This is a genomic window from Streptomyces sp. NPDC091289 (genome assembly GCF_044757365.1).
Classification (GTDB): Bacteria; Actinomycetota; Actinomycetes; order Streptomycetales; family Streptomycetaceae; genus Streptomyces.
Genome location: NZ_JBIVUT010000012.1, coordinates 1 through 114368, shown reverse-complemented (window position 1 = coordinate 114368; position 114368 = coordinate 1). Strand labels below are relative to the sequence as shown.

Annotated in this window: 101 protein-coding genes and 2 pseudogenes (1 of these 103 running past the window's edge); 67 read left to right on the top strand and 36 right to left on the bottom strand. The window is 71.7% G+C overall.

The features are described 5' to 3' along the window. The 4 genes from ACIQPT_RS17835 to ACIQPT_RS17820 all read right to left on the bottom strand — a co-directional run. Positions 1-537: the 5' portion of a branched-chain amino acid ABC transporter permease gene (locus tag ACIQPT_RS17835; protein WP_359621799.1), read on the bottom strand. It extends 393 nt beyond the left edge of the window; 537 of the gene's 930 nt are visible here — the first part of the coding sequence; it begins with the start codon at positions 535-537; its stop codon lies beyond the left edge, outside the window. A 117-nt stretch (positions 538-654) separates the two neighbouring features. Beyond that, a complete protein-coding gene (locus tag ACIQPT_RS17830) occupies positions 655-1866 on the bottom strand; it encodes a branched-chain amino acid ABC transporter substrate-binding protein (RefSeq protein ID WP_401156944.1) in 1212 nt (403 codons plus the stop codon). A gap of 631 nt (positions 1867-2497) precedes the next feature. Further along, complete coding sequence (locus tag ACIQPT_RS17825; RefSeq protein WP_401156823.1) at positions 2498-2968, bottom strand: PaaI family thioesterase; 471 nt, start codon at positions 2966-2968, stop codon at positions 2498-2500. Positions 2969-3057: 89 nt separating this feature from the next. Next, a complete protein-coding gene (locus tag ACIQPT_RS17820) occupies positions 3058-5358 on the bottom strand; it encodes an FdhF/YdeP family oxidoreductase (protein ID WP_401156822.1) in 2301 nt (766 codons plus the stop codon). Positions 5359-5487: 129 nt separating this feature from the next. Here ACIQPT_RS17820 and polA point away from each other — a divergent pair, with 129 nt between their 5' ends. Next, entirely contained in the window at positions 5488-8199 is a 2712-nt protein-coding gene (polA, locus tag ACIQPT_RS17815; protein ID WP_401156821.1) for a DNA polymerase I, read from the top strand. An 83-nt stretch (positions 8200-8282) separates the two neighbouring features. On the opposite strand, the gene ACIQPT_RS17810 is transcribed toward polA, so the two are convergent. Then, on the bottom strand, positions 8283-9170 hold the full coding sequence (locus tag ACIQPT_RS17810; protein ID WP_401156820.1) for a DUF4184 family protein: 888 nt from the start codon (positions 9168-9170) through the stop codon (positions 8283-8285). A 188-nt stretch (positions 9171-9358) separates the two neighbouring features. Between ACIQPT_RS17810 and ACIQPT_RS17805 the strand changes: the two genes are divergently transcribed. From ACIQPT_RS17805 to ACIQPT_RS17795, 3 genes are all read left to right on the top strand, one after another. After that, positions 9359-11119, top strand: a complete 1761-nt coding sequence (locus tag ACIQPT_RS17805) for a lytic murein transglycosylase (RefSeq protein ID WP_401156819.1) — start codon at positions 9359-9361, stop codon at positions 11117-11119. 174 nt (positions 11120-11293) lie between these two features. Then, positions 11294-11431: an SPW_0924 family protein gene (locus ACIQPT_RS17800; protein WP_106973016.1), complete on the top strand. Its 138-nt coding sequence runs from the start codon at positions 11294-11296 to the stop codon at positions 11429-11431. A gap of 26 nt (positions 11432-11457) precedes the next feature. Beyond that, the gene (locus ACIQPT_RS17795; RefSeq protein WP_401156818.1) at positions 11458-12435 is read left to right on the top strand and encodes a DUF3068 domain-containing protein; all 978 of its coding nucleotides are present in this window, start codon (positions 11458-11460) and stop codon (positions 12433-12435) included. Here the strand turns inward: ACIQPT_RS17795 and hrpB are convergent. Both hrpB and ACIQPT_RS17785 read right to left on the bottom strand, forming a co-directional pair. After that, the gene (gene hrpB, locus ACIQPT_RS17790) at positions 12416-14932 is read right to left on the bottom strand and encodes an ATP-dependent helicase HrpB (protein ID WP_401156817.1); all 2517 of its coding nucleotides are present in this window, start codon (positions 14930-14932) and stop codon (positions 12416-12418) included. The genes ACIQPT_RS17795 and hrpB overlap by 20 nt on opposite strands. Positions 14933-14995: 63 nt before the next feature. Further along, positions 14996-15844, bottom strand: a complete 849-nt coding sequence (locus ACIQPT_RS17785) for a class I SAM-dependent methyltransferase (RefSeq protein ID WP_401156816.1) — start codon at positions 15842-15844, stop codon at positions 14996-14998. Positions 15845-16251: 407 nt separating this feature from the next. Here ACIQPT_RS17785 and rpsA point away from each other — a divergent pair, with 407 nt between their 5' ends. Beyond that, positions 16252-17781 carry a 30S ribosomal protein S1 gene (gene rpsA / locus ACIQPT_RS17780; protein WP_401156815.1) on the top strand — a complete coding sequence of 510 codons (1530 nt, stop codon included), beginning with the start codon at positions 16252-16254 and terminating at the stop codon, positions 17779-17781. A 98-nt stretch (positions 17782-17879) separates the two neighbouring features. Here the strand turns inward: rpsA and ACIQPT_RS17775 are convergent, their stop codons facing one another. After that, the gene (locus ACIQPT_RS17775; RefSeq protein WP_401156814.1) at positions 17880-18839 is read right to left on the bottom strand and encodes a right-handed parallel beta-helix repeat-containing protein; all 960 of its coding nucleotides are present in this window, start codon (positions 18837-18839) and stop codon (positions 17880-17882) included. Positions 18840-19115: 276 nt separating this feature from the next. Between ACIQPT_RS17775 and ACIQPT_RS17770 the strand changes: the two genes are divergently transcribed. The 3 genes from ACIQPT_RS17770 (at position 19116) to ACIQPT_RS17760 (ending at position 21148) form a co-directional block, all read left to right on the top strand. Beyond that, positions 19116-20054 (top strand): PAC2 family protein, encoded by a 939-nt coding sequence (locus ACIQPT_RS17770; protein ID WP_030627562.1) that lies wholly within the window; start codon positions 19116-19118, stop codon positions 20052-20054. Positions 20055-20085: 31 nt separating this feature from the next. After that, positions 20086-20688: a dephospho-CoA kinase gene (coaE, locus tag ACIQPT_RS17765; RefSeq protein WP_401156813.1), complete on the top strand. Its 603-nt coding sequence runs from the start codon at positions 20086-20088 to the stop codon at positions 20686-20688. 91 nt (positions 20689-20779) lie between these two features. After that, positions 20780-21148: a tetratricopeptide repeat protein gene (locus ACIQPT_RS17760; RefSeq protein WP_401156812.1), complete on the top strand. Its 369-nt coding sequence runs from the start codon at positions 20780-20782 to the stop codon at positions 21146-21148. Between the two features lie 82 nt (positions 21149-21230). Here the strand turns inward: ACIQPT_RS17760 and ACIQPT_RS17755 are convergent, their stop codons facing one another. Beyond that, a complete protein-coding gene (locus ACIQPT_RS17755; RefSeq protein WP_401156811.1) occupies positions 21231-21596 on the bottom strand; it encodes a DUF6343 family protein in 366 nt (121 codons plus the stop codon). Between the two features lie 74 nt (positions 21597-21670). On the opposite strand from ACIQPT_RS17755, the gene ACIQPT_RS17750 reads away from it, so the two are divergent. Then, the gene (locus ACIQPT_RS17750; RefSeq protein WP_401156810.1) at positions 21671-22369 is read left to right on the top strand and encodes a class I SAM-dependent methyltransferase; all 699 of its coding nucleotides are present in this window, start codon (positions 21671-21673) and stop codon (positions 22367-22369) included. A gap of 31 nt (positions 22370-22400) precedes the next feature. Here the strand turns inward: ACIQPT_RS17750 and ACIQPT_RS17745 are convergent, their stop codons facing one another. After that, entirely contained in the window at positions 22401-22754 is a 354-nt protein-coding gene (locus ACIQPT_RS17745; RefSeq protein WP_401156809.1) for a hypothetical protein, read from the bottom strand. Positions 22755-22989: 235 nt separating this feature from the next. Here ACIQPT_RS17745 and ACIQPT_RS17740 point away from each other — a divergent pair, with 235 nt between their 5' ends. From ACIQPT_RS17740 to ACIQPT_RS17710, 7 genes and pseudogenes are all read left to right on the top strand, one after another. Next, complete coding sequence (locus tag ACIQPT_RS17740) at positions 22990-23919, top strand: slipin family protein (protein ID WP_401156808.1); 930 nt, start codon at positions 22990-22992, stop codon at positions 23917-23919. 170 nt (positions 23920-24089) lie between these two features. Then, the gene (locus tag ACIQPT_RS17735; protein WP_401156807.1) at positions 24090-27134 is read left to right on the top strand and encodes an SNF2-related protein; all 3045 of its coding nucleotides are present in this window, start codon (positions 24090-24092) and stop codon (positions 27132-27134) included. Positions 27135-27142: 8 nt separating this feature from the next. Next, positions 27143-28495: an SWIM zinc finger family protein gene (locus ACIQPT_RS17730; RefSeq protein WP_401156943.1), complete on the top strand. Its 1353-nt coding sequence runs from the start codon at positions 27143-27145 to the stop codon at positions 28493-28495. 43 nt (positions 28496-28538) lie between these two features. Then, positions 28539-29270, top strand: a complete 732-nt coding sequence (locus tag ACIQPT_RS17725; RefSeq protein ID WP_401156806.1) for a hypothetical protein — start codon at positions 28539-28541, stop codon at positions 29268-29270. A gap of 34 nt (positions 29271-29304) precedes the next feature. Continuing rightward, a pseudogene (locus ACIQPT_RS17720) lies at positions 29305-29390 on the top strand. A 302-nt stretch (positions 29391-29692) separates the two neighbouring features. After that, positions 29693-30958 carry an AAA family ATPase gene (locus ACIQPT_RS17715; RefSeq protein ID WP_401156805.1) on the top strand — a complete coding sequence of 422 codons (1266 nt, stop codon included), beginning with the start codon at positions 29693-29695 and terminating at the stop codon, positions 30956-30958. Then, the gene (locus ACIQPT_RS17710) at positions 30955-32601 is read left to right on the top strand and encodes a VWA domain-containing protein (RefSeq protein ID WP_401156942.1); all 1647 of its coding nucleotides are present in this window, start codon (positions 30955-30957) and stop codon (positions 32599-32601) included. Before ACIQPT_RS17715 ends, ACIQPT_RS17710 begins: the two co-directional genes overlap by 4 nt. 51 nt (positions 32602-32652) lie before the next feature. Here ACIQPT_RS17710 and ACIQPT_RS17705 read toward each other — a convergent pair whose 3' ends face one another. Next, positions 32653-33864, bottom strand: coding sequence for a pyridoxal phosphate-dependent aminotransferase (locus ACIQPT_RS17705; RefSeq protein ID WP_401156804.1), 1212 nt, complete (start codon positions 33862-33864; stop codon positions 32653-32655). A gap of 85 nt (positions 33865-33949) precedes the next feature. On the opposite strand from ACIQPT_RS17705, the gene ACIQPT_RS17700 reads away from it, so the two are divergent. Together ACIQPT_RS17700 and ACIQPT_RS17695 are read left to right on the top strand one after the other, a co-directional pair. Continuing rightward, positions 33950-34642 (top strand): winged helix-turn-helix transcriptional regulator, encoded by a 693-nt coding sequence (locus tag ACIQPT_RS17700; protein WP_401156803.1) that lies wholly within the window; start codon positions 33950-33952, stop codon positions 34640-34642. A gap of 72 nt (positions 34643-34714) precedes the next feature. Further along, on the top strand, positions 34715-35359 hold the full coding sequence (locus tag ACIQPT_RS17695; protein WP_401156802.1) for a uridine kinase: 645 nt from the start codon (positions 34715-34717) through the stop codon (positions 35357-35359). 26 nt (positions 35360-35385) lie between these two features. Here the strand turns inward: ACIQPT_RS17695 and ACIQPT_RS17690 are convergent, their stop codons facing one another. Then, positions 35386-36183: an SDR family NAD(P)-dependent oxidoreductase gene (locus tag ACIQPT_RS17690; RefSeq protein ID WP_401156801.1), complete on the bottom strand. Its 798-nt coding sequence runs from the start codon at positions 36181-36183 to the stop codon at positions 35386-35388. A gap of 132 nt (positions 36184-36315) precedes the next feature. Here ACIQPT_RS17690 and ACIQPT_RS17685 point away from each other — a divergent pair, with 132 nt between their 5' ends. Together ACIQPT_RS17685 and ACIQPT_RS17680 are read left to right on the top strand one after the other, a co-directional pair. Further along, positions 36316-37233 carry an AraC family transcriptional regulator N-terminal domain-containing protein gene (locus ACIQPT_RS17685; RefSeq protein ID WP_401156800.1) on the top strand — a complete coding sequence of 306 codons (918 nt, stop codon included), beginning with the start codon at positions 36316-36318 and terminating at the stop codon, positions 37231-37233. Positions 37234-37316: 83 nt separating this feature from the next. Then, entirely contained in the window at positions 37317-37679 is a 363-nt protein-coding gene (locus ACIQPT_RS17680) for a cupin domain-containing protein (RefSeq protein WP_030079545.1), read from the top strand. On the opposite strand, the gene ACIQPT_RS17675 is transcribed toward ACIQPT_RS17680, so the two are convergent. The 3 genes from ACIQPT_RS17675 to ACIQPT_RS17665 form a co-directional block, all read right to left on the bottom strand. Beyond that, a complete protein-coding gene (locus ACIQPT_RS17675; RefSeq protein ID WP_401156941.1) occupies positions 37669-38889 on the bottom strand; it encodes an MFS transporter in 1221 nt (406 codons plus the stop codon). The two genes, ACIQPT_RS17680 and ACIQPT_RS17675, sit on opposite strands and share 11 nt — an antisense overlap. A 254-nt stretch (positions 38890-39143) precedes the next feature. Next, positions 39144-39701: a methylated-DNA--[protein]-cysteine S-methyltransferase gene (locus ACIQPT_RS17670; protein WP_401156799.1), complete on the bottom strand. Its 558-nt coding sequence runs from the start codon at positions 39699-39701 to the stop codon at positions 39144-39146. Positions 39702-39789: 88 nt separating this feature from the next. Beyond that, positions 39790-40686, bottom strand: a complete 897-nt coding sequence (locus ACIQPT_RS17665; protein WP_401156798.1) for a glycerophosphodiester phosphodiesterase family protein — start codon at positions 40684-40686, stop codon at positions 39790-39792. 230 nt (positions 40687-40916) lie between these two features. On the opposite strand from ACIQPT_RS17665, the gene ACIQPT_RS17660 reads away from it, so the two are divergent. From ACIQPT_RS17660 to ACIQPT_RS17635, 6 genes are all read left to right on the top strand, one after another. Next, on the top strand, positions 40917-41747 hold the full coding sequence (locus tag ACIQPT_RS17660; protein ID WP_401156797.1) for an MHYT domain-containing protein: 831 nt from the start codon (positions 40917-40919) through the stop codon (positions 41745-41747). 39 nt (positions 41748-41786) lie between these two features. Further along, positions 41787-43916, top strand: coding sequence for an excinuclease ABC subunit UvrB (gene uvrB, locus ACIQPT_RS17655; protein ID WP_401156796.1), 2130 nt, complete (start codon positions 41787-41789; stop codon positions 43914-43916). 131 nt (positions 43917-44047) lie between these two features. Beyond that, complete coding sequence (locus ACIQPT_RS17650; protein WP_359623216.1) at positions 44048-44626, top strand: TerD family protein; 579 nt, start codon at positions 44048-44050, stop codon at positions 44624-44626. 218 nt (positions 44627-44844) lie between these two features. Beyond that, a complete protein-coding gene (locus ACIQPT_RS17645) occupies positions 44845-46833 on the top strand; it encodes a TerD family protein (protein ID WP_401156795.1) in 1989 nt (662 codons plus the stop codon). Positions 46834-47071: 238 nt separating this feature from the next. Next, a complete protein-coding gene (locus ACIQPT_RS17640; protein WP_401156794.1) occupies positions 47072-48091 on the top strand; it encodes a TerC family protein in 1020 nt (339 codons plus the stop codon). A 524-nt stretch (positions 48092-48615) separates the two neighbouring features. After that, positions 48616-50397, top strand: a complete 1782-nt coding sequence (locus tag ACIQPT_RS17635) for a serine/threonine-protein kinase (RefSeq protein WP_401156793.1) — start codon at positions 48616-48618, stop codon at positions 50395-50397. 950 nt (positions 50398-51347) lie between these two features. Here ACIQPT_RS17635 and ACIQPT_RS17630 read toward each other — a convergent pair. After that, entirely contained in the window at positions 51348-52004 is a 657-nt protein-coding gene (locus ACIQPT_RS17630) for an MBL fold metallo-hydrolase (protein WP_401156792.1), read from the bottom strand. A 10-nt stretch (positions 52005-52014) separates the two neighbouring features. Then, the gene (locus tag ACIQPT_RS17625; RefSeq protein WP_401156791.1) at positions 52015-52704 is read right to left on the bottom strand and encodes a maleylpyruvate isomerase family mycothiol-dependent enzyme; all 690 of its coding nucleotides are present in this window, start codon (positions 52702-52704) and stop codon (positions 52015-52017) included. A gap of 175 nt (positions 52705-52879) precedes the next feature. On the opposite strand from ACIQPT_RS17625, the gene uvrA reads away from it, so the two are divergent. Both uvrA and ACIQPT_RS17615 read left to right on the top strand, forming a co-directional pair. After that, positions 52880-55930, top strand: a complete 3051-nt coding sequence (gene uvrA, locus ACIQPT_RS17620; RefSeq protein WP_401156790.1) for an excinuclease ABC subunit UvrA — start codon at positions 52880-52882, stop codon at positions 55928-55930. A gap of 250 nt (positions 55931-56180) precedes the next feature. Next, positions 56181-56609 carry a Rieske (2Fe-2S) protein gene (locus ACIQPT_RS17615; protein WP_364958055.1) on the top strand — a complete coding sequence of 143 codons (429 nt, stop codon included), beginning with the start codon at positions 56181-56183 and terminating at the stop codon, positions 56607-56609. Positions 56610-56653: 44 nt separating this feature from the next. Here the strand turns inward: ACIQPT_RS17615 and ACIQPT_RS17610 are convergent, their stop codons facing one another. Then, a complete protein-coding gene (locus ACIQPT_RS17610) occupies positions 56654-57580 on the bottom strand; it encodes a hypothetical protein (RefSeq protein WP_401156789.1) in 927 nt (308 codons plus the stop codon). A gap of 227 nt (positions 57581-57807) precedes the next feature. On the opposite strand from ACIQPT_RS17610, the gene ACIQPT_RS17605 reads away from it, so the two are divergent. The 14 genes from ACIQPT_RS17605 (at position 57808) to ACIQPT_RS17540 (ending at position 72667) form a co-directional block, all read left to right on the top strand. After that, on the top strand, positions 57808-58425 hold the full coding sequence (locus ACIQPT_RS17605) for a papain-like cysteine protease family protein (RefSeq protein WP_401156788.1): 618 nt from the start codon (positions 57808-57810) through the stop codon (positions 58423-58425). 4 nt (positions 58426-58429) lie between these two features. Beyond that, entirely contained in the window at positions 58430-59398 is a 969-nt protein-coding gene (locus ACIQPT_RS17600) for a hypothetical protein (protein ID WP_401156787.1), read from the top strand. Between the two features lie 131 nt (positions 59399-59529). Next, positions 59530-61587: an excinuclease ABC subunit UvrC gene (gene uvrC / locus ACIQPT_RS17595; RefSeq protein ID WP_401156786.1), complete on the top strand. Its 2058-nt coding sequence runs from the start codon at positions 59530-59532 to the stop codon at positions 61585-61587. Next, on the top strand, positions 61584-62576 hold the full coding sequence (gene rapZ / locus ACIQPT_RS17590; RefSeq protein ID WP_401156785.1) for an RNase adapter RapZ: 993 nt from the start codon (positions 61584-61586) through the stop codon (positions 62574-62576). The genes uvrC and rapZ overlap by 4 nt, the downstream gene beginning before the upstream one ends. Further along, on the top strand, positions 62573-63607 hold the full coding sequence (gene yvcK, locus ACIQPT_RS17585) for a uridine diphosphate-N-acetylglucosamine-binding protein YvcK (protein WP_401156784.1): 1035 nt from the start codon (positions 62573-62575) through the stop codon (positions 63605-63607). Before rapZ ends, yvcK begins: the two co-directional genes overlap by 4 nt. Further along, entirely contained in the window at positions 63598-64587 is a 990-nt protein-coding gene (gene whiA, locus ACIQPT_RS17580) for a DNA-binding protein WhiA (RefSeq protein WP_032790781.1), read from the top strand. The genes yvcK and whiA overlap by 10 nt, the downstream gene beginning before the upstream one ends. Before the next feature lie 270 nt (positions 64588-64857). Beyond that, a complete protein-coding gene (gene gap / locus ACIQPT_RS17575) occupies positions 64858-65868 on the top strand; it encodes a type I glyceraldehyde-3-phosphate dehydrogenase (RefSeq protein WP_103535505.1) in 1011 nt (336 codons plus the stop codon). A 115-nt stretch (positions 65869-65983) separates the two neighbouring features. Continuing rightward, on the top strand, positions 65984-67195 hold the full coding sequence (locus ACIQPT_RS17570) for a phosphoglycerate kinase (RefSeq protein WP_401156783.1): 1212 nt from the start codon (positions 65984-65986) through the stop codon (positions 67193-67195). A 6-nt stretch (positions 67196-67201) separates the two neighbouring features. Then, positions 67202-67978 carry a triose-phosphate isomerase gene (tpiA, locus tag ACIQPT_RS17565; RefSeq protein ID WP_401156782.1) on the top strand — a complete coding sequence of 259 codons (777 nt, stop codon included), beginning with the start codon at positions 67202-67204 and terminating at the stop codon, positions 67976-67978. A gap of 115 nt (positions 67979-68093) precedes the next feature. Then, entirely contained in the window at positions 68094-68330 is a 237-nt protein-coding gene (gene secG / locus ACIQPT_RS17560) for a preprotein translocase subunit SecG (protein ID WP_103535508.1), read from the top strand. A gap of 109 nt (positions 68331-68439) precedes the next feature. After that, entirely contained in the window at positions 68440-68775 is a 336-nt protein-coding gene (locus ACIQPT_RS17555) for an RNA polymerase-binding protein RbpA (RefSeq protein ID WP_078566397.1), read from the top strand. Between the two features lie 205 nt (positions 68776-68980). Next, the gene (gene pgi, locus ACIQPT_RS17550) at positions 68981-70645 is read left to right on the top strand and encodes a glucose-6-phosphate isomerase (protein ID WP_401156781.1); all 1665 of its coding nucleotides are present in this window, start codon (positions 68981-68983) and stop codon (positions 70643-70645) included. A gap of 4 nt (positions 70646-70649) precedes the next feature. Next, positions 70650-71156, top strand: coding sequence for a PH domain-containing protein (locus ACIQPT_RS17545; protein WP_401156780.1), 507 nt, complete (start codon positions 70650-70652; stop codon positions 71154-71156). Next, positions 71153-72667, top strand: a complete 1515-nt coding sequence (locus ACIQPT_RS17540; protein WP_401156779.1) for a PH domain-containing protein — start codon at positions 71153-71155, stop codon at positions 72665-72667. Before ACIQPT_RS17545 ends, ACIQPT_RS17540 begins: the two co-directional genes overlap by 4 nt. Before the next feature lie 6 nt (positions 72668-72673). Here ACIQPT_RS17540 and ACIQPT_RS17535 read toward each other — a convergent pair whose 3' ends face one another. The 6 genes from ACIQPT_RS17535 to tkt form a co-directional block, all read right to left on the bottom strand. Then, positions 72674-73036 carry a VOC family protein gene (locus ACIQPT_RS17535; RefSeq protein ID WP_401156778.1) on the bottom strand — a complete coding sequence of 121 codons (363 nt, stop codon included), beginning with the start codon at positions 73034-73036 and terminating at the stop codon, positions 72674-72676. Positions 73037-73107: 71 nt separating this feature from the next. Then, a complete protein-coding gene (gene pgl / locus ACIQPT_RS17530) occupies positions 73108-73890 on the bottom strand; it encodes a 6-phosphogluconolactonase (RefSeq protein ID WP_401156777.1) in 783 nt (260 codons plus the stop codon). Continuing rightward, entirely contained in the window at positions 73887-74921 is a 1035-nt protein-coding gene (gene opcA / locus ACIQPT_RS17525; protein ID WP_401156776.1) for a glucose-6-phosphate dehydrogenase assembly protein OpcA, read from the bottom strand. The genes pgl and opcA overlap by 4 nt, the downstream gene beginning before the upstream one ends. After that, the gene (zwf, locus tag ACIQPT_RS17520; RefSeq protein ID WP_401156775.1) at positions 74918-76450 is read right to left on the bottom strand and encodes a glucose-6-phosphate dehydrogenase; all 1533 of its coding nucleotides are present in this window, start codon (positions 76448-76450) and stop codon (positions 74918-74920) included. Before zwf ends, opcA begins: the two co-directional genes overlap by 4 nt. 5 nt (positions 76451-76455) lie before the next feature. Continuing rightward, the gene (tal, locus tag ACIQPT_RS17515; protein WP_401156774.1) at positions 76456-77574 is read right to left on the bottom strand and encodes a transaldolase; all 1119 of its coding nucleotides are present in this window, start codon (positions 77572-77574) and stop codon (positions 76456-76458) included. Positions 77575-77608: 34 nt separating this feature from the next. Then, complete coding sequence (tkt, locus tag ACIQPT_RS17510) at positions 77609-79696, bottom strand: transketolase (RefSeq protein WP_401156773.1); 2088 nt, start codon at positions 79694-79696, stop codon at positions 77609-77611. A gap of 285 nt (positions 79697-79981) precedes the next feature. On the opposite strand from tkt, the gene ACIQPT_RS17505 reads away from it, so the two are divergent. The 3 genes from ACIQPT_RS17505 (at position 79982) to ACIQPT_RS17495 (ending at position 82620) form a co-directional block, all read left to right on the top strand. Beyond that, the gene (locus tag ACIQPT_RS17505) at positions 79982-80935 is read left to right on the top strand and encodes a heme o synthase (protein ID WP_401156772.1); all 954 of its coding nucleotides are present in this window, start codon (positions 79982-79984) and stop codon (positions 80933-80935) included. Positions 80936-81029: 94 nt separating this feature from the next. Beyond that, a complete protein-coding gene (locus tag ACIQPT_RS17500) occupies positions 81030-81407 on the top strand; it encodes a hypothetical protein (RefSeq protein ID WP_401156771.1) in 378 nt (125 codons plus the stop codon). An 85-nt stretch (positions 81408-81492) separates the two neighbouring features. After that, complete coding sequence (locus ACIQPT_RS17495; protein WP_401156770.1) at positions 81493-82620, top strand: amidohydrolase; 1128 nt, start codon at positions 81493-81495, stop codon at positions 82618-82620. 63 nt (positions 82621-82683) lie between these two features. On the opposite strand, the gene ACIQPT_RS17490 is transcribed toward ACIQPT_RS17495, so the two are convergent. From ACIQPT_RS17490 to ACIQPT_RS17480, 3 genes are all read right to left on the bottom strand, one after another. Next, on the bottom strand, positions 82684-83670 hold the full coding sequence (locus ACIQPT_RS17490; protein ID WP_401156769.1) for a heme A synthase: 987 nt from the start codon (positions 83668-83670) through the stop codon (positions 82684-82686). 76 nt (positions 83671-83746) lie between these two features. Beyond that, on the bottom strand, positions 83747-84514 hold the full coding sequence (locus ACIQPT_RS17485) for an ABC transporter permease (RefSeq protein WP_401156768.1): 768 nt from the start codon (positions 84512-84514) through the stop codon (positions 83747-83749). Then, the gene (locus ACIQPT_RS17480; RefSeq protein WP_401156767.1) at positions 84511-85467 is read right to left on the bottom strand and encodes an ABC transporter ATP-binding protein; all 957 of its coding nucleotides are present in this window, start codon (positions 85465-85467) and stop codon (positions 84511-84513) included. The genes ACIQPT_RS17485 and ACIQPT_RS17480 overlap by 4 nt, the downstream gene beginning before the upstream one ends. 136 nt (positions 85468-85603) lie before the next feature. On the opposite strand from ACIQPT_RS17480, the gene ACIQPT_RS17475 reads away from it, so the two are divergent. From ACIQPT_RS17475 to ACIQPT_RS17435, 9 genes are all read left to right on the top strand, one after another. Beyond that, complete coding sequence (locus ACIQPT_RS17475) at positions 85604-86347, top strand: helix-turn-helix transcriptional regulator (RefSeq protein WP_401156766.1); 744 nt, start codon at positions 85604-85606, stop codon at positions 86345-86347. Then, positions 86344-87765, top strand: a complete 1422-nt coding sequence (gene sufB / locus ACIQPT_RS17470; protein ID WP_030593600.1) for a Fe-S cluster assembly protein SufB — start codon at positions 86344-86346, stop codon at positions 87763-87765. The genes ACIQPT_RS17475 and sufB overlap by 4 nt, the downstream gene beginning before the upstream one ends. A 99-nt stretch (positions 87766-87864) precedes the next feature. Continuing rightward, positions 87865-89046: a Fe-S cluster assembly protein SufD gene (gene sufD, locus ACIQPT_RS17465; RefSeq protein WP_401156765.1), complete on the top strand. Its 1182-nt coding sequence runs from the start codon at positions 87865-87867 to the stop codon at positions 89044-89046. Beyond that, entirely contained in the window at positions 89046-89363 is a 318-nt protein-coding gene (locus tag ACIQPT_RS17460) for a bifunctional 3-phenylpropionate/cinnamic acid dioxygenase ferredoxin subunit (RefSeq protein WP_069756324.1), read from the top strand. Before sufD ends, ACIQPT_RS17460 begins: the two co-directional genes overlap by 1 nt. A gap of 7 nt (positions 89364-89370) precedes the next feature. Next, the gene (sufC, locus tag ACIQPT_RS17455) at positions 89371-90162 is read left to right on the top strand and encodes a Fe-S cluster assembly ATPase SufC (protein ID WP_401156764.1); all 792 of its coding nucleotides are present in this window, start codon (positions 89371-89373) and stop codon (positions 90160-90162) included. Further along, entirely contained in the window at positions 90159-91427 is a 1269-nt protein-coding gene (locus tag ACIQPT_RS17450; protein WP_401156763.1) for a cysteine desulfurase, read from the top strand. Before sufC ends, ACIQPT_RS17450 begins: the two co-directional genes overlap by 4 nt. A 10-nt stretch (positions 91428-91437) precedes the next feature. Continuing rightward, on the top strand, positions 91438-91893 hold the full coding sequence (sufU, locus tag ACIQPT_RS17445) for a Fe-S cluster assembly sulfur transfer protein SufU (RefSeq protein ID WP_063804482.1): 456 nt from the start codon (positions 91438-91440) through the stop codon (positions 91891-91893). Then, positions 91890-92228, top strand: a complete 339-nt coding sequence (locus ACIQPT_RS17440) for a metal-sulfur cluster assembly factor (protein WP_003969897.1) — start codon at positions 91890-91892, stop codon at positions 92226-92228. The genes sufU and ACIQPT_RS17440 overlap by 4 nt, the downstream gene beginning before the upstream one ends. Positions 92229-92280: 52 nt before the next feature. Further along, entirely contained in the window at positions 92281-92646 is a 366-nt protein-coding gene (locus ACIQPT_RS17435) for a VOC family protein (protein ID WP_401156762.1), read from the top strand. A 28-nt stretch (positions 92647-92674) separates the two neighbouring features. On the opposite strand, the gene ACIQPT_RS17430 is transcribed toward ACIQPT_RS17435, so the two are convergent. Continuing rightward, complete coding sequence (locus tag ACIQPT_RS17430) at positions 92675-93661, bottom strand: hypothetical protein (RefSeq protein WP_401156761.1); 987 nt, start codon at positions 93659-93661, stop codon at positions 92675-92677. A 288-nt stretch (positions 93662-93949) separates the two neighbouring features. On the opposite strand from ACIQPT_RS17430, the gene ACIQPT_RS17425 reads away from it, so the two are divergent. Together ACIQPT_RS17425 and ACIQPT_RS17420 are read left to right on the top strand one after the other, a co-directional pair. Then, positions 93950-94276, top strand: coding sequence for a multidrug efflux SMR transporter (locus ACIQPT_RS17425; RefSeq protein WP_097867846.1), 327 nt, complete (start codon positions 93950-93952; stop codon positions 94274-94276). After that, entirely contained in the window at positions 94276-94839 is a 564-nt protein-coding gene (locus ACIQPT_RS17420) for a TetR/AcrR family transcriptional regulator (RefSeq protein WP_401156760.1), read from the top strand. The genes ACIQPT_RS17425 and ACIQPT_RS17420 overlap by 1 nt, the downstream gene beginning before the upstream one ends. A 20-nt stretch (positions 94840-94859) precedes the next feature. Here ACIQPT_RS17420 and ACIQPT_RS17415 read toward each other — a convergent pair whose 3' ends face one another. Next, positions 94860-95738, bottom strand: a complete 879-nt coding sequence (locus ACIQPT_RS17415) for a winged helix-turn-helix transcriptional regulator (protein ID WP_401156758.1) — start codon at positions 95736-95738, stop codon at positions 94860-94862. A 159-nt stretch (positions 95739-95897) separates the two neighbouring features. Here ACIQPT_RS17415 and ACIQPT_RS17410 point away from each other — a divergent pair, with 159 nt between their 5' ends. Next, complete coding sequence (locus ACIQPT_RS17410; RefSeq protein WP_401156940.1) at positions 95898-97142, top strand: MFS transporter; 1245 nt, start codon at positions 95898-95900, stop codon at positions 97140-97142. 10 nt (positions 97143-97152) lie between these two features. Further along, positions 97153-98151 (top strand): 2,3,4,5-tetrahydropyridine-2,6-dicarboxylate N-succinyltransferase, encoded by a 999-nt coding sequence (gene dapD, locus ACIQPT_RS17405; protein WP_401156756.1) that lies wholly within the window; start codon positions 97153-97155, stop codon positions 98149-98151. Positions 98152-98165: 14 nt separating this feature from the next. On the opposite strand, the gene dapA is transcribed toward dapD, so the two are convergent. Continuing rightward, positions 98166-99047, bottom strand: coding sequence for a 4-hydroxy-tetrahydrodipicolinate synthase (gene dapA, locus ACIQPT_RS17400; RefSeq protein WP_401156754.1), 882 nt, complete (start codon positions 99045-99047; stop codon positions 98166-98168). A gap of 96 nt (positions 99048-99143) precedes the next feature. Further along, entirely contained in the window at positions 99144-99917 is a 774-nt protein-coding gene (locus tag ACIQPT_RS17395) for a phosphodiesterase (protein ID WP_401156752.1), read from the bottom strand. A gap of 170 nt (positions 99918-100087) precedes the next feature. On the opposite strand from ACIQPT_RS17395, the gene ACIQPT_RS17390 reads away from it, so the two are divergent. From ACIQPT_RS17390 to ACIQPT_RS17375, 4 genes are all read left to right on the top strand, one after another. Next, complete coding sequence (locus tag ACIQPT_RS17390; RefSeq protein ID WP_401156751.1) at positions 100088-100801, top strand: antibiotic biosynthesis monooxygenase; 714 nt, start codon at positions 100088-100090, stop codon at positions 100799-100801. Positions 100802-100925: 124 nt separating this feature from the next. Further along, positions 100926-102401 (top strand): hypothetical protein, encoded by a 1476-nt coding sequence (locus ACIQPT_RS17385; RefSeq protein WP_401156749.1) that lies wholly within the window; start codon positions 100926-100928, stop codon positions 102399-102401. 364 nt (positions 102402-102765) lie between these two features. Continuing rightward, positions 102766-104358, top strand: coding sequence for a TROVE domain-containing protein (locus ACIQPT_RS17380; protein ID WP_401156747.1), 1593 nt, complete (start codon positions 102766-102768; stop codon positions 104356-104358). Positions 104359-104443: 85 nt separating this feature from the next. Further along, positions 104444-104668 carry a hypothetical protein gene (locus tag ACIQPT_RS17375; RefSeq protein ID WP_032752687.1) on the top strand — a complete coding sequence of 75 codons (225 nt, stop codon included), beginning with the start codon at positions 104444-104446 and terminating at the stop codon, positions 104666-104668. A gap of 83 nt (positions 104669-104751) precedes the next feature. Here ACIQPT_RS17375 and ACIQPT_RS17370 read toward each other — a convergent pair whose 3' ends face one another. The 3 genes and pseudogenes from ACIQPT_RS17370 to ACIQPT_RS17360 form a co-directional block, all read right to left on the bottom strand. After that, on the bottom strand, positions 104752-105987 hold the full coding sequence (locus ACIQPT_RS17370; protein ID WP_401156744.1) for a TerD family protein: 1236 nt from the start codon (positions 105985-105987) through the stop codon (positions 104752-104754). 99 nt (positions 105988-106086) lie between these two features. After that, positions 106087-106308 carry a hypothetical protein gene (locus ACIQPT_RS17365; RefSeq protein WP_164616180.1) on the bottom strand — a complete coding sequence of 74 codons (222 nt, stop codon included), beginning with the start codon at positions 106306-106308 and terminating at the stop codon, positions 106087-106089. 132 nt (positions 106309-106440) lie between these two features. After that, positions 106441-106686: pseudogene (locus tag ACIQPT_RS17360) on the bottom strand (NAD-dependent epimerase/dehydratase family protein); the annotation flags it as partial. A gap of 213 nt (positions 106687-106899) precedes the next feature. On the opposite strand from ACIQPT_RS17360, the gene ACIQPT_RS17355 reads away from it, so the two are divergent. Both ACIQPT_RS17355 and ACIQPT_RS17350 read left to right on the top strand, forming a co-directional pair. Further along, positions 106900-107862 (top strand): 5-dehydro-4-deoxyglucarate dehydratase, encoded by a 963-nt coding sequence (locus ACIQPT_RS17355; RefSeq protein WP_401156742.1) that lies wholly within the window; start codon positions 106900-106902, stop codon positions 107860-107862. Continuing rightward, positions 107859-109034, top strand: coding sequence for a hypothetical protein (locus ACIQPT_RS17350; RefSeq protein WP_401156741.1), 1176 nt, complete (start codon positions 107859-107861; stop codon positions 109032-109034). The genes ACIQPT_RS17355 and ACIQPT_RS17350 overlap by 4 nt, the downstream gene beginning before the upstream one ends. A 105-nt stretch (positions 109035-109139) precedes the next feature. Here ACIQPT_RS17350 and ACIQPT_RS17345 read toward each other — a convergent pair whose 3' ends face one another. After that, positions 109140-110381: an MFS transporter gene (locus tag ACIQPT_RS17345; protein ID WP_401156739.1), complete on the bottom strand. Its 1242-nt coding sequence runs from the start codon at positions 110379-110381 to the stop codon at positions 109140-109142. 89 nt (positions 110382-110470) lie between these two features. After that, positions 110471-111439: a LysR family transcriptional regulator gene (locus ACIQPT_RS17340; RefSeq protein ID WP_401156737.1), complete on the bottom strand. Its 969-nt coding sequence runs from the start codon at positions 111437-111439 to the stop codon at positions 110471-110473. Positions 111440-111580: 141 nt separating this feature from the next. On the opposite strand from ACIQPT_RS17340, the gene ACIQPT_RS17335 reads away from it, so the two are divergent. The 3 genes from ACIQPT_RS17335 (at position 111581) to ACIQPT_RS17325 (ending at position 114252) form a co-directional block, all read left to right on the top strand. Further along, the gene (locus tag ACIQPT_RS17335) at positions 111581-111685 is read left to right on the top strand and encodes a putative leader peptide (protein ID WP_401156735.1); all 105 of its coding nucleotides are present in this window, start codon (positions 111581-111583) and stop codon (positions 111683-111685) included. A 228-nt stretch (positions 111686-111913) separates the two neighbouring features. Then, positions 111914-113038 carry a dimethylsulfone monooxygenase SfnG gene (gene sfnG / locus ACIQPT_RS17330; RefSeq protein WP_401156733.1) on the top strand — a complete coding sequence of 375 codons (1125 nt, stop codon included), beginning with the start codon at positions 111914-111916 and terminating at the stop codon, positions 113036-113038. Next, positions 113035-114252, top strand: a complete 1218-nt coding sequence (locus tag ACIQPT_RS17325) for an acyl-CoA dehydrogenase family protein (protein ID WP_401156732.1) — start codon at positions 113035-113037, stop codon at positions 114250-114252. Before sfnG ends, ACIQPT_RS17325 begins: the two co-directional genes overlap by 4 nt. The last annotated feature ends 116 nt before the right edge of the window (positions 114253-114368 follow it).

Below are 114368 nucleotides of genomic sequence, written 5' to 3'. Positions count from 1 at the left end.
CGAGGTGGCCTGCATGCCGCGGCCGGCCCGGGTCTTGGAGACGAAGAAGCCGAGGGCGAGCATGCACAGGGGGGCCACGACGAGGACGAAGATGTCACCGCGCTGGATGGTGGCGCCGAGGATGTCGAAGGCTTCGCCTTCGAACTGGGGGAAGGAGCGGTCCTTCGTGGCGTTGGGGTACCACATCCATACCGCTTGCTGGAGGGCGAGGGAGAGCCCGATGGCGGTGATGAGTGGTGCCAGGCGTGGGCCGCCGCGCAGGGGCCGGTAGGCGAAGCGTTCGGCGGCCATGCTGATGGCGACGGCGGCTATGACGCCGCCGACGATCATGAGGGGTATCGCAGCGATGAGGGAGAATCCGGACGGAAGCCCGAGGTAGACCGTGAGGGCTCCGAAGCCCCCGATCATGAAGATCTCGCCGTGTGCGAAGTTGATGAGCTGGATGATTCCGTAGACCATCGTGTAACCGATCGCGATGAGACCGTACATCGCGCCGAGGATGAGTCCGTTGGCCAGCTGTTGCGGCAGTTCGTTCACCGCAGGGCCTCCGTGGAGTGGTTCGGATATGGCACCGCGCGGGAGGGCTCGTAGCGCTCCCGCGCGGTCTGGTTGCTTTGTGTGATGGTGGCGGGGGGTGGCTGCCCCGGCCGGTGGTTACTCGACGGTGCTGCTGAGCTTGGAGACCCACTTGCCGCCGGTGACCTGGTAGGCGGTCATCAGGGTGTTGGTGGTGTCGCCGAATTCGTCGAACGAGACGGGGCCGGTGACGCCTTCGAACTTGACCTTGTCCATGGCTTCGAGGACCTTGGCGCGGCCGTCGTCAGCGGGGATCTTGCCGTCGTTCTCGGCGGCGACGATCTTGACGGCCTCGATGATGGCCCAGGTGGCGTCGTAGGTGCCGCCGCCGTAGGCCTCGTAGGCGTCCTTGTATCCGGCGGTCTTGTAGTCCGCGATGAACTTCTTGGCGGACTCGAGCTCCTCGACGGGCTTGCCGACGGAGGTGGCGATGTCGCCCTCGGCCTTCTTGTTGAGGGAGATGAAGTCGGCGCTGTACATGCCGTCGCCGCCCATGAAGGGGAGCTTGATGCTGTCCTTGATCTGCTGGCTCAGGGGGGCGCCGGCGGGGTATTCGCCGCCGTAGTAGACGGCCTTGGCGCCGGAGCTCTTGACCTTGGTGGCGACGGAGTTGAAGTCGCGGTCCTCGGGGTTCACGTGGTCGGTGCCGACGATCTTGCCGCCGAGCTCGGTGAACGTCGCCTTGAAGGAGGCGGCGAGACCGGCGCCATAGGGCTTCTGGTCGTCGATGAGGTAGACGTCCTTGATCTTCGCGGTCTCGAAGAGGTACTTGGCCGCGAAGGCGCCCTGGATCTGGTCGGTGGTGGCGGTGCGGAAGTAGGAAGCGTACGGGCGCTTCTTGTCGCCGGACTTCCAGTTGTTGCCCTGGGTCAGCTCGGTGCCGGTGTTGGCGGGGGAGACCTGGGTCAGCTTGGCGTCGTTGAGCGGCTTCTGCATCGACTGGGCGACGCCGGAGTTCAGCGGGCCGACGACACCGAAGACCTCTTTGGTGTCGATCAGTTTGACTGCGTTCTGCTGGCCGACGGAGGGCTGGGCCTGGTCGTCGAGGGCCTGCAGCTTGAAGGTGATGCCGGGGACGGTCTTGTCCTTGTTGGCCGTTTTCACGGCGAGCTCGGCGGAGTTCTTGATGCCGAGGCCCAGGGCGGACAGGTCGCCGGTCAGGGGGGCGTCGAGGCCGATGACGACCGTCTGGTTGCCTCCGTCGCCGCTGCCGCCGCTGCTGTCGTCACGCGACCCGCAGGCGGTGAGGGTCAGTGCTCCGGTGGTGAGCACTGAGGTGAGTATGAGCAAAGAACGGTGTCGCACGAAAGGTCCTTTCCCTGGCGCGGCCTCCTCTGCGTGAGGTGCCGTGTCGGTCGCCGGGCCGTACTGAGTTGGTACAGGGCCGTGCAGCAGACGCGCCCGGCGGCGCGGTGACTGGCGGTGACTCTAAGCGCAGCCGGGGGCCATCGGGACTGGTCGGCGGCGGATGTGACTCTCTTGTTATGCCCTTGAGCAAGGCTTGAGGTTCCTGTGAGGACATGTGCGGGTTTCGACGGGAGTGCGGAATGACCACATGGTGAGAACGCGCAGCTCTGCTAAGGGGCTTGAGGTGATCTTGGTGCTGACACGGGTCGATGGTCGCGGGGGCGCGGCGAAGTGTCCCGGGTGGTTCGGGCCGGGGTGCGCGGCTGGATCCCGCATTTCCTGCTTGTTACGCAGTGTTACATCGGTGTCCGGGGCCTCGGGGGCGTTGAGGCTGATGTGGCTGTTGAGTGGCTCATGGAACGCGCCGCGGCGTCAAGGGTGTTGACCGAGTGTGGTGGGCAACGCCCTTTCTTTGGTGGGGATATGGCACTGCCCGGCCGGAATGCGCGGGGTGCGATTCCGGCCGGGCAGGTGAGGTCTCCGTGTGAGGTGCGGGGGTTGGTGTGCGGTGGGGTCAGCCGGCTTCGGGCTTCGGGGTGTCGCGGAGGAGGCAGGTGAGGCGTGCGGTGCAGACCCGCTTGTCCTGTTCGTCGGTGATGACGATCTCGTACGTGGCGGTGGAGCGGCCCCGGTGTACGGGGGTGGCGACGCCGGTGACGAGGCCGTTGCGGACGCCTCGGTGGTGGGTGCAGTTCAGGTCGACGCCGACGGCGAGCTTGGCGGTTCCGCCGTGGAGCATGGAGCCGATGGAGCCGAGGGTCTCGGCGAGGACGGCGGAGGCGCCGCCGTGCAGGAGTCCGTAGGGCTGGGTGTTGCCTTCGACGGGCATGGTGCCGACGACGCGGTCGGCGGAGGCCTCGACGATGGTCACGCCCATGCGCTCGCCGAGGTGGCCGGCGGAGAAGAGGGCGGGCAGGTCGACGCCGAGTGCGGCGTATTCGTCGATGACTTCCTGCGGGAAGAGGGGTGCGGTGTGCTCGCCCATGGGTCCGGCTCCGTTCGTCTGCGCTGGTTCGTTGCTGTCTGCACTGTTCTTATCAGACGGCTGAGCGGACGCTTAGTGGGTGGCGGTTTTCAGTCGCTCCGGGTGTTCTCGGAGTCGCTCCGGGGGTTCTCGAAGCGGATGACGACCGACTTGCTGGCCGGGGTGTTGCTGGTGTCGGCCGTGGAGTCGAGGGGGACCAGGACGTTGGTCTCCGGGTAGTAGGCGGCGGCGCAGCCCCGGGCGGTGGGGTAGTGGACGATGCGGAAGCCCTCCGCGCGGCGCTCGACGCCGTCCTTCCACTCGCTGACGAGGTCGGTGTACGCGCCGTCGGCGAGGCCGAGTGCGGCGGCGTCCTCGGGGTTGACCATGACGATGCGGCGGCCGCCCTTGATGCCCCGGTAGCGGTCGTTCAGGCCGTAGATGGTGGTGTTGTACTGGTCGTGGGAGCGCAGGGTCTGCAACAGGAGCCTGCCGTCGGGGAGTTCGGGGTACTCGACGGGTGCGGCGGTGAAGTTGGCGCGGCCGGTGGCGGTGGGGAAGCGGCGTTCGTCGCGGGGGGCGTGGGGGAGGGTGAAGCCGCCGGGGCGGGCGATGCGGGTGTTGAAGTCCTCGAAGCCGGGGACGACGCGGGAGATGCGGTCGCGGATGGTGGCGTAGTCCCGCTCGAACTCCTCCCAGTTCGTACGGGACTCGGCGCCGAGCACCGCCCGTGCGAGGCGGGCGACGATGGCCGGCTCCGAGAGCAGGTGGGGGCTCGCGGGGGTGAGGTTGCCGCGCGAGGCGTGGACCATGCCCATGGAGTCCTCGACGGTGACGAACTGCTTGCCGCCCGTCTGGACGTCCTTGTCGGTGCGGCCGAGCGTCGGCAGGATCAGGGCGCGGGTCCCGGTGACGGCGTGCGAGCGGTTGAGCTTGGTCGAGACGTGGACGGTGAGGCGGGCGCGGCGCATCGCGGCCTCGGTGACGGCGGTGTCGGGGGTGGCGGCGACGAAGTTGCCGCCCATCGCGAAGAAGACCTTCGCCTCGCCGTCGCGCAGGGCCTGGATGGAGCGCACCACGTCCAGGCCGTGATGGCGCGGCGAGGTGATGCCGAATTCCTTGTCGAGGGCGTCGAGGAAGGCCGGTGCGGGCCGTTCGAAGATGCCCATGGTGCGGTCGCCCTGGACGTTGGAGTGGCCGCGCACGGGGCAGACTCCGGCGCCGGGGCGGCCGATGTTTCCGCGCAGCAGAAGGAAGTTGACGACTTCGCGGATGGTGGGCACGGAATGCTTGTGCTGGGTGAGGCCCATCGCCCAGCAGACGATGGTGCGCTTCGAGGCGAGGACCAGGGCGAGGGCCTGTTCGATCTCGGGGCGGGTGAGGCCGGTGGCCGCCAGGGTCCCGTCCCAGTCGGCCGCTTCGGCGGCCTTGGCGAACTCCTCGTAACCGTGGGTGTGTTCGGTGACGAACGCAGTGTCGACGGCGCCCTCGGTGGCGAGGATCAGCTTGTTGAGGAGGCGGAAGAGCGCCTGGTCGCCGCCGATGCGGATCTGGAGGAAGAGGTCGTTGAGGGGGGTGCCCTTGATCATGCCCTGCGGGGTCTGGGGGTTCTTGAACCGCTCCATGCCGGCCTCGGGCAGCGGGTTCACCGAGATGATCTTCGCTCCGGATATCTTGGCCTTCTCCAGGGCGGACAGCATCCGGGGGTGGTTGGTGCCGGGGTTCTGGCCGGCGACGATGATCAGGTCGGCCTGGTGGAGGTCTTCGAGCGAGACGCTGCCCTTGCCGATGCCGATGGTCTCGGTGAGCGCCGAGCCGGACGACTCATGGCACATGTTGGAGCAGTCCGGCAGATTGTTGGTGCCGAACTCGCGGGCGAAGAGCTGGAGCAGGAACGCGGCCTCGTTGCTGGTGCGGCCCGAGGTGTAGAAGAGGGCCTCGTCGGGGGAGCCGAGCGCGGTCAGCTCCTCGGCGATGATCGCGAACGCCCGCTCCCAGGACACCGCCTCGTACCGGTCGGCGCCCTCGGGGAGGTACACCGGGTGGGTGATCCTGCCCTGCTGGCCCAGCCAGTAGCCGCTGCGCCCGGCGAGGTCGGCCAGCGGGTGGGCGGCGAAGAAGTCGGGGGTGACGCGGCGCAGCGTCGCTTCCTCCGCCACGGCCTTCGCGCCGTTCTCGCAGAATTCGGCGGTGTGCCGTTTGTCGCCCTCGGGCCAGGCGCAGCCGGGGCAGTCGAAGCCGTTCTTCTGGTTGACCTTGAGGAGGGTCTGCGCGGTGCGGCGCACGCCCATCTGCTGCTGGGCGATGCGCAGGGAGTGGGCGACGGCGGGCAGTCCGGCGGCGGAGTGCGGGGCCGGGTCGACCTGCGGGGCGTCCTGGACCGGGTCACCGGTCGGCGGCTTGGTGGCCATGTTGCTGCTCCCCTTCGAGCGCTTCTTCCACGTGAGCGACGTGTCGATGTCCTCACCATCGATCCTGTCACGGTCCTTCGGATGTCGTGCCGGTCCGGATTGTCAGTGGTCCGTGGCAGGATCGGGGGCGTGGCTGAGACGGCATCGAAGAAGACGGCAGACAACCGACCGCGCCTGCTCCTCATGGACGGGCACTCCCTGGCGTACCGGGCGTTCTTCGCCCTGCCCGCGGAGAATTTCACGACGGCGGTGGGGCAGCCGACGAACGCCGTGTACGGCTTCATGTCGATGCTGGCGAACACCCTGCGTGACGAGGCGCCCACGCACTTCGCGGTGGCGTTCGACGTGTCCCGCAAGACCTGGCGCGCCCAGGAGTTCCCGGAGTACAAGGCGAACCGCTCCAAGACCCCCGACGAGTTCAAGGGGCAGGTCGAGCTGATCGGCGAGCTGCTGGACGCGATGCACGCGGACCGGTTCGCGGTGGACGGGTTCGAGGCGGACGACGTCATCGCGACGCTGGCGACCCAGGCCGAGGCGGCCGGGTTCGAGGTCCTGATCGTCACCGGCGACCGGGACTCCTTCCAGCTGATCACGGACAACGTGACCGTGCTCTACCCCACCAAGGGCGTCTCCGAGCTGACCCGGTTCACCCCGGAGAAGGTCGTCGAGAAGTACGGGCTCACCCCGCGGCAGTATCCGGACTTCGCCGCCCTGCGCGGCGACCCGTCGGACAACCTCCCGGGCATTCCCGGGGTCGGTGAGAAGACGGCCGCGAAGTGGATCAACCAGTTCGGTTCGTTCGCCGATCTGGTCGAGCGGGCGGACGAGGTCAAGGGCAAGGCCGGGCAGAATTTCCGCGACCACCTGGACGCGGTGAAGATGAACCGGGTGCTGACCGAGATGGTCCGTGACGTGGAGCTCCCGAAGGGCCCGGCCGAGCTGGAGCGCGCTCCGTACGACCGCACGGCGGTCACCGGTGTCCTGGACATACTGGAGATCCGTAACCCGAGCCTGCGCGAGCGGCTGCTGGCCGTCGACCCGGGTGCGGCCGAGGCCGAGCCGCCCGCACCGGCGGCGGGGATCGAGTTGGACGGGGCCGTGCTCGGCTCCGGCGAGGTCGCCCCGTGGCTGGAGGCGCACGGCGCGCAGCCGCTCGGCGTGATGACGGTGGACACCTGGTCGCTGGGGGCCGGCACGGTCACCGAGATCGCGCTCGCCGCCGCCGACGGGGCCGCCGCCTGGCTGGACCCGACGCAGCTGGAGGAGGCCGACGAGCAGGCGTTCGCCGCCTGGGTGTCGGACCCGGCACGGCCGAAGGTCCTGCACAACGCGAAGAACGTGATGCGGGTCCTGCCCGAGCACGGCTGGCGGCTCGAAGGCGTCGCGATGGACACCGCGCTCGCCGCGTATCTGGTGAAGCCGGGCCGCCGCTCCTTCGCCCTGGACGCGCTGGCCGTGGAGTATCTGGGCCGGGAGCTGGCCCCGGCCGCCGCCTCCGACGGGCAGCTGGCCTTCGGCGCGGACGACCGGGCCGAGCAGGACGCCCTGATGGCGCAGGCCCGTGCCGTGCTCGACCTGGGCGACGCGTTCACCACCCGCCTGAAGGAGGTCAACGCCACCGAGCTGCTGCACGACATGGAGCTGCCGACCTCGATCCTGCTGGCCCGCCTGGAGCGGCACGGGATCGCCGCGGACCGGGCCCATCTGGAGGGTATGGAGCAGCAGTTCGCCGGGACCGTGCAGCAGGCGGTGAAGGAGGCGCACGCGGCGGTGGGCCGCGAGTTCAACCTCGGATCGCCCAAGCAGCTCCAGGAGATCCTTTTCGGCGAGCTGGGGCTGCCGAAGACGAAGAAGACCAAGACGGGATACACCACGGACGCGGACGCGCTGGCCTGGCTGGCCGCGCAGACCGAGCACGAGCTGCCCGTCCTGATGCTGCGCCACCGCGAGCAGGCCAAGCTGCGGGTCACCGTCGAGGGCCTGATCAAGACGATCGCCGCCGACGGCCGGATCCACACCACGTTCAACCAGACGGTGGCGGCGACCGGCCGGCTCTCCTCCACCGACCCCAACCTGCAGAACATCCCCGTCCGCACCGACGAGGGCCGGGCGATCCGCCGGGGCTTCGTCGTCGGCGAGGGCTTCGAGACGCTGATGACGGCGGACTACAGCCAGATCGAGCTGCGGGTGATGGCGCACCTCTCCGAGGACGCGGGTCTCCTCGAGGCGTTCGCCTCCGGCGAGGACCTGCACACCACGGTCGCCTCGCAGGTCTTCGGCGTCGAGAAGGACGCGGTCGACGCGGAGATGCGCCGCAAGATCAAGGCCATGTCCTACGGCCTGGCGTACGGTCTCTCCGCGTTCGGCCTCTCCCAGCAGCTGAACATCGACCCCGCCGAGGCCCGGGTGCTGATGGACACCTACTTCGAGCGGTTCGGCGGGGTGCGGGACTATCTCCACCGGGTCGTCGAGGAGGCCAGGGCCACCGGCTACACGGAGACGATCCTGGGCCGCCGCCGTTATCTCCCCGACCTGAACAGCGACAACCGCCAGCGCCGCGAGGCCGCCGAGCGGATGGCGCTCAACGCCCCGATCCAGGGCACCGCCGCGGACATCGTGAAGGTGGCGATGCTGCGGGTGGACAAGGCACTGACCGAGGCGGAGCTGACCTCGCGGATGCTGCTCCAGGTCCACGACGAAATCGTCCTGGAGATCGCGAAGGGCGAGCGGAAGCGGGTGGAGGAGATCCTGCGCCACGAGATGGCCCACGCCGTCGAGCTGCGCGCCCCGCTGGACGTCTCGGTCGGCGTCGGCAAGGACTGGGAGTCGGCCGCGCACTGAGCGAGCCAGGAGGGTGGGCCCGGGACCGCATCGCGGTCGCGGGCCCACCCTCTTCCGTTCGGTTGTGGGCCCGCCCTCTCTCGTTACCGCTCCCGGCCGGCCGGCACTCCCGTACGGGACTCGGGCTCCTGCGGTACGCGCACGGCTCGTCCCGGGCCCCGTGTCCCCCGCCGCCCGCGCAGCAGCCGCATCCACACCCCGTACAGCAGCAGTCCGGCCGCCAGTCCGGCGCCCGCGCCGAAGCAGGCCGTGGGGATGATGTCGAGCGGGCTCTCCACCCGGCCGAAGTGGGCGTACCAGCGGGCGCACCGGTGGACGACGCCGACCAGCACGCACAGGGCCAGCAGGCCGAGCGCGCCCCGCCGTTCCCGGCGGCCGAGCACCGGGACCTCGTCGGGCACGGGGGCCGGGGCGGTGCGCCGCAGCCCGGTGGCGGCGAACCAGCCGATGACGACGAGGGCCAGGGCGGAACTGCCGTACTGGACGAACTGGAACACCGGGAAGCCGCCGACGGTGCGGCTGAGCACCGGCACCAGCTCCGTCCCCCACCGGCTGTGGTGGGTGAACGCGTCCCACACCACATGGGTGGCCGCCCCCAGCGCACCGGAGACGGCGAACCACAGCCAGGCGGACGGCCCGAAGGAGGCGCGCGTCCACCGCTGCCCCCGGACGAAGGCGTGCACCCGGCCCCGGACCCGTACCGGCAACAGCGCCACCAGCGGTTCCCGCAGCAGCGCCCACACCGCCACCAGCACCGCGGCGATGGCCACATTCACCGTGACCACCCCGAGGAAGGTGTGCGTGAACGACCCGAACTCCATCGCCCCGGGGATCACCGTGTCCGCGAAGTAGGTGATGTCGGGTGCGAACGAACCGGCGACGAGCGCCGAGGGGAACAGCGGCCACCGGGCGGTCCCGTCCCGGCGGACCGCCGGGAGCACGGCGGCGGCATGACTGAGCGTGAACGGCATGGCGGCAAGTATGCGGGACCGTCAGGGCACCCGTCCGTGACCGACCGGACAAGGTGCGACCGGGAAGGTGAGAAAACAGTAAGAAGCGGTCAGGGCTCGGTGTCCGGGCGACACAAGTTGCCGTAGGGTCGCTGGAGTCCACGCGCTGGGGAGCGCGAGCAGCCTTCGAGGGGGAGGGACCGGAACGTATGGCAGCGCACATTCGCCGACGTCTGCGCAAGGGGGCCACGACCACCGCGGTGGCGGCAGCCGCCGTGGCGGCGCTCGCGGCCTCGCAGGCGCCCGCAGCGACCCTGGCCGAAGGATCCACCGGCAACGGTGACCCGAAGGCGGCCGGTGAGGACACCGCGAGCGCCGGGGACGACGGCGCCGCGACCGGCAACTCGCCCTACTACACGGACCTTCCGCCCCTGGTCACGCCCGACAAGCCCGGATCGTCCAGCAATCTGCCGACGACCGGGAGTGCGGAAGCGGGCATTCCGGCGTCGATCCTGGCCGCGTACAAGCAGGCCGAGCGGACCGTCGCGACCACCGACCCGAACTGCCGGCTGCCCTGGCAGCTCCTCGCGGCGATCGGCAAGGTCGAGTCCGGCCAGGCCCGCGGCGGACGGGTCGACGCCGACGGCACCACCACGTCCCCGATCCTCGGCCCGGCCCTCAACGGCCAGGGCTTCGCACTGATCAAGGACACCGACGGCGGGGCGTACGACGGCGACGCGGTCCACGACCGCGCGGTCGGCCCGATGCAGTTCATCCCGTCGACCTGGGCGTCCTGGGGTCAGGACGCCAACGGCGACGGCCGCAAGGACCCCAACAACATCTTCGACGCGGCGCTCGCCGCCGGCCGCTACCTCTGCGCCAACGACCGCGATCTGGCCATCGCCGCCGACCTCGACAAGGCCGTGCTGAGCTACAACCGCTCCACGGAGTATCTGCGCACCGTCCGCTCCTGGTTCTCGTACTACCAGCGCGGTACGCACGAGATCCCCGACGGCACCGGAACGCTGCCCACCTCCCCGAGCACCCCCTCCCCGAGCCCGCGTCCGGGCACCAGCACCGGCCCGAGCGGGACCCCGAGCCCGAAGCCCTCCCCGTCCAAGCCGGGCGGAAAGCCGTCTCCCGGCCCCTCGAAGCCCGGCGACGGCTCCACCAGCCCGAAGCCGAAGCCGCCCACGCCCAAGCCGACGCCGCCTGCCGAGACCTTCGGCTCCCTGGAGAACGCGGGCACCGGCCCGCTGCGCGCCACCGCGGGCCAGGAGTTCGACGAGCGGGTCTCCGTCCGTGCCCGCAACGCGCTCGGCGCCCCGCTCGCCAAGGTGCCCGTCACCTTCACCGTCACCGGGAACACCGGCACGCTCTTCGCCGGCGGCAAGAAGACCGTCAAGGTGACGACCGGGGCCGACGGCACCGCCACCGCACCGGCGCTCCAGGCCGGCGAGAAGGCCGGGGAGTTCACGGTCACCGCCGTCGCCGGCGCCGGCCGGCCGCGCACCCTGACCTACGCGGCGACCGTCACCGCCCGCCAGGCCGACGCGATCGCCCGCACCGACGAGAAGGCGCTCGTCGCCGCCCCCGGCGAGAAGTTCGCGAACGCCGTCACCGTCAAGGCCACGTACAAGGACGCCGCCGCGGCCGGAGTGGCCGTCACCGCCACGATGGTCAAGGACCCGCTGGGGCTCTTCGACAACGACAAGGGCCCGTACTTCAAGGACGCGGACGGCAAGCCGGTCCGCACCCTCACCACCCTGACGACGGACGCCGACGGCGTGCTCCGGCTCCCGGAGATCTTCGCCGACGACACCGAGGGCACCTATCTGCTGCGCCTGACCACCGAGGGCGGCGCCTCGGTCGTCATCGAACTCACCGTCCAGGCCCCGGAGGAGACGGACCCGGAGGAGACGGCTCCCGAGGAGCCGGCACCGGGAAAGACGGAAACCCCCGGAGCCTGACCCCTTGGCAGCGCGGTACCGCAGTACCGCACAGCAGTAGCGGACAGCCCCTCGGCCACCCGGCCGAGGGGCTGTCCGCTGTGTTCTCATCTCGCGCCCCGGTTGCTACGGTGCCCCAGCCCTGACGACCCATCAGGTCGCCGTCATCGGATCACAGCCCCCGGGAGGCCGAGCATGCGTGCCCTCGTCGCCGCCGCCATCGGACTGGCCGCCGCCCTCGCGCTCGTGTTCACCATCTCCGCCGTCGGCTCCCCGGCCGGGGAGACCTCGCCCGAACCCCTGCTGACCACCGTCCCGGGCCCGAAGAGATAGCCGCCGCAGAGGGAGAGGTCACCACCATGCGCCGCCGAGCCGGTCTCGTACTCCTGGCCTTCGCCGTGTTCTTCGCCGCCATGTCGCCGCTGATGCGCTGGTACGCCTTCCCGCGCCTGGCCAAGGTCCCGCCGAGCCAGTACCAGGAAGTCGTCCTGGAGGCGTCCCCCGCGACCCTCCTCGACTACACCACCCTCAAGGCGAAGAAGGTCGACAAGGTCACCATCGTCCAGACGCTCAAGGGCAACGTGGAGGAGTCCGAGAAGATCGAACGCAGCGCCGGACGCGACGTCGTCGTCTGGGACGCCCTCTCCTACATCCAGGGCCCCGACGGCAAGATGGTCTCCGAGATCCCCGAGCGCTACATCTTCGACGCCCACACCCAGGCCCCCGTCAACGCCACCGGCGAAATGGTCGACGGCGACCCGGTCCGGCGCGAGGGCATCGAGTTCAAGTGGCCCTTCCTCACCGAGAAACGGGACTACGAGTACTTCGACGCCCAGAGCCGCACCACCGCCCCCATCCACTACAAGGGCACCCGCACCTTCCGCGGCCTGGAGGTCTACTACTTCGAGCAGACCATCCCGTGGACCAAGGTCCCGATGCCCAAGAAGATGCCCATCGAGGGCATCACCGCCGAGCAGATCGCGCAGACCGGCATGACCCGCTGGTACACCACCAAGCGCATGTTCTGGGTCGACCCGGTCACCGGAGCCCCCGTCAACGGCGAGGAGATCCACAAGGAGGAGCTGCGCAACGCCAAGAAGATGGGCATGTCGCAGGACACCGTCACCGCGTTCTCCGGCCATGTGAAGATGCGCGAGGACTACATCGTGGACACCGTCGAGCTGGTCAAGTCCCAGCGCGTCCTGGTCCTCCTGCTCACCTCGTACCTGCCCTGGGGCTTCCTCGGCCTCGGCCTCGGACTGTTCGCGCTCGCCCTGTGGCTGGAGGCGCGTTCCAGGCAGCCGCGGCCGGAGAGTCCTAGGAACCCTGCCGCTTGAGCCGCGCCGAGGTGAACCGCGTCGCCAGTACGGTCGTGGGGTCCTCCGGCCACGGATGCTTCGGGTAGCGGCCGCGCAACTCCGCCCGTACGGCCTTGTACCCCTCCTGCCAGAACGACGCCAGGTCCGCCGTGACGGCCGCGGGCCGCCCGGCGGGGGAGAGGAGGTGGACCAGGACCGGCACCCCGGCCACCCGGGGCGTCTCGCCCAGCCCGAACAGCTCCTGGAGCTTCACCGCCAGCACGGGCTGCTCCCCGCCGTACTCCACCCGGATCCGCGAACCGCTCGGCACCTCGATCCGCTCCGGCGCCAGCTCGTCCAGCCGGGCGCCCTCCCCGGTCGCCCAGGGCAGCAGCCGCCGCAACGCCTGGCCCGCGTCGATCCGCCCCAGATCGGAACGCCGCCGGGCCCGCGACAGCTCCGGCTCCAGCCACGCCCCGGTCTCCGCGAGCAGCGCCCCGTCCGAGACGTCCGGCCACGGCGACCCCAGCACCCGGTGCAGGAACGCCAGCCGCAGCCGCAACTGCTCACTGTCCCGGGTCCACCGCAGCAGCCCCAGCCCTTCCCGCCGCAACCCCTCCACCAGGGCCCCGCGCACCAGCTCCGGATCGGGCTGCTTCAGCGGCCGTACCGCCAGCTCCACCGCTCCCAGCCGGTCCACGGACCTGGCCACCACCGCACCGTCCACCCAGCGGACCTCCTCGCCCCGCACCCGCAGATGCCCGGCCGCCAGCAGCGCGGTGGGCTCGTCGACCACCGCAGCCAGCCGCACCCGCGCCGAGGCCGCGTGGGAGGGCCGGTCCGCGACCGCCACCGCCAGCCAGGGCGCACTGCGCAGCCGCGATCCGTCCCGCAGCTCCGCGCCTGTACCCGACGCCATCAGGAAGGCCCCGTCGCCCCGGGCCCGCGCCACCCGCTCGGGGAAGGCCAGCGCGGCGACGAGCCCCACGACGGCGTCGTCGGTGCGGGTGGCGTCCTTCCCGCCCGACGTGCCGCCGCCCAGCGACGACGACAGCCGGCGCACCTCCTGCTTCCAGCGCGCCGCGTACCCGTCCTGGCCCCGGCGGGCCGTCCGCAGCGCCGCCGCGAGATCGTCCCCGTACTCCCGCGGCGGCTCCTCGCTCAGCAGGGCCACCACCTCCGCGGCCCGCCGCGCCCCGACCTCCCGCGCGCCGTCCAGCAGGGCCCGCGCCAGCCGGGGATGCAGCCCGAGCCGGGACATCCGTACGCCCCGGTCGGTGACCCGGCCCTCGCCGTCCACCGCGCCGATCGCGTCCAGCACCTCCCGCGCCGCGCCCATCGCCCCGGCGGGCGGCGGGTCCAGCAGCGCGAGCGAGGAGGCGCCCGGATCGCCCCAGCACGCCGCCTGGAGCGCGAACGCGGCGAGGTCGGCGACCTTGATCTCCGGCGATGGGAAGCGGGCGAGCCGCCCGTCCTCGGCCTGGTCCCAGCACCGGTACACCGCCCCCGGGGCCTCCCGCCCCGCCCGCCCGGCACGCTGCCGGCCGGCCGCCTGGGACGCCCGTACGGTCGTCAGGGCGCTCAGGCCCCGGGCATGGTCGGTACGGGGTTCGCGCGCGAGACCCGAGTCGACGACGACCCGCACGCCCGGCACCGTCAGGGACGACTCCGCCACCGAGGTCGCCAGCACCACCCGCCGCCCCTCGGAGGAACCGGCCAACACCGCGTCCTGCACGGCGGCCGGAGCCCGCCCGTGCACCTGGAGCACCTCGGCGGCCACCCCGGTGAGCTGCCCGGCCACCCGCGAGATCTCCCCGACGCCGGGCAGGAAGCACAGCACGTCCCCCTCCCGCTCACCGAGCGCCCGCCGCACGGTCCCCGCCACATGCGTCAGCAGCGCCGGATCCACGCGCATCCCGTGCGGCGGCTTCACCGGACGGGCGGGCGGCGCCCAGACCACTTCCACCGGATACGAGACGCCCTCGGCCTCGACCACCGGGGCATCGCCCAGCAGCCGTGCCCAGCCCTCCGCGTCCGTCGTCGCGGACGCCGCCACCAGCCGCAGATCGGGCCGGATCGCCTCGCGTACGTCCAGGAGGAACGCGGCGACCGTGTCCGCGTCCAGATGCCGCTCGTGGCACTCGTCGATGATCACCACGTCGATCCCGGCCAGCTCCTGGTCCCGCTGGAGCCGCTGGAGCAGCACCCCGGTGGTCACGACCTCCACCACGGTCCCCGGGCCCACCACACGCTCGCCGCGCACCGTGAACCCGATCCGGCCGCCCGGCCGCTCGCCCAGCAGCCAGGCCATCCGCCGCGCCGCCGCCCGCGCGGCGATCCGGCGCGGCTCGGCGACCACGACCCGGCGCACCGGTCCCTCCCCGGTCAGTCCGGCCAGCACCAGCGGGACCAGCGTCGTCTTGCCGGTGCCGGGAGGGGCGCACAGGACGGCGACGCCCCGGTCATCCAGCGCGCGCTCCAGGGCGGGCACGGCGGTGCGAACGGGCAGACGGTCCAGGGCTTCGGTACGGATCACGCCCCCAGTGTCGTACGGGCGTCACGCCCCCGGTGTCGTACGGGCGCTTCCGTCCGCGAACGGTCAGTCCCGCTCGCAGACGAAGATCGCCGTGCCCGGGATCAGGTTGCCGCGCAGCGGGGACCAGCCGCCCCACTCCTGGTTGTTCCAGGCGGGCCATTCCGGTTCCACCAGGTCGACCAGCCGGAAACCGCCCGCCACCACGTCCCGGACCCGGTCGCCCAGGGTGCGGTGGTGTTCCACATAGACGGCGTCGCCGTTCTCGTCCTGCTCCACATAGGGGACACGGTCGAAGTAGGAGGCGGCGACCGACAGCCCCTCGGGCCCGGGCTCGTCCGGGAACGCCCAGCGGATCGGGTGGGTCACGGAGAACACCCAGCGCCCGCCGGGCCGCAGCACCCGCCGGACCTCGCGGAAGACCTGGACGGGGTCGGCGACGAACGGGACCGCCCCGTACGCGGAGCAGGCCAGGTCGAAGGAGCCGTCCCGGAACGGGAGCCGGCCCGCGTCCGCCTCGACCAGCGGGAGGTCCTCGCCGATCCGCAGGGCGTGCTGGAGCTGGCGGTGCGAGAGGTCGAGCGCGACCGGGCGGGCGCCCTGGCCGGCCAGCCACCGCGAGCATTGGGCGGCCCCGGCCCCGATCTCCAGGACGTCGAGGCCCTTGAGGGAGGAGGCGGGCCCCAGCAGGGCGGCCTCCGCCTCGTCCAGCCCTTCCGGACCCCAGACGAAGCGGTCGTCCCCCAGGAAACCGCCGTGGTCCGACTGGTACTCGTCCGCGTTCCGGTCCCACCAGCCGCGGCTGGCCCGGCTGCTCTCCGCCTCGTCCGCCGCGCGGCGGGTGGCTTCCGGTTCGATGGGTTCCGCGGATTCTGTGGGTTCTGCGGAGTAGGTCCCGTGGATCTCTTGGCTCATCGTGCCCGTCGTTGTAGTTTGCCTTCACCCGCCGCTCGCGGTACGTACCAGAGGGCGTACCCCGGGGGTACGGACGCGTGTCCGCGGCGCCGTGCCGTAGTGTTCTCGGGCCGATGTGGCCTCGGAGAACACGAGTTGTGCCGGGTTTGGGGTGATGTGCCCCGGGTGTGCGCCTTCGCGCATTGACCCTGTCCGGCTGCCCCCGTATGCTACAAGTTGCGCTGCGAGCCTGCGCGCCTCAGACCTAGCAGGCCGCGCTCGCGTCTGTTGCATGTCCCCTCGGTTGTCGAGGCGTCTCTCCGGAAACGGATGGCGCTTTCCAGGCTGTCCGGCTTCTGCAGAGGCGATACGGGCTTTCGGCGTAGCAGTACCTACGACTCTCTGTCCGTACCGGAGCCCTTTCCCACATGACGAGCAGCACCGAGACCACCGCCACCACTCCGCAGGTTGCGGTCAACGACATCGGCGACGCGGACGCGTTCCTCGCGGCGATCGACGAGACGATCAAGTACTTCAACGACGGCGACATCGTTGACGGAGTCATCGTCAAGGTTGACCGGGACGAAGTTCTCCTCGACATCGGTTACAAGACCGAAGGTGTCATCCCGAGCCGCGAGCTCTCGATCAAGCACGACGTCGACCCGAACGAGGTCGTCAAGGTCGGCGACGAGATCGAGGCCCTGGTTCTCCAGAAGGAGGACAAGGAAGGCCGCCTGATTCTCTCGAAGAAGCGCGCTCAGTACGAGCGTGCTTGGGGCACCATCGAGAAGATCAAGGAAGAGGACGGCATCGTCACCGGTACCGTCATCGAGGTCGTCAAGGGTGGTCTCATCCTCGACATCGGCCTCCGTGGCTTCCTCCCGGCGTCGCTCGTCGAGATGCGTCGTGTCCGCGACCTCCAGCCCTACGTGGGCAAGGAGCTCGAGGCCAAGATCATCGAGCTGGACAAGAACCGCAACAACGTGGTCCTGTCCCGCCGCGCCTGGCTCGAGCAGACCCAGTCCGAGGTTCGCCAGACGTTCCTCACGACCCTGCAGAAGGGTCAGGTCCGCTCCGGCGTCGTCTCCTCGATCGTCAACTTCGGTGCCTTCGTGGACCTGGGTGGCGTCGACGGTCTCGTGCACGTCTCCGAGCTGTCCTGGAAGCACATCGACCACCCCTCCGAGGTTGTCGAGGTCGGCCAGGAAGTCACCGTCGAGGTCCTCGACGTCGACATGGACCGCGAGCGCGTCTCCCTGTCGCTCAAGGCGACGCAGGAAGACCCGTGGCAGCAGTTCGCCCGGACGCACCAGATCGGTCAGGTCGTCCCGGGTAAGGTCACCAAGCTCGTTCCCTTCGGTGCGTTCGTGCGCGTCGACGAGGGCATCGAGGGTCTGGTCCACATCTCCGAGCTGGCCGAGCGCCACGTGGAGATCCCGGAGCAGGTCGTCCAGGTCAACGACGAGATCTTCGTCAAGGTCATCGACATCGACCTCGAGCGCCGTCGCATCAGCCTCTCGCTGAAGCAGGCCAACGAGTCCTTCGGTGGCGACCCGGCCTCGGTCGAGTTCGACCCGACCCTGTACGGCATGGCCGCGTCGTACGACGACCAGGGCAACTACATCTACCCCGAGGGCTTCGACCCCGAGACCAACGACTGGCTCGAGGGCTTCGAGGCGCAGCGCGAGGTCTGGGAGACCCAGTACGCCGAGGCGCAGTCGCGCTTCGAGCAGCACCAGGCCCAGGTCATCAAGTCCCGCGAGGCCGACGAGGCTGCTGCGGCCGAGGGCGCTGCTGCCCCGGCCGGCGCTGCTCCGGCCGCCTCCGGCGGCAGCGGTGGCGGTGGCGGTGGCGGCGGCGGTTCGTACTCCTCGGAGTCGGCGGACAACTCCGGCGCCCTGGCGTCGGACGAGGCCCTTGCCGCGCTGCGCGAGAAGCTCGCGGGCGGCCAGAGCTGACGCTCTGACCCCGGCGGCTCATCGGCTGCAGTAGCTGTAGAGCGTTGAGTGAGGCCCGTTCCCTTCGGGGGGCGGGCCTCACTCGCATGTTCAGCCCGTCATGGCGTCACGGCGATGTTGGTCAGCCCCTTGCCGCCGGTGACGGTGTTGCTCGCGTACACGGTGGTGCGGCAATCGGAGCTGTCGTTGGTGACGTTGATGGCGAGCTGCTTGTCGCCGGTGGCCCCGGAGAGGTCCGAGGAGTTGTCGCGGAAGACGGTGCCGCAGCCCCAGCCGCTCTGCTGGGTGTGGGTCTCGTAGCCGTTGTTGGTGGTGCGGGACCCCTTGTTGCCCTCGACCAGGACGTTGTTGCCCTTCACATCGACCCAGGAGTCGTCGTAGTTGGCGCCCGTCAGCCCGTGGCCGTCGAAGGTGTTGCCGATGATCCTCGCGCCGGTCGTGCCTTCCTTGATGTCGATGGACTCGCCGCCGACGTCGGGGCCGATGGTGTTGTTCAGGATCTGCGCGTTGTCGCTGCGGTCGGAGAGATCGCCGGCCGAACCGACGTACACGCCCTCGCCCATGCCGCGTCCGTTCTGCCCGGTGTCGTAGATCCGGGAGTTCTTCAGGACGCCGTCCTTGCTGGACCGACGGAAGTGGACGCCCTCCATGTCCAGGTCGTGCACGGTGACCGAGTCGATCACGACACCGTTCGCCGCGTCGGCCATGATGCCCTTCTGGCCGCCCTGGATCGTGACCCCCTGGACCGTCCAGTACGAGGCGCCGTTCAGGTGCAGCCCATAGCCACCGCCCGCTGTCAGGACGGCCCTGCTGGAGCCGGTGAGGGTGATCCGCGCCCCGGAGGTGCCGGGCCGGGTGGCCTTGAAGTTCCCGGTGTACGTGCCGTCGGCGAGCCGGATCGTGTCACCGGGGGAGACGGCGGTGAGCGCCGACTTGAGCTGGGCGGCGGTGCTGACCTCGATGACCGCGGCGTTCGCGGGTCCGGCGCCGGCCAGGGTGAGACCACCGGAGGCCAGGGCGGCGGCGAGCAGAACGGTGAGGGGGGAGCGGGTGCGCATGGGGGGTGCCTTCCCGTCGGAGGGGTCCAGATCGTTCCCGTACATGAATGTGGTACGCGTGTCTGAACGTGTTGCCCAGTGACGGTAGGGACGACGCCGGGGCGCGTCAAGGTCTGGACCAGGATCGGCGGGCGACGCCGGACCCGGTGAAACGCTCGCGCGGCGCGGGCAACTGATGGGCCGTGACCCGCGCGCGCCGGGGAAAGGTGCGGGCACGGGGAATGCTCGTGCCGACGCTCGTGTTCTTCCCTAGGAACACGAGGAGGAGCGGTAACCGTGCCTGATCCGCAGAGTTTGTACGAATGGGAGCCGAAGGGCCTGGCCGTCGTCGACATGGCGCTGGCGCAGGAGTCGGCCGGCCTGGTCATGCTCTACCACTTCGACGGCTACATCGACGCGGGCGAGACCGGCGAGCAGATCGTCGACGGCCTGCTGGAGACGCTGCCCCACCAGGTCGTCGCGCGCTTCGACCACGACCGGCTCGTCGACTACCGCGCACGGCGTCCCCTGCTCACCTTCCGGCGCGACCGCTGGACGTCCTTCGAGGCCCCGACCCTGGAGGTCCGGGTGGTCCAGGACGCCACCGGAGCGCCCTTCCTGCTGCTGTCGGGCCCGGAGCCGGACGTGGAGTGGGAGCGGTTCGCCGCCGCCGTCGAGCAGATCGTCGAGCGCCTCGGCGTCCGGCTCGCGGTGAACTTCCACGGCATCCCGATGGGCGTCCCGCACACCCGCCCCGTCGGCATCACCCCGCACGGCAACCGCACCGACCTGATGCCGGGCCACCGCAGCCCCTTCGACGAGGCCCAGGTGCCCGGTTCCGCCGAGGCTCTCGTGGAATACCGGCTGATGGAGTCCGGCCACGACGTCCTCGGCGTCGCCACGCACGTACCGCATTACGTCGCCCGGTCCTCCTACCCGGACGCGGCGCTGACCGCGCTGGAGGCCATCACGGCCGCGACCGGTCTGGTGCTGCCCGCCCTCGCGCACTCCCTGCGCACCGAGGCGCACCGCACCCAGACCGAGATCGACCGGCAGATCGGCCAGGGCGACGAGGAGCTCGTCTCCCTCGTCGAGGGCCTTGAGCACCAGTACGACGCCGTCGCCGGGTCCGAGACGCGCGGCAACCTCGTCGCCGAGCCGGTCGATCTGCCGTCCGCCGACGAGATCGGCCGGGAGTTCGAGCGCTTCCTCGCCGAGCGGGAGGGCGAGGGCTGAGCGCCCCCGCCGGGCCCGTAGGCTGCGGCCCATGCTGAAAGTGGGCCTGACCGGCGGCATCGGCGCCGGCAAGAGCGAAGTGTCGCGGCTGCTCGTCGAGTGCGGCGCCGTCCTGATCGACTCCGACCGGATCGCCCGCGAGGTCGTCGAGCCCGGTACGCCCGGACTCGCGGCCGTCGTCGAGGAGTTCGGGCCGGACGTCCTGACCGCCGAAGGCACCCTGGACCGTCCGGCGCTCGGCGCGCTCGTCTTCGCCGACGCCGAACGGCTGGCCGCGCTCAACGCGATCGTCCACCCCCTGGTCGGCGCCCGCGCGGCCGAGCTGGAACGGGCGGCCCCCGAGGACGCCGTCGTGGTCCACGACGTCCCCCTCCTCACCGAGAACGGGCTCGCCCCTTTCTACGACCTGGTCGTGGTCGTCGACGCCTCCGTGGAGACCCAGCTCCACCGGCTCGTGACGCTGCGCGGGATGACCGAGGCCGACGCCCGTGCCAGGATGGCCGCCCAGGCGACCCGCGAACAGCGCCGGGCGGTTGCCGACCTGATCGTGGACAACGACGGGCCGTTGGAGGCGCTGGAACCGCAGGTCCGCACGGTCTGGGACGAGTTGGTCCGCAGGGCTGCCGCCCGCTGAGCGCGCGTACGGGGACACCCCGGCCGGACGTGGCGGAATACCGGCTCCGGGGCGGGCGTTGGAACCCGCGAGGGAAGGGAAGGACACGACCGTGCCCGAGAGGAATCCGGAGACCCACGTCATCGACTTCCGTGCGGCCGAGCAGCTGCTCGACGCCCGGGACCCCCGAGGTGCCGTCAAGCTCCTCGACTCGGTGATCGCCGCACATCCGGAGAACACCGCCGCCCGGCTGCTCCGGGCCCGCGCCTTCTTCGCCGCCGCCCAACTGCGCCCCGCCGAGCTGGAATTCGAGCTGGTGCTGGAGCGCGAGCCGGACAACGCGTTCGCCCACTTCGCCCTGGCCCGCACCTTCGAACGGGCCGGCCGCCCCGAGCAGGCGACCCGGCACTTCCGGCTGGCGGCGGCGCTCGACCCGAAGCCGGAGTACCTCCGCGCCGCGAAGTTCGACGAGCAGGCCTGAGGCCTCCAGCCAGGCCCGAGGCCTCCAGCCAGTCCTGAGGCCTCCAGCCAGTCCTGAGGCCTCCAGGGGGGGGCAGGGGGAGTCAGCGGGGTCCGGTGGAGGGGCCCGCCCGTCCACCGCCCTTCCAGCCGCTGTCCGGGCCCGGCCCCGGCCGGCGTGGACGTCCGTCGCCGTGGTCCGGTTCGTACGGCGGGACATCACGGCCCGGCTGGAAGTGCGGGCCCTGGCGCATGCGGTACGTGACCACGCAGAAGTCCACCACCGCGAGCAGCAGCACCACCGCGCAGGCCGCCGCCCAGCCCGGCCGTCCGGTCAGGGAGAACGCCACCAGGCCGAAGAGGGCCCAGAGCATCCCCCACAGACTCAGCCAGAGCCGCATCCGCAGCGGACTGCGGGCGGTCGCGGGTTCACTGCCGGTACGCATGGCGATCACCTCACTCACCAGCATGGACCCACCCGGCGGCGGACGGAACAGGAGGCGGGGGCGGGGAACCGTGCCCGGCGGCGGCTCGTTCGTCCGGCATGGGCGAATCACTGGTACGCGAGGGGTACGCGGGGACCGGCCCCGGAGCCATCACGCCGGACGGGTGCGCGGTGGAGCTGTATCGCCGGCTGGCCGTCGGCGAGGAGCCGGACGTGATCGCGGGCGTGGCCCCGGCCGGGGCGAGCATCCTCGAACTGGGCTGCGGGGCGGGCCGGGTGACGCACCCGCTGGTGCGGCGCGGGTTCCGTGTGACGGCGGTGGACGAGTCGCCCGAGATGCTGGAGACCATCGTCGGGGCACGCACGGTGCGGAGCCCCATCGAGTCGCTGGACCTGGGCGACGAGCGGTTCGACGTGGTGCTGCTCGGCTCGTTCCTGGTCCACGCGGGCGAGCACCGGGTGCGCGACGGGATGCTGCGCGTCTGCCGGACCCATGTGCGGGACGACGGGATCGTCCTCGTCCAGCGCGAGGGCGTGGCGCACCGCTCGGAGCTGCCGTGGGAGCGGACCGACCCGTCGGGCGGCCTGGTCCGGATCGTCTCCGTGGATCCGGTGGGCGACGGCGTGCGTTCCGTGCGCGCGGAGTATCACTTCGACGACGCGCGATGGACGCAGACCTTCCGGTCGCGGGAGCTGTCCGACGAGGACCTGGCCGGGTATCTCGCGGCGGCCGGCCTGAGGGTGGACCGCACCCTCACCGACGACGGCACCTGGCTGCTGGCCCGCCCCGCGCTCTGACGTCCGTACGCGAAGCCATGACCGCGGACGATCAGTGCACGAAGCTGTAGCTGCGCCACGGGCCGCTGCCCGGCGCCGTCACATCGCTGAACCTGGTCGCCACATACGTCGTCCCGCCGCCGGTGCAGTCACGTGTGCGGTACAGGATGATGTCGACGAGCGTCCCGTTCTCCACCTCGTGGGCTCCCGCCGGGGCGATCCGGTGGCAGCCGCGTACCGACGGGCTGTTCACCTGCACCACCGCTTCGCGTTCCGTCGTGTACGTCACCGGGCCCACGGCGGTGCGGCCGAGCCCGGAGCAGCCCGAGACGGCGAGAGCGAGGAGCGTGACTCCGGCGGCGATCCCGAGGCGGCGTCGGCGGTGAACGGTGGCGGTCACGGACATGGGCGGGTCCTCGTCTGCTCGTCCGGTGCTCGTCCGGCGAATCGGTACGTCGGGAAGACGTGCTGGCGCTGGCCACCCTGCCCGCCCGGGGTCGCCCCGGCATCCGGTGCGCGCCCGACCGGGCGAGTCGCCGTTCGGCGGGGGTTCACCGTGCGCCCAAATGGGGCATAAATGAGTAAAAGGTGTTATGCGGGTGCGTTGAGTGTCCGCTTTCCTTCCTCTCAGGGGGCCCGTGATGGCTCAGGAGCTGGTGATCGCGTTGGTGGCGGTGCTCTGCGCCGCGGCGCTGTACGTGGCCTCGGCGGCGCGGGTGATCCGGCAGTACGAGCGGGGCGTCGTGCTGCGGCTCGGCAGGCTGCGGGACGAGGTGCGGCGGCCGGGCTTCACGATGGTCGTGCCGGGGATCGACCGGCTGCGCAAGGTCAACCTGCAGATCGTCACCATGCCGGTGCCCGCACAGGACGGCATCACCCGGGACAACGTAACCGTCCGCGTGGACGCCGTCATCTACTTCAAGGTGGTCGACCCGGCGAGCGCCGTCATCGCGGTGGAGGACTACCGGTTCGCCGTCTCGCAGATGGCCCAGACCTCGCTCCGGTCGATCATCGGCAAGAGCGACCTGGACGACCTGCTGTCCAACCGCGAGAAGCTGAACCAGGGGCTGGAAGTCATGATCGACAGCCCGGCGGTCAGCTGGGGCGTGCAGATCGACCGGGTGGAGATCAAGGACGTCTCGCTGCCGGAGACCATGAAGCGGTCCATGGCCCGCCAGGCCGAGGCCGACCGGGAGCGGCGCGCCAGGGTGATCAACGCCGACGCGGAGCTCCAGGCCTCGAAGAAGCTGGCGCAGGCGGCCGGCGAGATGTCCGCCCAGCCCGCGGCGCTCCAGCTGAGGCTGTTGCAGACCGTGGTCGCCGTCGCGGCCGAGAAGAACTCCACCCTGGTGCTGCCCTTCCCGGTGGAGCTGCTCCGCTTCCTGGAGCGCGCGCAGCAGCCGGCGGCGGAGACGGGGCACGACGAGCCTGCCGCGTCCTCCGGTCCGGCCGTACCTGTCGCCGCCTCCGGCCCGGCCGTACCTGCCGCCCTGTTCGACCCGACCGCACCGGCCGCCGGATCGGCCCCGGCGGAGCCGTCCTCCTCGGAGAAGCCGTTCGCACATCACTGAGCGTGGTGGGCCCGCTCGCGGAGCAGGGTGGGCGCCCGGTCGGTTCCTGCGGCGCTGAGCTGGGGTGATGCGGCAGGAGTCCGGAGTGTCAGACCTCCCGCCTAGACTCGCGGAGTCAGCACATTCCGTGCCGACGGAGACCGTGGATCAGGTGGGAGGGGGTGGCGGACATGACGGCACGGGCCCGTGAGGGCGAAGCGTGGGACACCGAGGGCGCGCCCCGGACCGCCGACGTCGGCCGCCTGCTGCGCTGCGCGGCGGTCTTCCTGCCCGGCGCGGTGCCCAGGGACGGCCGCATCGCCTTCTGGGACCCGCACGCGGACGGCCGGGACCCGCACGCGGACGGCGGCCCGGGGCGCGGTGAGGGTGCTCAGGCGTGGAGCGGCACGTCCTTCGCGTACGCGGACGCCACCGGGCACCCCGACTCCGTCCCGTACACCGGCGCCCGGCTCACGGTCGTCCGCCCGGACCCGGCGGCGGGCCCCGGGCGCGTCCGCACCACCGGGGCGCCCGCGGCGCTGCTGTCCGTGGCCGACGCGCTGCCCCTGCTCGTCCGGGCCCGCCATCACGCGTCCGCCCACCCCGCCACCCGCTGTTGGGGCGCGGCCGCGCTGCACGCCCTTCAGCTCGTCGCGCGCGGCAGGCTCCTCCCCGGACTCACGGCGGACGGCCACGACGCCTGGCGGGCCGGCCCGAGGGACGCCGAGGACGTCGCGCATCTGCGGGCGGTCGCCGCCGCCCTGCCACCCGAGGGGCGCGCGGTGCCCGTCCCCGCTTCCGCGCCGCCCCGGCTCCCCGACTCCGAGGCCCTGATCGGGTCGTTCCTGGACGCCGTCGCCGACACGCTGCCGCGCACGCCCGCCGCCGCGTTCGCCATGGGCGCCCCGTTCGCCGCCCGCGAGGCCCAGCATCTGCCCCATGCCGCCGCCTGGGCCGTCGAGGTGTCCTCGGGCCTGGACGCGGGCGTGCGGGTCTCGCTGCGCCTGGACCTCTCCGCGTACGAGCTGTTCGACACCGCCGACACCTACGCGGTCACCGCCGCCCGCGAGGGGGCGGAGGCCGCCGACGGATCCGCCCGTCCCGAGCACCCGGACGATCCGGCGGTCCGCCATGCCGCCGCGGCGATCGTGCAGGTCCACAGCCTCGCCGACCCGACGTACATGGTGGACGCGGCCGCCCTGTGGAACGGCGCGGCGGGCGAGCCGTTCGGGCCGCGCTCCCGGGTCGACGCGGTGCTGGCCCTGCGCCGCGCCGCCCGCGTCTGGGCCCCGCTGGAACGACTCCTGGGGCAGCCCGTCCCCGACGTCCTCGCGATCACCGAGGACGAGCTGTACGAGCTGCTGAGCGACGCCGGATCCCGGCTGGCCGCCGCCGGGGTCGGCGTGCACTGGCCGCGCGAGCTGGCTCGTTCGCTCTCCGCGGCCGCCGTCGTGCGGCCCGCGCCCGGATCGGCCACCGACGGCACGTCCTTCTTCGACGCCGAGCACCTCTTCGCCTTCGACTGGCAGCTGTCCCTGGGGGACGAGCGGCTGACCGAGGCCGAGATGGACACCCTGGCCGAGGCCCACCGCCCGGTGGTGCGGCTGCGCGACCAGTGGGTGGTCGTCGACCCCGCCCTCGTACGCAAGGCGCGCAAGCGGGAGCTGGGGCTCCTGGATCCGGTGGACGCGCTGGCCGTCGCCCTCACCGGCAGCGCGGAGGTGGACGGCGAGCGGGTGGACGCCGTGCCCGCCGGGGCGCTGGCCGCCCTCCGTACGCGGATCCTCAGCCAGGACCTGACGATCGCGCCGCCGCCCGGCCTCGACGCGACCCTGCGCGACTACCAACTGCGCGGCCTGGCCTGGCTGGACCGGATGACCTCGCTCGGGCTCGGCGGCTGCCTCGCCGACGACATGGGCCTCGGCAAGACGATCACCCTCATCGCCCTCCATCTGCACCGGGCCCACCCCTCGCCCACCCTGGTGGTCTGCCCCGCCTCCCTCCTCGGCAACTGGCACCGCGAGATCAACCGCTTCGCCCCCGGCGTCCCGGTGCGCCGCTTCCACGGCACCGACCGCACCCTGACCGATCCGGACGGCGGCTTCGTCCTCACCACCTACGGGACCATGCGCTCCAGCGCGACCCAGCTGGCCGAGCAGAGCTGGGGCCTGGTCGTCGCCGACGAGGCGCAGCACGTCAAGAATCCGCACTCCACCACGGCCAAGGCGCTGCGCACCATCCCCGCCCCGGCCCGGGTCGCCCTCACCGGCACCCCCGTCGAGAACAACCTCTCCGAACTCTGGGCGCTCCTCGACTGGACCACACCGGGACTGCTCGGCCCCCTCAAGGCGTTCCGGGCCCGGCACGCCCGGATCGTGGAGAACACCGGCACCGCCGCGGGCCTGGGCAACGAGGAGGCGGTGGAGCGGCTGTCCCGGCTGGTGCGGCCCTTCCTCCTGCGGCGCAAGAAGTCCGACCCCGGCATCGCCCCCGAGCTGCCGCCCAAGACGGAGACCGACCACCCCGTCCCCCTCACCCGTGAGCAGGCCACGCTCTACGAGGCGGCCGTCCGCGAGACGATGGCGCAGATCGAGGCGGCGGAGGGCATCGCCCGCCGGGGTCTGATCATGAAGCTGCTGACCTCGCTCAAGCAGATCTGCAACCACCCCGCCCAGTATCTGAAGGAGGAGCCCACCCGGCTCACGGGCCGCTCCGGCAAGCTCGCCCTCCTCGACGAACTGCTCGACACGATCCTGTCCGAGGACGGCTCGGTCCTGATCTTCACCCAGTACGTGACGATGGCGAAGCTCCTCTCCGCCCACCTGGCCTCCCGCTCGATCCCCTCCCAACTCCTGCACGGCGGCACGCCGGTGCCCGAGCGGGAGCGGATGGTGGACCGCTTCCAGTCCGCCGAGGTCCCCGTCTTCCTGCTCTCCCTCAAGGCGGCCGGCACCGGGCTGAATCTGACCCGCGCCGCCCACGTCGTCCACTTCGACCGCTGGTGGAACCCCGCCGTGGAGGAACAGGCCACCGACCGGGCGTACCGCATCGGCCAGACCCAGCCCGTCCAGGTCCACCGGATCATCGCCGAGGGCACGGTGGAGGACCGGATCGCCGAGCTGCTGGAGTCCAAGCGGGCCCTGGCGGACGCGGTGCTCGGCAGCGGGGAGAGCGCCCTGACCGAGCTCAGCGACCGTGACCTCGCCGACCTCGTATCCCTGCGGAGGCCCGCATGAGTCCCCGCATGAGCCCGCGCCCGACCACCGGCCCGGCCGCCCGGCGAACGGCCCCCCGCGCCCGGCCGGGACCGGACGATCTGCGGCGCACCTTCGAGGCGGTGCCCGCCCGCACCTCCGCCGAGGGCGAGCCCTTCGCGGCCAGTTGGTGGGGCCGGGCCTGGGTGGACGCGCTGGAGTCGCTGTCGATGGACGAGGCCCGGCTCGCCCGCGGCCGTACGTACGCCGACGACGGCCAGGTCGCGGCGATCACCGTCACCCCGGGGCGCGTCGTCGCCTATGTGCACGGCAGCCGGGCCCGCCCCTACCGCGCCGAACTACGGCTGCGCACCTTCACCGACCCCGGCTGGGAGACCCTGCTCGACGCGGTCGCCGCCCACCCCGGCCATCTGTCCGCGCTGCTGGCCAAGGAGATGCCGCACTCCCTGGCCCACACCGCCGAGGAGGCCGGGGTCCGGCTGCTGCCCGCCGCCGACGACCTCGACCCCAGCTGCACCTGCCCCGACCACGGGCGGCCCTGCAAACACGTCGCCGCCCTCTGCTTCCAGACGGCGCTGCTGCTCGACAGCGACCCGTTCGTCCTGCTGCTGATGCGGGGCCGGGGCGAGCGCGAGCTGCTGGACGAGCTGGGCCGGCGCAACGCCGAACACTCCGCCCGCGAGCGCCCCGCCGCCCCCGCCGTCCCGTCGGTCGGGGCCCAGGAGGCCTTCGCCGGACGCTTCCTGCCCCCGCTGCCGGCACCCCTCCCCGTCCCGCCGCACCCCGGCCAGCCGCCGTCGTACCCGGATCTGCCGGGCGCCCGCGACCCGCTGGGCCTGGACCACCTCGCCACCGACGCCGCCGCCCGCGCCCACGCCCTGCTGACCACGGGCCGCGATCCGCTGGCCGGGCTCACCGCGTGGCAGGACGCCGTCCGCCTCGCCGCCGCACGGCCGACCGCCGGGCTCACCGCCACCACCCGCGCGCTCTACCGGGAGCTGGCGTACGCCACCGGCCGCACCACCACCGACCTCGCCCGCGCCGTCGCCGCCTGGCGCCAAGGCGATGCCGAGGGCCTCGCGGTCCTGGAGACGCCCTGGGACCCGCCGGCCGGCCCCTTCGACCGGGCCAGGCCCGCGCTCGCCGCCGCCGGCTTCCCGCGCTTCACGCCCTGGCGCAACCACCTCACCCACCCGGCCGGTTCGCTCCAGCTCCGCTTCGGCCGCGACCACCGCTGGTACGGCTACGAATCCGACCCCGGCAGCGAGGACTGGTGGCCGCGCGCCGCCCCGGACCCCGACCCGGTGACCGCCCTCGAAGCGCTGCTGGCCGGTGACTCGGTCGCCGACGCCTCCGGGACCGACCCCCACTACGTACGGTAAAACCCTTGGCCGGCGGGGTGTTGCCCCTGTTAGCGTCCTCGACGTGGCGAAACTCAATCAGATCATCGCAGTGGAGAAGGGCGTCAAGTCCAAGGCACACCAGGACCTGACGGCGGCACATCACGGCCTCCAGAAGACCGGACTGCTGGCCGGTATCTCCCGGACCTACCAGCCCAAGGACGAGGAGGGCGAGCAGCTTCCGCCCGAGTCGACGCTGGTGCAGGTCAAGGCCGAGGACGTGCTGCGGGACACCGCGGCCACGCTGACCCGGCTCTTCGATGTGACCGCCACGAAGGACTGGGCGAACTGCTCGGCCAGGGCCGATGTGTCGGTCGACGGCCGGGTGCTGGTGAGCGAGGTGCCGGTGTCGTATCTGCTCTTCCTGGAGAAGCAGCTGACCGACCTCAACACCTTCGTCCGCAAGCTGCCCGTGCTGGACGCCGCCGAGGCCTGGGTGCAGGACCCGTCGACCGACTCCTGGAAGACCGAGCCGGTCCGCACGCTCCGTACGAAGAAGGTGCCCCGCAACCACGTCAAGGCGGAGGCCACCGACAAGCACCCGGCGCAGGTCGAGGTGTACTACGAGGACATCCCGATCGGTTACTGGACGACCGTGAAGTTCTCCGGGGCGCTGCCCGCGCGGCGCGTCAACGAACTGCTGGACCGGATCGAGAAGCTCCAGCAGGCCGTGAAGTTCGCCCGCGAGGAGGCCAACGGCGCGGAGGTCACCGACCAGCGAGTGGGTGATGCGGTATTCGGTTACCTCTTCGGGTGACCGACCATGGATTCCCCGGCCGCCGTCCATGGGGGCCGGGGTGCGCGAGGAGCGCAAGCTGAAACTGAAGCTTGTCGTGAAGGCGCGGTACCAGTGGAGGTTCGACTCCTCCCTCCGGCACGGGCCGGAGTAGCCCAAGCAGGCAGAGGCAGCCGCCGTCAATCTCAGACTCTTGCTCCAGACTCAGCATTCGCCGCCGATCGCCGGATCGAACGGGCCCGGGCCCACGCGCGTCGAAATGCCGGTTCAAGTCCGGCCCGCAGAGCTCCGATCTGCGGTGGTCCAAAGGCAGGACGCGACGACATCATGACTGACCCGGACTCTTAAACGTGCCGGCGTGCCAGATGGGTGGCACTCTCAGGGCCCGGAGGCCGGCTACGCCTCCGGGCCCGCTCCCGTTTCCACGGGAGGCGCAGGGCACAATGCAGGGCGTGCAGGGGACAACAGACGTGCAGGGAACACCGGACCCGCAGGACACACCGGACACGCAGGACACGCAGGGTAGGCAGGACACGGCCAGGAGGCTGCGGGCCGTCTGCGACGAGGTGTCGGACCGGTTCTACGAGCGGGCCGAGGTGGTACGCACGCTGGTGGTGGCCCTGCTGGCCGGGCAGCACTCGCTGGTGCTCGGCCCGCCCGGGACGGCGAAGTCCGAGATCGCCCGGGAGCTCACCGGCAGGATCGACGGGGCGGCCTACTGGGAGATCCTCCTGTCGAAGTTCACCGCGCCGACGCGCATGTTCGGTCCGGTCGACGTCGCCGCGCTGGCCCGGGGCGAGTACCGCCAGGTCTACGAGGGCCGGGCCACGACCGCGCATGTCGCGTTCATCGACGAGATCTTCAAGTGCTCCACCGCGGCGCTGAACGAGACCCTGGGCTACCTCAACGAGCGCATCTACCACCCCGAGAGCGGCGGCGAGCCGATCCGCTGCCCGCTGATCGGCGCCATCACGGCGAGCAACGAACTGCCCACCGGGGACGACACGGCCGCCATCTACGACCGGCTGCTGGTGCGGATCGAGGTCGGCTACCTGGCGGACCCCTCGAACTTCGCCGAGCTCATCCGCTCCGCCGTCAGCCGCCCGGAGGCCCCGGCCCGGACCACGGTGGAACTGGCCGCGCTGCAGCACGCCGTGACCGTGGAGGTCCCGGCCGTGGACGTTCCCGACGCCGTCGTGGACGCGGTGTGCGTGCTGCGGGCCGCCCTACGCCGCAAGGAGCTCGTCGCCTCCGACCGCCGCTGGCGGCAGGCGGTGGGGCTGCTCCAGGCGTCCGCGTACCTGGACGGGCGTACGGCGGTCGCCGAGACCGACCTGTCGGTGCTGACCCATGTGCTGTGGGACTCCCCGGCGCAGCGCCCCATCGTCGAGCGCGAGGTCCTGCACCTGGTCAACCCCGACGCCAAGGAGGCGCTCGACCTGGCCGACACCCTCGACGAGCTGGAGGCCCAACTCGACGCCCTGGCGGGGCAGTCCCGCGAGGTGCTGAGCGACTGGGTCATCAAGCAGGCCCACAACAAGCTCGCCACGGCGGGCAGGCGGCTGGAGAAGCTGCGCGAGGAGGCGGCGGGCGCGGGCCGCTCCACCGCCACCATCGACCGGGTCACCGGTCGTCAGCGCGCCGTCCGCGCCCGCGTGCTCACCGAGGCGCTGGGCATGGACGCCGCCACGGCCCAGGCCCAGCTCTGAACGCCGGGACGTGGCCGGAACCCACCGCCACTGCCACCGCTATCGCCGCCGCCGGACATGCCGGGGCCGTGGTCGCGGACCGGTTCGAACGGTTCACCTGGCGCGACACCTACGAGCAGTCGGCCGGACTGCGTGACCTGGCCGAGGCCCTGGAGGCGGACCACGACCACGCCACCGACCTGCTCATTGATGTGTTCCTGGCCGCGTACAAGGTCGGCCCGCGGCTGCGCGAACCCGCGGAGATGAGGCCGTCCCGGCTGGTCAACCACCAGCTCCTCACCCAGCTGATGGCGTCACCGGACTTCGCAGAGCTGCGCCGGGAGACCGCGGGCGATCCCTATGCCGCCGCCATGGCCGTACTCGCCCAGTCCGCCGCGCTGCGCCGGATGCTGGAGAGCTCCCGGGACGCCCGGGGGCAGGCCGAGCGGGCGGAGAAGGCCCGGCAGACCGCCGAGGACGCGGCGGCGGCCGTGGGCGAGGCGCTCCAGCGGGCCGCCGACGGAGCCGCGGCGGACGGCGCCGCACCGGCCGAAGCGGACGGCGGCACACGGCCCGAAGCGGACGCCGACGCTCCGGACCCCGCCGATGCCGTCCGCCGGGCGGTCGAAGCCGCCGAGGCCGCCGGGGCCGCCGGGGCCGCCGCGCGGCAGGCCGCCCAGGACGCCGCGCACACCGCCGCCGGGGCCCCGGGCATCCGCGCCGCCGCGCGTGACGGGGTGGCGAAGGCGGCCGGGGCCGTCCGGCAGGAGGCCGCACTGATGCGGGCCTGGGGTGTCGGCCCCGGCGAGCTGCAACGTATGCCGTTCGACCGGCGTGCCCGGCTCGCCGAGCGGCTGCGCACCGGCCGTCTCGCCGCATGGGCGGAACTGATCGGCCGTTTCCGGCAGATGGCCGACGGCGAGCGGGCCCGCAAGGTGGAGAACGCCACCGGCGAGCTGATCGGTGTCACCCTCGGGGACGACCTCTCCCGCCTGATCCCCTCCGAACTGGCCCATCTCGGCCTGCCCGCGACGCGTGCGGTCTTCGCCGCGCGCTACGCCGCCGGGGAGCTGATGCTCTACGACAGCCAGGGGGAGCAGTCCACGGGGCGGGGGGCCGTCATCGCGTGCGTGGACACCTCCCATTCCATGTACGTGGCGGGGCCCGGCGGGGTCACCCGGGAGGCGTGGTCCAAGGCGTGCGCCCTGGCGCTGCTCGACCAGGCCCGCCACGCCGACCGCGATTTCGTCGGCATCCTGTTCTCCGCCGCCGACAAGGTCCAGGTCTTCCGCTTCCCGGCCGGACGGTCCGCCGGCATCGACCGGGTGCTCGACTTCGCCGAGACCTTCCTCGGCGGCGGGACCAGCTACCAGGCGCCCCTGACCGCGGCCCGCGAGCTGCTGGAGGAGGAGTTCGACGAGGCCGCCGCCCTGCGCGGCGACATCGTGATGATCACCGACGACGAATGCGGTGTCACCGAGGAATGGATGCGCGGCTGGAAGGACGCCCGGCGCCGGCTGGGCTTCCGCGTCTTCGGCCTGGCCGTCGGCGCACCGCGCGCCGCCGACACGGGCTCGGTCCTGGACGCGCTGTGCGACAACCTGCGCTCCATCGAGGACCTCACCGACGTCCACGCCGCCGCCGACCTCTTCCGCCTCATCTGACCCCGAGCACCCCGAGCGACCGCGGCGGTCGGGTCACCGGCGGTATCCGTCTCACTGGCGGTATCCGTCCAGGAAGCGGCCGATGCGGCTGATCGCCGCGTCGAGGTCGTCGGCGTACGGGAGGGTCAGGATGCGGAAGTGGTCCGGGCGCGGCCAGCTGAAGCCCGTGCCCTGCACCACCTGGATCTTCTCCCGCAACAGCAGGTCCAGCACGAACTTCTCGTCGTCGACGATCGGGTGCACCTTCGGGTCGATGCGGGGGAAGGCGTACAGCGCGCCCTTCGGCTTCACGCACGAGACGCCCGGGATCTCGTTCAGCCGCTCCCAGGCCCGGTCGCGCTGCTCGTGCAGCCTGCCGCCCGGCGCGACCAGCTCCCGGATGGACTGCCGGCCGCCGAGCGCGGCCTGGATGGCGTACTGCGCCGGGGCGTTGGGGCACAGCCGCATGGAGGCCAGCATGGTGAGGCCCTCCAGGTAGTTGCGGGCGTGCTGCCGCGGACCGGACACCACCATCCAGCCGGACCGGAAGCCGGCCACCCGGTACGTCTTCGACAGCCCGCTGAAGGTGAGGCAGACGAGGTCCGGGGCGAGGACCGCGGCGCTGTGGTGCTCGGCCCCGTCGTACAGGATCTGGTCGTAGATCTCGTCGGCGAACACCATCAGGTGGTGGCGGCGGGCCAGATCCAGAATGCCTTCGAGGATCTCGCGCGGATAGACCGCGCCGGTCGGGTTGTTCGGGTTGATGATCACGACCGCCTTGGTCCGGTCGGTGATCTTGGCGGCCATGTCGGCGAGATCCGGATTCCAGTCGGACTCCTCGTCGCAGACGTAGTGCACGGCCTTGCCGCCCGCGAGCGTGGTCACCGCCGTCCAGAGCGGGAAGTCCGGGGCCGGGATCAGCACCTCGTCGCCGTCCTCCAGCAGCGCCTGCACCGCCATGGAGATCAGCTCGGAGACCCCGTTGCCGAGGAACACGTCGTCCACGCCGACCTCGGTCAGCCCCATGGCCTGGTAGCGCTGGACCACCGCGCGCCGGGCCGAGAGGATGCCGCGCGAATCGGTGTAGCCGTGCGCCTGCGGCAGCATCCGGATCATGTCCTGGACGATCTCCTCGGGAGCCTCGAAGCCGAAGAGCGCGGGGTTGCCCGTGTTGAGCCGGAGCACGCTGTGGCCCGCCTCCTCCAGGGCGTTGGCGTGCTCGATGACCGGGCCCCGGATCTCGTAGCAGACCTCGTTGAGCTTGCTGGACTGCCGGAACTCCATGCGCTGCCTCCCGAGCCGAATTGCGATACTTGGTTTTACCAAGCTTCAGCTTGGAAAGTCCAACAACATGTCTAGACTGCGTCGCATGCCACGTCAGCAGCAGCCAGCAGCACGCCCCGCCCGTCGCCGGAGCTACGACCAGTTCGACGCCACCGCCCGCGCCCTCGACTCCGTCGGCGACCGGTGGACGCTGCTGATCGTCCGTGAACTGCTGGGCGGGCCGCGCCGGTACACGGACCTGCACGCCGATCTGCCCGGCGTCAGCACGGATGTGCTGGCCTCCCGACTCAAGGACATGGAACAGACCGGACTGGCCCTGCGCCGCAAACTGCCGCCCCCGTCGGCGGCGTCGGTCTACGAGCTGACCGCCCGCGGCCACGGCCTGCTGCCCGTCCTCGCGGCCCTCGCCGCGTGGGGAGCGCCCGCCCTCGCCGAGCGCCGCCCGACCGACGCGGTGCGGGCCCACTGGTTCGCGCTGCCGCTGCTCGGCGCCCTCACCGGGATCGCCCAGGAGGGCGTCCTCGAAGTCCGGCTCGACGAGGGGGAGTTCCACCTCCATGTCGGCGGGGGAGCGGGGGCCGTGCTGCCGGGCGCCGAGGCGTACGGACCGGTGTACGGATACGGCCCCGCCGACCGCCCCGACGCCCGGATCGTGCTGGACGCCGGGGTGTGCCTGGAGCTCGCGCAGGGCGGGGCGACGCTCGCGGAGGCGGTGAAGGACGGCCGCGTCGAGGTGTTCGGCGAGGGCCCGCTCGCCGCCGGACTGCGCGGCGCCTGAGTCTCCCTCGCGGAATCCGTCCCGATCTCCTTCACATGAGCGTCCCGCCGCCGGTCCGGCGATGATGGACCCGTGCGACTCGAAGCGATCACCTGGGAACGGCTGGCCGGCGAACTGGCCCGGCACGGCGACGGGCTGTCCGCCGCCGACGGCGGCCCCTGGCTCGCGTTCGGCATCGACGGCGCCCCGGCCGCCCGCACCGGCGAGAGCGCCGAGCGCATCGCCCAGGAGCTGCGGCTGCTCGGCCGCTCGGTCCTCGTGGTGTCCACGGAGGGCTTCCTGCGCCCGGCGAGCCTGCGCTTCGAGTACGGGAAGCGGGACCCGGACGCGTACGTCGACGGCTGGTACGACACCGGGGCGCTGTGGCGCGAGGTGTTCGGGCCGCTGGAGGCGGGCGGCTCCGGCCGGGTGCTGCCCGATCTGTGGGACCCGGTGACCGACCGGGCCACCCGCACGCCCTACCATGCGCTGCCCGAGGGCGGGGTGGTCATCGTGCACGGCCCGTTCCTGCTGGGGCACTGGTTCCCGTTCGCGCTGAGCGTCCATCTGCGGCTGTCGCCGGGGGCGTTGCGGCGGCGCACGGAGGAGTCGGAGCGCTGGACCCTGCCCGCCTTCGCCCGGTACGAGGACGAGGTGTCGCCCTCGGAGCGGGCGGATGTGGTCGTGCGCGCCGACGACCCGCTCCATCCGGCGTGGTCGGGGCCGGTCGTCCCCTGAGGCGGCGGGTCCGTGCGCCGGCGTGGTCAGCGCAGGCGGGTGGCGGCGATCCCGCCGTCCACGTCGATCGTCGCCCCGTGGATGAACGTGGCCTCGTCGGACGCGAGGAAGCGGACCGCGTACGCGATGTCGACAGGACGTACGGGAAGGCCCGCCGGCGTTCCCTTCGTCATCTCGGCCAGCTGGTCCGCGCTCGTCGAGGTGCCCCGCGTGGCCGTCGCTCCCGGCGCGACGGTGTTCACGCGGACCCCGCGAGGCCCGTACTCCGCCGCCCACGCGCGGGTCAACTGCTCGACAGCGGCCTTGGTGGCCGGGTACAGGGCCTTGTAGGGGACGCCCACCCGGGCCATCCACGAGCCGATGTTCACGATCGCGCCGGATCCTCGCTCAGCCATGGACGGCGCGAGGGCGGCGACCAGGACGTGCGGGGCGCGGATGTTGGTCGCCCACAGTGCCTGCATGTCTTCGTCGGTGACGGTCTCGGTGAGGAAGCCCGGGTACACACCCGCGTTGTTGACGAGGATGTCGACCCTCCCGCCGAGCGTGTCCTGGGCGCGCCGGGCGAAGGCACGGATCTCGGCCGGTTCCGCGCCGAGGTCCGCGATGAGCGCGTGCGCCCGCCCGCCGGCCCCGACGATCGCGTCCACGACGCCTTGCGCCCGGCCGGCGTCGCGGCCGCTGACGACGACCTCGGCGCCCGAAGCGGCGAGGACGTGGGCGATGGCTTCGCCGATTCCGCCCGATGAACCGGTGACCAGCGCGGTCCGTCCGGCAAGCGTGGTGTCGGCGGTGAGGGAGGTGAGGAGTTCTTCGTTCGTTCGCATGCCTCCAGCGTCCGGCTCCAGGGCGTCGTGCCGCTTGCCCGACACGATCGTTCTCTTGCCGGATCCTCTGCCGGATTCTGTGCCGGATCCGCTGCCGGGACACAGTCGGACGGTATGAGCTTGGATGACCGTATGGACGAAGTGACGGCCCGGAGTCTCGATCGAGCGGCCGAAATCGTGTCGCGGCGGGTGGACAGCCGGACGCCGGCCGAGGCCCTCGGGCTCCGCCTCAGCCACGTCACCGCCCCGACCGGGCCGGCGTACCAGCGCTACACGCCCTCCCTGTCCGTCGTCCTCGCGGGGCGCAAACGCTCGATCGTGGGCGACGACGACCGTATCTGGGGCCGTGACCGGTTCATCATCACGCCGGTCGACCTCCCCGTGATCTCGGCCGTCGTCGAGACGGAAGGCCCGCGCGGCTTCCTGGCGGCCAGATACCGGCTCGCCCCCACACTCGTCGCGGAAGTGGCCGCCGCGATGCCGCGCGCCGACCGGCCGCCCGGGGTGACGGACCGACTCGGCACCTGGTCGCCCGCTCTGGCCGACGCGTTCGCTCGTCTTACGGGCCTTCTCGACGAGCCCGAGAACATTCCGGTCCTCGGCCCGCTGCTTGCACGGGAGATCGTTCTGCGTCTCCTGCAGACCGACCAGGCGCCCAGGGTCCTCGCCGCGGTCGGCGACCACGATCCCGTCGTGCCGCGGGCCGTGCGCCTCCTCACCGACCGGATGGCCGAGCCGTGGTCGATGAGCGGGCTCGCCGCCGCGGTGGGGACCAGCCAGCCGACGCTGTTCAGACGCTTCAGGGAAGCGACCTCCATGACGCCCGTGCAGTACCTCAAACGTCTTCGGCTCGGCGAGGCCCAGCACCGCATGGTCGTGTTCGGAGAGTCGGCGGCCCGGGCCGCCTCGGCGGTCGGCTACCGAAGCGCTCCGCACTTCTCCCGCGATTACCGCCACCTCTACGGTCGGACGCCCGCAGCGGATGCCTCACGCCTGCGGGAGCAACTGCACCAGCGCGGAAGCGAGGACTGGCTCGCTGCGAACGGGTGACGCGGGACGGCGGGCCCCGGTGAACGAGCTCTGGCCGGTCCTGGTGGCCGGTCGGCCGGAAGCGGTCGCTAAGGTGACCGGCCATGACGACAAACGACCAGGTCCCCGCCTCCTTCGCCGTACACATCCCGGACGCCGAGCTCGTACCGGAACCCCTCGATCCGGCGCAGATCGTCTCGGGCGATCCCGTGGTGACGGGGAAGGTGCTGTGGGAATCGCCCGACGGCCGGCAGATCCGCGGCATCTGGCAGATCACGCCCGGCGTGGTCACCGACACCGAGGCGAACGAGCTGTTCGTCGTCGTCAGCGGCCGGGCGACGGTCGCGGTCGAGGGCGGGGCGACGCTGGAGATCGGCCCGGGGGACGCCTGCGTCCTGCGCGAGGGCGACCGGACCACCTGGACCGTTCACGAGACGCTCCGCAAGGCGTACCACATCAGCCTCTGACGTCTCCCGAGCCGTTGAGGTCTCCCGGCCGCCGCAGGCCCCGGCGCAGGGCGAGCGCGGCGACGGGCAGCAGCAGAGCGGCGCCGACCGCGTTCAGCAGGCCGTACCCCCACTGGGCGACGATCACCCCGGCCGCCGCCCCGCCGACGCCCGCCGCCGCGCTCATCGTCAGGTCCGACAGCCCCTGCACCGCCGCCTGGGCGGACTGCGGCACCGCGTCGGTGAGCAGCGCCGAACCGGCGATCATCCCCGCCGACCAGCCGAGGCCCAGCACGAACAGGCCCAGGGCGGTCTGGCCGTGCCGGGGCCCGGCGGTGCCCGCGAGCAGCGCGGCGAGGCTCAGCAGCCCGACGGCCAGGCCGATCACGGCCAGCCGGCCGAACCGGTCGGCCAGCCACCCCATCACCGGCGAGAACGCGTACATGCCCGCGATATGCCCGCTGATGACGAGCCCGATCAGCTGGAGGTCGGCGCCGTGCCGGCCGAGGTCGACCGGGGTCATGACCATGATCGACACCATGGCGGTGTGCGACACGGTGACCGTCACCAGGGCCAGCCGCGCCATCGGCGACTCCCGGACCGCCTCGATCCCGGCGCGCAGGGATCGCTTCGGCGGCTCCACCGGGCCCTCCGGGGCCAGGGCGCGGGCGGTGAGCAGCGGATCCGGGCGCAGCGCGAGCGCCACGACGAGCCCGGCGAGCAGGAACACACCGGCCGAGCACAGGAACGGCCCGGCCGCCTCGGGCACCGGGGTACCGCGGAACAGCCGGCTCGCCGGGGCCGAGATGTTGGGCCCCAGCACCGAGCCGATCGTGGTCGCCCAGACGACGGTGGAGATCGCCCGGCCCCGCCGCTCCGGCCCCACCAGGTCCGCCGCCGCGAACCGGGCCTGGAGACCGGCCAGGGACCCCGCGCCGAACGCGGCCATGCCGAGCAGCAGCAGCGGGAAGCTGGGCAGCATCGTGGCGAGGACCACCAGCCCACCGCCCAGCGCACCGATCAGATAGGCGAGCACCAGGCCGGACCTGCGGCCCCGGGAGGTCATCAGGGCGGCCAGCGGCAGCGACAGCAGCGCCGTGCCGACGACGGACGCGGTCGGCGCCAGCCCGGACAGCGCTTCGGATCCGCTCACCTCGGCGGCCAGCATCGGGGCCAGGGCGATGCCGATGGCCACACCGAGGCCGCCGAGTATCTGGCTGACGATGAGCACGGCCGACGTCCGGCGCTGGAGAGCGGGCAGCCCGGCTGCCGTGACCTGAGGGAAGGGGAGGGGGGTCGTCACCGGCGCAGTGTGCCACCGCTCGGCCACCGCCATACACCCGGGCGGGTGAACGCCCCCCCGGACGGTGATCGACCGGACGCGCCAGGGAGGTGTTCCGGCCATCCTCCGGGGCAAGCGGCTGCCGGAACAACGGCTGCCGGAACAACGGCTGCCGGGGCAAGCGGCTGCCGGAGCAACGGCTGCTAGAACAGCGGCTGCGGCAGGACCCCCTCCAGCGCCAGCAACTGCCGCTTGGTCTCCGTACCGCCGCCGAAACCGCCCAGGCCGCCGTCGCTCTCCACCACCCGGTGGCACGGCACCACCACCGGCAGCGGGTTGGCCCCCATGGCCGCCCCCACCGCCTGCGCCCCCTCCGGCCGGCCGACCCGTGCGGCCAGCTCCCCGTACCCGACGACCGTCCCGTAGGGCACCCCGGACGCCAGCTCGCGAAGCACCTCACGGTGGAACCCCGAGGTCAGCGACCAGTCCAGCTCGAGGTCGAAGTCCTCCCGCTCGCCCGCGAAATACGCCGCGAGCCTGCCTATGGGCTCGGCGAGCCGCGCCGAGCCGGGCGCCTCCACCGGCTCCGCGCCGAATCGGGCCCGCAACCGGCCGAGCATCGCGTCCCGTACGTCGGGGCGGGCGTGGAAGGACACACTCACCAGGCCGGCCCCGGTCGCGGCGAGCAGCAGCGGGCCGATGCCGCTGTCCACGACGGACCACTCGACGGCCGGCTCGCCGCCGGTCCCGTAACTGTTCATGCCGACCACCGTACGACCGCCCACTGACAACGGCGGTCCCGTCGGCGGAAAGCCGACGGGACCGCGGACGCGCTGCCGGTCCGCCGCTTCAGCTCGTCGCGTCGCGCACCACGTCGGGGAAGTTGGTGATGATGCCGTCGACCCCGTAGTCACGGGCCTTCACCGCGTCCGCCGCCTTGTTGACCGTCCATGTGTTCACCCGCAGCCGCTTGCCGTGCGGGCCCTTGAGCCGCTGGACGGCCGCCACGTAGTCGGCGCCGATCGTCGCGTACGAGGGGTTGATCTGATCGGTGAACGCCGCGTACGAGGGCAGGTCGGCCACCGCGGGGGTGCCCAGGAAGCCGGTCGTGATGTCGGGGCGCAGGGTGTGCACCTTCTTCACGCTGTCGGCGCCGAAGCTCTGGATGACCAGCCGGTCCCGTACGTGGGAGCGGTCCAGCCACCCCGACCGCCCCAGCACCCGGATGATGTCCCGCTCGATGCCGGGGTAGGTCTCCGGGCTCTTGATCTCCAGGAGCAGCTTCTGCCGGTTGCGCTCCAGGCGGTGCAGGAACTGGGTGAGCGTCGGCACCCGGGCCCCGGTGAACTGCGCTCCGAACCAGCTGCCCGCGTCGAGCTTCGCCAGCTCGGCCGCGGTGAAGTCCTTGACCGCCCACGGGGCCCGGTCGGGGAAGACCTGCTCGGCGTCCGTCGTGCGCTTCAGGTCGGTGTCGTGCAGGACGACGAGCTCCCCGTCGCGGGTGCGGTGGACGTCGTTCTCGACCCAGTCGATGCCGAGGGCGTCCGCGGCGTCGACGGCGGCGAGGGTGTTCTCCGGCGCGTAGCCCGATGCCCCCCGGTGGGCCACGACGACCGGGGCCGTGACCGGGGCCGTGACCGGGGTCTGCCGCTCCGGAGCCTCGGGCCGGTCGGCGGGCAGCAGCAGGGCGCCGGCGCCGAGCAGGGCGGCGGCCGTGGTGGAGGCGGTTGCGGTGCGGACGAACACGGGGACTCCTCACGTCGGGAGTGTGCGGACACGCAGAGAGTGACAGCGGCCCGCCAACGCCCGGCGGGGCCGCGATGGCCGCGGAGTGAACGGAACCTTCGGTCCCGGGGACCACCGCGGGAGCCCGGCCCGACGGCGTACCGATAAAATGTGCTTTCTTTGTCTGCCTGCCGGGACTCGCCCCTTGGGGACCCTCCTCGACCCCGGGCTTTCTCGAAGGGCGTGCGCGCATGCAGGGAACGGTCGACGGATTCACCTACGGCCTGGTGACTCCGGTCGCGGCATTCCTCATGGCCGCCCTGGGAGCCGCCCTCGGGCTCCGCTGCACCACCCGGTCCCTCCACACCGCACGCTCCTGCCGGGCCGGCTGGCTGGCGCTGGGCTCGCTGTCCATCGGCTCCGGGGTGTGGACCATGCACTTCGTCGCGATGACGGGCTTCACCGTCCAGGAGGCTCCGATCTCCTACGACAAGCCCCTCACCTTCTCCGGCCTGGCCGTGGCCGTGGTGATGATCGGCATCGGCATCTTCATTGTCGGGTACCGGGGCGCGACCCGCATGGCGTTGATCACGGGCGGCACCATCACCGGGCTCGGCATCGCCTCCATGCACTATCTCGGCATGGCGGGCATGCGCATGGACGCGCGGTTCGCGTACGACACGACCCTCGTCGTCCTCTCGGTGCTGATCGCCGGCGTCGCCGCCACCGGCGCGCTGTGGGCGGCGGTCAGCCTGCGGGGAGCACTATCCGGCCTCGGCGCGAGCATTCTGATGGCCGTCGCGGTGACCGGTATGCACTACACCGGCATGGCCGCGCTCGATGTGCATCTGCACCTGCCGCCCACCCTGCCGAACGACCTGGCCGACGTCCTGCCCCGCGACCGGCCCGCCGAGATCATCGGCCCGATGCTGGCCGGACCCGCCTGCTTCCTGCTCCTCGCCGCCGTCGTGCTCCTGTTCGACCCCCGGGCCATGACGGGCGAACCCGACCCGTACCCGCGGGCCGGGCACCACCCGCGAAGCATGGTCCGCGAGGGTGCGGGAGGGCCGCGGTACCGCTGATCCGGGGCCGTTGTCAGTGGCGAGCCGTACGGTGGTTGCATGCGGCCCGTTTCCAAGATCGAACGTTCGGTGGCGCCCTTCGAGGTCGTCAGTCCCTACCAGCCCAGCGGCGACCAGCCGGCGGCCATCGCCGAGCTGGAGCGCCGTATCCGCGCGGATGAGAAGGACGTCGTCCTGCTCGGCGCGACCGGCACCGGCAAGTCGGCGACCACCGCCTGGATGATCGAGAAGCTGCAGCGCCCCACCCTGGTGATGGCGCCCAACAAGACCCTCGCCGCCCAGCTGGCCAACGAGTTCCGTGAACTCCTCCCGAACAACGCGGTGGAGTATTTCGTCTCGTACTACGACTACTACCAGCCCGAGGCGTACGTCCCGCAGTCGGACACCTACATCGAGAAGGACTCCTCCATCAACGAGGAGGTCGAGCGGCTGCGCCACTCGGCGACGAATTCGCTGCTCACCCGGCGCGACGTCGTCGTGGTCGCCTCCGTCTCCTGCATCTACGGCCTCGGTACGCCCCAGGAGTACGTGGACCGCATGGTCCGGCTCGAGGTCGGCGAGGAGATCGACCGCGACCAGCTGCTGCGCCGCTTCGTCGAGATGCAGTACAGCCGCAACGACCTGGCGTTCACCCGCGGCACCTTCCGGGTCCGGGGCGACACCATCGAGATCTTCCCGGTCTACGAGGAGCTCGCCGTCCGCATCGAGATGTTCGGCGACGAGATCGAGGCCCTGTCCACGCTCCACCCGCTGACCGGCGAGATCATCAGCGAGGACCCCATGGTCCACGTCTTCCCCGCCAGCCACTATGTCGCCGGGCCCGAGCGTTTGGAGAAGGCCGTCGGCGGCATCGAGCGGGAGCTGGAGCAGCGCCTGGCCGAGCTGGAGAAGCAGGGCAAGATGCTGGAGGCCCAGCGACTGCGCATGCGCACCACGTACGACATCGAGATGCTCCGCCAGATCGGCTCCTGCTCCGGCGTCGAGAACTACTCGATGCACTTCGACGACCGTGCGCCCGGCACCGCCCCCAACACCCTCCTCGACTACTTCCCGGACGACTTCCTCCTCGTCCTGGACGAGTCCCACGTCACGGTCCCGCAGATCGGCGCGATGTACGAGGGAGACGCCTCCCGCAAGCGGACCCTCGTCGACCACGGCTTCCGGCTGCCGTCCGCCATGGACAACCGGCCGCTGAAGTGGGAGGAGTTTCTGAAGCGGATCGACCAGACGGTGTATCTCTCCGCCACCCCGGGGAAGTACGAGCTCTCGCGCGGCGACGGGTTCGTCGAGCAGATCATCCGCCCCACCGGCCTCGTCGACCCCGAGGTCGTGGTCAAGCCCACCGAGGGCCAGATCGACGACCTGGTCCACGAGATCCGCAAGCGCACCGAGCTCGACGAGCGGGTCCTGGTCACCACGCTCACCAAGAAGATGTCGGAGGACCTCACCGACTACTTCCTGGAGCTCGGCATCCAGGTCCGCTATCTGCACAGCGACGTCGACACCCTGCGCCGCATCGAGCTGCTGCGCGAACTGCGCTCCGGCGAGTACGACGTGCTCGTCGGCATCAACCTCCTGCGCGAGGGCCTCGACCTTCCCGAGGTGTCCCTCGTCGCCATCCTCGACGCCGACAAGCAGGGCTTCCTGCGCTCCGGCACCTCGCTCATCCAGACCATCGGCCGCGCCGCCCGAAACGTGTCGGGCCAGGTCCACATGTACGCCGACAAGATCACCCCGGCCATGGCGCAGGCGATCGACGAGACGAACCGCCGCCGGGAGAAGCAGATCGCCTACAACACCGAGCGCGGCCTCGACCCGCAGCCGCTGCGCAAGAAGATCAACGACATCGTCGCGACCATCGCCCGCGAGGAGATCGACACCGAGCAGCTCCTCGGCAGCGGCTACCGGCAGGGCAAGGACGCCAAGACCCCGGTGCCCGCGCTCGGCGGCAAGGCCGCCAAGGGCGGCGCGAAGGGCAGGGCGGCCTCGCCCGGCGCGGTCCTCAGCGACCGCCCCGCGACCGAACTGGCCGGGATCATCGAGGAGATGACCGAGCGCATGCGGGCCGCCGCCGCGGACCTCCAGTTCGAGGTGGCCGCCCGGCTGCGCGACGAGGTCGGTGAACTGAAGAAGGAACTGCGTCAGATGAAGGAAGCGGGCCTCGCCTGACCCCGGCTCCGGGTGTGTTGCAAGACCGACACAAAAACGGACCGAGCCTGCTGCCGCCCGGGGTGGAATGCGTAGGGTGCGGGGAAACCGCACACGGATGGTTGCGGGGCAATGCCGAGAGGGGACAGCGCGTGACGGTCAATATGACCAAGGGTCAGGCCATCAGCCTGCAGAAGAGCGACGGGGGGACCCTGACCGCGGTACGGATGGGGCTCGGCTGGCAGGCGGCTCCGCGCCGCGGCCTGTTCGGCTCGCGCACCCGCGAGGTCGACCTGGACGCCTCGGCGGTGCTCTTCGCCGACAAGCAGCCGGTCGACGTCGTGTTCTTCCGCCACCTCGTCAGCGACGACGGCTCGGTCAAGCACACCGGTGACAACCTGGTCGGCGGCGCGGGCTCCGGCGGCGACGACGAGGCGATCCTCGTCGACCTCCAGCGCGTGCCGGTCCACATCGACCAGATCGTCTTCACGGTGAACTCCTTCACCGGGCAGACGTTCCAGGAGGTCCAGAACGCCTTCTGCCGCATCGTCGACGAGACCAACGGCCAGGAGCTCGCCCGGTACACGCTCGACGGCGGCGGCCAGTACACCGCCCAGATCATGGCGAAGGTGCACCGCGCGGGCAGCGGATGGCAGATGACGGCCCTCGGGAACCCGGCCAACGGCCGCACCTTCCAGGACCTGATGCCGTCGATCCTCCCGCACCTGTAGGACCAGGTCCGGTCGGGCACGACCGGCACCGAAACGGGCAGGGGCAGCTCCCGGCGGTACCCGCCGCCGGGAGCTGCCCCACGCACGGCACTCACGCACGGCACTCACGTACAGCCACGCGCGCACGGCACACCGCCACGCACGGCACAGCACGAACGCTGCATCGCATCGGCACCGCGCCCACGGGCGAGCGGGCCATCGTCGAGGGGGACAGGGCAATGACGGCCGAACTGGTCCGGGGGCAGAACCACACCTTGCCCCAGACCCGTCTGGAGATCCGGGTATCGGCGGGCACGCCCGTCGTCGCCGGAGCCACCCTCGGCGACGAACGGGGCACGGTGCGCGGCGTCGAGTGGATCGCCCACCCCGGCTCGCCCCAGCTCCCCGGGCTCGAGGTCTCCCAGCAGGCGGCGGCCGACCACCGGCTCGCCGTCGACCTGGAGGCCCTGCCCGCCGGCGCCCACCGGGTCACCGTGCTGCTCGCGCTCCCCGTCGGCGTCGGAGGCCCGGCGCGGTTCGGCGCCGTCCCCGCCCCGTTCGTCGCCGTGACCGGGCTCGACGGCGCCGAGATCGCCACCTTCACGCTCACCGGCCTGGACGCCGAGTCCGCGGTCAGCGCCCTGGAGCTCTACCGCCGCCAGGACGCCTGGAAGGTCCGCGCCGTCGGCCAGGGGTACGCCGGCGGGCTCGCCGAGATGCTCGCCGACCAGGGCCTGGCCGAGTCCGCCGGACTGGCCGGATCCATCCAGGATGCCGTCACCCGGGGCCTGGCCCGCACGGTGGCCCCGCCGCCGCCCCGCACCCCGGAGGGCGACCGCGTACGGCACGCGACGGGCTCCGCGGACCACCGCCCGCCGACGCCGACGCCGCCCCCGGCCCCGGAGCCCCCCGAGCCGCTGACCGACCCGGCCGCCACCACCCCGGCGCACCCCTCGCAGCCGCACACCGCCCCGGGACCGGCCGCCGCGGGGCCCACCGGTGACGGCCCCATCAACTACGCGCACCCGCGACGGCAGCACGCCGCACCCCCGTCGCCCCCGCCCACCGCGCCTCCCGCCCAGCCCGGACAGCCCGCGCAGCCGGTCGCGGGCGACGCCACCGGCTGGTCGATGGACGAGCGCCTCTACAACCAGATCTGGGGCATGTTCGAGGACCTGGCCCGCGCCGTCGCCGCCTACCGCAGCGCCGTGGACTTCGCCGAGTCCCGGATGGACCAGGAGCTCGACCGAGCCCTGTCCGACCCGCGCAACCGGATCGGCGGCGCGGGCGACCGCGCCCGCGAGGCGGCCCGCGCCAAGCGCGACGAGCTGACCTCCCGGGCCCGGGAGGCACTCGACCGCGATCTGGCGCAGCTGGCCGCCGAGTCGGCCGTCGTCGAGCCCGCGCTCCCCGCGGCGTACGCAGCCTGGGGCAACCCCGTCTGGCACGCCCACCGCGTCCCCATGGAGATACCGATGGCCCTGCGCATCGGCGACCTCCACCTACCCGAGCGCACCGAACTGCGCATCCCGCTGCTCGTCCGGCTGCCGCTGGAGCGCGGGATCTGGGTGGACAGCGGCCGGACGGCGTCCGAGGCGGCCGCCCTGATGGACACGGACCAGCTGCGCCGGCTGGCCATGGAGACGGCGGTCGCCCACGCGGCGCGACTGCTCGCGGTGTATCCGCCCGGGGAGTTCGCGGTGCACGTCATCGACCCGGCGGGTTCGGCGGCCGGTCCCCTCGCGCCGCTGGTCACCGCGGGCGTCCTCGCCGGACCGCCCGCCGCCGGGCCCGGGGGAGTGGCCTCGGTCCTCGCCCATCTCACCCGGCGGGTGGACCTGGTGCAGATGGCCGTGCGGGCCGGGGCGGCCGACTCGCTGCCGCCCGACCTGGACACCGGTGAGCAGCTCCTGGTGGTCAACGACTTCCCGCACGGTTTCGACGACCGGGCCGTCACCCAGCTCCGCTATCTCGCCGACGAGGGACCCTCGGTCGGGGTGCACCTCCTGATGGTCGCGGACCGGGAGGAGGCCAGTGCGTACGGGCCGATTCTCGACCCGCTGTGGCGTTCGCTGCTGCGGATCACCCCGGTCGCCGACAGCCATCTCGCCGACCCCTGGGTCGGGCATGCCTGGACGTACGAGCCGCTGGCGATCCCGCCGGGCAGCCGCGTCCTGGAGGACGTGCTCGCGGCGGTGGCCGCCGCCCGCCGGGCTGCCGGCCGTTGATCAGAAAACGGTCCTGACCTGCGGTTTTGGTGATCTCTTTACTGTTTTCTTTACCTTCTCTTGGTCATGCCTGTACTGTTCGGGGAACGGAGGGGAGTACTCCTTACGCGACGTCCCGTCAATACGGACCGTTATCGGTCCCGGGGCGTCGGTCCAGGCGCGTACCGTGCGCAGGGATGGAAGAGACCTCCGGCAGCGACGACGCTGATCAGTAGCCGTAGCAACTGCCGGAGGCGCAGTGGACGTTTCATGGACCCTTTGGGCCCTGACCATCTTTGGTCTGTCGGCCTTGATCGCCGTCGACTTCTTCATCGGGCGCAAGCCTCATGACGTGTCGACCAAGGAAGCCGGAATCTGGACGATCGTCTGGATCGCCCTGGCCATCATCTTCGGAGCCGGTCTCGCGGTCTTCGGCGAGACCCAGGCCTCCGGCGAGTTCTTCGCCGGATTCATCACCGAGAAGTCGCTGAGCGTCGACAATCTCTTCGTCTTCGTCCTGATCATGGCGAAGTTCTCGGTGCCCTCGCACCTTCAGCAGCGCGTGCTGCTCATCGGTGTGCTCATCGCCCTGGTGCTCCGGGCGATCTTCATCGCCGCCGGCGCCGCCGTGATCGCGAACTTCTCGTGGGTGTTCTACATCTTCGGCGCGTTCCTGATCTACACCGCCTGGAAGCTCATCCAGGAGGCACGGGCCGACGAGGAGGACGAGGAGTTCGAGGAGAACCGCCTCCTCAAGAAGATCGAGCACCGCTTCGGTGTCGCCGACCAGTACCACGGCACGAAGCTCTTCATCCAGAAGAACGGCAAGCGCATCCTGACCCCGCTGATGGTGGTCATGCTCGCCATCGGTATGACGGACGTGCTGTTCGCGCTGGACTCCATCCCGGCGATCTTCGGCCTGACCCAGGACCCGTACATCGTCTTCACGGCCAACGCGTTCGCGCTGATGGGTCTGCGTCAGCTGTACTTCCTCATCGGCGGTCTGCTGAAGAAGCTGGTCCACCTCAGCTACGGCCTGTCGGTGATCCTCGGCTTCATCGGCGTCAAGCTGGTGCTGCACGCCCTGCACGAGAACGGCGTGCACGTGCCGGAGATCTCCATCCCGTTCTCGCTCTCCGTCATCTGCGGCGTCCTGGTGATCACCACGATCACCAGCCTGATCGCCAACAAGAAGCAGGCGGCGGCCGAGGCGGAGGAGGCCGCGAAGGCGGAGATCGCCGGCCCGGCCGACGAGGAGAGCAAGAGCATCAACAGCTGACCCGGGGCCGCCCCGAGCGGCACAGGGACACACCGGCAGCGGCCGGGGCGGAACGGCGAAGGCCGTCCGCCCCGGCCGCTTTCGCGTGCGTACGCGGACGGCTACGGATGCGAACCCGGGTTGCCCGCGCCGCGAGCGCACCGCGGGGCCGGCCGTGACCAGAGGCGTGAGGGCAAGGGTGTTGTGGGTGTTCGCAGCGCAGGCGCCGCCACAAGCCGGCTCATGTCCACGCGGCGAATCGGCGGTGCGCGGTGTCCGCCGCGATTTCCCGCGGCCCGTCAGGAACGAGTTCGCGCCCAGGACCCATAGCTATGGCCGACGGTCACGCCTCACGATGTCCACGCCCGATGCCGACCCGCCCGAGGAGGTCGACGGCCTCGCGCATATCGCGGCAGGCCGCGTCCAGCGTCCGGGGGGTGCGCGGAAGTGCGTCGGCCAAGGCCTCAACGTGTATGTGAATGCGGTGAGTTCAATGAATTCGGTGTCGTGGATCCGTGATCGATCCGTGCCGTACTGTTCCGCCCATGACTGCGGGATCCGAGGGAAGCGTGATCGACGAGCGCTTCGAGTTGCTGGAACGGCTCGGCGGCGGCGGAATGGGACTGGTGTGGCGGGCGCGCGACATCGTCCTGCACCGGGATGTGGCGCTGAAGGAGGTCCGGCCGCCGGATCCGGAGTTGCTGCGGTTGCGTCCCGACGCGGCGGAGATGCTGCGCAAGCGGGTGCTGCGCGAGGCCGTCTCGCTCGCCCGGATCAGCCATCCCAACGTGGTGACGATCCACCACATCGTGAGTTCGGCGGAGGTGGCGCATCCCTGGCTGGTGATGGAGCTGATTTCCGGCGGCTCGCTCCAGGACCGGCTGGAGCGTGGGCCGTGCACACCCACCGAGACGGCGCGGCTGGGCCGGGGCGTGCTGGCCGGGTTGCGGGCCGCGCACGGCGCGGGCATCCTGCACCGCGACGTGAAGCCGGGCAACGTGCTGATGCGTGCCGACGGCACGCCCCTGCTCACCGACTTCGGCATCGCCGCCGTGCGCGAGGCCACCAGCCTGACCAATACCGGCGAACTCATCGGCTCGCCCGACTACATGGCCCCGGAACGGCTGCGCGGCCATGATGATGACCCCTCGTCCGATCTGTGGTCGCTGGCGATGATGCTGTACGTCGCGGTCGAGGGGCACCACCCGATGCACCGCTCGTCCACCCTGGCCACACTGGCCGCGATCCTGGAGGAGGACGTGCCGCCGGCCCGACGGGCGGGTGCCCTCGGCCCCGTACTGAGGTCCGTCCTCATCAAGGACGTCGCCGACCGGCCCGGCGCGGAGTCGCTCGATCGGCTCCTCGCGCAAGCCGCCGGAGACCGTGTCGTGACAGTCGTCGACGGCATCGCCGCGCCATCCGTGCGGACCGGCCCCGTGGAGAAGTCCGGCGAGGCCCAGGCCCAGGGTCCGGCCCCGTACACACCCACGGAGCCGTCCATCCCTGGTCCGTCCGCGCGGGACGCGCCGGCGCCGGGCACCGGCCGCCCACCGGACGGGCCGGACGCCGACCCCGAACCGGACGGCGGGACCGACGGCGCGGGGGGCTCCGGTGCGGAGACGAGCCGGGCGCCCGTACACGGTACGGGGGCCGGACGGTCACGCCGACGGCTCGTGCTTCCGGCGGCCCTGGTGGGCACCCTGGTGATCGGGCTGCTGGCCAGGGAGTACGCGCCAGTCTTCGGCGACGACGGCAAGCCGTCCGCCGGGGCCTCGTCCACTCCCTCCGGCGTGCACACACCCACGTCCAGCCCTTCCGCCTCTCCGGCGTCCAGCCCTGCCCCTTCGCCCACACCCGCGCTCAAGGAGGAAACCGATCTGCTCACCCCCTCCGGTGCCCGGAGAGTCCTCAAGAAGATGGAGGCGGTGACAGGTGGGACCAAGGTGCTCCCCATGTTCGGCCTGCGCCCGGACCGGGCCTCGGGCAATACGCTCCTGGACGAAGAGACAGTGCAGGGCAAGAAGGTGTTCGACAATTTCTCGTACAAGGACGGCCAAGGCACTCTCCAGGGCGCCGAGGGCATCCTGAAGGGGCATCGCCTGCTGGACCTCGACGAAGTCGACTGGGACGCCCTGCCCGGTATTCTCCGCATCGCCCAGACCGAACTGGGTGTACTGAAGCCCAACCCCGATGACAGCTACGTGGTCTTCGACTGGTACGAGGGGCAGGCGGCGATGATGATCCATACCAGCGGCGAGTACCAGACCGGAGGTCTGCTCATCGCTTCCTTCGACGGGCGGATCATCCGGCGCAGCAGGGCTGACTGACGTGCTCCTCGGCCTCCTCGTCGCGACCTGCACCGCCCCCGGCGGATCCCGACCCGGCCGTCTGCCTGGTGCGCCGGATGTCCGCACGGCTTGCCGAGCTCCGCGCCAGGGGCACACCTCCGGCCCGCTGTTCCGCGTCGTCACCCTGAACGGAGCCGTCCAGACCCGCAAGCGGGGCGGCTTCCTCACCCTGGGCAGCGTCGGCGACACCGAGTGCTCGGGAGGCCGCCGTACGCAGGTGCCCGTCTGGGATCGGTACGGTGCAGCTGACAAGGGGAGGCTGACGGCACATGAGCTATTGGCGGTGCGGAGAGTGCGGGAAGCCGGTGCGGGTGTCCCCCGGGCGTGAGGTCATGGACGCCGCGGCGCATGCCCGGAAGGCCGGACACGGCGGCGCGCTCCTGGTCCCACCGGAGAAGTGGGCGGGCTGGGAGTCCCAGGTACGGCAGCGCGCGGCACGCCTGGCCGAGGTGGAGCAGGTGGACAACGACGAGAGCCCCGTACCGCCCCCGCACACCGGGACCGCGCCCCGGACGGACAAGGCCGGCTGGGGGTTACGGCGATGGGTCGTCACCTTGTCGCTGGTGGGGATCGTCGCCGGAGGCTGGATGTGGGTGTCGACCAGCGGCGCTATGACCTGCCAGGGGCGAGCCGAACAGCCGCCGTACAACACGCTCGATCTTCGGCCGCACGGCGGCAATCGCACCTGCAGGGAACTGCTTGCCGACCCTGACGTTCAGAAGGACGCAGAGACAGCGCGGGCAGGCGGGCTCCTGGCCACGCTCAGCCTGGGGGCGCTGGTGCTGGGGCTGGTCTGGTCGAGTCCCGCCGACCGATCAGGCCCATCAGTACACCGAGCAGGCCCACCCGTACACAGGGATGACCGGCGTCCGTAACAGGGGGGCGTTCCACAGCCCCGGCCGCAAAGAACCGGCCGTTGTGGACGACGACTACCAGCCGCGGGCGCGCCACTCGGGCAGCTGGGGCCGCTCGTCGCCGAGCGTCGTGTCGTGCCCGTGGCCCGGGTAGACCCACGTCTCGTCGGGCAGCCGGTCGAACAGCTTCGTCTCGACGTCGTGCAGCAGGCTCGCGAACGCCTTCGGATCCTGGTTCGTGTTCCCGACCCCGCCGGGGAAGAGGCAGTCCCCGGTGAACAGGTGCGGGGCGCCGTGCGGGTCGTCGTAGACCAGGGCGATGGAGCCCGGGGTGTGACCGGCCAGATGGCGGGCGGTCAGCTCGACCCGGCCGACGGTGACGGTGTCGCCGTCCTCGACCAGGACATCGGTCGGGACCGGGATGCCCTCGGCGTCGTAGCGGCCCGCGTACGTCCGGGCGCCGGTCGCCCCGACCACCTCGGCCAGCGCCTGCCAGTGGTCCCCGTGCCGGTGGGTGGTGACGACGGACGCGATGCCGTCGTCACCGATCAGCGCGAGCAGGGTCTCCGGCTCGGCGGCCGCGTCGATCAGCAGCTGCTCGCCGGTCGCCCGGCAGCGCAGCAGATAGGCGTTGTTGTTCATCGCGCCGACGGCCACCTTGGAGATCATCAGATCCGCCAGTTCGTGCACGCTCGCCGGTCCGCCGACCTTCACCGCTCCGCTGTACGTCATACGGCTCAGCCTATAGCGGGGGCAGCGGGGGAAGGGGGCCGCCGGCCACGGTCAGGGCCGAGCCGTCACGGCGGCCGCAGAGCCAGCCCATCAGCTCGACCGCGGGCCCCTGCACCGTCACCAGGGCGCTCGGCGGGCCGCCGCCCGTGCTCCAGGTGCGGCCGTCGAGGTCGGTCAGCGCGGTCGCGGGCACGTCCTGGTTGCCCGAGAAGCGATCCGTCAGGAACGCGATCTCCCGCGACACGAACTCCGCGGGAAGGTCCTCCAGCTCGTAGCCGATGTCGAGGTCGACGTGGTGGATCTCCACCTCGATCAGCCGCCGGAAGGGCACCCGGGACGCGGAGTCCGTCACGCCGTTGCGCAGGGTGACCGTACGGGACCAGTCGGCCGGCTCGTCGGCGACCGCGAGGAAGCTGTCCGCGCTCTCCCGCAGGTCGGTCAGCTGCTCGGCCGCCGGGCGGGGGGCGCCGTCGGCGATGTCGGCGTCCCGGGTTTCGCTGCTCGCGTACATCGGGAGACCCTGGAGAACATTTCCGAGCGCGTCGGCGTTACGTGACAGGTGGGCCAGTACATGGCCCCGACTCCATCCGGGCAACCGTGACGCCCCGGCGACCGAGACGTTGTCCAGTTTGCCGACTGCGTCGAGCAGCCGTTCGGTCGCCCCGCGTACAGCTCCCAGGTCGTGCGCATGATCCATCATGCGACCGAGCCTAGCTCCGCCACTCATTCGGGTGAAGGAGTCGAAGGTCGGCCGTAAATCGAATGTGCGTGCTATACGCTCGGAATCGAAAGCTTCTTACACCGCTGTGGCGCCCCCCATACCCTGGGAGAGGGGCTCAGTTCCCCCGCTTCTCTCTAGAAAGGTGCGGACCGGCGTGGCCGACCGTCTCATCGTCCGTGGCGCGCGCGAGCACAACCTGAAGAACGTCTCGCTCGACCTGCCCCGTGACTCCCTCATCGTCTTCACCGGGCTCTCGGGGTCGGGCAAGTCGTCCCTCGCGTTCGACACGATCTTCGCCGAGGGGCAGCGCCGCTACGTGGAGTCGCTCTCCTCGTACGCCCGGCAGTTCCTCGGCCAGATGGACAAGCCGGACGTCGACTTCATCGAAGGCCTCTCCCCGGCGGTCTCCATCGACCAGAAGTCGACCTCGCGCAACCCGCGCTCGACGGTCGGCACCATCACCGAGGTCTACGACTACCTCCGGCTGCTCTTCGCCCGGATCGGCAAGCCGCACTGCCCCGAGTGCCACCGCCCCATCTCCCGCCAGTCGCCGCAGGCGATCGTCGACAAGGTCCTCGGCCTGCCCGAGGGCAGCCGCTTCCAGGTCCTCTCGCCGCTGGTGCGCGAGCGCAAGGGCGAGTTCGTCGACCTCTTCGCCGACCTCCAGACCAAGGGCTACAGCCGCGCCCGGGTCGACGGCGAGACCATCCAGCTCGCCGAGCCGCCCACGCTCAAGAAGCAGGAGAAGCACACCATCGAGGTGGTCGTCGACCGCCTCACCGTCAAGGACAGCGCCAAGCGCCGGCTGACCGACTCGGTCGAGACCGCGCTCGGCCTCTCCGGCGGCATGGTCGTGCTCGACTTCGTCGACCTCCCCGAGGACGACCCCGAGCGCGAGCGGATGTTCTCCGAGCACCTCTACTGCCCGTACGACGACCTCTCCTTCGAGGAGCTGGAGCCGCGCTCCTTCTCCTTCAACTCGCCCTTCGGCGCCTGCCCCGACTGCACCGGCATCGGCACGCGCATGGAGGTCGACCCGGAGCTGATCGTCCCGGACGAGGAGAAGTCCCTCGACGAGGGCGCGATCCACCCCTGGTCCCACGGCCACACCAAGGAGTACTTCGGCCGCCTGATCGGCGCGCTCTCCGAAGCCCTCGGCTTCCGTACGGACATCCCCTGGGCCGGGCTGCCGCAGCGGGCGAAGAAGGCCCTGCTCTTCGGCCACAAGATCCAGACCGAGGTCCGCTACCGCAACCGGTACGGGCGCGAGCGCGCCTACACCACCCCCGCCTTCGAGGGCGCGGTGCAGTTCGTCAAGCGGCGGCACACCGAGGCCGAGAGCGACTCCAGCCGGGAGCGCTTCGAGGGCTACATGCGCGAGGTGCCCTGCCCGACCTGTGAGGGCACCCGGCTCAAGCCGATCGTCCTCGCGGTGACGGTGATGGAGAAGTCCATCGCCGAGGTCGCCGCCATGTCGATCAGCGAGTGCGCCGAGTTCCTCGGCCGCCTCAAGCTGAACGCCCGCGACAAGAAGATCGCCGAGCGGGTGCTCAAGGAGGTCAACGAGCGGCTGAAGTTCCTTGTCGACGTGGGCCTGGACTATCTGTCGCTGAACCGCGCGGCCGGCACCCTGTCCGGCGGCGAGGCCCAGCGCATCCGGCTGGCCACCCAGATCGGCTCCGGCCTGGTCGGCGTGCTGTACGTCCTGGACGAGCCGTCCATCGGCCTGCACCAGCGCGACAACCACCGGCTGATCGAGACCCTGGTCCGGCTCCGCGACATGGGCAACACGCTCATCGTCGTCGAGCACGACGAGGACACCATCAAGGTCGCCGACTGGGTCGTCGACATCGGCCCCGGCGCCGGCGAGCACGGCGGCAAGGTCGTCCACTCCGGCTCGCTCAAGGAACTGCTGGCCAACAAGGAGTCGATCACCGGCCAGTATCTGTCCGGCAAGCGGTCCATCCCGACCCCGGACATCCGCCGCCCGGTCGACCCGGCCCGCAGTCTCACCGTGCACGGCGCCCGGGAGAACAACCTCCAGGACATCGACGTCTCCTTCCCGCTCGGCGTCCTCACCGCCGTCACCGGCGTCTCCGGGTCCGGGAAGTCGACCCTGGTCAACGACATCCTCTACACCCACCTGGCCCGCGAGCTGAACGGCGCCAAGTCGGTCCCCGGCCGGCACACCCGGGTCGACGGCGACGACCTCGTCGACAAGGTGGTGCACGTCGACCAGTCGCCGATCGGCCGGACCCCCCGGTCCAACCCGGCGACGTACACCGGAGTCTTCGACCACGTCCGCAGGCTCTTCGCCGAGACGATGGAGGCGAAGGTGCGCGGCTATCTGCCGGGCCGCTTCTCCTTCAACGTCAAGGGCGGCCGCTGCGAGAACTGCTCCGGCGACGGCACCATCAAGATCGAGATGAACTTCCTGCCCGACGTGTACGTCCCGTGCGAGGTCTGCCACGGAGCGCGCTACAACCGGGAGACCCTGGAGGTCCACTACAAGGGCAAGTCCATCGCCGAGGTGCTGGACATGCCGATCGAGGAGGGCCTGGACTTCTTCGAGGCCGTCCCGACGATCGCCCGCCACCTCCGTACGCTCAACGAGGTCGGCCTCGGCTATGTGCGGCTGGGCCAGTCCGCGCCGACCCTCTCCGGCGGTGAGGCGCAGCGCGTCAAGCTGGCGAGCGAGCTCCAGAAGCGCTCCACCGGCCGCACGGTCTACGTCCTGGACGAGCCGACCACCGGTCTGCACTTCGAGGACATCAGCAAGCTGATCACCGTGCTCTCCGGCCTGGTGGACAAGGGCAACACCGTGATCGTCATCGAGCACAACCTCGATGTCATCAAGACCGCCGACTGGGTCGTCGACATGGGTCCCGAGGGCGGTAACGGCGGTGGCCTGGTCGTCGCCGAGGGAACGCCGGAGGAGGTCGCCTCGGTGCCCGCCAGCCACACCGGGAAGTTCCTCCAGTCCATCCTGGACGCGGACCGGATCAGCGAGGCCGCGGTGCCCACCGGGCGGAAGACGGCCCGCAAGGCCGCCCCGGCGAAGAAGACGGCCGCCACGGCAAAGAAGGCCACGAAGGCCACGGCGGCCAAGGCGAACGCCACGGGTGCCAAGGCAGCCGGTACGGCCAAGGCGGCCGCCACCAAGACGGCAGCCGCGAAGAAGACCGCCCGCGCCCGGAAGGCCTGAGCGAACGGCCCTCGGCCCTCTCGTCGAACCGCCCACGTCGCCGACGGCGGCCCCCGCAGCACGAAGGGGGCCGCCGTCGCCCGTCGAAGGGGAAGCGTTCCGGCCCGGTCGCAGGGCTTCCGATCCCCGCCGGTATCGTCGGTTCTGTCATCGGAACCCAGGGCCGCCGTCGTCGCACCGCCCTGTCCGGCGACCCGATTCACCGTGCGATCCCCGTGATCCACCCCGAACAACGACCCGTGGAGCCCGCATGCCCGGTCTGCCCGCCGCCCGCCGTACCGTGCTGAAGGGTGCCGCGCTCGCCGGTGCCGCAGGGCTGGGAGCGGCCGCCTGCTCCACCGACTCCAAGCTCGGCCACGCCAAGAACCCCACCCCCACCGCGCCCGTCGACCTCGGGGCCGCGTCCGAGGTGCCCGTCGGCGGGGCCAAGCTCTACCGCGAGCAGCGCCTGGTCGTCGTCTGCCCGGCGAAGGGCGAGTACAAGGCGTTCAGCGCCCAGTGCACCCACGGCGGCTGCGTCCTGGACAAGGTCGAGGGCACCGAGGGCCACTGCCCCTGCCACGGCAGCCGGTTCGACATGACCACCGGCAAGCCGGTGAAGGGCCCGGCCACCGTGCCGCTGCCCGCCGTCCCGGTCACCGCCGAGGGCGGAAAGCTCGTCGCGGGCCCCGACGCCTGACGAAGCCGTGGTCCCCCACGCCTGAGGCCCCCGCGCCGAGGCCCTCACTCCCAGTCCCAGTCGATCCCGATCAGCCCCGGCCGTACGCCCTCCTCCACCAGGTGCACGGTCCGGTGCCGGCCGGTCAGCGTGAGGTCCCCGCGGGCCCCGCGCGCCGCCCCCGCCGAGGCCTGGGCGAACCGGCGGCACCGCACCGGGAGCGCCGCCTCGTCGAAGCCGACCTGGAGCACGTACTGGCCGCCCCCGAAGGTGAAGCCGCGCACGTACTCACCGCTGGCCCCGCCCGTACCGTCCTCGAAGCCGTAGCCGAAGAGATACGTCTCGCCGGAACGCAGCCGGGTGTCGAAGAGCAGCTCCGCCACCAGCACCCCCGCGTCCAGATCCCAGCGGACCCGGCCCGTCCGGCAGTTCTCCAGGGCCCGCACCGCGATCCGCGACGGGTCGCAGCCGGGGTCGCCCCGGTGCACCGCGAGATAGCGGTCGACGCCGTCCCGGTGCGCGCGCACCACATGCCGGGAGGTGCGCCCCGCCAGCTCGCGCCGCGCCCCGATCCGGACCCGCTCCTGGTGCCCCACGGTGTGCAGCCCGCCGTCCACGGGTGACTCCATCGCCGCGAGGAGCCGCTCCACCGAGCCCGACGCCTCCATCAGCGAGCGGTACGAACGCCCCGCCGGACGGTCCCCCTCCGCCGGGGCGTCCCCGTCGCGCAGCAGCCGCAGCAGCGAGTCGTCCGGCAGGGCGAGCACCTCCTCCAGCGCCCGCACGGCCCGCAGCGACTCGGCCCGCCGGGGGCGGCGTACCCCCTGCTGCCAGTAGCTGAGGCTGGTCACTCCGAGCTTGACGCCCCGGTGCGCCAGATGGTGCTGCACCCGCTGGAGCGGCAGCCCGCGCACCGACAGGGCGGTGCGCAACGCCAGATGGAACGGTCCGGTCCGCAGTACCTGCGCCAGTTCGGTCTCGGTCTGCCGCATGGCGGGCCTCCGGTGAACGTTCACGTGGGGAGTGGCGACACCGCCCCCGGGGGATGCGGGGGAGCAGGTGACCGGGGCGGGGCCGTTCACACGGACGCCGTGCCGTTCACACCGTGATGTCACCTCGCATTGAAGCGTGTTGACCTGCTCCGGACAACGCCGGATGCTCATCGTCAGCGTCCGGACGCGCTCCTCCGATCCCCACCCCCCGCTTCGGGAGGAACGCCATGCGCAACCGAAGAGTCAGCCCCCAAAAGCCCGGAAGGTTCTCGTTCACCGCCCTCCTGGCCGCCGTCCTGCTCGCCGTCCCCGCGGGCACCGCCACCGCCGCCCAGTCCCCGGACGGAGCCAGCGGCTCCGTCGCCGCCGCCCAGCGGCTCAACATCACCATGCAGGCGCAACAGCAGAGCAACTGGTGCTGGGCCGCCGGCGGCAACACCATCGCCGCCTGGTTCGGCCGCAACTACTCCCAGAACCAGTTCTGCAACGCCGCCTTCAACCGCAACCAGAACTCCCAGTGCCCCAACTCGCAGGCCACGCTCGGCAACGTCCAGACCGGCCTGTCCTGGGCCGGGGTCAGGCCCGGCAGCTACGTCACCGGCTGGCTGCGCTACCCGACCGTGCAGGCCGAGATATCCGCCCAGCGCCCCATCGAGACCCGCATCCAGTGGTCGTCCGGCGGCGGCCACATGCATGTCATCTACGGCTACGACGACGCCAACAGCTGGGTCTACTGGGGCGATCCATGGCCCTCCAGCGACCGCTACAACTGGGCCTCGCACGCCTGGTACGTCAACAACAACGAGTTCTCCTGGACCCACTCGCTCTACCGGATCGGGGCGTGAGGACATGAACTCCACCACCCGGCGTACCGACACCACCCGACACACCGAAACCACCGCCCGGCGCATCGCCGTCGCCACCGCCCTCACCGCCACCGCCCTGTTCACCGCCGCCGCCCCCGCCCTCGCCGACGACGGCCCGGCGGCCACCCCGCCGAAGCTGACCGCCGCGACCCTCGAAGCGGCCCACGAGGCCGCCACCGAGCCCGCGACCCTGGACACCCTGTCCCGGTTCTTCGCCCGGGAGGGCGCGGTGAGCAAGGCGAAGGCGGCCCCTCGGATCACCGCGAAGGCGGTTCCCGTCCGCACGCTCTCCGCCGCCTTCGTCGCCGGAAAGCCCGGAGCCGCCCCGAGCACCCTGGACTACCTGGCCAGCACCGCGGTCTCCTCCGACGGCCAGAAGGCCTCCCTGTGGACCGTCCCCGCCGGGGCCGACAGCAGCGGCGACTGGCAGGTGGTGAACATCGCCACCGGCGACGACGAGGCCCGCTACACCGCGCGGGGGGCCCGCGCGCTCCCCGGCGGCACCGTGTTCCGCGAGCCGCAGATCGACGCCTGGTACGTCCACGACGGCTCCCGGGTGCTCCCGCTCGACGAGGACGCGACGACTGCCGTCGGAGCAAAGGGCACGACGCTCGACGCCTACCGGACCCGGGTCCAGGAGGCGTACGGCGACAAGCTGCCCGGCTCCGGATACGCCCGCTCCGGCAAGGCGGGCGGCTACGGGCCCGAGGCGGCCGGCGGCCAGGCCCCCGCACCCGCCCCCGGCCCGGTCCAGGGCCCGGCCGCCGGCCAGGCACCGGACACCGCCGCGGGCCCCACGCTCGCCGGGGCGGCATCCGGTTCGCCGGACACGGCCCTGACCGCCGTCTCCACCACCGCAGGGGCCGGGGCGCTGCTCGCCCTGGCCCTGGGCGGGGCGGCCGCGCTGCGCCGCCGCAGCCGTACCGGGCGACCCCCGGCCACGGACGCCTGAGCACCGGCTCGACCGGACCGCAGGCCCGCGCTCCGGGGTGCGAACACCCCACGGCACCCCGGAGCGCGGCACCGCCCCCGGCAACACGTGAGGACGACGCGCTGTCACTGCCCGCAAGTAGGGTGTGAGACATGGCAGACCCCTCCAGCTACCGCCCCAAGCCGGGTCAGATCCCCGACTCCCCGGGGGTCTACAAGTTCCGCGACGAGCACCGCCGGGTGATCTACGTCGGGAAGGCCAAGAACCTGCGCCAGCGCGTGGCCAACTACTTCCAGGACCTGGCCGGACTCCATCCGCGTACGCGCACGATGGTCACCACCGCCGCCTCCGTGGAGTGGACGGTCGTCTCCACCGAGGTCGAGGCGCTCCAGCTGGAGTACTCCTGGATCAAGGAGTTCGACCCCCGGTTCAACGTCAAGTACCGCGACGACAAGAGCTATCCCTATCTCGCGGTCACGCTCAACGAGGACTTCCCCCGCGTCCAGGTCATGCGCGGCGCCAAGAAGAAGGGCGTGCGCTACTTCGGCCCGTACGGCCACGCCTGGGCGATCCGCGAGACCGTCGACCTGATGCTGCGGGTCTTCCCCGTCCGCACCTGCTCCGCCGGGGTCTTCAAGAACGCCGCGCGCACCGGCCGCCCCTGCCTGCTGGGCTATATCGGCAAGTGCTCGGCCCCCTGCGTCGGCCGGGTCACCCCCGAGGAACACCGGGAGCTGGCCGAGGACTTCTGCGACTTCATGGCCGGCCGCACGGGCACCTACATCCGCCGCCTGGAGAAGGACATGATGCAGGCGGCCGAGGAGATGGAGTACGAGCGGGCCGCCCGCCTCCGCGACGACGCCGAGGCTCTCAAGCGGGCCATGGAGAAGAGCGCCGTCGTCCTCGCCGACGCCACCGACGCCGACCTGATCGCCGTCGCCGAGGACGAGCTGGAGGCCGCCCTCCAGATCTTCCACGTCCGTGGCGGCCGGGTGCGCGGCCAGCGCGGCTGGGTCACCGACAAGGTCGAGGCGGTCGACACCTCCGGCCTCGTCGAGCACGCCCTCCAGCAGCTGTACGGGGAGGAGCGCGGCGAGGCCGTCCCCAAGGAGGTCCTGGTCCCCGCCCTGCCCGAGGACGCCGAAGCGGTCTCCCAGTGGCTCGCCGAGCGCCGGGGCTCCCAGGTCAGCCTGCGCATCCCGCAGCGCGGCGACAAGAAGGACCTCATGGCCACGGTCCAGCGCAACGCCCAGCAGGCGCTCGGGCTGCACAAGACCAAGCGGGCCTCCGACCTGACCACCCGCTCCCGCGCCCTGGAGGAGATCGCCGAGGCGCTCGGCCTGGACACCGCCCCGCTGCGCATCGAGTGCTACGACATCTCCCACCTCCAGGGCGACGACGTGGTGGCCTCCATGGTGGTCTTCGAGGACGGCCTCGCCCGCAAGAGCGAGTACCGCCGCTTCCAGATCAAGGGCTTCGAGGGCCAGGACGACGTCCGCTCGATGCACGAGGTGATCGGCCGCCGCTTCAAGCGCTACCTCCAGGACAAGGAGCGCACGGGGGAGTGGGAGGAGCGGCCGGCGGACGCCCCGGCCGCCGGGCCCGCCGCCACCGGCCCCGTCCCCGCCCCGGCCCCCACCGCCGACGCCCCGGCCGCCGACGACGGCGAGCCCCGGGAGGACGACGGCCGGCCCAAGCGGTTCGCCTACCCGCCGCAGCTCGTCGTCGTCGACGGCGGGCAGCCCCAGGTCGCCGCCGCCCGGCGCGCCCTGGACGAGCTGGGCATCGACGACATCGCCGTCTGCGGCCTCGCCAAGCGCCTCGAAGAGGTCTGGCTCCCCGACGACGACGATCCCGTGGTCCTGCCCCGCTCCAGCGAGGGCCTCTACCTCCTCCAGCGCGTCCGGGACGAGGCCCACCGCTTCGCCATCACCTACCAGCGGGCCAAACGCGCCAAGCGCATCCGCTCCAGCCCCCTCGACGACGTGGCCGGCCTCGGCGAGACCCGGAAGCAGGCGCTGATCAAGCATTTCGGCTCGGTGAAGAAGCTCCGGCAGGCGACAATCGACGAGATCTGCGAGGTCCCCGGGATAGGACGAAGGACGGCGGAATCGGTGGCCGCGGCCCTAGCCTCGACCGCTCCCGCGGCACCTGCCGTGAACACGGCCACAGGAGAGATCATTGAAGAGGACGACGGGGGCAGCTCATGACCGAGAACAGCCACGAGGCCGCACAGAACACCGCGGACCCGAACGCCACAGAAACAGCCGACACCACGGACCGAGCAGACGGAGCAGCAGACGTGAGTACGAACACCCCGAACGAGACGGGTGACGCGGCCATCCCCGAGCTGGTGATCATCTCCGGGATGTCGGGCGCCGGCCGCAGCACCGCCGCCAAGTGTCTGGAGGACCTCGGCTGGTTCGTCGTCGACAACCTGCCGCCCGCGCTGATCCCCACGATGGTGGAGCTCGGCGCCCGCTCGCAGGGCAACGTGGCCCGGATCGCCGTCGTCGTCGACGTGCGCGGCCGGCGCTTCTTCGACAACCTCCGCGAATCCCTCGCCGACCTGGAGGCCAAGCACGTCACCCGGCGGATCGTCTTCCTGGAGTCCTCCGACGACGCCCTCGTGCGCCGCTTCGAGTCCGTCCGCCGCCCGCACCCCCTCCAGGGCGACGGCCGCATCGTCGACGGCATCGCGGCCGAGCGCGACCTGCTGCGCGAGCTGCGCGGCGACGCCGACCTGGTCATCGACACCTCCAGCCTCAACGTGCACGAGCTGCGGGCCAAGATGGACGCCCAGTTCGCGGGCGACTCGGAGCCGGAGCTGCGGGCCACGGTGATGTCCTTCGGCTACAAGTACGGCCTGCCCGTCGACGCCGACCTGGTCGTCGACTGCCGCTTCCTGCCCAACCCGCACTGGGTCCCCGAGCTGCGCCCCTTCACCGGCGTCAACGAGGAGGTGTCCGACTACGTCTTCGACCAGCCGGGCGCCAAGGAGTTCCTCAACCAGTACACGGAGCTGCTCCAGCTGATCGCCGCCGGCTACCGCCGCGAGGGCAAGCGGTACGTCACCATCGCGGTCGGCTGCACCGGCGGCAAGCACCGCTCCGTCGCCATGTCGGAGAAGCTCTCGGCCCGCCTCGCCGCCGAAGGCGTCGAGACCGTCCTCGTCCACCGTGACATGGGGCGAGAGTGACCGGACGCAATCTGCGGATGCGGCGCCTGAGCCGCGCCACCTCGGCGCTCTCCGGCCGCAAGCGCGGTGCTCAGCCCAAGGTCGTCGCGCTCGGCGGCGGCATGGGTCTCTCGGCGTCCCTGGCGGCGCTGCGCCGGATCACCGGCGATCTCACGGCCGTGGTCACCGTCGCCGACGACGGCGGCTCCAGCGGCCGGCTGCGCGAGGAGCTGGGCGTCCTGCCCCCCGGTGATCTGCGCAAGGCCCTCGCCGCGCTGTGCGGCGACGACGACTGGGGCCGCACCTGGTCCCGGGTCATCCAGCACCGCTTCGAGTCCAAGGGCGACCTCCACGCGCACGCGGTCGGCAATCTGCTGATCGTGGCCCTGTGGGAACAGCTCGGCGACCCGGTCCAGGCGCTCGACCTGGTCGGCAAGCTGCTCGGCGCGCACGGGCGGGTGCTGCCGATGTCGGCCGTCCCGCTGGAGCTCCAGGCGCTGGTCAAGGGCCACGACCCCGAGCTGCCCGACGCGATCGTCACCGTGCGCGGCCAGGCCACGGTGGCGCTCACGCCCGGCGAGGTGCAGTCCGTGCACGTCGTCCCGCCCGACCCGCCGGCCGTCCCGGAAGCCGTGGAAGCGGTCCTGGACGCCGACTGGGTGGTGCTCGGTCCCGGCTCCTGGTTCTCCTCCGTGATCCCGCATCTGCTCGTTCCGGAACTGCTCGACGCCCTGGTCACCACGAAGGCCCGCAAGGTCCTCTCGTTGAACCTCGCACCCCAGCCCGGTGAAACAGAAGGCTTCTCACCGCAGCGTCATTTGGAGGTTTTGGGGCGACACGCCCCTAAACTCGCCTTGGACGTGGTGCTGGCCGATGAGGCCGCCGTGCCCGACCGTGAGTCCCTCGCCGATGCCGCACAACGGCTCGGAGCCGCGGTCGAGCTGGCGCCGGTGGCATCGCCCGACGGCGTTCCGGTCCATGATCAGGAGCTGTTGGCCGCCGCGTACGACCGTATTTTTCGGATGCATGGAAGGATCGGCCCATGGCGATGACGCCAGCGGTGAAGAACGAAATCTCTCATCTTCCCGTCACCCGGACCTGCTGCAGGAAAGCAGAGGTCTCGGCGATTCTTCGGTTCGCGGGCGGGCTGCACCTGGTGAGCGGCCGGATTGTGATCGAGGCGGAGCTCGACACGGGGAACGCGGCCCGCCGGCTCAAGCGCGACATCCTGGAGATCTTCGGGCACAGCTCGGAGCTGATCGTGATGGCCCCCGGCGGACTGCGGCGCGGCTCGCGCTATGTCGTACGGGTGGTGGCGGGCGGCGACCAGCTGGCCCGTCAGACCGGTCTGGTGGACGGCCGCGGCCGTCCGATCCGCGGGCTGCCCCCGCAGGTGGTCTCGGGGGCCACCTGCGACGCCGAGGCGGCCTGGCGCGGAGCCTTCCTCGCCCACGGTTCGCTCACCGAGCCCGGCCGCTCCTCCTCGCTGGAGGTCACCTGCCCGGGACCGGAGGCGGCCCTCGCCCTGGTCGGGGCGGCGCGCCGGCTCTCCATCGCCGCCAAGGCCCGCGAGGTGCGCGGCGTGGACCGCGTCGTGGTCCGCGACGGCGACGCGATCGGCGCCCTGCTGACCCGGCTCGGCGCCCATGACGCGGTGCTCGCCTGGGAGGAGCGCCGGATGCGGCGCGAGGTCCGCGCCACGGCCAACCGGCTCGCCAACTTCGACGACGCGAACCTGCGCCGCTCGGCCCGCGCGGCGGTCGCCGCCGGGGCCCGGGTGGGGCGCGCGCTGGAGATCCTCGGCGAGGAGGTCCCCGAGCACCTCGCCGCCGCCGGACGGCTGCGCATGGAGCACAAGCAGGCCTCGCTGGAGGAGCTGGGCGCGCTCGCCGACCCGCCGCTGACCAAGGACGCGGTCGCCGGCCGGATCCGCCGGCTGCTGGCGATGGCCGACAAGCGGGCCCAGGACCTGGGCATCCCCGGGACCGAGTCGACCCTCAGCGAGGAGCTCGCCGACGGCCTGGTGGGCTGAGACCGCCGACGCGGCGGCGAGCGCGGGACGTTGGTCCCGGACCCGTCGGGACCCAGGTCCCGCACCACCGGGACCCAGGTCCCGACCGGCGTGACGGAGGCCCGTACCCCTACTGGCGAGTACGGGCCTCCTGCCGTATCCGGTGGCGCGCAAGGGCCCTCTCGATGTCACTCCCGGGCCCTTGGAGAGGTAGGGTCGGAAGCGGTCGGGGACATCCCTATACAACTCGCCGGCGTCGAAAACCGGCGTACCTAACGAGGAGATCGGTTCGTGACGATCCGCGTAGGCATCAACGGCTTCGGCCGCATCGGTCGCAACTACTTCCGCGCGCTGCTCGAGCAGGGTGCGGACATCGAGATCGTGGCTGTCAACGACCTGGGTGACACTGCGACCACGGCCCACCTGCTGAAGTACGACACCATTCTGGGTCGTCTCAAGGCAGAGGTCAGCCACACCGCCGACACCATCACCGTCGATGGTCACACCGTCAAGGTGCTCTCCGAGCGCAACCCGGCCGACATCCCCTGGGGTGAGCTGGGCGTCGACATCGTCATCGAGTCGACCGGCATCTTCACCAAGAAGGCCGACGCCGAGAAGCACATCGCGGGCGGCGCCAAGAAGGTCCTCATCTCGGCTCCGGCCAAGGACGAGGACATCACCATCGTGATGGGCGTCAACCAGGACCAGTACGACGCGGCCAACCACAACGTCATCTCCAACGCCTCCTGCACCACCAACTGTGTGGCGCCGATGGCCAAGGTCCTCGACGAGAACTTCGGCATCGTCAAGGGCCTGATGACGACGGTCCACGCGTACACCAACGACCAGCGGATCCTGGACTTCCCGCACTCGGACCTGCGTCGCGCCCGCGCCGCCGCCGAGAACATCATCCCGACCACCACCGGCGCCGCCAAGGCCACCGCCCTGGTCCTCCCGCAGCTCAAGGGCAAGCTCGACGGCATCGCGATGCGCGTCCCGGTCCCGACCGGCTCCGCCACCGACCTGGTCGTCACCCTGCAGCGCGAGGTCACCAAGGACGAGGTCAACGCCGCGTTCAAGAAGGCCTCCGACGACGGCGCCCTCAAGGGCTTCCTGACGTACACCGAGGACCCGATCGTCTCCTCGGACATCGTCGGCGACCCGTCGTCCTGCACCTTCGACTCCTCCCTGACCATGGTCCAGGAGGGCAACACGGTGAAGATCCTCGGCTGGTACGACAACGAGTGGGGCTACTCCAACCGCCTCGTGGACCTCACGGTCTTCGTCGGCGAGCAGCTCTGATCCTCGGATCGGCAGGCACATCGATGTAAGCGAAGGGGCTCGACCGGCGCAACGAAGCGCAGGTCGAGCCCCTTAGCATGTTCATCCGTCCTTGCAAGGAGTAACGGAAGACCAGATGAAGACGATCGACGAACTTCTCGCCGAAGGGGTCGCGGGCAAGCGGGTATTCGTCCGCGCCGACCTCAATGTGCCGCTGGACGGCACCACGATCACCGACGACGGCCGGATCCGCGCCGTCCTCCCGACGGTCGCCAAGCTCGCCGAGGCCGGCGCGCGCGTCGTCGTCGCCTCGCACCTCGGCCGCCCCAAGGGCGCCCCGGACCCGGCCTTCTCGCTGGCGCCCGCCGCCGCGCGCCTGGGCGAACTCCTCGGCGCCGACGTCGCCTTCGCCACCGACACGGTCGGCGAGTCCGCCCGCGCCACGGTCGCCGGCCTCACCGACGGCCAGGTCGCCGTCATCGAGAACCTCCGCTTCAACGCCGGCGAGACGTCCAAGGACGACGCCGAACGCGGCGCCTTCGCCGACCGGCTGGCCGAGCTCGCCGATGTCTACGTGGGCGACGGCTTCGGCGCGGTGCACCGCAAGCACGCCTCGGTCTTCGACCTCCCGGCGCGGCTCCCGCACTACGCGGGCTACCTGATCGCCACCGAGGTCGGCGTCCTGAAGAAGCTCACCACCGATGTGAAGCGGCCGTACGCGGTCGTCCTCGGCGGCGCCAAGGTCTCCGACAAGCTCGGCGTGATCGACCACCTGCTGGAGCGGGCCGACCGCATCCTGATCGGCGGCGGTATGGCGTACACCTTCCTCAAGGCCCAGGGCCACGAGGTCGGCAGCTCGCTGCTCCAGGAGGACCAGATCCCGGCCGTGCAGGAGTACCTGCGGCGCGCCGAGGACAAGGGCGTGGAGTTCGTCCTCCCCGTCGACGTCGTGGTCGCCCCCGCCTTCCCCGACCTGAAGACCAAGGCCCCGGCCCACCCCACCACCGTCGCCGCCGACGCCATCCCGGCCGGCCAGATGGGGCTGGACAACGGACCCGAGACCAACAAGCTCTACGCATCGAAGCTCGCCGACGCGGCCACCGTCTTCTGGAACGGCCCGATGGGCGTCTTCGAACACCCCGACTTCGCCGACGGCACCCGCGCGGTCGCCCAGGCGCTCGTCGACTCGTCGGCCTTCAGCGTCGTCGGCGGTGGCGACTCCGCCGCGGCCGTCCGCATCCTGGGCTTCGACGAGAATGCTTTCGGACATATTTCGACCGGTGGCGGCGCGAGCCTCGAATACCTCGAGGGCAAGACGCTTCCCGGGCTCGCCGCACTGGAGGACTGACCTTTCATGACCACCCGCACCCCGCTGATGGCGGGCAACTGGAAGATGAACCTCAACCACCTCGAGGCCATCGCCCACGTCCAGAAGCTCGCCTTCGCCCTGGCCGACAAGGACTACGAGGACGTCGAGGTCGCCGTCCTGGTGCCCTTCACCGACCTGCGCACCGTGCAGACCCTGGTCGACGGCGACAAGCTGAAGATCAAGTACGGCGCCCAGGACATCTCGGCGCACGACTCCGGCGCGTACACCGGTGAGATCTCCGGCCCCATGCTCGCCAAGCTGCGCTGCACGTACGTGGCCGTCGGCCACAGCGAGCGCCGCCAGTACCACGGCGAGAACGAGGAGATCTGCAACGCCAAGGTGAAGGCCGCCTTCAAGCACGGCCTGACCCCGATCCTCTGCGTCGGCGAGGGCCTGGACATCCGCAAGGCCGGCGACCAGGTCTCCTACACGCTCGCGCAGCTCGACGGCGCCCTGAAGGACATCCCGGCCGAGCAGGCCGAGACCATCGTGATCGCCTACGAGCCGGTCTGGGCCATCGGGACCGGCGAGGTCGCCACCCCCGCGGACGCCCAGGAGGTCTGCGGCGCGATCCGCGGCAGGCTGGCCGAGCTGTACTCGCAGGAGCTGGCCGACGCCGTCCGCATCCAGTACGGCGGCTCGGTGAAGTCCGGCAACGTCGCGGCCATCATGGCGCAGCCCGACGTGGACGGCGCCCTCATCGGCGGCGCCGCGCTGGACGCCGACGAGTTCGTCAAGATCGTCCGCTTCCGCGACCAGTGAGTATGCGGTAGCGCCGATCCGTCGTACCCTTGCGGGGGCCGAGGGGGTTGTCACCCTCCGGCCCCCGCTGTACGTACAGGCAGTAATCGAGAAATCCGGAAAGTAGGGACCAGCCGTGATTCTGGCGTTCCAGATCGCCCTGATCGTCTTCAGCCTGCTGCTGATGCTGCTGGTGCTCATGCACAAGGGCAAGGGCGGCGGTCTCTCCGACATGTTCGGTGGCGGAATGCAGTCCTCCGTCGGCGGCTCCTCGGTCGCCGAACGTAACCTCGACCGGATCACCGTGGTGGTCGGTCTGGTCTGGTTCGCGTGCATTGTCGTCCTCGGTCTGCTCATCAAGCTGGACAACTGACCCCTCGTCCGTGATTCCCGGTGAGGGTGTAACTCCTTTCACTGGACGCGCGTTGGGCCTTACGTAGACTGGGGCATCCTCGAGCACCATCACGCAGGGAGTTACGACCGTGGCAAGTGGCAACGCGATCCGGGGAAGCCGGGTCGGAGCGGGGCCGATGGGGGAGGCGGAGCGGGGCGAGTCCGCGCCGCGCGCCCGCATCTCCTTCTGGTGCTCGAACGGGCACGAGACGCAGCCGAGCTTCGCCCATGACGCGCAGGTGCCGGACATCTGGGACTGCCCGCGCTGCGGCTTCCCGGCCGGCCAGGACAAGGACAGCCCGCCCGACCCGCCCCGCACCGAGCCGTACAAGACGCATCTGGCGTACGTACGCGAGCGGCGCAGCGACGAGGACGGCGAGGCGATCCTCGCCGAGGCGCTGGCCAAGCTCCGCGGCGAGATCTGAGCCTCCGCCGCGGCGAGCTCCACGCCTCCTCCCGGCACAGCTCCACGGAAACCCCAGTCGTTTCACCGGCCGGACACCCACGGGTGTCCGGCCGTATCGCGTTCCCGCGCCACCGCCCTCCTCCACATCACCCGCCTCCTCGATCAATTAGGTTGGTGGGGCAGCGGGGATGCTGATGACGAGAAGAAGTGGGCTGATATCCGGGATGAACGCAGCAAGCCGAACCAAGCTCAATCAGACGCCCGAGTGGACGGCTCTCGCGAAGCACCGTGAGGAGCTCGGCGCACCCCAGCTGCGCGAGCTGTTCGCGCGGCAGCAGGACCGCGGCACCGCCTACACCCTGCGGGTCGGCGACCTCCACCTCGACTACTCCAAGCACCTGGTCACCGACGAGACGCTGCGCCTGCTGCGCGAACTCGCCGCCGCCACCGGGGTCGCGGAGCTGCGGGACGCGATGTTCCGCGGCGAGAAGATCAACACCACCGAGGACCGGGCGGTCCTGCACACCGCGCTCCGCGCCCCGCGCGACGCGGTGATCGAGGTCGACGGCGAGAATGTCGTGCCCGCCGTGCACGCCGTCCTGGACAAGATGGCCGGCTTCGCCGAGAAGGTCCGGTCCGGACAGTGGACCGGTCACACCGGCAAGCCCGTCAAGAACATCGTCAACATCGGCATCGGCGGCTCCGACCTCGGCCCCGCCATGGCGTACGAGGTGTTGCGCTCCTTCACGGACCGCGCGCTCACCGTCCGCTTCGTCTCCAACGTCGACGGCGCCGACCTGCACGAGGCCGTCCGCGACCTCGACCCGGCCGAGACGCTGTTCGTCATCGCCTCGAAGACGTTCACGACGATCGAGACCATCACCAACGCCACCTCCGCCCGGGACTGGCTGCTGACCGAGCTGAAGGCCGGTCAGGACGCCGTCGCGAAGCACTTCGTCGCCCTGTCGACCAACGCCGAGAAGGTCGAGGAGTTCGGCATCGACACGGCCAACATGTTCGAGTTCTGGGACTGGGTCGGCGGCCGTTACTCCTACGACTCGGCGATCGGCCTCTCGCTGATGGTCGCCATCGGACCGGACCGCTTCCGCGAGATGCTCGACGGCTTCCACCTCGTCGACGAGCACTTCCGCACCGCCCCGCCCGAGGAGAACGCCCCGCTCCTCCTGGGCCTCCTCGGCGTCTGGTACGGCAACTTCTTCGACGCCCAGTCGCACGCGGTGCTGCCCTACAGCCACTACCTGTCCAAGTTCACCGCGTACCTCCAGCAGCTCGACATGGAGTCCAACGGCAAGTCCGTCGACCGCGACGGCGACCCCGTGGACTGGCAGACCGGACCGGTCGTCTGGGGCACGCCCGGCACCAACGGGCAGCACGCCTACTACCAGTTGATCCACCAGGGCACCAAGCTGATCCCGGCGGACTTCATCGGCTTCGCCGCCCCGGTCCACGACCTGCTGCCCGGGCTGATCGCCCAGCACGATCTGCTGATGGCCAACTTCTTCGCCCAGACCCAGGCCCTCGCCTTCGGCAAGACGCCCGAGGAGGTCCGGGCGGAGGGCGTGCCCGAGGAGCTGGTCCCGCACAAGACGTTCCGGGGCAACCACCCCACGACGACGATCCTCGCCGACAAGCTGACCCCCTCGGTCCTCGGCCAGCTCATCGCGCTGTACGAGCACAAGGTCTTCGTCCAGGGCGCCATCTGGAACATCGACTCCTTCGACCAGTGGGGCGTCGAGCTCGGCAAGGTCCTCGCCAAGAAGATCGAACCGCTCCTGACCGGTGACGAGGGCGGGGCCGCGGACGCCGGGCAGCTGGACAGCTCCACCGCCGCCCTGGTCGACGCCTACCGCACGCTGCGCGGGCGCTGAGCCGATGCCACAGGGGGAGGGGACGACCGTACGGCTGCGGCCGCCGCGCAACACGCTGAACGAGCGCGTCACCGGCTGGTGGCGGGTCCAGTGGCTGCTGCTGACCGCCGTGCACGTCGTGCCGCTCGCGGTGCTGGGCGCGCTGATCGGGCCCGCCCGGTTCTGGCTGCTGCTGTCCGCCGCGGTCCTGGCCGCGGCGGGGGCGGCGGCCACCGTCCTCTTCCCCCTGTGGTGGTTCCGTACGCATCGGTGGGAGGTCACCGAGGACGCGGTGTACGTCCGCACCGGGTTCTTCTGGCAGGAGTGGCGGATCGCCCCGATGTCCCGGATCCAGACCGTGGACACCGTGCGCGGCCCGCTGGAGCAGCTCTTCCGGCTGGCCACCGTCACGGTCACCACCGCCTCCGCCAAGGGCGCGGTCCGGATCCAGGGACTGGACCACGAGGTCGCAGCCGACCTGGCCGGGCAGCTCACCCGCATCACCCGCGACACCCCCGGCGACGCCACATGAGCACCGCCGCCCCGCCCGCCGACTGGCGCCGCCTCGACCCCCGTACGGTCCTGGTCACCGCCCTCGTCGTGGCGGGCGTCGTCGCGGGCGCCGCCATCCCCGTCACCCTCGGCCTCACCCGATGGTTCGGCCTCCCGGCCGCCGTCCTCCAGGTGCTCGCCGGAGCCGTCCTGGTCATCGGGGCCGCCGCGGGCGCCGACCGGGTCCGCTGGCACCGCACCCGCTACCGCGTCGGCGAGGAGCGCGTCGACCTCCACACCGGCCTCCTCCTCGTCAAGCGCCGCTCCCTGGCCCGCAGCCGTATCCGCACGGTCGACCTCACCGCCAACCTGATGCTCCGCCTCCTCGGCCTGGTCACCGTCAGGATCGGCACCGGAGAGCAGGGCAACGACTCCACCCTCCAACTGGACCCGGTCACCCGCGCCGAGGGCGAACGGCTGCGCCGCCTCCTGCTGGAGCGCGCCGCCACCGCACCGTCCGGCGTCCACCGGGAAGGGGAACTGGCCGTTCTGGACCCCCGCTGGATCCGCTACGCCCCGGTCTCCTTCGTCGCCCCCATGCTCGGCGGCGCCGCCGTCGGGGCCGTGCTCCAGGTCAGCGACTGGGTCGGGGCCCAGGGCGAGGTCATCGCATGGGTCGGCGACCGCTTCCGGGACACCCCGCTGCTCTGGGTGATCGTCGGCCTCGCCCTCGCCGCCCTGGTCGCGGGCGTCGCCGGAGCGCTCGTTCTCTGGGTCGAGATGTGGTGGAACTACCGCCTGGAGCGTGAGCCCGGCGGCACCCTCAGGGTCCGGCGCGGACTGTTCACCTCCCGGTCCATCTCCGTCGAGGAGGCCCGGCTGCGCGGCGTCGACCTGGTCGAGCCGCTGGGCGTACGGCTGCTCGGCGCGGCCCGGCTGGACGCCATCACCACCGGTCTCGCCAAGGACCACGAGGCCAAGAACGCCGACCACAACACCCTGCTCCCGGTCGCGCCCCGGACCCGGGCCGACGCCGTCGCCGCCGACGTCCTGCGCGAGGCGGACACCCCGACCGGCGCCGCGCTCACCCCGCACCCGCCCGCCGCCCGGGGCCGCCGGCTGCGCTGGTCGCTCGCCGCGGCCCTCGGCCCGGTCCTGGTCCTGACCCTCCTCGGGGCCCTGCTCACCCCCGTACTGCTGTGGATCGCGCTCGGCTGCGCGGTGGTGTCCGCCCCCGTCGCGGTGGCGCTGGCCCTGGACGCGTACCGGGGGCTCGGGCACGCGCTCGCCGGCCGCTATCTGGTCACCCGCTCCGGTACGGTCCGCCGCTCCACCGCCGCCCTGGAGCGGGCCGGGGTGATCGGCTGGACGGTCAGGCAGTCGGTCTTCCAGCGGCGGGCCGGGCTGCTCAGCATCACGGCCACCACGGCCGCCGGAGGGGGCGCGTACACGGCGTACGACACCGACGCGTCCGAGGGCCTCACCTTCGCCGCCGAGGCCGTACCGGGGCTGCTGGAGCCCTTCCTGGAGCGCTCCCCGAAGGACGCCTGAGGCCGGTCAGCCGCCGTGCGTCGTGTCGATGACGCAGAAGCGGTTGCCCTCGGGGTCGGCGAGCACCACGAAGTCCGGGTCCGGGGGGTACAGCTCCCACGCGACTCTCTCGGCACCGAGCCCGACCAGCCGCTCCACCTCGGCCTCCTGGCTGTCGGAGTAGAGGTCGAGGTGGACCCGGGGGACCTCCTGCGCGGGGGAGGCGGAGCGGCCCAGCGCCACGCCGACGCCGGGCCCTTCGACCGGGACCAGGACCACCCAGTCGTCCGTCCCGGGCTCACGCTCGGTGTACGTGAGCGCCGCCTTCCAGAAGGCGGCGGCCCTGCTCACGTCGGTCGCGCCCATCACCACGGTTCCGATATGCACCATGGGCCGAGCCTTTCACGCACGAGGCCCGGACCGCTCGGGAAAGCGGTCCGGGCCTGCGAGGTTTCCGACGCTCAGGCAGAGGCCGGCGGGTACAGGGCGCGCGGCAGCCGCGAGGCCGCCGCCGCGTCCAGCAGCCACAGGGTGCGACCGCGGCCGTACGCGCCCGCCGCCGGGGCCTGGATCTCCCCGGCCCCGGACAGTGCGATGGCCGCCGCCTCCGCCTTGTCCTCGCCCGCCGCCAGCAGCCACACCTCGCGCGCCGCGCGGATCGCGGGCAGCGTGAGCGAGACGCGGACCGGCGGCGGCTTGGGAGCCCCGTGCACACCGACGACGGTGCGCTCGGTCTCCCGTACCGCCGGCAGCTCCGGGAAGAGCGAGGCCACATGCGTGTCCGGGCCGACGCCCAGCATCAGCACGTCGAACGTGGGCACCGGGCCGTGGTCCTCGGGACCCGCGGCGGCGGCCAGTTCGGCGGCGTAACCGGCTGCCGCCTCGTCCACGTCCTTGCCGTACGGGCCGTCGGACGCGGGCATCGCGTGCACCCGGGCCGGGTCGAGCGGCACCGCGTCGAGCAGCGCCGCACGGGCCTGGGTGACATTGCGCTCCGGGTCGCCCTCGGGCAGGAACCGCTCGTCGCCCCACCACAGGTCCAGGCGCGACCAGTCGACCGCGTCCCGGGCGGGCGCGGCGGCGAGCGCGGCCAGCAGGCCGTTGCCGTTGCGCCCGCCGGTCAGCACCACCGAGGCGTGGCCCCGGGAGGCCTGGGCGTCCACGATCCTCGTGATCAGCCGGGCCGCCGCGGCCTGGGCCATCAGCTCCTTGTCGCGGTGCACGACCAGTTGGGGAGGCGTCACTTGGCGGCCGCCTTCTTGGCCGGGGCCTTCTTCGCGGCGGGCGCCTTGGCCTCGGCGGTCTTCTCCCCGGCGCTCTCGGCCGGCTTCGCCGCCTCGACCTCGCCGCCGGCGTGCAGCCGTTCGACGCCGAACTTCACCGCGGACGCGTAGGTGTTGTCCGGATCGAGCCGGCGCAGCTCCTCCGCCAGCAGCTCGGCGGTGTCCCGGCGCTTGAGCGCCACCGCGCGGTCCGGCTGGTTCTGCATGGAGAGCGTGGCCAGCGAGCCGTCGGCCCGGTCCAGGACGATGACGCCGTTCTTCGTCTCCAGCCGGACCGCGGTGAGGCCGGGCCCTTCGGAGTGCGTGCGCTCCACGGGGACGCCGAGCCGGTCCGCGAGCCACATGGCCAGCAGCTCGCAGCTCGGGTTGTCGCTCTCGCCCTCGACGGTCGCACCGATGACCTCGGCCGGCTGCTGGTCCAGCGCCGCGGCCAGCATCGAGCGCCACGGTGTGATCCGGGTCCAGGCCAGATCGGTGCTGCCGGGGCTGTACGTCGCCGCCCGCACCGCCAGCTCGTCGAGCGGGCGCTCGGCGGAGTAGGCGTCGGTGATCCGGCGCTGGGCGAGGGCCCCGAGCGGGTCCTTCGCCGGGTCGGCGGGCGCGCCCTCGGGCCACCACACCACGACCGGGGCGTCCGGAAGCAGCAGCGGAAGGACCACCGACTGGGCGTGGTTGGCCAGTTCGCCGTGGAGCCGCAGCACGACGGTCTCGCCGGTGCCCGCGTCGGAACCGACCCGGACCTCGGCGTCGAGACGGGCGTCCCGGCGGGCCCGCGGCGAGCGGCTGACCCGCTTGATCACCGCGATGATCCGCGAGGGGTGCTCGCGCGAGGCGTCACCGGCCGACTTGAGCGCGTCGTACGCGTTCTCCTCGTCGGTGACGATGACCAGCGTGAGCACCATGCCGATGGCGGGGGTGCCGATGGCCCGGCGGGCCGAGACCAGCGCCTGGTTGATCTTGCTGGATGTGGTTTCCGTGAGATCGATCTTCATGGCCGCCTCCAGCTCCGTCCGTCGCGTGCGAGCATCTCGTCGGCCTCGGCCGGACCCCAGGTGCCGGCCGCGTACTGCGCGGGCTTGCCGTGCTTGTCCCAGTACTCCTCGATCGGGTCGAGGATGTTCCAGGAGAGTTCGACCTCCTGGTGGCGGGGGAAGAGGTTGGCGTCGCCGAGCAGGACGTCCAGGAGGAGCCGCTCGTACGCCTCCGGGCTGGACTCCGTGAACGACTCGCCGTACGCGAAGTCCATCGTGACGTCCCGGACCTCCATCGAGGTGCCGGGCACCTTGGAGCCGAAGCGCACGGTGACGCCCTCGTCCGGCTGGACCCGGATGACCAGGGCGTTGCCGCCCAGCTCCTCGGTCGCACTGGACTCGAACGGCAGATACGGGGCGCGCTTGAAGACGACCGCGATCTCCGTGACCCGGCGGCCGAGCCGCTTTCCGGTCCTGAGGTAGAACGGCACGCCCGCCCAGCGGCGGTTGTTGATCGTCAGCTTGATCGCGGCGAAGGTGTCGGTCGTCGACTTGGGGTCGATGCCTTCCTCCTCCAGATAGCCGGGGACCTCTTCGCCGCCCTGCCAGGCGTGTGCGTACTGGCCGCGCACCGTGTGCTTGCCGAGGTCGTCGGGCAGCTCGACGGCGGTGAGCACCTTGAGCTTCTCGGCGACCAGGGCCTTCGGGTGGAAGGAGCCGGGCTCCTCCATCGCGGTCAGCGCCAGCAGCTGGAGCAGGTGGTTCTGGATGACGTCACGGGCGGCGCCGATGCCGTCGTAGTAGCCGGCCCGGCCGCCGATGCCGATGTCCTCGGCCATCGTGATCTGTACGTGGTCGACGTAGGACCGGTTCCAGATCGGCTCGAACATCGTGTTGGCGAACCGCAGCGCCAGGATGTTCTGGACCGTCTCCTTGCCCAGGTAGTGGTCGATCCGGAAGACCTCGTTGGGCGGGAAGACGGCGTGCACGAGCTGGTTGAGCTCCTGCGCGCTGGCCAGGTCGTGACCGAACGGCTTCTCGATGACGGCACGCCGCCAGGAGCCCTCGCTCTGGTCGGCCAGGCCGTGCTTCTTCAGTTGCTGGACGACCTTGGGGAAGAACTTCGGCGGCACGGAGAGGTAGAAGGCGAAGTTGCCGCCCGTCCCCTGTGCCTTGTCGAGCTCCTCGATGGTCGCCTTCAGCGTCTCGAACGCCTCGTCGTCGTCGAAGTTGCCCTGGACGAAGCGCATCCCCTGGATGAGCTGCTGCCAGACCTCCTCGCGGAACGGCGTACGGGCGTGCTCCTTGACGGCGTCGTGGACGACCTGCGCGAAGTCCTCGTCCTCCCAGTCGCGGCGCGCGAATCCGATGAGCGAGAAGCCCGGCGGAAGCAGGCCGCGATTGGCCAGGTCATAGACGGCAGGCATCAGCTTTTTACGGGACAAATCGCCCGTGACGCCAAAGATGACCAGGCCCGACGGCCCCGCGATACGCGGGAGCCGTCGGTCCTGTGCGTCACGGAGCGGGTTGGCTCCGGGAACAGCAGACAAAGTGGTCAGCCCTCCGAGGGGGCGAGGCGCGAAAGCTCCGCCTCGGTCGACTTGAGCAGGTCGTTCCAGGACGCCTCGAACTTCTCGACGCCCTCGTCCTCCAGCACCTGCACGACGTCGTCGTACGAGATGCCGAGCTTCTTGATGGCGTCGAGGTCGGCGCGGGCCCGGTCGTAGCCGCCGGTGACGGTGTCACCGGTGATCTCGCCGTGGTCGGCCACCGCGTCCAGCGTCGCCTCCGGCATGGTGTTCACCGTGTTCGGCGCCACCAGCTCGTCGACGTACAGCGTGTCCTTCAGCGCCGGGTCCTTGACGCCGGTGGAGGCCCACAGCGGACGCTGCTTGTTGGCCCGCGCCCTGTCCAGGGGGGCCCAGCGGTCGGAGGAGAAGACCTCCTCGTACGCCTCGTAGGCCAGCCGGGCGTTGGCCAGCGCGGACTTGCCCTTGGCCGCCTTCGCCTCGTCCGAGCCGATGGCGTCCAGCCGCTTGTCGATCTCGGTGTCCACACGGGACACGAAGAACGAGGCCACCGAGTGGATCTTGGAGAGGTCCAGGCCCGCGGCCTTCGCCTTCTCCAGGCCCGCCAGGTAGGCGTCCATGACCGCGCGGTAGCGCTCCAGCGAGAAGATCAGCGTCACGTTGACGCTGATGCCCCGGCCGATCGTCTCGGTGATCGCCGGCAGACCGGCCTTGGTCGCCGGGATCTTGATGAGCGTGTTCGGCCGGTCGACCAGCCAGGCGAGCTGCTTGGCCTCGGCGGTGGTGGCCGTGGTGTTGTGCGCCAGGCGCGGGTCCACCTCGATGGAGACCCGGCCGTCCTGGCCGCCCGTCGCGTCGAAGACCGGGCGCAGGATGTCGGCGGCGTCGCGGACGTCCGCCGTCGTGATCATGCGGAGCGCTTCCTCGACGGTGACCTTGCGGGCGGCGAGGTCGGTGAGCTGCTGCTCGTAACCGTCGCCCGAGGAGATCGCCTTCTGGAAGATCGACGGGTTGGTGGTGACGCCGACGACATGGCTCTGGTCGATCAGCTCGGCCAGATTGCCGGACGTGATCCGCTTGCGCGACAGGTCGTCGAGCCAGATCGCCACGCCCTCGTCGGAGAGGCGCTTGAGTGCGTCTGTCATGAGTTGCATCTCCTACTAGTCGTCTATACCGGCGTCAGCGCGTGGCGGCTTCGAGAGATTCCCGCGCGGCGGCGGCCACGTTCTCGGCGGTGAAGCCGAACTCGCGGAACAGCACCTTCGCGTCCGCCGAGGCCCCGAAGTGCTCCAGCGAGATGATCCGGCCCGCGTCGCCCACGTACCGGTACCAGGTCAGGCCGATGCCCGCCTCGACCGCGACGCGCGCCTTGACCGACGGCGGCAGCACGCTGTCCTTGTACGCCTGGTCCTGCTCCTCGAACCACTCGACGGACGGCATCGAGACGACCCGGGTCGGCACCCCGGCCGCCTGGAGCTGCTCGCGCGCCTCGACGGCCACGTGGACCTCGGAACCGGTCGCGATGAGCAGCACCTGCGGCTCGCCACCTTCGGCCTCGAACAGGACGTAACCGCCCTTGGCCGCGTCCTCGTTCGCCTCGTACGTCGGCACGCCCTGCCGGGTCAGCGCCAGACCGTGCGGGGCGCCCTTGCCGAACACCTTGGTGTAGCGGCGCAGGATCTCGCGCCAGGCGATGGCGGTCTCGTTGGCGTCGGCCGGGCGCACGATGTTCAGGCCCGGGATGGCGCGCAGCGCGGCCAGGTGCTCGACCGGCTGGTGGGTCGGACCGTCCTCGCCGAGGCCGATCGAGTCGTGCGTCCACACGTACGTCACCGGCAGGTGCATCAGCGCGGACAGCCGCACCGCGTTGCGCATGTAGTCGGAGAACACCAGGAAGGTGCCGCCGTAGATGCGGGTGTTGCCGTGCAGCGCGATGCCGTTCATGGCGGCGGCCATCGCGTGCTCACGGATCCCGAAGTGGATCGTGCGGCCGTACGGGTCGGCCTCCGGCAGCGGGTTGCCCGCCGGGAGGAACGACGACGTCTTGTCGATCGTCGTGTTGTTCGAGCCCGCGAGGTCGGCGGAGCCGCCCCACAGCTCGGGCACGATCTCGCCGAGCGCCTGGAGCACCTTGCCGGACGCGGCACGCGTGGCCAGGCCCTTGCCGGGCTCGAAGACGGGGAGCTTCTCCTCCCAGCCCTCGGGCAGCTCGCCCGCGGCGATCCGGTCGAAGGAGGCGGCGCGCTCCGGGTTGGCCGTGCGCCACGCGGCGAACGACTTGTCCCACTCGGCGCGGGCCTCGCGGCCGCGGTCCAGGGCCTCACGGGTGTGGCCGATGACCGCGTCGGAGACCTCGAAGCTCTGCTCCGGGTCGAAGCCGAGGACCCGCTTGGTCGCCGCGACCTCGTCGTCGCCGAGCGCCGAGCCGTGCGCGGCCTCGGTGTTCTGGGCGTTCGGGGCGGGCCAGGCGATGATCGAGCGGGCCGCGATGAACGAGGGGCGCTCGGTCTCGGCCTTGGCCGCCTGCAGCGCCGCGTAGAGACCCGCCGGGTCCAGGTCGCCGCTGGGGAGCTGGTCGACGCGCTGGACGTGCCAGCCGTACGCCTCGTACCGCTTGAGGGTGTCCTCGGAGACCGCGGTCTCCGTGTCGCCCTCGATCGAGATGTGGTTGTCGTCCCAGAGCAGGACCAGGTTGCCCAGCTTCTGGTGCCCGGCCAGCGAGGACGCCTCGGCCGAGATGCCCTCCTGGAGGCAGCCGTCACCCGCGACGACCCACACCATGTGGTCGAACGGGGAGGCGCCGGGGGCCGCCTCGGGGTCGAAGAGACCGCGCTCGTAGCGGGCGGCCATCGCCATGCCCACCGCGTTGGCGACACCCTGGCCCAGCGGCCCGGTCGTCGTCTCGACACCGGTCGTGTGGCCGTACTCCGGGTGTCCCGGGGTCTTCGAGCCCCAGGTGCGGAACGCCTTCAGGTCGTCCAGCTCCAGGCCGTAACCGGCGAGGTAGAGCTGGATGTAGAGCGTCAGGCTGGAGTGGCCGGCGGAGAGGACGAACCGGTCGCGACCGGTCCACTCGGCGTCCGCGGGGTCGTGCCGCATCACCTTCTGGAAGAGGGTGTACGCGGCGGGAGCCAGGCTCATCGCCGTGCCCGGGTGGCCGTTTCCGACTTTCTGTACGGCGTCCGCGGCGAGAACGCGGGCGGTGTCCACGGCCCGCTGGTCCAAATCGGTCCACTGGAGGTCTGTGGTGGTCGGCTTGATGCTCACCCTGAGTCAGGGCTCCTCTCCACTGTCGTAAGCCGGTGACTGTGACCGCACCGGGCGCTGTCGAGCCTACCCCCGTTGCCAGGCACACTTTCCGAGCACTTTCCAGGGTGTGGGCGGCCCGTGGAGTTCGCCTCCCGGCGGAATGACGATCCGGCGAACAGTCACCCCCAACACGACCCCACCCCCGCGAAGGGCGGCGTATCCGCAACGTCTAGAGTGAACGGGTTCGCGCAAGTCTTCACCGGGCCTCCTGGCCCGGAGCTTGCTGGGATTTCTCTGTCAGGGGTGTGCGTGACGGCCGTCGAGTCCCGACCCGCAGGGGTCGCCTTGACTCCCAGCCCGGGGGGCCATCGCCCGTTCGGGGCCCGCGTCAAGGCCTTCGTGGCGCTTACCAAGCCACGGATCATCGAGCTGTTGCTCATCACCACCGTTCCGGTGATGTTCCTCGCCGCCCAGGGTGTGCCCGACCTGTGGCTCGTTCTCACGACCACCATCGGTGGATATCTCTCCGCCGGCGGCGCCAACGCGCTCAACATGTACATCGACCGGGACATCGACGCGCTGATGGACCGTACGTCCCAGCGCCCGCTGGTCACGGGCATGGTCAGCCCCCGCGAGTGCCTCGCCTTCGGCATCGCCCTCGCGGTGATCTCCACGCTCTGGTTCGGGCTGCTCGTCAACTGGCTCTCGGCCGCCCTCGCGCTCGGCGCGCTGCTCTTCTACGTCGTCGTCTACACGATGCTGCTGAAGCGCAGGACCTCCCAGAACATCGTCTGGGGCGGCATCGCGGGCTGCATGCCGGTCCTCATCGGCTGGTCCGCCGTGACGAACGAGCTCTCCTGGGCCGCCGTCATCCTCTTCGCCGTCATCTTCTTCTGGACGCCGCCGCACTACTGGCCGCTCTCCATGAAGGTCAAGGACGACTACGCCCGGGTCGGCGTCCCGATGCTCCCGGTCGTCGCCACCAACCGGGTGGTCGCCCAGCAGATCGTCCTCTACAGCTGGGTGATGGTCGCGGTCTCGCTGCTGCTCACCCCGCTCGGCTACACCGGCTGGTTCTACACCGCGGTGGCGCTGCTGTCCGGCGGCGCCTGGCTCTGGGAGGCCCACGGCCTGCAGAACCGGGCCAAGGCCGGGGTCACCGGGGCCAAGCTCAAGGAGATGCGGCTGTTCCACTGGTCCATCACCTACGTCTCCCTGCTCTTCCTGGCCGTCGCGGTGGACCCCTTCCTCCGCTGACCTCCTCCCTTACGGCCGTACGGGCGGGTCGCGTGGCACAAGCCACGTGACCCGCCCGTCGCCAGTTCATCTACCCGTCGGTAGCATCCTGTTCATGGCAGAGACGGCAGCAGACGCAGCAGAGACCGGGCAGACCTCGCGGACGGACGCCAGGAAGGCGGCCCGCGCCGAGCGCAGGGCGGCGAAACTCGCCCACCAGATCGGCGCCTTCGCCAAGGAGCACGGCGGCGCGGAGGGACAGCTCGCCTACATCGGCGAGGCCGGCGCCCGCATCGTCCTGGTCGGCCAGGACGGCGCCTGGGGCGACCTCGTGGCCCCGACCTACGCGGTGGCCGAGAGCGCGGCCGCGAAGTCCGGCATCACGATGCACGAGGAGTTCGACGGCGAGTTCGCCCTCAAGGTCCGCACCGGCCCGTACGAGTGGTCCCGGATGGCCGGGATCCAGGTCGGCGGCCCCTCCAACGACAGCTGAGGCGGCTTCCGCTCCCCGGGGGGTGTCCCGCCCCGGGGCTCACCCGTTAGGCCGTGCATACGCACGCCGTCCCAGGGAGCCCCGGATGACCGACCCCGTGCCCGTGGCCGACCTGGTCGACCAGAACTGCCACGGCGTCCTCCGCACCGAGCTGGGCCTCGGCACCTTCGAGGCCCGGCTCACCGCCGCCGACGGCGCTCCGCCCGCCCCCGGCACCACCTTCTTCGACACCCAGACCGGCTTCGCCGTACGCCGCTGGTGCCCGCCCCTGCTCGGGCTCGAAGCGCACTGCCCGCCCGCCCACTACCTGGCCCGCCGCCGGGAGCTGGGCGTCGCCGAGACCTCCCGCCGCCTGCTGCGCGCCTCCGGGGTCCGTGCCCACCTCGTCGACACCGGCCTCCCCGGCGACCTCACGGCACCGGCCGAGATGGCCGCGACGGCCGGGTCCCAGGCCCGCGAGATCGTCCGGCTCGAAGTCCTCGCCGAACAGGTCGCCGACACCTCGGGCACCGTCGACACCTTCCTCGTCAACCTGGGCGAGGCCGTGCACACCGCCGCGTCCTCCGCCGTCGCGTTCACCTCCGACGGCGGAGGCGGCCCCTTCGCCGCCCCCGCGCCGCCGGGGCCGGTCCGGGTGCGGGCGGCGGCCGGGCGCTGGCTGGCCCGCCGGGAGGCGGAGCGCCGGGCCGCCCGCCGGGGCGCGGGGGACCGGGACCGCGGCCCGTCGCCCGTCGAGCCGGAGCTGCTGGACCATCTGCGCTGGTCCGCCGTGGCGTGCGGGCTGCCGCTCCAACTGCGCCTGGGCGCCGCGGACCCGGCCCGCCTCGCCGACTTCGCCGCCGCGACCGAGGGCCACGGCTGCGACCTGGTCCTCCTGCACGGCTACCCGCACCACCGGCAGACCGCCGCGCTGGCGGGCCGGCACCCGCACGTCTACGCCGACCTGGGGGCCGTGCCGGCGCGGACCGGGGCGCGGGCGGCGGGCGTCCTGGCGGAGATCCTGGAGCTCGCGCCGTTCGGCAAGCTGCTGTTCTCCAGCGGGGCGCAGGGGCTGCCGGAGCTGCACCTGGTGGGCGCGCGGCAGTTCCGCGAGGCGCTCGGGCGGGTGCTGGGCGGCTGGGTCGAGGACGGCGCCTGGACCCGCGAGGACGCGGCCCGGGTCGCGGCGATGATCGGGTCGGGCAACGCGCGCCGGGTGTACGGGCTGGAGTGAGAACGCCGTGAGGGGCGGCGGGCCCACCGGCCCGTCGCCCCTCACCCGTCGTACGTCAGTCCGTCAGACGGTCGTCGCCGGTGCCGTCTCCGGCCGCTCGGCGGACGGGCCGGGCAGCGGGGCGGGCGCGTCGTCGCCGCGCTCGCGCATGCTCAGGACGAGCCGGATCACGGCGATCCACATGAGGGCCGAGCCGAGCATGTGGACGCCGACGAGGATCTCGGGGACGTCGCTGAAGTACTGGACGTAGCCGATCGCGCCCTGGGCGAGCAGCACGATCAGCAGGTCGCGGGAGCGGGCCCGGGTGTCGGCGGGGGCGTCGACGACCCGCAGGGCCAGCCACATCGCGATGGCCAGGGCGCAGACCACCCAGGCGGCGATGGCGTGGACATGGGCGGCGACCGACCAGTCCCACGGCATGCGCGGTACGTCGCTGCTGTCGCCGGCGTGCTTGCCGGAACCGGTCACCGAGGTGCCCAGCACGATCAGGACCACCGTGGTCGCCAGGATCGCCCGGGCGAGGCGCCGCACCGGCAGCGGGGTCCGCGGGCGCGGCGGGCCGTCGCCCTCGCCGACCCGCACCCAGGTGATCACGGTGACCGCGAGGAGCGCGTTGGCGAGCAGGAAGTGCCCGGCCACCGTCCACGGGTTGAGGCCCGCCCAGACCGTGATCCCGCCGAGGACGGCGTTGCCCAGCACGATCCAGAACTGCGACCAGGCCAGCCGGGTCAGCTTGCGGCGGCGCGGCTTCATCGAGCTGACGGCGATGATCGCCCAGCCGACCGCGGCCGACAGCACGTACGTCAGCATCCGGTTGCCGAACTCGATCGCGCCGTGCAGCCCCTGTTCGGGCGTCGCGAACAGGCTGTCGTCGGTGCACTTGGGCCAGGTGTCGCAGCCGAGGCCCGAACCGGTGAGCCGGACGGCCCCGCCCGTGACGATGATGAAGACGCTCATCACGACGGCGGAGAGCGCGGCGCGCTTCACCACCTGGGTGGACGGCGTCCAGCGCTTGGCGATGAGGGAGATGGGGGTTTCCACGCGGACCATCGTAGGACGGGGCTTGTGCATGTTTTCACGAGGGGGTGGGTTCGTGCGGGCTTGCCCGGAGTGGTCCCCGGCCGGCCTACTCCCAGCGGAAGAACTTCGCCGCCGCGCCGAGCCCCAGCACCGCCCACACCGCCAGGATCCCGGCCTGGGCCCACGGCATCGACGCCCCGTGCTGGAGGACGTCCCGCAGGCCCTCGGAGAGCGCCGAGACGGGCAGCAGCCCCAGCACCGACTGGACCGCGTCCGGGAACTTGTCCAGCGGCACGATGACCCCGCCGCCGACCAGCAGCAGCAGGAAGACCAGGTTGGCGGCGGCGAGCGTCGCCTCCGCCTTCAGCGTCCCGGCCATCAGCAGCCCGAGACCGGAGAACGCGGCGGTGCCCAGGACGAGGAGCAGCAGCACGGCGAGCGGGTTGCCGTGCGGCGACCAGCCGAGCGCGAGCGCGATGACGGCCAGCAGCACGATCTGGAGCACCTCGGTGACCAGCACCGACAGCGTCTTCGCGGTCATCAGGGCCCAGCGGGGCAGCGGGGAGGCCCCGAGCCGCTTGAGGACCCCGTAACGGCGTTCGAAGCCGGTGGCGATGGCCTGGCCGGTGAAGGCCGTGGACATCACGGCGAGCGCCAGGATGCCCGGGGCCAGGAAGTCGACCGACGCGCCCGAGCCGGTGTCGACGATGTCGACCGCGCTGAACAGCACCAGCAGCAGCGTCGGGATGATCACCGTCAGCAGCAGCTGCTCGCCGTTGCGCAGCAGCATCCGGGTCTCCAGCGCGGTCTGCGCGGCGATCATCCGGGGGAGCGGGGCGGCGCCGGGGCGCGGGGTGTACGTACCGGCGCTCATGCGCGCAGCTCCTTGCCGGTCAGGTGCTGGCCGGTCAGTTGCTTGCCGGTCAGTTCGAGGAAGACGTCCTCCAGGGTGTGCCGCTCCACCGAGATGCCCTCGGGCATCACGCCGTGCTGGGCGCACCAGGAGGTCACCGTGGCCAGCAGCTGCGGGTCGATGGTCCCGGTGATCCGGTACGTCCCCGGCAGCGGCTCGGCGGCCTCGGAGCCGTCGGGCAGCGCCTTGACGAGGGAGCCGAGGTCGAGCCCGGTGCGTCCGGTGAAGCGCAGGGTGTTCTCCGCGCCGCCCCGGCAGAGCTGCTCCGGGCTGCCGTGGGCGATGACCCGGCCCGCGTCGATGATCGCGACGTCGTTGGCGAGCGCCTCGGCCTCGTCCATGAAGTGGGTGGTCAGCACGACGGACACCCCGTCGGCGCGCAGCTCGCGCACCAGGTCCCAGGTGGAGCGGCGGGCCTGCGGGTCGAGCCCGGCGGTCGGTTCGTCCAGGAAGAGCAGCTCGGGCCGGCCGATGACCGCCATGGCCAGCGAGAGGCGCTGCTGCTGGCCGCCGGAGAGCCGGCGGTAGGTGGTGCGGCCGCAGTCGCCGAGGCCGAGGCGTTCGATCAGGGCGTCCACGTCGAGCGGGTGGGCGTGCAGCTTCGCCATGTGGCGGAGCATCTCGTCGGCGCGTGCGCCGGAGTAGACGCCGCCGGACTGGAGCATCACCCCGATCCGCGGGCGCAGCCGCTCCGCGTCGGCGACCGGGTCGAGTCCGAGGACCCGTACGGTGCCCGCGTCGGGGCGGCGGTAGCCCTCGCAGGTCTCGATGGTGGTGGTCTTCCCGGCGCCGTTCGGGCCGAGTACGGCCGTCACCGCGCCCGACGCCACGACCAGATCGAGGCCGTTCACCGCGGTCTTCGTGCCGTACCGCTTCACCAGGCCCTTGACCTGTACGACGGGCTCGTTCTCCATGGCAGGGAAGTCTAGGCAGGGTCCGGAGAGGGGCCGCCCCCGGGGCCAGATTAGGTAACCCTAAGTGACGAACCACACCGTAGATCGTTCCGGACCGTGGTTGTCAGAGTCGAATGAATTACGCAACAATGGTGTTGTGAAATACGACGGACGGGCTCCTCAGGAGGAACTCGCGACGGGTGAGCGCTCGACGCGCAACCGGGTCGCGCGCTCCATCCTGGACCACGGCCCCTCCACCGTCGCCGATCTCGCCAAGCGCGTAGGCCTCACCCAGGCCGCCGTCCGCCGCCATCTGGACGCCCTCGTCTCCGACGATGTCGTCGAAGCCCGTGAACAGCGGGTCTACGGTGCGCGGACCCGCGGCAGGCCCGCCAAGGTGTTCGCCCTGACGGACTGCGGCCGGGACGCCTTCGACCAGTCCTACGACAAGCTGGCCGCCGACGCCCTGCGCTTCATCGCCGAGTCCGGGGGCGACGAGGCGGTCCTCGCCTTCGCCCGCGCCCGGATGGCCGCGACCGGGGAGGCGTACCGCGCCGCGGTCGAGGCCGCGGAGCCCGAGGGGCGCACCGAGGCCCTCGCGAAGGCCCTGTCGGCCGACGGGTACGCTGCTATGGCGCGCAGCGCGCCGGGCCCGCAGCAGGGCGAGCAGCTGTGCCAGCACCACTGCCCGGTGGCGCATGTCGCCGAGCAGTTCCCACAGCTGTGCGAGGCGGAGACGGAATTCTTCTCCAGCCTCCTCGGGACCCATGTGCAGCGTCTGGCCACCCTCGCCCACGGCGATGGTGTGTGCACGACCTACGTGCCACGCAGTGGCCACGCTCCACCCCCACAGACCAGTCATTCAGCATCTGCAAGCACGGCCGGGAGGAACCCCGCATGACGCTCCCCACGGAGACTGCCCACCCTGAGCTCGAGGGTCTGGGCACGTACGAATTCGGCTGGGCCGACTCCGACGCGGCAGGCGCGGCGGCGAAGCGCGGTCTGTCCGAGGCTGTCGTCCGCGACATCTCGGACAAGAAGAACGAGCCCGAGTGGATGCTGAAGCTGCGGCTCAAGGGCCTCAAGCTCTTCGGCAAGAAGCCCATGCCGAACTGGGGCTCCGACCTGTCGGGCATCGACTTCGACAACATCAAGTACTTCGTGCGGTCCACGGAGAAGCAGGCGGCCTCCTGGGAGGACCTGCCCGAGGACATCAAGAACACGTACGACAAGCTCGGCATCCCCGAGGCGGAGAAGCAGCGCCTCGTCGCCGGCGTCGCCGCGCAGTACGAGTCCGAGGTCGTCTACCACCAGATCAACGAGGAGCTGGAGGCGCAGGGTGTCATCTTCATGGACACCGACACCGCGCTGAAGGAGCACCCGGAGCTCTTCAAGGAGTACTTCGGCACCGTCATCCCCGTCGGTGACAACAAGTTCGCCTCGCTGAACTCCGCGGTGTGGTCCGGCGGCTCGTTCATCTACGTGCCCAAGGGCGTCCACGTGGACATCCCGCTCCAGGCCTACTTCCGTATCAACACGGAGAACATGGGCCAGTTCGAGCGGACGCTGATCATCGTCGACGAGGACGCCTACGTCCACTACGTCGAGGGCTGCACCGCCCCGATCTACTCCTCGGACTCGCTGCACAGCGCCGTGGTCGAGATCATCGTGAAGAAGGGCGGCCGCTGCCGCTACACGACCATCCAGAACTGGTCGAACAACGTCTACAACCTGGTCACCAAGCGGGCCGTGGCCTACGAGGGCGCGACCATGGAGTGGGTCGACGGCAACATCGGCTCCAAGGTGACCATGAAGTACCCCGCGGTCTACCTGATGGGCGAGCACGCCAAGGGCGAGACCCTGTCCATCGCCTTCGCGGGCGAGGGCCAGCACCAGGACGCCGGCGCCAAGATGGTCCACATGGCGCCGAACACCTCCTCCAACATCGTCTCCAAGTCGGTGGCGCGAGGCGGCGGCCGTACGTCCTACCGCGGACTGATCGAGATCGGCGAGGGCGCGCCGGGCGCGAAGTCCAACGTGCTCTGCGACGCTCTGCTCGTCGACACGATCTCCCGCTCGGACACCTACCCCTACGTCGACGTCCGCGAGGACGACGTGTCGATGGGCCACGAGGCGACCGTCTCCAAGGTCTCCGAGGACCAGCTCTTCTACCTCATGAGCCGCGGACTCACCGAGTTCGAGGCCATGGCGATGATCGTGCGCGGCTTCGTCGAGCCGATCGCCAAGGAGCTGCCCATGGAGTACGCCCTGGAGCTCAACCGGCTGATCGAGCTGCAGATGGAGGGTTCGGTCGGCTAGGTCCTCGCCCGAGGACCACCGGGACGGCCGTTCGCGGCCGTCCCCGCCCCACCGAATCCCCCGAGTTCTTGACTTAAGAAAGCGAGCACTACGACAGCCATGGCTGAGGCTCAGAACACTCCGGCGGGATCCACCACCGCCGGCTCCATCGCGGTGGCCGCCGAGTCGACCGTCGCCACCCGGATGAGCGCACCCCCGTCCTTCGACGTCGCGGACTTCCCCGTCCCGCACGGCCGCGAGGAGGAGTGGCGCTTCACGCCGCTGGAGCGACTGCGCGGGCTGCACGACGGCACCGCGGTCGCCAACGGCGGCGGCGTGAAGGTCGCCATCGAGGCGCCCGAGGGCGTCACGGTCGAGACCGTCGGCCGCGACGACTCCCGGCTCGGCAAGGCCGGCACCCCGGTGGACCGGGTCGCCGCCCAGGCGTACAGCTCCTTCGAGCAGGCCTCGGTCGTCACGGTCGCCAAGGAGGCCGTGCTCACCGAGCCGGTCCGGATCACCGTGCACGGCGAGGGCGGTGTCGCCTACGGCCACCAGCTCATCGAGCTCGGCGCCTTCGCCGAGGCCGTCGTCGTCATCGACCACACCGGTGACGCCGTGCTCGCCGCCAACATCGACTACGTGCTGGGCGACGGCGCGAAGCTGACCGTCGTCTCCGTCCAGGACTGGGACGACACGGCCGTCCACGTCGGCCAGCACAACGCGCTGATCGGCCGGGACGCCTCCTTCAAGTCGATCGTCGTCACCTTCGGCGGCGACGTCGTGCGCCTGCACCCCCGGGTGGCGTACGCGGCCACCGGCGGCGAGGCGGAGCTCTTCGGCCTGTACTTCACCGACAAGGGCCAGCACCAGGAGCACCGCCTCCTGGTCGACCACAACACCCCGCACTGCAAGTCCAACGCGGTGTACAAGGGCGCTCTCCAGGGCGACGGCGCACACGCCGTCTGGATCGGCGACGTCCTCATCCAGGCCGCGGCCGAGGGCACCGACACCTACGAGATGAACCGGAACCTCGTCCTCACCGACGGCGCCCGGGTCGACTCCGTGCCCAACCTGGAGATCGAGACCGGCGAGATCGTCGGCGCCGGCCACGCCTCGGCGACCGGCCGCTTCGACGACGAGCAGCTCTTCTACCTCCAGTCCCGCGGCATCCCGGCCGAGGAGGCCCGCCGTCTCGTCGTGCGCGGCTTCTTCGCCGAGCTGGTCCAGCAGATCGGCCTGCCGGACGTGGAAGCGCGTCTGCTCGACAAGATCGAGACCGAGCTGAAGGCGTCCGTCTGATGGCCTTCGTCAAAGCCTGTGCGCTGAGTGAGCTGGAGGACGACACCCCGAAAAGGGTCGAGCTCGACGGCACACCGGTCTCCGTCGTCCGCACCGAGGGCGAGGTGTTCGCGATCAACGACATCTGCTCGCACGCGAACGTCTCCCTCTCGGAGGGCGAGGTGGAGGACTGCGCGATCGAGTGCTGGCTGCACGGCTCGTCGTTCGACCTCCGCACCGGCAAGCCGTCCGGCCTTCCCGCGACGCGCCCCGTCCCCGTATACCCCGTAAAGATCCAAGGGGACGATGTGCTCGTCTCCGTCACCCAGGAGTCCTGAGTCACCCATGGCAACGCTTGAAATCCGCGACCTGCACGTCTCCGTCGAGGCCGACAACGCCACGAAGGAGATCCTCAAGGGCGTCGACCTGACCGTGAAGCAGGGCGAGACCCACGCCATCATGGGCCCCAACGGGTCCGGCAAGTCCACCCTCGCGTACTCGCTGGCGGGTCACCCCAAGTACACGATCACGAGTGGCACGGTCACCCTGGACGGCGAGGACGTCCTGGAGATGTCCGTCGACGAGCGGGCCCGCGCCGGCCTGTTCCTCGCCATGCAGTACCCGGTCGAGATCCCCGGTGTCTCGGTCTCCAACTTCCTGCGCACCTCCGCCACCGCCATCCGCGGCGAGGCCCCCAAGCTGCGTACGTGGGTCAAGGAGGTCAAGGAGACGATGGCCGGGCTCCAGATGGACCCCGCCTTCGCCGAGCGCAACGTCAACGAGGGCTTCTCCGGCGGTGAGAAGAAGCGCCACGAGATCCTTCAGCTGGAGCTCCTCAAGCCGAAGATCGCCGTCCTGGACGAGACCGACTCCGGCCTGGACGTCGACGCGCTCAAGACCGTCTCCGAGGGCGTCAACCGGGTCCGCGAGACCGGCGAGGTCGGCACCCTGCTGATCACGCACTACACCCGCATCCTGAAGTACATCAAGCCCGACTTCGTGCACGTCTTCGCCAACGGCCGCATCGCCGCGTCCGGCGGCGCCGAGCTGGCCGACCAGCTGGAGAACGAGGGCTACGAGGCCTACACGAAGGGTGGCCCCGTGACCGGAGGGAACTCAGGAGGTGCAGCCGCGTGACTGACGCCCGACAGGGGCTCACCGGCCTCCTCGACACCGAGGCGATCCGCAAGGACTTCCCGATCCTGGACCGCACGGTCCACGACGGCAAGAAGATCGTTTACCTGGACTCCGCGGCGACCTCGCAGAAGCCGCGTCAGGTCCTCGACGCGCTCAACGAGTACTACGAGCGGCACAACGCGAACGTGCACCGCGGCGTCTACACGGTCGCCGAGGAGGCCACCGCGCTGTACGAGGGCGCCCGCGACAAGGTCGCCGCCTTCATCAACGCACCCAGCCGCGACGAGGTGATCTTCACGAAGAACGCCTCGGAGTCGCTGAACCTCGTGGCGAACATGCTCGGCTGGGCGGACGAGCCCTATCGGGTGGACCGCGAGACCGAGATCGTCACCACGGAGATGGAGCACCACTCCAACATCGTGCCGTGGCAGCTGCTCTCGCAGCGCACCGGCGCGAAGCTGAAGTGGTTCGGCATCACCGACGACGGCCGGCTCGACCTGTCGAACATCGACGAGATCATCACCGAGAAGACGAAGATCGTCTCCTTCACGCTGGTCTCCAACATCCTGGGCACCGTCAACCCGGTCGAGCAGATCATCCGCCGCGCCCAGCAGGTCGGCGCGCTGGTCTGCATCGACGCCTCGCAGGCGGCCCCGCACATGGTGCTCGACGTGCAGGCGCTCCAGGCCGACTTCGTGGCCTTCACCGGTCACAAGATGGTCGGCCCGACGGGCATCGGCGTGCTGTGGGGACGGCAGGAACTCCTGGAGGACCTGCCCCCGTTCCTCGGCGGCGGCGAGATGATCGAGACCGTGTCGATGCACTCGTCGACGTATGCTCCGGCGCCGCACAAGTTCGAGGCCGGTACGCCCCCGATCGCCCAGGCCGTCGGCCTCGGCGCGGCCGTGGACTACCTCTCGGCGATCGGCATGGAGAAGATCCACCAGCACGAGAAGGCGATCACCGAGTACGCGGTGAAGCGCCTCCTGGAGGTCCCGGACCTGCGGATCATCGGTCCGGCGACGGCCGAGGACCGCGGGGCGACGATCTCCTTCACGCTCGGCGACATCCACCCGCACGACGTGGGCCAGGTCCTCGACGAGCTGGGTATCTGCGTCCGGGTCGGCCACCACTGCGCGCGGCCGGTCTGCCTGCGGTACGGAATTCCCGCGACGACGCGAGCGTCGTTCTATCTGTACTCCACGCCCGCCGAGGTCGACGCCCTGGTGGACGGTCTGGAGCACGTCCGGAACTTCTTCGGCTGAGGGCTGACTGGTGAAGCTGGAATCCATGTACCAGGAAGTGATCCTGGACCACTACAAGCACCCCCACGGGCGCGGTCTGCGGGACGGCGACGCGGAGGTGCACCACGTCAATCCGACGTGCGGTGACGAGATCACGCTCCGGGTGAAGTACGACGGCGAGACCATCGCCGACGTGAGTTACGAGGGCCAGGGCTGCTCCATCAGCCAGGCCAGCGCCTCCGTGCTGAACGAGCTGCTCGTCGGCAAGGAGCTGTCCCAGGCGCAGAAGATCCAGGACACCTTCCTGGAGCTGATGCAGTCCAAGGGCCAGCTGGAGCCGGACGACGCGATGGAGGAGGTGCTGGAGGACGCCGTCGCGTTCGCCGGTGTCTCCAAGTACCCCGCCCGGGTCAAGTGCGCGCTGCTGAGCTGGATGGCGTGGAAGGACGCGACGGCCAAGGCGCTGTCCGAAGGGAAGACCGCATGAGCGACAACGAGACCGCGACCATGAAGCCGGCCTCCGAGGAGGAGGTCCGCGAGGCGCTCTACGACGTCGTCGACCCCGAGCTGGGCATCGACGTCGTCAACCTGGGCCTGATCTACGGCATCCACGTCGACGACGCCAACATCGCCACCCTCGACATGACGCTGACGTCCGCGGCCTGCCCGCTGACCGATGTCATCGAGGACCAGGCGAAGTCCGCCACCGACGGCATCGTCAACGAGCTGCGGATCAACTGGGTCTGGATGCCGCCGTGGGGCCCGGACAAGATCACCGACGACGGACGCGAGCAGCTCCGCGCGCTGGGGTTCAACGTCTGACACGCGCCGCACGCAAGGCGAACGGCCATGCCCGCCAGGCACACTGGCGGGCATGGCCGTCTCCATTTACCACATCGCCGTCGACGCCCACGACCTGCCGCTCCTGGCCCGCTTCTGGAGTGCGGTGCTGGACTGGCAGGTGCTCTTCGAGGACGAGGAGGAGATCATCATCGGCGCCCACGAGACCGCGCTGCCGGGGATGTGCTTCCTCCCCGTGCCGGAGGGGAAGACCGTCAAGAACCGGCTGCACATCGACCTGGCGCCCGACGACCGGGACGCCGAGGTCGAGCGGATCCTCGCGCTCGGCGCCCGGCGGGCGGACGTCGGTCAGGGGCCGGACGCCACCTTCGTGGTGATGGCCGATCCGGAGGGCAACGAGTTCTGCGTGCTGAGTCCCAAGCGGACCCTGACCGACTGAGACCCACCGGCTGCCCGGTCCTCCGCGCTCAGACGTGGGTGGGCGGCGGGCCGTACTGCTCGGGCAGCGTCTGCGCCGCCGCCTCGGCCAGGACCGGGCCCAGGTTCTCCGTGCGCATCCGGCGGTCGACGTACAGCAGGCCGACCACCAGCGGCGGGAAGATCGCCGTGAACAGCTGGGCGATCATCTGGCTGACGAGCGACAGCACGAGCACGCCGCCGAACAGGGCGATGAGCTCCCCCTCGCTCGGGTCGGCGCCCATGTCGGCGGGGTCGAACATGCCGGGAAGCATGCCGACCATCTGGAACGGCATCTGGATCATGTAGCCGATCATGGACGCCAGCGCGTAGGCGAGCAGCCCGACCCCGAAGACCCGCCACCAGCTGCCGCGCACCAGCTGGGCCGAGCGGCGCAGGGCCGCGACCGGGCGCTGGCTCTCGAAGACCACGACCGTCGGGGCCAGGGAGAACCGCACCCAGAGCCAGATCGCCACCGGGGCGACGAGCAGCGTGCCGAGGAAGCCGAACCACATCAGCGGCAGGAGACCGTCCTCGTCGCCCAGCGAGACGATGTAGACCATCAGCCCGGCGAAGGCCGTCATGAAGAGCACCATCGGGATGACCGCGATCAGCCCGGTCAGGAACACGGTGCCGATGATCGACCAGACCCGCGACCACGCACGGCTCCAGACGGCGCCGAAGCGGATCGGGCGGCCCAGGACGGCCTCCTGGAGGACGACGGGGACCGCCGCCTGCACCACGGCCGACGCCAGCAGGTAGACGATGATGCCGATGATCATCAGCACGCCGAACGCGATGCCCAGCGGGACCAGTTCGGAGACGTCCGGGCTCCCCGAGGAGCTGGACGTCAGCTCGTCCCACTGGCTCGCGACGGCGGAGGCGGCGACCACCAGCGAGACGATCATCACGAGCGTCGCCGCGCCGAACAGCGTCAGCGCCATGCCGATCAGCGGCTTCCAGTACCGCCCGAGCGTCGAGAAGGCGCCGCTGAGCATGTCCGAGATCCTCAGCGGCGCCAGGGGTATCACCCCGGGCTTGGGCGGTGCGGCCCACCCGCCGTTCCAGCCGCCGCCCGGTCCCTGCGCGCCTCCGTGGAAGGGCCCCCCACCGTGAGGTGCGCCCCCGTACGGGCCGCCGCCCCACCCTGCGTCCTGCGCCACTGCGTCTCCGTCGTGTCGTCGGCCCGTACCGCCGGGCCGTGTTGTCGGTCGGCACACCGTAGCGCCCCCGACGTGGAGCGATGATATGTACGGTCGTACGCAACGTTGGGTACAGTCGTACACATGGGATACGCATACGGACTGCTCGCCGCCGCCATCGCGGCGGAGGTGGCCGGGACGACGGCCATGAAGTACAGCGAGGGCTTCACCCGGCTCTGGCCCTCGCTCGGCACCGCGGTGGGCTATCTCATCGCCTTCACCCTGCTCGCCCAGACCCTCAAGACGCTCTCCGTGGGCACCGCGTACGCCATCTGGGCCGGCGTCGGCACCGCGGCCGTGGCCCTCATCGGGATCCTCTTCCTGGGGGAGTCCAGCGGTCTGGTCAAGATCGCGGGCATCGCCCTGATCGTGGCCGGGGTCGTCGTCCTCAATCTGGGAGGGGCCCACTGATGGCCCGGCGGTACGACCCCGACCGGCGGACGAAGATCATCGACGCGGCGCTGCGCGTGATCGCGGCCGACGGCATGGCCGGGCTCAGCCACCGCACCGTGGCCGCCGAGGCCGATGTGCCGCTCGGCTCGACCACGTACCACTTCGGCTCCCTCGACGAACTCCTGGTCGCCGCCCTGCGCCGGTGCAACGAGAACTTCGTCCAGGCCCTGCGCGGCAGTGAGGTCCTGGCCGCACCGGGGTCCATACCGGAGGGGCCGGTCGGCCTCGCGGAGGAGCTGACCCGGCTGCTGGACCGGTGGTTCGCGGGCGAACGCGGGGCGATCGAGCTGGAGTACGAGCTGTATCTCGCGGCCCTGCGCCGCCCCGCGCTGCGCCCCGTCGCCGCCGAGTGGACCGAGGAGGCCGTCGAGCTGCTGTCCCGGCGCACCGACCCGGAGACCGCGCGGGCCCTCGTCGCGCTGATGGACGGCGTCTGCCTCCAGGTCCTGCTGACCGGCGGCACGTTCGACGCGCCGTACACCCGCGAGATGCTGGGCCGGATCGTGGACGGCGGTTCCTGACACCCGGGTGACGGCCCCGCTCAGTCCACCGGGCGGCGGACCGCCTCCAGGGCCTCACGCACGCTCGCCTCGATGTCCGTGATCGGGTACAGCACTTCGCGGATCGTCCGCTCCCGGTCCACCACCAGCGTCAGCCGCTTGAGCCTGCTCACCCCCGCCGCCCGGAACGTCGGCAGCCGCAGCGCCGCCGTCAACGCCAGGTCGGCGTCCGAGAGCAACGGGAACCGCAGCCCCTCCTTCTCCGCGAACGCGCGCTGCTCGTCCGGGCGTTGCGCGGACACCCCGTGCACGGTCGCGCCCGCCGCCGTGAACTCCGCCAGCTGGTCGCGGTACGTGCACGATTCGAGGGTGCAGCCGCTCGCCCCCGGGATCCCCGCCCAGCCCGGCGGATAGGCGTCGCGGCGGGCGTAGGCGCTGGGGAAGCAGTACAGGACGGTGTACGGGGTGCCGGCGACCGGGTCGCGCGGTTCTCCGTCGTCCCCCGTCAGCAGCAGCTCCGGCAGCCGCGTCCCCTTCAGTGCCCGCACCCGGGCCGCCTCCCGTGAGGCCTCCGCCGTCGTCGCCATCGTCTCCCCTTCTCCCAGTACCCAGGTGTCGCCCCAGTCCTGGAGCGCGATCAGCACGGGCAGCAGCGCCCGGCCGCGCGGGGTGAGGAGGTACTCGTACCGGACCGGGCGGTCCTGATACGGCTCCCGCGCCAGCACCCCCGCGTCGACCAGCAGCCGCAGTCGCTCGGTCAGCACCTTGCGCGAGACGCCCAGCTCCTGCTGGAGCGCGTCGAACCGGTGCACACCGCGCGCGGTGTCCCGCACGATCAGCAGCGTCCACCAGTCGCCCACGACGTCGAGGGCCTGGGCGATCGAACAGTCGGCGTCGGCCAGGCTGGTGCGCTGAGGCATGGTCGTTCCTCCGGTTGTGGCCGCTGTCCGCCCCGCCCGCCCCGCCGGGGTCTTTCGGTTGACCCCGATGGAATCATGCTGCCATAGTCCGTTCCCATAAGGAACTCACTAGGGACGCAGGGGTGCAGGGCTGTGGCGGGGACGGGGACGGGCATGGGCATGGGCATGGTGCGCGGCGTACCGCGGACGGTACGGATGCTGGCGCTCGGGGCGTTCCTCAACGCCGTCGTCAGCTTCACCTTCGTCTATCTCTTCGTGTACCTCGTCGGACCGCGCGGTCTGACCGTCACCCAGGCCGGAGTGATCAGCGGCGTCGGCGGCATCGGCCTGGTCGCGGGGAACTTCACCGGCGGCTGGTTCGGCGACCGCTTCGGCCATCGCCGCGCCCTGCTGACCGGCGCCTGCGTCAGCGGGGCGGCGCTCGTCGTCCTGCCCGCCCTGCCGGTCGCCGCCCTGTACGCGGTGCTCCCGGTCGCCCAGTACGCCGCGGGCGTCGTCCGCGCCGCCAACGCGGCCCTCGTCGCGGTCTCCGTCCCCGAGGGCGGCAGCCGCCGCCAGAGCTTCGCGCTCTTCCGCTTCGCGAGCAACGGCGGCTTCGCCATCGGCCCGCCGCTCGGCGCCCTGGTCGCCACCCGGTTCTCGTACGACTGGCTCTTCGTCGCCGACGGCATCGGCACCCTGCTCTTCGCGCTCTACGCCGCCCGGATCCTGCCCGCCCGCGGCAGCGCCCACGCCGCACCCGCCCACGACCCGGACGCCCCGGGCCTCTGGCGCGAACTGCGGGCCAGACCCGCCGTCCTGGTGCTGCTCGCCGCGATCGTCGTGATCGACCTCGTCTACCGGCAGCAGTACTCGACGCTGCCCGTCTTCCTCGCCGACCACGGGCACTCCACCCAGCTCTACGGCTGGCTCCTCGCCATCAACGGCGGTGTCATCCTCTGCCTCGAACTGCCCGCCGCCCACGCCCTGCGCCGGCGCGGCCCGCTCGGCCTCGTCGGTGTCGGGCTGCTGCTCGTCGGGCTCGGCTACGCCGTCCTGATCCCCGGCGCGGGCGTGCTCTTCGCCGTCACCATGATGCTGTCGCTGACCCTCGGCGAGATCCTCTACAAGACCCCCGCCACCGCCTATGTCGCCGACCAGGCGCCCGGCCACGCCCAGGGCCGCTTCCAGAGCCTGTACGCCGGCGCCTCGATCAGCGGCCAGGTGCTCGCCCCGCCGCTCGGAGCCGCCGTCTACGCCGCCGCTCCCGCCCTGCTCTGGCCGCTCTGCGCCCTGCTCGCGGCGGGTGCGGGAGCGGCGGTGCTGGCGGCGCGGCGGCTGCCCGGACCGGGGGAGCGGGCACGGGGGGCGGGAAAGGGGCCCCATGCTGAGACCGGTTCGCCCGAGCGGGCCCCGGCCGGTTAGGTTGCTGTTCATGACCGACACGACTTCCCAGGGTTCTGCCCGCACCACCGGCGCCGTCGCCGCCGGCCTCGCCACCGTCGCCGGTGACGGCACCGTCCTCGACACCTGGTTCCCCGCCCCCGAGCTGACCTCGGACCCCGGCCCGGCCGGCACGACCCGGCTCTCCTCGGACGAGGCCGTCAACCGGCTCGGTGAAGGCGCCGCCAAGGCCATCGGCGTGGACGCCCGGCGCGGCGTCGAGATCGTCGCCGTGTCCACGGTCATCTCCTCGCTCGACGACAAGCCGCTCGACGCGCACGATGCCTACCTGCGTCTGCACCTCCTCTCGCACCGGCTCGTCCAGCCGCACGGCCAGAACCTCGACGGCCTCTTCGGGCTGCTCGCCAACGTCGCCTGGACCTCGCTCGGCCCGGTCGCCGTCGACGACCTGGAGCGGGTCCGGCTCAACGCCCGCGCCGAGGGCCTGCACCTCCAGGTCACCTCGGTCGACAAGTTCCCGCGCATGACGGACTACGTCGCCCCCAAGGGCGTACGCATCGCCGACGCCGACCGGGTCCGGCTCGGCGCGCACCTCGCCGCCGGGACCACCGTCATGCACGAGGGCTTCGTCAACTTCAACGCGGGCACGCTCGGCACCTCCATGGTCGAGGGCCGGATCTCCGCGGGTGTCGTCGTCGGCGACGGCTCCGACATCGGCGGCGGCGCCTCCACCATGGGCACCCTCTCCGGCGGCGGCAACGTCCGCATCGTCATCGGCGAGCGCTGCCTGGTCGGCGCGGAGGCGGGCGTCGGCATCGCGCTCGGCGACGAGTGCGTCGTCGAGGCCGGTCTGTACGTCACCGCCGGCACCCGCGTCACGCTGCCGGACGGCCAGGTCGTCAAGGCCCGCGAGCTGTCCGGCGCCTCCAACATCCTCTTCCGCCGCAACTCGGTCACCGGCACCGTCGAGGCCCGCCCGAACAACGCGGTGTGGGGCGGCCTGAACGAGGTCCTGCACGCCCACAACTGACCCGTTCGCTCTTCTCAGGCGGCGAGGAGCTCCCCGTACGCCTTCCGCAGCCCGTCGGCCGCCTCGCGCCCGGCGGGCTGCAGCGGTTCCCGGACCGGGCCCGCGTCCAGGAGCGCCTTCGCGGTGACCGTTCCCGGCAGGCCGCTCGCCATCATCAGCTCGACGAGGCGCGCCGTGAGCCCGTTGAGCCGGGCCGCCTCGTCGGTGCGGCCCGCGTCGAACGCGTCCAGCGGCGCCCGCACCTGGCGCGGCGCCACGTTCGCGACCGTACTGACGTAACCCGCGCCGCCCACCGCGTACAGCGGCAGGTTCAGCTCCTCGCAGCCCGAGTAGTACGCCAGCGAGGTGCGGGCCAGCACCTTCGTCGCGCCGAGCAGATCGTAGGAGCAGTCCTTCACCGCGACGATCCGCGGGTGCTCCGCCAGCCGCAGCAGGGTCTCCGGCTCGATCCGGACGCCGGTGCGGCCGGGGATGTCGTACACCATCAGCGGCAGACCGGTGGCCTCCGCGACCCGCAGGACGTACGCCTCGACGGCGGCCTGCGGCGGGCGGCTGTAGTACGGGCTCACCACCAGCAGCCCGTCCGCGCCCGCCTCCTCGGCCTCCCGCGCCAGGCGCAGGGTGTGCGCGGTGTCCGGGCCCCCGACGCCGGAGAGCAGCGGCACCCCGTCGCCGACCTCCGCCCGGACGGCTCGCAGCAGAGCGGACTTCTCGGCGTCCGTCGTGGTGGGGGACTCGCCCGTGGTGCCGCTGAGGACGATCCCGTCGCAGCCCTCGGCCACCAGGCGGGCGGCGTGCGCACGGGCGGCGTCGAGGTCCAGGGCGCCGGTGGCGGTGAAGGGCGTGATCATGGCGCAGAGCGTGCGGCCGAAGGGGCGCGGTGCGGTGGCGGTCATGCCCGAAGTGTCGGCCCCGGCGACCGTGAAGGTCCACTTAGATCTGCTTGCCCGGACCGGGAAGAAGCGCTGAACAGTGCCAGGGAAGCGCCCGCTTCACCCGTCGCCCACCTGCACGGTGTGGGTGACCCAGGCCGTGCCGGGCGGCCCCTCCGGCGCCACGTGCAGCAGGAACGACGCGGGCTCGTCGGGATAGCCGGGCACCCCCTCCCGCAGCACCAGACCGCTCTGCCGGTATGTGCTCGGCGCGACGGCCACCGTGCTGCCCGCGAACGGCGCCGTGACCGGGCGGTGCACATGGCCCGCCAGCACCCGGACGACCCGGGGATGCGCGGCGACCACCCCGGCCAGCGCGGGCCCGTCTGCCAGACCCATCGCGTCCAGGAACGGAATGCCGACCGGCACCGGAGGATGGTGCAGGCAGACGAGGGCCGGTACGCCGGGGCGGCGGGCGAGGTCCCGGTCCAGCCGGGACAGCTGCCCGGGACCGAGCCGCCCGCCGGGCGCACCGGCGACCCGCGAGTCCAGGGCCACGACCGTGAGACCCGGGTGCTCCACCACGTACGACGTCGACGTCCCCCCGCCCAGGAAGCGCGTCCCGCCGAACGCGCCCACCAGCGCCTCCGGCACATCGTGATTCCCCGTCACCAGGTGCAACGGCAACGGGAACGCACCGATCTCCTCGCGCAGCGCCGCGTACGCGTCCGGCTCCCCGCGCTCCGTGAGATCACCGGTGATCACGGCACAGTCCGGGAGCGGGTCCAGGGCGAGCACCCGGCGCAGGGCGGCCCGTAACCCCGTCGCGGGGGCCGCCGCCCCGGGCCCTGCGGTGAGGTGCGGGTCGCTCAGGTGCGCCACGGAGAGAGTCATGTTCCCCACCCTTCCCCGGCTCCCTCCGGCCGCACCCGCGCCGCTCACGCCGTGGGCGAACGGGGCGGCCGGGGCAGCGACGGGAACGTCCTTGACCTCGACCGGACTTGAGGTGTCACGGTGGTGACCACGGCGCACCGAACGGCGCGCGTGAGAGGGGAAGCACCGCCATGACCACGCACTTCACCGACCGCCCCGACCCGGCCCGCGCCGATGCCGTGATCGCCAAGGCCAGTACCTGGGACGTCGGTACACCGGAGCGGCAGCGAGCGGCCGTCGACGCCATCCGCAAGGCCTGGGAGAGCCGGGAATGGCCGCACCCCGGGCTGCTCTCCTACAGCGTCTACGAGGGAGAGGACGGCGCGACCCTGCTGCACTACTCCCAGTGGACCGGCGAACAGGCCTACCAGGACTTCGTACGGGAGAGCCGTGACGCCCGCAACGCCGAGATCGACGCCGCCGTCCCCGGCATCGAACGCATCGCCCCGCACACCTACGAGCTGTACCGCTCCGGGCTCCGGGCCGAGGGCGACACCCGGCAGACCGGCTGCGTCGTCATCGTCGACGTCGAGTTCGACGGGCCCGACCCGGCCCGGCAACGCGACTGGGTGGACAGCGTGTTCGAGGCGCTCGGCGAAGAGGCCGAGCTGCCCGCCGGCGGCATCGCCGCGCACTTCCACACGAGCACCGACGGCACCCGGGTCCTCAACTACGCCGAGTGGGAGAGCGCCGGACACCACATCGCGGCCCTCGCCGCACCCGGAGAGGGCGTCGGCTCCCCGTCCCCGCTCTGGGAGCGCGTCCAGAAGTACCCGGGCATGACCGGGGGCGGCGTGAACCGCTACACCCCCGCGCTCTCCATGGAGCCGGGCGCGGGCGCATAGACGCGCGGCCGGGCGGCATGCGGTGAAGCGGCGGGCGGCGAAGCTCCCCTTGCGTCTAGGCTTGGGCGGCTGAACCGCGTACGCACTCCGTATGCCCCCGAGCACGCACCGAGGAGAACCCCCGATGTCCGCAGAGCGCCCCTCCCTGCCGCCGGTGCGGCTGAACTCCGAGGCCGAACTGGCACGGGACGCGCTCGCCGCTCCGCTGTTCGTCCGCGCCGTCAGGCTCGCCCGCTGGGCCGGACCCGACACCCGGGTCGGCGCGGGCGGCGAACTCGTCGAGGCGCAGGTGCCCGCGGCCGCCGAACACCTCGGGCTCCCGGCCGACGAGGACGGCGCCGCGTACGCCAGCGAGGCCTGGCGGCTCGCCGTGGACACCGGCCTCCTCGACGTCACCGACCCCGATGAGGAGGCCGAGGACGGCGACGGCGAGGGCACCGTCACCGCGGGCGAGAACCTGGCCCTGCTCACCGGCGGCTCCCCGCAGGACGTTCTGGCCATCTGGCTCGACGGCCTGGACGCCGTGCACGCGGATGCCACCGCGCCCGTCCTGGACGACTTCGCGGACCTCGTCGGCGAGGACGGCTCGATCGACTTCGACGCTCTGGACTGGGACCCGGAGGCCGAGGCGGAATTCCTCGACGGCGTCCTCGGCAACCTCTACCTGCTCACGCTCGCGGACAACGGCGCGGGCGAAGGGCCGGTCCCGCTGCCCGCCCTCGCCGCGTCGATGATCGTCCCCGACGACATGGGCGAGCCCACCGACGACATCCTGGAGCAGGTCTCGGAGGCGATGATGCGCCTCGACGACCAGTTCCGGCTCCTCGAACCCATCGGGATCGTCGCATACCGGCCGGTCGACGAGGCGTTGCTGGTCGAGGAGGGCGAAACCGCGGACGCCTCCGCCGCCGGGGCCGACGACGAGGACGTCACCCGGTACGGCATGGTCAAGCTCACCCCCCTCGGCCTGTACGGCATCCGGGCCCGGATGCTGGAGGCCGGGATGGACGCCCCCGCCGTCGGCGACCTCGCGGGCAAGGGCGCCGACGTCCTCCTCGACGGCATCGCCCACTACCCGGAGTCCGCCGCCCGCGCCGAGGTCAAGCTCTGGCTCGACGGGTACGGCACCGAGGGCGCGGTGGCGGCGGCCGCCGAGCTGCTGGCCGCCGCGCGCGGCACGGACGAGGGCGCCCCGCTGCGCCGCCTCCACTGCCAGCAGGCCCTCGCCCTGGCGGGCCCCGAGGCGGAGCCCGCCGTACGCGCGGTGCTCGGCGACCCGGAGCTGGGCGGCCTGGCCCGCGTCTGGCTCGCGGAGCGCGGTGCGGCCGATGTGCCCGCCCCGCCGGAGGACATGATCTTCTGGCTGGCCATCGACACCATCGCCGCCCAACTGGACGCGGACGGCGAGCTGGACGAGCTCCAGGGCCTCGTCGAGGGGCTCTCCGCGCAGCACAGCGGCTTCTTTGACGAGGTCTGGCGCGTCGACCACCCGGCCACCGCCGATGTGCTGGAGGCCATGGGCCGGCTGCACGGCGACCGGAAGGCCGCCAAGGCCGCCCGCAAGGCCGCGTTCAAGGCCCGCTCGCGCGCCGGTAGTTGACGGGGGAGTTGAGGAGAGCGTTACGGCCGCCGCCGGTCGGACCCGGCGAATATTGTCTCGCGCCCGGGCACCGCGTTCCCTAAGGTCATGGACATGCACCTCCCGGTGCGAAGGCGGCGGCTCCTTCCTTTCCTGAAATGCGCCGCGGCCACTGGTGAACTCGGGAGGCGCGAGCGCCGGGGTGCCCGGTGCGCAGGCGACGGTTACTTCTTGGATCTGAGGGTTGCGGGTTCGAGTCCCGTCCGGCTCCGGCCGGTAGCTCAATCGGACAGAGCTTCAGACTGTTCTCCGTCGCCGACTCCTGATCTCGGGCACCCCGTTCCGCCGCCGCGTCCTTCCCCAGGAATTCGGGGGAATTCTTCTCATGGCTCGTTTCAATCTCCGTACCCGCACGTCCCGTTCCGCCGGTTCCGGGCGGCCGGTCTCGCCCGTCGCGACCACCGGCGCGGTCGCGCCCAACCACCAGGGCGGCACCGGACATGTGCGCGACGCCCGCTCCGAGCTCTTCCTGCTCGCCGTCGCCGACTTCGTGGCCCAGAACACCTTCTACGAGGGCGGCGACCAGCGCGACGACCGCTTCGCCGCGCTCGTACGCCGGCTCGCCGTGGAGGACCCGGCCTGGACGGCGGGGCTGCTCCACTGGCTGCGCCGCGACGGGCAGATGCGCACCGCCTCGCTGGTCGGCGGCGCGGAGTACGTACGGGCGCGGCTGGCCGCGGGCCGCACCGAGGGGCCCACGAACCGGCAGGTCATCGACTCCGTTCTGCTGCGCGCCGACGAGCCGGGCGAACTGCTCGGCTACTGGACCTCCCGCTACGGGCGCGCCCTGCCCCAGCCCGTGAAGCGGGGCATCGCCGACGCCGTACGCCGCCTCTACACCGGCCGGGCCCTGCTGAAGTACGACACCGCGTCCAAGGGCTACCGCTTCGGCGACGTACTGAACCTGGTGCACGCCGCGCCCGACCCCGCCAAGCCCTGGCAGGGCGAGCTGTTCCGGTACGCACTGGACCGCAGGCACCGCCCGGAGAGCGCCGTGCCGCCCGCCGCCGACCGCACGCTGAGCGCCCACCGGGAGCTGATGGAGCTGCCGGTCGCCGAGCGTCGCCCCGTCGTCACCGGCCCCGGTGGCGCGGAGCGGCTGGCCGAGGCCGGGATGACCTGGGAATCGCTGGCGGGCTGGCTGCAGGGTCCGATGGACGCGGCCGCCTGGGAGGCGGTGATCCCGTCGATGGGGACGATGGCGCTCGTCCGCAACCTCCGGAACTTCGACGAGGCCGGGGTGCGGGACGAGGTCGCGGAGCGTGCCGCGGCCCGGATCAGCGACCCGGAGGCCGTCGCCGCGTCCCGTCAGTTCCCCTTCCGCTACCTCGCCGCGTACCGGCACGCGCCGTCCCTGCGCTGGGCCCACCCGCTGGAGCGGGCCCTCGGGCACTCGCTGGGCCAGGTCCCCGCGCTGCCCGGCCGCACCCTGGTCCTGGTCGACCGCTCCGGTTCGATGGCCGCGCCGCTCTCCGAGCGCTCCCGGCTGAACCGGGCCGACGCCGCGGCCGTCTTCGGCGCGGCCCTGGCCCTGCGCGCCGCCGACGCGGACCTGGTGCAGTTCGGCACGACCAGCGCGCCGGTGCCCTTCCGGCAGGGCGAGTCCGTGCTCCGGGTCCTGGACCGCTTCGGCAATCTGGGCGGCACGAACACGGCGGAGGCGGTGCGGCGGCACTACCGGGGCCACGACCGGGTGATCGTCGTCACCGACGAGCAGACCGCGTACACGCGGGGTGGCGACGCGACCCGGAGCGTTCCGGACACGGTGCCCGTCTACACCTGGAATCTGGCCGGATACCGGCTTGGCCACGCCCCGTCCGGCGAGGGAAACCGCCACACGTTCGGGGGGCTTTCCGACGCGGCGTTCCGCATGGTTCCGCTGCTGGAGGCGGGAGGAAGCGCTGACTGGCCGTGGTGAGCGCTGATTACGAATCCGGCACTTCTGGGGCCCTGGGCACCGGCGGGCATGGCGTCGGGCCTTCACAGGGCGCATACTCGACCTAATGAAACAGTCAGCCCGGCGTCACCTGCCTTCCAGTCCCTTCAACCGCCCGGCTCAGGAGGCCCCACCGGTCGAATGCTTCGATGTGGGCGACAGGGTGTCGCACGACCAGTTCGGGCTCGGCAGGATTCTTGCTGTCGAGGGCGACAACGACGCGGTCCTCATCGACTTCTCGGGGCGTCAGGGAAGGATCCTGAGCCCGTACTCCAAGTTGACCAAGCTCTGAGACGCGAGACGAGCACGAGCAGCGTCCGTCTTCTCCGGATCCGGGGCGCCTGAATCACTTCAGGCGCCCCGGACTCCGTACGGCTACAGGGACTGGGCGGCGGGTTTCACCATGCCCCGCACGGTGCGCGACTTCGCGAACTCGCCCATCGCGGTCATCTCCCACTCGCCGGTGAACTGCCTGATGAGCTTGGCCATCATCACGCCGGTCTGCGGCTCGGCGCCGGTGAGGTCGAAGCGGACCAGCTCCTCGCCGGAGGCGTCGTCGACCAGCCGGCAGTAGGCCTTGGCGACCTCGTTGAACTTCTGGCCGGTGAACGAGTTCACCGTGAAGACCAGGCCCGTCGCCTCGGCGGGGATCCGGCCCAGGTCCACGACGATCGTCTCGTCGTCGCCCGCGCCCTCACCGGTGAGGTTGTCGCCGGAGTGCTTGATCGCCCCGTTCAGGATGGTCAGCTTGCCGAAGTAGCAGCTGTCCAGGTGGTTGCGGTTGGGGCCGTAGGCGATCACCGACGCGTCCAGGTCGATGTCCTTGCCGCGGAACGCGGGCTCCCAGCCCAGGCCCATCCTGACCCGCGAGAGCAGCGGGGCGCCGCCCTTGACGAGGGACACGGTCTGGTTCTTCTGGAGGTTGACCCGGCCCTTGTCCAGGTTGATCTTCCCGGCGCCCATGGGCGCGGCGGGGGCCGCCGGGGGAGCGGGCGGGGCCGGGGGAGCGGGCGGGGCGATCCGCGGGTCGACGGGGGCGGCGACCGGCGGTGCCACCGGCGGTGCCACCGGGGCGGGGGCGACCGGCACCGGGGCGGCCGGGGCCGCGGGCTCCTCGACCGAGACGCCGAAGTCCGTGGCGATCCCGGCCAGCCCGTTGGCGTAACCCTGGCCGACGGCGCGGGCCTTCCAGGCCCCGTTGCGCCGGTAGACCTCGATGACCACGAGTGCCGTCTCCGCGCTCAGCTGCGGCGGGGTGAAGGTGGCGAGCGCGCTGCCGTCGTCCGCGTTGCGCACGGTGGCGGTGGGCTCGATGCCCTGGAAGGTCTGGCCGGCGGCGTCCGGGCTCGCGGTGACGACGATCTTCTCGATGCCCGGCGGGACGGCCGCGGTGTCCACCACGATCGCGTCGGGCGCGGAGCCCCCGCCGGAGCGGTAGGTCACACCGGGGCCCGAGGGCTGGTTGTAGAAGATGAAGTCGTCGTCGGAGCGCACCTTGCCATCGGCGGTGAGCAGCAGGCCCGAGACGTCGAGCCGCACCGGGGCGGCGACGTCCACCGCCACGCGGGCGGCGGAGAGGGGGATGTTCGAGCCGGGGGTCATAGCGGTCATGCTCGGGGTAACGAACGACCCGGCTTTGCCGTTCCCTTACCTTCGAGGCCTTCGGCCAGCCGCTTTTCGGCCGCCCGGACCGTGGCCGCCGACGGGTCCTCAGCGGCGGTTGCGCGGGTGGTTGCGGGCGGTGCGCTCATTGCCGTGCTTGTACGCGCCGGTCCAGCGCGCCATCACCAATTGGGCGTCGCCCGATGTCACCTCGGCCAGGAACTTCTCCGCCCGGCCGCCGCGCAGGGTGCCCGCGGGGCGGCCCTGGTGGGTGATGGTGACGCTCTGGTCGCCGTGCTGTTCGTACTGGAATCCGGAAGGTCTCGGCATGCTCGTATCCTGCCCGCCGGGCCGCACCCGTGTCGCCCGGATTTCCGCCGCCCGCCCCGGGCCGCCGGCTCAGTGCGGCCAGATCGGCGGGTCGGTCAGGAAGTGGCCGCCGAGGTGGGTGTGTGCCGGGTGGAGGATCTTGTCGAACGTGGACTCCAGCGAGATGCCCGCCAGGTGGATGACCGCGTCCACCCCGCGCACGGCCTCGCGCAGTGCCTCCCGGTCGTTGAGGTCGGCGACGACGGTCTCCGGTTCGCCGTCGATCGGGACCAGGTCGAACAGCCGCAGGTCGTAGCCGTACGCGGGCAGCAGCCCCCGCATGAGGGTGCCGAGGCCGCCTGCGGCGCCGGTGAGCAGGACGGTGCGGGGAGCGGTCATACGGGGAGGTCTCCTCGGGGCGTACACGGAGCGTGCTGTGCGCAATCCTGGCTAGCATTCACATGCGTGGACAAGCTAGGGAGGGGAGGTGAGGTGCGTCAAGAGGCCGCATCCGCCTTGACCTGCCATCAGAGGCTGCCTTAGCGTTGCGTTGTTCAGAAATATGGACACCGATCAGAGTTGTGCACGCCTGAATCTGCTCAGGGAGCGCCCGTGACCTCAGCCCCCCTTGCCGCCCGGCTCAGCGAAGTCGCCGGGCCGCTCTTCTTCCCCGTGACCGCGTTCGGGCCGGACGGCGCCGTCGACCTCGACGTCTTCCGGGCCCATGTGCGGGCCGGGATCGACGCCGGAGCCGCCGCGGTCTTCGCCTGCTGCGGCACGGGCGAGTTCCACGCTCTGACCCCCGAGGAGTTCCGCCTCGCGGTCGCCGCCGCCGTCGAGGAGACCGCCGGACAGATCCCGGTCGTCGCCGGGGCCGGCTACGGCACGGCACTCGCCGTCCAGTACGCGCGGGCCGCCGAGGAGGCCGGTGCGGACGGGCTCCTCGCCATGCCGCCCTACCTCGTCGTCGCCGATCAGGAAGGGCTGCTGAACCACTACGCGGCGCTCGCGGCGGCCACCGCTCTGGAGACGATCGTCTACCAGCGCGACAACGCGATCTTCACCCCCGAGACGGTCGTCGCCCTGGCCCGCACCCCCGGCATCATCGGGCTCAAGGACGGCCACGGCGACCTCGACCTCATGCAGCGCATCGTCAGCGCGGTCCGCACCCACCGGCCAGGCGACGACTTCCTCTACTTCAACGGACTGCCCACCGCCGAGCTCACCGGCCTCGCCTACCGGGGCATCGGCGTCACCCTCTACTCCTCCGCCGTCTTCGCCTTCGCCCCGGACATCGCCCTCGCCTTCTACCGGGCCCTGGACTCCGGCGACGACGCCCTGGTCAACGCGCTGCTCGACCACTTCTACCGGCCGCTCGTCGAACTGCGCGCCAAGGGGCGCGGGTACGCCGTCTCCCTGGTCAAGGCCGGTGTCCGCTTCCAGGGCCTGGACGTCGGCGAGGTGCGCACCCCGCTCACCGAACCGCCCGCCGCGCATGTGAAGGACCTCATCGAGATCATCGCGAGCGGACGCGCCCTGCTGGAGGAGTACGCCACCGAGGGGGGCCCGGCATGAAGGCGGGCGTCTTCCTCTACCCGTGGGACGTCGTCGGGGACCCGGACGCCGCCCGCCGGATCGCGGACCTCGGCGTCCGGCAGGTCACCCTGGCCTCCGCCTACCACTCCACCCGGGCCCTGACCCCCCGCCACCCCGCCCACCGCGTCGTGACCGCCGAGCACGCCGCCGTCCTCTACCCGCCGGACCCGGACCGCTGGGCGGGGCGGGCCCTCGCCCCGTACCGCCAGAGCTGGACGGCCGGCGACGACCCGTACGGGGAGGCCGCCGGGGCCCTGGCCGCCGCCGGTCTAGAGGTGCACAGCTGGGTGGTCCTCGCGCACAGCTCGCGGCTCGGCGCGGAACACCCGGACACCTCGGTGGTCAACGCCTACGGGGACCGCTACCCCTGGGCCCCCTGCATCGCCCGCCCCGCTGTGCGCGCGTACCTCGTGGACCTCGCGGCGGAGGCCGCCGCCCGGCCCGGAGCGCGCGGTACGGAACTGGAGTCCTGCGGCTGGTACGGCTTCGCCCATCTGCACGCCCACGACAAGGTCGCCGGCGTGGGCCTCGGCGACGCGGCGCACTACCTGATGTCGCTGTGCTTCTGTCCCGCATGCCGCGAGGGGTACGGGGAGACGGGCGCCGACCCCGGCGAACTGTCCGCCGCCGTCCGCCGCGCCCTGGAACCGGCCTGGTCCGGGGCCGGCTCCACCGAGTCGGGCCGGGACGGCATCGAGAAGCTGCTCGGGCCCGACCTCGCGGACGCCACCCTGCGATGGCGCGGCAGGGTCGCCCGTACGTTCCAGGAAGTGGCCGTCGCGGGCGTCCGGGCCGCGGCCCCGCCCGGCTTCCAGGTGCTGCTGCACGCCGACCCCGTCCCGTACCGCACCGGGGCCAACGTCGGCGTCGAGGCCGATCACATCCTCGCCGTGGCCGACGGCGTGGTGCTGCCCTGCACCGGGCCGGACAGTGCCCGGGAAGCCGTCCTCGGGCCGTTCGCCGGCCGGGGCGGAGTGCGCGCCGCCACCTTCGGGGTCGTCTCCGGGATGGGCGGAAGCCCCCGCACGCTGGAGCGCGACGCGGCCCACGCCGCCTCGCTCGGCGCGGACCAACTGCGCCTGTACCACGCGGGGCTCGCCTCGGGCCCGGACCTGGAGGCGGTCGCCGCCGCACTCTCACGCCTGGGGTGAGGCGGGCTCACGTCCAGGGGCGGGTCGTGCTCTCGCGACTGGGGTCGGGCGGTGGGCCACGCCCGGGGCTCGGCCGCGCTCGCACGACCCGGCCGGGCCGGGGGCTCACAGTGGGGGTGAGGCGGGGCCGGGGGCCGGTGCGGGGGCGTCGTCGCGGTGTCGCCGCGCCCCCGCCACCAGCACCGCCGCGGCCAGCACCCCCGCCGCCCCGGTCACCGCCGTCAGCACCCGCACGTCCACCACCGCGACGAGCCCCGCCCCCAGCGCCAGGGCCACCGCGTTGGGCGCCGTCATCAGCGAGCCCGCCGTCGCCGCCGTCCGCCCCAGCACCGCGTCCGGCGTCTCCCGCTGCACCGCGGTCATCGCCGCGATCAGCACGCACGGCAGCCCGAACCCGATCGCCGCGCTCGCCGCCAGGGCCACCCCGTCCGACGGCAGCGTCCGCGCCCCCACCGCCAGAGCGAACAACGCCATCCCGCCCGCCGCGAACACCCGCTCCGGCAGCCGGCGCAGCAACGGCCCCACCAGCAGCCCCACCGCCACGGAACCGGCTCCCTGCACCGCGTACAGCACCCCCGCGTACGCCGGCGTCCGGCCGAGCACATCATCGACGTACGCGAACGTCACCGCCCCGTTCACCCCCGCCAGCAGCATCGTCGCCGCCCCCGCCGCCACCAGCGGGCGCAGCACGGCCGAGGCGCGTATCCGCCGCAGCCCGGCGGCGAGTTCCGCGCGCCAGGACCCTGCCGGGGCCGGGGCCCGAGGGGTCTCCCGTACCGGCAGCCGGGCGAAGATCAGGGCGGCCAGGGCGCACGTCGCCGCGTCCAGCAGCGCCACCGCAGGGCCGCCGAACCGTGCGTACAGCCCCGCGCCCGCCAGCGGGGCGACCAGCTTCATGCCCTCGTTGGCCGTCATTCGCAGTCCGTTGAAGTCCGCCAGCAGCGAGGCGTCCACGGTCCCCGCGACGAGCGCCGACTCCGCCGCGTCGAGCAGGACTCCGCTCGCCCCGTAGAGCACCAGCACCACGAAGACCAGCCAGACCGTGCCCGCCGAGTCCACCAGCACCAGCGTGGCCAGCAGACAGGCCATCGCCAGATTGACCCGGACCAGCAGCGCCTTCCGGTCCAGCCGGTCCGCGAGCGCGCCGAGCGCGGGACCGGCCAGCACCGGGGCCCACATCGCGCACACCGTCAGCGCCGCCAGGCTGTTCGACCCGGTCAGCGACCTGACCCAGATCCCCGCCGTGAGCCACATCGCCGACGTTCCGAATCCGGAGACGACCACGCCCGCCAGATACCGCCCCGCCGTTCGGTCCCGCAGGACCCGCCCCACCGCCGTGCCGCCCATGTCGCCCCGATCCGCCTCGTGCCCCGCACCCGTGCCCCGTGCGGCTCATGCTGCGGAGTAAGGCGGTCAGGAGGCATCGGGCGGATGCCTTAGGGCCGGTCGGACGCCCCCGGGGACCTCCGGCCGCCGGTACGGTGCGCGTCGGTACGGTCCTCGCCGGTACGGTGCGCGTCGGCGCGCTCGACGAAGATCCGGTGCAGATCGCGGGCCGCCCGGGACACCGAGCCCGAACGGCTGCGCTGCACCACCAGCAGCACCGTGGTGGCATCGCCCGCCAGCGGCCGGCAGGTGATCGCCCCGGTACGCTCCAACGGGTCCCCGACGACGCTGTAGTCCGGCAGCACCGTGACCCCCAGCCCCTCCGCCACCATCAGTTTTCCCATCTCCGCGCCGTCGGCGGAGTACGAGAACGAGGGCACCCGGCCCTTCAGCAGCCGGTGGGTGAAGCGGTGCATCAGATAGCCGGAACGCATCACGATCAGCGGCTCGCCCAGCAGATCCTCCACCCCGACCGACTCCAGCGCGGCCAGCGGGCTGTCGGGGCGCAGACAGACGACCGGACGGCCCCGGATCAGCTCCGTGGTGTCCAGGTCCGGCGCGATGTCGTCGCCCTCCAGGTAGTTCACCAGCCCGAGGTCGACCCCGCCCTCCAGCAGGGAGCGGTGGATGACGGACTGCTGGGCCGCGATCACCTCCACCTCGGTGGCCGAGTGCAGCGCGCGGAACTCCCGGATCGCCGGGACCAGCAGCGGGACCGTCGCCGCGAACACCGTGCCGAGCCGCACCGTGCGGCTGGTGCGGTGCTGCTCGTCGGCGGCCCGGCGCAGCCGGTCGACCGCGTCCAGCACCCCGATGATGTGCGGCAGCAGCTCGCGCCCCGCCTCGCTGATGGTGGCCCCCGACCGTTTCCGGTCCAGCACGGCCACGCCCAGCTCACGTTCCAGATTCCGTACGGTCTCGCTCAACGCGGGCTGGGACAGGTGCAGTTCGTCCGCCGCCCGGCGCAGTGAGCCCAGCCGGGTGACGGCCTCGATGTACTCCAGCTGCTCGATGCGCATGCCGTCGGCCCTTTCCTTGCGCGCTTCCCGCCCCGGCTCGGTGGAAGGGAAACCCTATCGCTCCTTCGCGGATGCCTTCTCGACCCGGAGGGCCCCGCCGCCCTACTCTGGATCCCGAGGGCGCGCCCGGAGCAGCCGGGTGTGCGTCAGGGAACGCGTGAGGAGAGGGATGTGCGCCGCTTGACCCGTCGCCGCCACATCGACCTCGGCCGCGTCTCCAGTGCCTTCTGTTGTCGCGGAGTCTGAGCGGAGTCCGAGGAGAGACCTCCTCCTTCGCGATCCTCGCGCCGCCGCACGGGCCCTGCCCGCGTCTGCCGGTGTCCGCGTACGTCTCCGTACGGGATCACCTCGCGCGCACCGATCGCCGCACTCCCGTCCGTACCCGCCGCCGCTGATCGGGTTTCACGATCACCGGGGCCGCCGCGCCGTGCCCGCCACCGCGCACCACCCGCCTTCCTGTTCCGGGAGAACCTCATGTCCCCTCCGCCCTCCGCCGACCCGGTGCGCTTCGCGTACTGGGTCCCCAACGTCAGCGGTGGCCTCGTCACCAGCACGATCGAGCAGCGCACCGACTGGGGGTACGACTACAACCGCGAACTCGCCGTCCTCGCCGAGAACAACGGCTTCGACTACGCGCTCAGCCAGGTCCGCTACATGGCCAGTTACGGCGCCGAGTACCAGCACGAGTCCACCTCCTTCAGCCTCGCCCTGCTGCTCGCCACCCAGCGGCTGAAGGTCATCGCCGCCGTCCACCCCGGCCTCTGGCACCCCGGCGTCCTCGCCAAACTCGGCGCCACCGCCGACCACCTGAGCAACGGGCGCTTCGCCGTCAACGTGGTCAGCGGCTGGTTCAAGGACGAGTTCACCGCGCTCGGCGAACCCTGGCTGGAGCACGACGAGCGCTACCGCCGCTCCGAGGAGTTCATCCGGGCCCTGCGCGCCGTCTGGACCGAGGACCACGCCGAACTCGCCGGAGACTTCTACCGCATCCGGGACTTCTCCCTGAAGCCCAAGCCGATCTCCTCGCCGGAACGCCCGCACCCGGAGATCTTCCAGGGCGGCAACTCCACCGCCGCCCGGCAGATGGCAGGACGCGTCTCCGACTGGTACTTCTCCAACGGCAAGGACTTCGACGGCGTCACCGAGCAGATCAGGGACGTCCGCACCGCCGCCGGGAGCGCCGGACGCACCCCGCCCCGCTTCGGCCTCAACGGCTTCCTCATCGCCCGCGACACCGAGGCGGAGGCCCGCGACACCCTGCGCGAGATCGTCGCCAAGGCCGACACCGAGGCCGTCCACGGCTTCGGCTCGGCCGTCAAGCAGGCCGGGAGCTCCACCGCCGACGGCAAGGGCATGTGGCAGGACTCCTCCTTCGAGGACCTCGTCCAGTACAACGACGGCTTCCGTACGGGACTGATCGGCACCCCGGAACAGATCGCGGAACGCATCGTCGCCTACAAGCGCCTCGGCGTCGACCTGCTGCTCCTCGGCTTCCTGCACTACCACGAGGAGGTCGAGTACTTCGGCAAGAACGTCCTGCCGCTCGTCCGTGAGCTGGAGGACCACCAGGCCACTCAGTCGTCGGAAGGTTCATCATGAGCACCGCAGCACCCACCGAGTGGAAGACCCTCCCCGCCCCCGAAAGCCCGGCGGCCTGGATCGAACGTGCCGCCGAGGCCGCCGCGCTCCTCGCCACCGACGCCGCCGCCCGCGACAGGGCGGGTGCCACCCCGTACACCGAGATCCAGCTGCTCAAGGACTCCGGACTCGTCACCCTGCTCGGCCCGGCCGAGCACGGCGGCGGAGGCCAGGACTGGGCGACCGCCTACCGGGTGATCCGCGAGGTGGCCAAGGCCGACGGCTCGATCGGACAGCTCCTCGGCTACCACTACCTCTGGAACTGGGCCGCCCGCCTCGTCGGCACCCGCGAGCAGTGGGAGCACGTCGAGGCCGAGGCGGTCCGGCACACCTGGTTCTTCGGCGGCGCGGTCAACCCGCGCGACAGCGACGTGGTCGTCACCGAGGACGGCGACGACCTCGTCTTCACCGGCGCCAAGACCTTCTCCACCGGCAGCAAGGTCTCCGACGTGACCGTGCTCGAAGGGGTCCTGGACGGCACCGACCAGCACATCTTCGCCATCGTGCCCTCCGACAGCGAAGGGCTGACCTTCCACGACGACTGGGACAACATCGGCCAGCGGCTCACCGAGAGCGGCGGCGTCACCATCGACGGCGTCCGCACTCCGTGGGCCTCCGCCGCCGGTTACGTGGACAAGGAGTTCCGGCCCCGCGTCTACAACACCCTCAACGTGCCCACCATCCAACTGGTGTTCATCTCCTTCTACCTGGGCATCGCCGCCGGAGCCCTGGAGACCGCCGCCACCTACACCCGCACCAAGACCCGCCCCTGGCTGCACGGCGGACACGACCGGGCGGTCGACGAGCCGTACGTCATCGACACCTACGGCGACCTCACCGCCAAGCTCTGGGCGGTGGAAGCCCTGGCCGACGCCGTCGCCGCCGAGGGGCAGAAGCTGCACGACGCACCGGACGAGGTGACCGAGCAGTCCCGTGGAGCGTTCGAGGTCCGGGTGGCCGCCGCGAAGGCCCGGGCCACCGAGGTCGCGCTGGAGGTCACCAGCCGCATCTTCGAGGTCACCGGCGCCCGCGCCACCGCCTCCGCCGAGGGACTCGACCGCTTCTGGCGCAACGTCCGCACCCACACCCTCCACGACCCGGTCGCCTACAAGCGGCGCGAGGTCGGCCGGCACGTCCTGACCGGCGAACTCCCCGAACCCACCTGGTACTCCTGACCTGCCGCCGGGGGGGGGGGGGGCCCCCCCCCCCCCCCCCCCCCCCCCCCCCCCCCCCCCCCAAAACAGGAGCCCACGGCCCCCCGCCCGAGCGCGCCCCCCCCCCCCCCCCCCCC

Bases quoted from the DNA above. Each gene is read 5' to 3' on its own strand.
- ACIQPT_RS17735 (WP_401156807.1), top strand. From the start codon at position 24,090: ATGACGGCACGGGCCCGTGAGGGCGAAGCGTGGGACACCGAGGGCGCG.
- ACIQPT_RS17755 (WP_401156811.1), bottom strand. From the start codon at position 21,596: ATGCTGGTGAGTGAGGTGATCGCCATGCGTACCGGCAGTGAACCCGCG.
- ACIQPT_RS17625 (WP_401156791.1), bottom strand. From the start codon at position 52,704: ATGATGGATCATGCGCACGACCTGGGAGCTGTACGCGGGGCGACCGAA.
- ACIQPT_RS17705 (WP_401156804.1), bottom strand. From the start codon at position 33,864: ATGGAGTTCCGGCAGTCCAGCAAGCTCAACGAGGTCTGCTACGAGATC.
- ACIQPT_RS17825 (WP_401156823.1), bottom strand. From the start codon at position 2,968: ATGGGCGAGCACACCGCACCCCTCTTCCCGCAGGAAGTCATCGACGAA.
- rapZ (WP_401156785.1), top strand. From the start codon at position 61,584: ATGACCGAGAACAGCCACGAGGCCGCACAGAACACCGCGGACCCGAAC.
- ACIQPT_RS17495 (WP_401156770.1), top strand. From the start codon at position 81,493: ATGACCGACCCCGTGCCCGTGGCCGACCTGGTCGACCAGAACTGCCAC.
- ACIQPT_RS17795 (WP_401156818.1), top strand. From the start codon at position 11,458: ATGCGCCGCCGAGCCGGTCTCGTACTCCTGGCCTTCGCCGTGTTCTTC.
- ACIQPT_RS17600 (WP_401156787.1), top strand. From the start codon at position 58,430: ATGAACTCCACCACCCGGCGTACCGACACCACCCGACACACCGAAACC.
- rpsA (WP_401156815.1), top strand. From the start codon at position 16,252: ATGACGAGCAGCACCGAGACCACCGCCACCACTCCGCAGGTTGCGGTC.
- ACIQPT_RS17810 (WP_401156820.1), bottom strand. From the start codon at position 9,170: ATGCCGTTCACGCTCAGTCATGCCGCCGCCGTGCTCCCGGCGGTCCGC.
- ACIQPT_RS17670 (WP_401156799.1), bottom strand. From the start codon at position 39,701: ATGAACAGTTACGGGACCGGCGGCGAGCCGGCCGTCGAGTGGTCCGTC.
- ACIQPT_RS17745 (WP_401156809.1), bottom strand. From the start codon at position 22,754: ATGTCCGTGACCGCCACCGTTCACCGCCGACGCCGCCTCGGGATCGCC.
- ACIQPT_RS17685 (WP_401156800.1), top strand. From the start codon at position 36,316: ATGGACGAAGTGACGGCCCGGAGTCTCGATCGAGCGGCCGAAATCGTG.
- ACIQPT_RS17740 (WP_401156808.1), top strand. From the start codon at position 22,990: ATGGCTCAGGAGCTGGTGATCGCGTTGGTGGCGGTGCTCTGCGCCGCG.
- ACIQPT_RS17415 (WP_401156758.1), bottom strand. From the start codon at position 95,738: ATGCCTCAGCGCACCAGCCTGGCCGACGCCGACTGTTCGATCGCCCAG.
- sufB (WP_030593600.1), top strand. From the start codon at position 86,344: ATGACGCTCCCCACGGAGACTGCCCACCCTGAGCTCGAGGGTCTGGGC.
- ACIQPT_RS17750 (WP_401156810.1), top strand. From the start codon at position 21,671: ATGGGCGAATCACTGGTACGCGAGGGGTACGCGGGGACCGGCCCCGGA.
- ACIQPT_RS17715 (WP_401156805.1), top strand. From the start codon at position 29,693: ATGCAGGGCGTGCAGGGGACAACAGACGTGCAGGGAACACCGGACCCG.
- ACIQPT_RS17485 (WP_401156768.1), bottom strand. From the start codon at position 84,514: ATGAGCGCCGGTACGTACACCCCGCGCCCCGGCGCCGCCCCGCTCCCC.
- uvrB (WP_401156796.1), top strand. From the start codon at position 41,787: ATGCGGCCCGTTTCCAAGATCGAACGTTCGGTGGCGCCCTTCGAGGTC.
- ACIQPT_RS17535 (WP_401156778.1), bottom strand. From the start codon at position 73,036: ATGGTGCATATCGGAACCGTGGTGATGGGCGCGACCGACGTGAGCAGG.
- ACIQPT_RS17325 (WP_401156732.1), top strand. From the start codon at position 113,035: ATGAGCACCGCAGCACCCACCGAGTGGAAGACCCTCCCCGCCCCCGAA.
- coaE (WP_401156813.1), top strand. From the start codon at position 20,086: ATGCTGAAAGTGGGCCTGACCGGCGGCATCGGCGCCGGCAAGAGCGAA.
- ACIQPT_RS17460 (WP_069756324.1), top strand. From the start codon at position 89,046: ATGGCCTTCGTCAAAGCCTGTGCGCTGAGTGAGCTGGAGGACGACACC.
- ACIQPT_RS17730 (WP_401156943.1), top strand. From the start codon at position 27,143: ATGAGCCCGCGCCCGACCACCGGCCCGGCCGCCCGGCGAACGGCCCCC.
- ACIQPT_RS17420 (WP_401156760.1), top strand. From the start codon at position 94,276: ATGGCCCGGCGGTACGACCCCGACCGGCGGACGAAGATCATCGACGCG.
- sufD (WP_401156765.1), top strand. From the start codon at position 87,865: ATGGCTGAGGCTCAGAACACTCCGGCGGGATCCACCACCGCCGGCTCC.
- ACIQPT_RS17545 (WP_401156780.1), top strand. From the start codon at position 70,650: ATGCCACAGGGGGAGGGGACGACCGTACGGCTGCGGCCGCCGCGCAAC.
- ACIQPT_RS17700 (WP_401156803.1), top strand. From the start codon at position 33,950: ATGCCACGTCAGCAGCAGCCAGCAGCACGCCCCGCCCGTCGCCGGAGC.
- tal (WP_401156774.1), bottom strand. From the start codon at position 77,574: ATGACAGACGCACTCAAGCGCCTCTCCGACGAGGGCGTGGCGATCTGG.
- ACIQPT_RS17390 (WP_401156751.1), top strand. From the start codon at position 100,088: ATGACCACGCACTTCACCGACCGCCCCGACCCGGCCCGCGCCGATGCC.
- ACIQPT_RS17610 (WP_401156789.1), bottom strand. From the start codon at position 57,580: ATGCGGCAGACCGAGACCGAACTGGCGCAGGTACTGCGGACCGGACCG.
- ACIQPT_RS17370 (WP_401156744.1), bottom strand. From the start codon at position 105,987: ATGACCGCTATGACCCCCGGCTCGAACATCCCCCTCTCCGCCGCCCGC.
- ACIQPT_RS17540 (WP_401156779.1), top strand. From the start codon at position 71,153: ATGAGCACCGCCGCCCCGCCCGCCGACTGGCGCCGCCTCGACCCCCGT.
- ACIQPT_RS17395 (WP_401156752.1), bottom strand. From the start codon at position 99,917: ATGACTCTCTCCGTGGCGCACCTGAGCGACCCGCACCTCACCGCAGGG.
- ACIQPT_RS17435 (WP_401156762.1), top strand. From the start codon at position 92,281: ATGGCCGTCTCCATTTACCACATCGCCGTCGACGCCCACGACCTGCCG.
- sufC (WP_401156764.1), top strand. From the start codon at position 89,371: ATGGCAACGCTTGAAATCCGCGACCTGCACGTCTCCGTCGAGGCCGAC.
- ACIQPT_RS17500 (WP_401156771.1), top strand. From the start codon at position 81,030: ATGGCAGAGACGGCAGCAGACGCAGCAGAGACCGGGCAGACCTCGCGG.
- ACIQPT_RS17820 (WP_401156822.1), bottom strand. From the start codon at position 5,358: ATGGCCACCAAGCCGCCGACCGGTGACCCGGTCCAGGACGCCCCGCAG.
- ACIQPT_RS17410 (WP_401156940.1), top strand. From the start codon at position 95,898: ATGGGCATGGTGCGCGGCGTACCGCGGACGGTACGGATGCTGGCGCTC.
- ACIQPT_RS17345 (WP_401156739.1), bottom strand. From the start codon at position 110,381: ATGGGCGGCACGGCGGTGGGGCGGGTCCTGCGGGACCGAACGGCGGGG.
- ACIQPT_RS17605 (WP_401156788.1), top strand. From the start codon at position 57,808: ATGCGCAACCGAAGAGTCAGCCCCCAAAAGCCCGGAAGGTTCTCGTTC.
- ACIQPT_RS17490 (WP_401156769.1), bottom strand. From the start codon at position 83,670: ATGGTCCGCGTGGAAACCCCCATCTCCCTCATCGCCAAGCGCTGGACG.
- ACIQPT_RS17645 (WP_401156795.1), top strand. From the start codon at position 44,845: ATGACGGCCGAACTGGTCCGGGGGCAGAACCACACCTTGCCCCAGACC.
- ACIQPT_RS17570 (WP_401156783.1), top strand. From the start codon at position 65,984: ATGAAGACGATCGACGAACTTCTCGCCGAAGGGGTCGCGGGCAAGCGG.
- ACIQPT_RS17800 (WP_106973016.1), top strand. From the start codon at position 11,294: ATGCGTGCCCTCGTCGCCGCCGCCATCGGACTGGCCGCCGCCCTCGCG.
- pgi (WP_401156781.1), top strand. From the start codon at position 68,981: ATGAACGCAGCAAGCCGAACCAAGCTCAATCAGACGCCCGAGTGGACG.
- ACIQPT_RS17440 (WP_003969897.1), top strand. From the start codon at position 91,890: ATGAGCGACAACGAGACCGCGACCATGAAGCCGGCCTCCGAGGAGGAG.
- ACIQPT_RS17380 (WP_401156747.1), top strand. From the start codon at position 102,766: ATGGCTCGTTTCAATCTCCGTACCCGCACGTCCCGTTCCGCCGGTTCC.
- whiA (WP_032790781.1), top strand. From the start codon at position 63,598: ATGGCGATGACGCCAGCGGTGAAGAACGAAATCTCTCATCTTCCCGTC.
- ACIQPT_RS17690 (WP_401156801.1), bottom strand. From the start codon at position 36,183: ATGCGAACGAACGAAGAACTCCTCACCTCCCTCACCGCCGACACCACG.
- opcA (WP_401156776.1), bottom strand. From the start codon at position 74,921: ATGAAGATCGATCTCACGGAAACCACATCCAGCAAGATCAACCAGGCG.
- ACIQPT_RS17680 (WP_030079545.1), top strand. From the start codon at position 37,317: ATGACGACAAACGACCAGGTCCCCGCCTCCTTCGCCGTACACATCCCG.
- ACIQPT_RS17425 (WP_097867846.1), top strand. From the start codon at position 93,950: ATGGGATACGCATACGGACTGCTCGCCGCCGCCATCGCGGCGGAGGTG.
- ACIQPT_RS17635 (WP_401156793.1), top strand. From the start codon at position 48,616: ATGACTGCGGGATCCGAGGGAAGCGTGATCGACGAGCGCTTCGAGTTG.
- ACIQPT_RS17365 (WP_164616180.1), bottom strand. From the start codon at position 106,308: ATGCCGAGACCTTCCGGATTCCAGTACGAACAGCACGGCGACCAGAGC.
- ACIQPT_RS17350 (WP_401156741.1), top strand. From the start codon at position 107,859: ATGAAGGCGGGCGTCTTCCTCTACCCGTGGGACGTCGTCGGGGACCCG.
- tpiA (WP_401156782.1), top strand. From the start codon at position 67,202: ATGACCACCCGCACCCCGCTGATGGCGGGCAACTGGAAGATGAACCTC.
- ACIQPT_RS17660 (WP_401156797.1), top strand. From the start codon at position 40,917: ATGCAGGGAACGGTCGACGGATTCACCTACGGCCTGGTGACTCCGGTC.
- uvrC (WP_401156786.1), top strand. From the start codon at position 59,530: ATGGCAGACCCCTCCAGCTACCGCCCCAAGCCGGGTCAGATCCCCGAC.
- ACIQPT_RS17785 (WP_401156816.1), bottom strand. From the start codon at position 15,844: ATGAGCCAAGAGATCCACGGGACCTACTCCGCAGAACCCACAGAATCC.
- ACIQPT_RS17775 (WP_401156814.1), bottom strand. From the start codon at position 18,839: ATGCGCACCCGCTCCCCCCTCACCGTTCTGCTCGCCGCCGCCCTGGCC.
- dapD (WP_401156756.1), top strand. From the start codon at position 97,153: ATGACCGACACGACTTCCCAGGGTTCTGCCCGCACCACCGGCGCCGTC.
- ACIQPT_RS17615 (WP_364958055.1), top strand. From the start codon at position 56,181: ATGCCCGGTCTGCCCGCCGCCCGCCGTACCGTGCTGAAGGGTGCCGCG.
- ACIQPT_RS17480 (WP_401156767.1), bottom strand. From the start codon at position 85,467: ATGGAGAACGAGCCCGTCGTACAGGTCAAGGGCCTGGTGAAGCGGTAC.
- ACIQPT_RS17385 (WP_401156749.1), top strand. From the start codon at position 100,926: ATGTCCGCAGAGCGCCCCTCCCTGCCGCCGGTGCGGCTGAACTCCGAG.
- ACIQPT_RS17375 (WP_032752687.1), top strand. From the start codon at position 104,444: ATGAAACAGTCAGCCCGGCGTCACCTGCCTTCCAGTCCCTTCAACCGC.
- ACIQPT_RS17805 (WP_401156819.1), top strand. From the start codon at position 9,359: ATGGCAGCGCACATTCGCCGACGTCTGCGCAAGGGGGCCACGACCACC.
- dapA (WP_401156754.1), bottom strand. From the start codon at position 99,047: ATGACCGCCACCGCACCGCGCCCCTTCGGCCGCACGCTCTGCGCCATG.
- ACIQPT_RS17630 (WP_401156792.1), bottom strand. From the start codon at position 52,004: ATGACGTACAGCGGAGCGGTGAAGGTCGGCGGACCGGCGAGCGTGCAC.
- ACIQPT_RS17340 (WP_401156737.1), bottom strand. From the start codon at position 111,439: ATGCGCATCGAGCAGCTGGAGTACATCGAGGCCGTCACCCGGCTGGGC.
- sfnG (WP_401156733.1), top strand. From the start codon at position 111,914: ATGTCCCCTCCGCCCTCCGCCGACCCGGTGCGCTTCGCGTACTGGGTC.
- ACIQPT_RS17430 (WP_401156761.1), bottom strand. From the start codon at position 93,661: ATGCTCAGCGGCGCCTTCTCGACGCTCGGGCGGTACTGGAAGCCGCTG.